The organism is Paenibacillus vulneris, assembly GCF_039543185.1.
Classification (GTDB): domain Bacteria; phylum Bacillota; class Bacilli; order Paenibacillales; family NBRC-103111; genus Paenibacillus_S; species Paenibacillus_S vulneris.
Genome location: NZ_BAABJG010000022.1, coordinates 173,015 through 288,357, shown reverse-complemented (window position 1 = coordinate 288,357; position 115,343 = coordinate 173,015). Strand labels below are relative to the sequence as shown.

At 50.2% G+C, this 115,343-nt stretch carries 103 protein-coding genes and 1 other RNA gene (2 of these 104 running past the window's edge); 93 read left to right on the top strand and 11 right to left on the bottom strand.

The window, feature by feature from the left end; translation table 11 throughout:
* The 5 genes from ABEA66_RS21135 to pelA form a co-directional block, all read left to right on the top strand.
* Positions 1–492, top strand: partial view of a ComEA family DNA-binding protein gene (locus tag ABEA66_RS21135; protein WP_345590497.1) — the 3' portion only. Its footprint begins 153 nt before the window's first position; the window shows 492 of its 645 coding nt (coding positions 154–645); its start codon lies off the left edge, out of view; its stop codon occupies positions 490–492.
* A gap of 86 nt (positions 493–578) precedes the next feature.
* Entirely contained in the window at positions 579–1,871 is a 1,293-nt protein-coding gene (locus tag ABEA66_RS21130; protein WP_345590495.1) for a homocysteine synthase, read from the top strand.
* 16 nt (positions 1,872–1,887) lie between these two features.
* Positions 1,888–2,400, top strand: a complete 513-nt coding sequence (locus ABEA66_RS21125) for a deoxycytidylate deaminase (RefSeq protein ID WP_345590493.1) — start codon at positions 1,888–1,890, stop codon at positions 2,398–2,400.
* Between the two features lie 89 nt (positions 2,401–2,489).
* A complete protein-coding gene (locus tag ABEA66_RS21120) occupies positions 2,490–5,087 on the top strand; it encodes a ComEC/Rec2 family competence protein (protein WP_345590491.1) in 2,598 nt (865 codons plus the stop codon).
* Between the two features lie 120 nt (positions 5,088–5,207).
* Positions 5,208–6,716 carry a pectate lyase gene (pelA, locus tag ABEA66_RS21115; protein WP_345590489.1) on the top strand — a complete coding sequence of 503 codons (1,509 nt, stop codon included), beginning with the start codon at positions 5,208–5,210 and terminating at the stop codon, positions 6,714–6,716.
* 105 nt (positions 6,717–6,821) lie between these two features.
* Here the strand turns inward: pelA and ABEA66_RS21110 are convergent, their stop codons facing one another.
* Positions 6,822–7,166, bottom strand: a complete 345-nt coding sequence (locus ABEA66_RS21110; protein ID WP_345590487.1) for a DUF3951 domain-containing protein — start codon at positions 7,164–7,166, stop codon at positions 6,822–6,824.
* Between the two features lie 152 nt (positions 7,167–7,318).
* Here ABEA66_RS21110 and ABEA66_RS21105 point away from each other — a divergent pair, with 152 nt between their 5' ends.
* The gene (locus ABEA66_RS21105; RefSeq protein WP_192702752.1) at positions 7,319–8,221 is read left to right on the top strand and encodes an EamA family transporter; all 903 of its coding nucleotides are present in this window, start codon (positions 7,319–7,321) and stop codon (positions 8,219–8,221) included.
* Positions 8,222–8,398: 177 nt separating this feature from the next.
* Here ABEA66_RS21105 and ABEA66_RS21100 read toward each other — a convergent pair whose 3' ends face one another.
* A complete protein-coding gene (locus tag ABEA66_RS21100) occupies positions 8,399–9,541 on the bottom strand; it encodes a DUF2264 domain-containing protein (protein WP_345590566.1) in 1,143 nt (380 codons plus the stop codon).
* A 298-nt stretch (positions 9,542–9,839) separates the two neighbouring features.
* Here ABEA66_RS21100 and ABEA66_RS21095 point away from each other — a divergent pair, with 298 nt between their 5' ends.
* From ABEA66_RS21095 to holA, 3 genes are all read left to right on the top strand, one after another.
* Positions 9,840–10,397, top strand: coding sequence for an RNA polymerase sigma factor (locus ABEA66_RS21095; RefSeq protein ID WP_079910582.1), 558 nt, complete (start codon positions 9,840–9,842; stop codon positions 10,395–10,397).
* A gap of 102 nt (positions 10,398–10,499) precedes the next feature.
* Positions 10,500–11,861, top strand: a complete 1,362-nt coding sequence (locus ABEA66_RS21090) for an anti-sigma factor family protein (protein WP_345590485.1) — start codon at positions 10,500–10,502, stop codon at positions 11,859–11,861.
* A 229-nt stretch (positions 11,862–12,090) separates the two neighbouring features.
* Positions 12,091–13,110, top strand: a complete 1,020-nt coding sequence (gene holA / locus ABEA66_RS21085; protein ID WP_345590484.1) for a DNA polymerase III subunit delta — start codon at positions 12,091–12,093, stop codon at positions 13,108–13,110.
* Between the two features lie 136 nt (positions 13,111–13,246).
* Here holA and rpsT read toward each other — a convergent pair whose 3' ends face one another.
* Positions 13,247–13,519: a 30S ribosomal protein S20 gene (rpsT, locus tag ABEA66_RS21080; protein WP_079910579.1), complete on the bottom strand. Its 273-nt coding sequence runs from the start codon at positions 13,517–13,519 to the stop codon at positions 13,247–13,249.
* Between the two features lie 190 nt (positions 13,520–13,709).
* Between rpsT and gpr the strand changes: the two genes are divergently transcribed.
* From gpr to ABEA66_RS20950, 26 genes are all read left to right on the top strand, one after another.
* The gene (gpr, locus tag ABEA66_RS21075) at positions 13,710–14,702 is read left to right on the top strand and encodes a GPR endopeptidase (protein WP_192702749.1); all 993 of its coding nucleotides are present in this window, start codon (positions 13,710–13,712) and stop codon (positions 14,700–14,702) included.
* 349 nt (positions 14,703–15,051) lie between these two features.
* The gene (locus tag ABEA66_RS21070) at positions 15,052–16,308 is read left to right on the top strand and encodes a stage II sporulation protein P (RefSeq protein ID WP_345590482.1); all 1,257 of its coding nucleotides are present in this window, start codon (positions 15,052–15,054) and stop codon (positions 16,306–16,308) included.
* Positions 16,309–16,338: 30 nt separating this feature from the next.
* Complete coding sequence (locus tag ABEA66_RS21065; RefSeq protein ID WP_345590480.1) at positions 16,339–16,716, top strand: DUF3679 domain-containing protein; 378 nt, start codon at positions 16,339–16,341, stop codon at positions 16,714–16,716.
* Positions 16,717–16,809: 93 nt separating this feature from the next.
* Positions 16,810–18,621: a translation elongation factor 4 gene (gene lepA / locus ABEA66_RS21060; RefSeq protein WP_079910575.1), complete on the top strand. Its 1,812-nt coding sequence runs from the start codon at positions 16,810–16,812 to the stop codon at positions 18,619–18,621.
* A 69-nt stretch (positions 18,622–18,690) separates the two neighbouring features.
* Positions 18,691–19,845 (top strand): radical SAM family heme chaperone HemW, encoded by a 1,155-nt coding sequence (gene hemW, locus ABEA66_RS21055; protein WP_345590564.1) that lies wholly within the window; start codon positions 18,691–18,693, stop codon positions 19,843–19,845.
* Positions 19,846–19,989: 144 nt separating this feature from the next.
* The gene (locus ABEA66_RS21050) at positions 19,990–20,451 is read left to right on the top strand and encodes an N-acetyltransferase (RefSeq protein WP_079910574.1); all 462 of its coding nucleotides are present in this window, start codon (positions 19,990–19,992) and stop codon (positions 20,449–20,451) included.
* 116 nt (positions 20,452–20,567) lie between these two features.
* On the top strand, positions 20,568–21,593 hold the full coding sequence (gene hrcA, locus ABEA66_RS21045; protein ID WP_345590476.1) for a heat-inducible transcriptional repressor HrcA: 1,026 nt from the start codon (positions 20,568–20,570) through the stop codon (positions 21,591–21,593).
* On the top strand, positions 21,590–23,131 hold the full coding sequence (locus ABEA66_RS21040; RefSeq protein WP_345590474.1) for a TCP-1/cpn60 chaperonin family protein: 1,542 nt from the start codon (positions 21,590–21,592) through the stop codon (positions 23,129–23,131). The genes hrcA and ABEA66_RS21040 overlap by 4 nt, the downstream gene beginning before the upstream one ends.
* A gap of 113 nt (positions 23,132–23,244) precedes the next feature.
* Positions 23,245–23,814: a nucleotide exchange factor GrpE gene (gene grpE / locus ABEA66_RS21035; protein ID WP_079910571.1), complete on the top strand. Its 570-nt coding sequence runs from the start codon at positions 23,245–23,247 to the stop codon at positions 23,812–23,814.
* Positions 23,815–23,969: 155 nt separating this feature from the next.
* Positions 23,970–25,811, top strand: coding sequence for a molecular chaperone DnaK (dnaK, locus tag ABEA66_RS21030; protein ID WP_345590471.1), 1,842 nt, complete (start codon positions 23,970–23,972; stop codon positions 25,809–25,811).
* A 315-nt stretch (positions 25,812–26,126) separates the two neighbouring features.
* Complete coding sequence (gene dnaJ, locus ABEA66_RS21025) at positions 26,127–27,242, top strand: molecular chaperone DnaJ (RefSeq protein ID WP_345590469.1); 1,116 nt, start codon at positions 26,127–26,129, stop codon at positions 27,240–27,242.
* A gap of 194 nt (positions 27,243–27,436) precedes the next feature.
* Positions 27,437–27,589 carry a YfhD family protein gene (locus ABEA66_RS21020; protein WP_192702743.1) on the top strand — a complete coding sequence of 51 codons (153 nt, stop codon included), beginning with the start codon at positions 27,437–27,439 and terminating at the stop codon, positions 27,587–27,589.
* Between the two features lie 26 nt (positions 27,590–27,615).
* The gene (locus ABEA66_RS21015) at positions 27,616–28,008 is read left to right on the top strand and encodes a hypothetical protein (protein ID WP_079910567.1); all 393 of its coding nucleotides are present in this window, start codon (positions 27,616–27,618) and stop codon (positions 28,006–28,008) included.
* Between the two features lie 108 nt (positions 28,009–28,116).
* Positions 28,117–29,094: a 50S ribosomal protein L11 methyltransferase gene (gene prmA / locus ABEA66_RS21010; RefSeq protein WP_192702742.1), complete on the top strand. Its 978-nt coding sequence runs from the start codon at positions 28,117–28,119 to the stop codon at positions 29,092–29,094.
* Positions 29,095–29,103: 9 nt separating this feature from the next.
* Positions 29,104–29,781: a site-2 protease family protein gene (locus ABEA66_RS21005; RefSeq protein WP_345590464.1), complete on the top strand. Its 678-nt coding sequence runs from the start codon at positions 29,104–29,106 to the stop codon at positions 29,779–29,781.
* A 127-nt stretch (positions 29,782–29,908) separates the two neighbouring features.
* Complete coding sequence (locus ABEA66_RS21000) at positions 29,909–30,712, top strand: 16S rRNA (uracil(1498)-N(3))-methyltransferase (protein ID WP_345590562.1); 804 nt, start codon at positions 29,909–29,911, stop codon at positions 30,710–30,712.
* A 5-nt stretch (positions 30,713–30,717) separates the two neighbouring features.
* The gene (mtaB, locus tag ABEA66_RS20995; protein ID WP_345590462.1) at positions 30,718–32,058 is read left to right on the top strand and encodes a tRNA (N(6)-L-threonylcarbamoyladenosine(37)-C(2))-methylthiotransferase MtaB; all 1,341 of its coding nucleotides are present in this window, start codon (positions 30,718–30,720) and stop codon (positions 32,056–32,058) included.
* 81 nt (positions 32,059–32,139) lie between these two features.
* Positions 32,140–32,568 carry an NUDIX hydrolase gene (locus ABEA66_RS20990; RefSeq protein ID WP_345590460.1) on the top strand — a complete coding sequence of 143 codons (429 nt, stop codon included), beginning with the start codon at positions 32,140–32,142 and terminating at the stop codon, positions 32,566–32,568.
* A gap of 124 nt (positions 32,569–32,692) precedes the next feature.
* Positions 32,693–34,066: a class I SAM-dependent rRNA methyltransferase gene (locus ABEA66_RS20985; protein WP_345590458.1), complete on the top strand. Its 1,374-nt coding sequence runs from the start codon at positions 32,693–32,695 to the stop codon at positions 34,064–34,066.
* Between the two features lie 224 nt (positions 34,067–34,290).
* Positions 34,291–34,887: a nitroreductase family protein gene (locus tag ABEA66_RS20980; RefSeq protein WP_345590456.1), complete on the top strand. Its 597-nt coding sequence runs from the start codon at positions 34,291–34,293 to the stop codon at positions 34,885–34,887.
* Between the two features lie 205 nt (positions 34,888–35,092).
* Positions 35,093–36,196, top strand: a complete 1,104-nt coding sequence (locus ABEA66_RS20975; protein WP_345590454.1) for a rhamnogalacturonan acetylesterase — start codon at positions 35,093–35,095, stop codon at positions 36,194–36,196.
* Positions 36,197–36,522: 326 nt separating this feature from the next.
* Positions 36,523–40,221: a helicase-exonuclease AddAB subunit AddB gene (addB, locus tag ABEA66_RS20970; RefSeq protein ID WP_345590452.1), complete on the top strand. Its 3,699-nt coding sequence runs from the start codon at positions 36,523–36,525 to the stop codon at positions 40,219–40,221.
* Positions 40,202–44,230 carry a helicase-exonuclease AddAB subunit AddA gene (addA, locus tag ABEA66_RS20965; protein ID WP_345590450.1) on the top strand — a complete coding sequence of 1,343 codons (4,029 nt, stop codon included), beginning with the start codon at positions 40,202–40,204 and terminating at the stop codon, positions 44,228–44,230. The genes addB and addA overlap by 20 nt, the downstream gene beginning before the upstream one ends.
* Before the next feature lie 68 nt (positions 44,231–44,298).
* Positions 44,299–45,462 (top strand): exonuclease SbcCD subunit D, encoded by a 1,164-nt coding sequence (locus tag ABEA66_RS20960; RefSeq protein ID WP_345590448.1) that lies wholly within the window; start codon positions 44,299–44,301, stop codon positions 45,460–45,462.
* A 21-nt stretch (positions 45,463–45,483) separates the two neighbouring features.
* Positions 45,484–48,942, top strand: coding sequence for an AAA family ATPase (locus ABEA66_RS20955; RefSeq protein WP_345590446.1), 3,459 nt, complete (start codon positions 45,484–45,486; stop codon positions 48,940–48,942).
* Positions 48,943–49,028: 86 nt separating this feature from the next.
* Complete coding sequence (locus ABEA66_RS20950) at positions 49,029–51,152, top strand: stalk domain-containing protein (protein ID WP_345590444.1); 2,124 nt, start codon at positions 49,029–49,031, stop codon at positions 51,150–51,152.
* Here ABEA66_RS20950 and ABEA66_RS20945 read toward each other — a convergent pair.
* Complete coding sequence (locus ABEA66_RS20945; protein WP_345590442.1) at positions 51,142–53,097, bottom strand: FAD-dependent oxidoreductase; 1,956 nt, start codon at positions 53,095–53,097, stop codon at positions 51,142–51,144. The genes ABEA66_RS20950 and ABEA66_RS20945 overlap by 11 nt on opposite strands.
* Before the next feature lie 236 nt (positions 53,098–53,333).
* Here ABEA66_RS20945 and efeO point away from each other — a divergent pair, with 236 nt between their 5' ends.
* The 27 genes from efeO to rnpB all read left to right on the top strand — a co-directional run bounded on the left by efeO (position 53,334) and on the right by rnpB (position 78,467).
* Positions 53,334–54,206, top strand: a complete 873-nt coding sequence (gene efeO, locus ABEA66_RS20940; protein ID WP_345590440.1) for an iron uptake system protein EfeO — start codon at positions 53,334–53,336, stop codon at positions 54,204–54,206.
* A gap of 4 nt (positions 54,207–54,210) precedes the next feature.
* A complete protein-coding gene (gene efeB / locus ABEA66_RS20935) occupies positions 54,211–55,512 on the top strand; it encodes an iron uptake transporter deferrochelatase/peroxidase subunit (RefSeq protein ID WP_345590438.1) in 1,302 nt (433 codons plus the stop codon).
* A gap of 37 nt (positions 55,513–55,549) precedes the next feature.
* Positions 55,550–57,349 (top strand): FTR1 family iron permease, encoded by a 1,800-nt coding sequence (locus ABEA66_RS20930; protein WP_345590436.1) that lies wholly within the window; start codon positions 55,550–55,552, stop codon positions 57,347–57,349.
* A gap of 158 nt (positions 57,350–57,507) precedes the next feature.
* On the top strand, positions 57,508–57,852 hold the full coding sequence (locus ABEA66_RS20925) for a histidine triad nucleotide-binding protein (RefSeq protein WP_079910550.1): 345 nt from the start codon (positions 57,508–57,510) through the stop codon (positions 57,850–57,852).
* A 106-nt stretch (positions 57,853–57,958) separates the two neighbouring features.
* The gene (gene rpsU / locus ABEA66_RS20920) at positions 57,959–58,132 is read left to right on the top strand and encodes a 30S ribosomal protein S21 (protein ID WP_010491812.1); all 174 of its coding nucleotides are present in this window, start codon (positions 57,959–57,961) and stop codon (positions 58,130–58,132) included.
* Between the two features lie 12 nt (positions 58,133–58,144).
* Entirely contained in the window at positions 58,145–58,588 is a 444-nt protein-coding gene (locus tag ABEA66_RS20915; RefSeq protein WP_079910549.1) for a GatB/YqeY domain-containing protein, read from the top strand.
* A gap of 156 nt (positions 58,589–58,744) precedes the next feature.
* The gene (locus ABEA66_RS20910) at positions 58,745–60,139 is read left to right on the top strand and encodes an NfeD family protein (RefSeq protein WP_345590433.1); all 1,395 of its coding nucleotides are present in this window, start codon (positions 58,745–58,747) and stop codon (positions 60,137–60,139) included.
* Between the two features lie 105 nt (positions 60,140–60,244).
* Positions 60,245–61,234, top strand: coding sequence for a flotillin-like protein FloA (floA, locus tag ABEA66_RS20905; protein ID WP_079910547.1), 990 nt, complete (start codon positions 60,245–60,247; stop codon positions 61,232–61,234).
* Between the two features lie 36 nt (positions 61,235–61,270).
* Positions 61,271–61,780: a hypothetical protein gene (locus ABEA66_RS20900; RefSeq protein WP_079910546.1), complete on the top strand. Its 510-nt coding sequence runs from the start codon at positions 61,271–61,273 to the stop codon at positions 61,778–61,780.
* 246 nt (positions 61,781–62,026) lie between these two features.
* A complete protein-coding gene (yqfC, locus tag ABEA66_RS20895; protein WP_192702726.1) occupies positions 62,027–62,305 on the top strand; it encodes a sporulation protein YqfC in 279 nt (92 codons plus the stop codon).
* Between the two features lie 14 nt (positions 62,306–62,319).
* Positions 62,320–63,501 carry a sporulation protein YqfD gene (gene yqfD, locus ABEA66_RS20890; RefSeq protein WP_345590428.1) on the top strand — a complete coding sequence of 394 codons (1,182 nt, stop codon included), beginning with the start codon at positions 62,320–62,322 and terminating at the stop codon, positions 63,499–63,501.
* A 31-nt stretch (positions 63,502–63,532) separates the two neighbouring features.
* A complete protein-coding gene (locus tag ABEA66_RS20885) occupies positions 63,533–64,495 on the top strand; it encodes a PhoH family protein (RefSeq protein WP_377739581.1) in 963 nt (320 codons plus the stop codon).
* Positions 64,496–64,548: 53 nt separating this feature from the next.
* Positions 64,549–66,801 carry an HD family phosphohydrolase gene (locus tag ABEA66_RS20880; protein ID WP_345590425.1) on the top strand — a complete coding sequence of 751 codons (2,253 nt, stop codon included), beginning with the start codon at positions 64,549–64,551 and terminating at the stop codon, positions 66,799–66,801.
* A gap of 4 nt (positions 66,802–66,805) precedes the next feature.
* Positions 66,806–67,360 carry an rRNA maturation RNase YbeY gene (gene ybeY, locus ABEA66_RS20875; protein ID WP_345590423.1) on the top strand — a complete coding sequence of 185 codons (555 nt, stop codon included), beginning with the start codon at positions 66,806–66,808 and terminating at the stop codon, positions 67,358–67,360.
* A complete protein-coding gene (locus ABEA66_RS20870; protein WP_079910540.1) occupies positions 67,357–68,058 on the top strand; it encodes a diacylglycerol kinase in 702 nt (233 codons plus the stop codon). Before ybeY ends, ABEA66_RS20870 begins: the two co-directional genes overlap by 4 nt.
* A gap of 30 nt (positions 68,059–68,088) precedes the next feature.
* Complete coding sequence (cdd, locus tag ABEA66_RS20865) at positions 68,089–68,499, top strand: cytidine deaminase (RefSeq protein ID WP_345590420.1); 411 nt, start codon at positions 68,089–68,091, stop codon at positions 68,497–68,499.
* A gap of 4 nt (positions 68,500–68,503) precedes the next feature.
* Positions 68,504–69,415 (top strand): GTPase Era, encoded by a 912-nt coding sequence (gene era, locus ABEA66_RS20860; RefSeq protein WP_079910538.1) that lies wholly within the window; start codon positions 68,504–68,506, stop codon positions 69,413–69,415.
* A 145-nt stretch (positions 69,416–69,560) separates the two neighbouring features.
* The gene (locus ABEA66_RS20855; protein ID WP_079910537.1) at positions 69,561–69,704 is read left to right on the top strand and encodes a YqzL family protein; all 144 of its coding nucleotides are present in this window, start codon (positions 69,561–69,563) and stop codon (positions 69,702–69,704) included.
* Between the two features lie 34 nt (positions 69,705–69,738).
* Positions 69,739–70,485: a DNA repair protein RecO gene (gene recO / locus ABEA66_RS20850; protein WP_192702719.1), complete on the top strand. Its 747-nt coding sequence runs from the start codon at positions 69,739–69,741 to the stop codon at positions 70,483–70,485.
* A 231-nt stretch (positions 70,486–70,716) separates the two neighbouring features.
* Positions 70,717–71,529 carry a pyruvate, water dikinase regulatory protein gene (locus ABEA66_RS20845; protein WP_079910535.1) on the top strand — a complete coding sequence of 271 codons (813 nt, stop codon included), beginning with the start codon at positions 70,717–70,719 and terminating at the stop codon, positions 71,527–71,529.
* A gap of 94 nt (positions 71,530–71,623) precedes the next feature.
* Complete coding sequence (locus tag ABEA66_RS20840; protein WP_079910534.1) at positions 71,624–72,085, top strand: YaiI/YqxD family protein; 462 nt, start codon at positions 71,624–71,626, stop codon at positions 72,083–72,085.
* Positions 72,086–72,125: 40 nt separating this feature from the next.
* The gene (gene dnaG / locus ABEA66_RS20835; protein WP_079910533.1) at positions 72,126–73,958 is read left to right on the top strand and encodes a DNA primase; all 1,833 of its coding nucleotides are present in this window, start codon (positions 72,126–72,128) and stop codon (positions 73,956–73,958) included.
* 45 nt (positions 73,959–74,003) lie between these two features.
* A complete protein-coding gene (gene rpoD / locus ABEA66_RS20830; protein ID WP_192702718.1) occupies positions 74,004–75,119 on the top strand; it encodes an RNA polymerase sigma factor RpoD in 1,116 nt (371 codons plus the stop codon).
* 125 nt (positions 75,120–75,244) lie between these two features.
* Positions 75,245–76,081, top strand: coding sequence for a hypothetical protein (locus ABEA66_RS20825; RefSeq protein WP_192702717.1), 837 nt, complete (start codon positions 75,245–75,247; stop codon positions 76,079–76,081).
* A gap of 1 nt (position 76,082) precedes the next feature.
* A complete protein-coding gene (locus ABEA66_RS20820) occupies positions 76,083–76,853 on the top strand; it encodes a tRNA (adenine(22)-N(1))-methyltransferase (protein ID WP_079910530.1) in 771 nt (256 codons plus the stop codon).
* Positions 76,820–77,935, top strand: coding sequence for a Nif3-like dinuclear metal center hexameric protein (locus tag ABEA66_RS20815; protein ID WP_079910529.1), 1,116 nt, complete (start codon positions 76,820–76,822; stop codon positions 77,933–77,935). The genes ABEA66_RS20820 and ABEA66_RS20815 overlap by 34 nt, the downstream gene beginning before the upstream one ends.
* A 125-nt stretch (positions 77,936–78,060) precedes the next feature.
* Positions 78,061–78,467: RNase P RNA component class A (gene rnpB, locus ABEA66_RS20810), an RNA gene on the top strand.
* Positions 78,468–78,545: 78 nt separating this feature from the next.
* Here rnpB and ABEA66_RS20805 read toward each other — a convergent pair.
* On the bottom strand, positions 78,546–80,459 hold the full coding sequence (locus tag ABEA66_RS20805) for a S8 family peptidase (RefSeq protein ID WP_345590409.1): 1,914 nt from the start codon (positions 80,457–80,459) through the stop codon (positions 78,546–78,548).
* Positions 80,460–80,656: 197 nt separating this feature from the next.
* Between ABEA66_RS20805 and ABEA66_RS20800 the strand changes: the two genes are divergently transcribed.
* The 13 genes from ABEA66_RS20800 to ABEA66_RS20740 all read left to right on the top strand — a co-directional run bounded on the left by ABEA66_RS20800 (position 80,657) and on the right by ABEA66_RS20740 (position 91,671).
* On the top strand, positions 80,657–81,157 hold the full coding sequence (locus ABEA66_RS20800) for a YpuI family protein (RefSeq protein WP_079910527.1): 501 nt from the start codon (positions 80,657–80,659) through the stop codon (positions 81,155–81,157).
* Between the two features lie 71 nt (positions 81,158–81,228).
* On the top strand, positions 81,229–82,344 hold the full coding sequence (locus tag ABEA66_RS20795; RefSeq protein ID WP_345590407.1) for a glycoside hydrolase family 15 protein: 1,116 nt from the start codon (positions 81,229–81,231) through the stop codon (positions 82,342–82,344).
* 47 nt (positions 82,345–82,391) lie between these two features.
* Positions 82,392–82,598 carry a DUF1540 domain-containing protein gene (locus tag ABEA66_RS20790; protein WP_079910525.1) on the top strand — a complete coding sequence of 69 codons (207 nt, stop codon included), beginning with the start codon at positions 82,392–82,394 and terminating at the stop codon, positions 82,596–82,598.
* Between the two features lie 36 nt (positions 82,599–82,634).
* Positions 82,635–83,057, top strand: coding sequence for a hypothetical protein (locus ABEA66_RS20785; RefSeq protein WP_079910524.1), 423 nt, complete (start codon positions 82,635–82,637; stop codon positions 83,055–83,057).
* A gap of 198 nt (positions 83,058–83,255) precedes the next feature.
* Positions 83,256–83,957, top strand: a complete 702-nt coding sequence (locus ABEA66_RS20780) for a lytic transglycosylase domain-containing protein (protein WP_345590404.1) — start codon at positions 83,256–83,258, stop codon at positions 83,955–83,957.
* Positions 83,958–84,048: 91 nt separating this feature from the next.
* Complete coding sequence (locus ABEA66_RS20775; RefSeq protein ID WP_345590402.1) at positions 84,049–85,215, top strand: cysteine desulfurase family protein; 1,167 nt, start codon at positions 84,049–84,051, stop codon at positions 85,213–85,215.
* Positions 85,216–85,217: 2 nt separating this feature from the next.
* Entirely contained in the window at positions 85,218–86,420 is a 1,203-nt protein-coding gene (gene thiI / locus ABEA66_RS20770; RefSeq protein ID WP_345590400.1) for a tRNA uracil 4-sulfurtransferase ThiI, read from the top strand.
* A gap of 81 nt (positions 86,421–86,501) precedes the next feature.
* A complete protein-coding gene (locus ABEA66_RS20765; protein ID WP_079910520.1) occupies positions 86,502–87,170 on the top strand; it encodes a TerC family protein in 669 nt (222 codons plus the stop codon).
* A gap of 196 nt (positions 87,171–87,366) precedes the next feature.
* Complete coding sequence (gene typA, locus ABEA66_RS20760; RefSeq protein ID WP_079910518.1) at positions 87,367–89,214, top strand: translational GTPase TypA; 1,848 nt, start codon at positions 87,367–87,369, stop codon at positions 89,212–89,214.
* Positions 89,215–89,588: 374 nt separating this feature from the next.
* Positions 89,589–89,873 (top strand): YlaH-like family protein, encoded by a 285-nt coding sequence (locus tag ABEA66_RS20755; RefSeq protein ID WP_079910517.1) that lies wholly within the window; start codon positions 89,589–89,591, stop codon positions 89,871–89,873.
* Between the two features lie 17 nt (positions 89,874–89,890).
* Positions 89,891–90,328, top strand: coding sequence for a hypothetical protein (locus ABEA66_RS20750; protein ID WP_345590394.1), 438 nt, complete (start codon positions 89,891–89,893; stop codon positions 90,326–90,328).
* Between the two features lie 431 nt (positions 90,329–90,759).
* Positions 90,760–91,032 carry a hypothetical protein gene (locus ABEA66_RS20745; RefSeq protein ID WP_079910515.1) on the top strand — a complete coding sequence of 91 codons (273 nt, stop codon included), beginning with the start codon at positions 90,760–90,762 and terminating at the stop codon, positions 91,030–91,032.
* 186 nt (positions 91,033–91,218) lie between these two features.
* Complete coding sequence (locus tag ABEA66_RS20740) at positions 91,219–91,671, top strand: pyridoxamine 5'-phosphate oxidase family protein (RefSeq protein WP_345590391.1); 453 nt, start codon at positions 91,219–91,221, stop codon at positions 91,669–91,671.
* A 43-nt stretch (positions 91,672–91,714) separates the two neighbouring features.
* On the opposite strand, the gene ABEA66_RS20735 is transcribed toward ABEA66_RS20740, so the two are convergent.
* On the bottom strand, positions 91,715–92,257 hold the full coding sequence (locus ABEA66_RS20735; protein WP_345590389.1) for a YhcN/YlaJ family sporulation lipoprotein: 543 nt from the start codon (positions 92,255–92,257) through the stop codon (positions 91,715–91,717).
* Positions 92,258–92,359: 102 nt separating this feature from the next.
* On the opposite strand from ABEA66_RS20735, the gene ABEA66_RS20730 reads away from it, so the two are divergent.
* On the top strand, positions 92,360–93,691 hold the full coding sequence (locus ABEA66_RS20730) for a PhoH family protein (RefSeq protein WP_079910512.1): 1,332 nt from the start codon (positions 92,360–92,362) through the stop codon (positions 93,689–93,691).
* A gap of 96 nt (positions 93,692–93,787) precedes the next feature.
* Here ABEA66_RS20730 and ABEA66_RS20725 read toward each other — a convergent pair whose 3' ends face one another.
* From ABEA66_RS20725 to ABEA66_RS20715, 3 genes are all read right to left on the bottom strand, one after another.
* Complete coding sequence (locus tag ABEA66_RS20725) at positions 93,788–94,291, bottom strand: hypothetical protein (RefSeq protein WP_345590384.1); 504 nt, start codon at positions 94,289–94,291, stop codon at positions 93,788–93,790.
* A 32-nt stretch (positions 94,292–94,323) separates the two neighbouring features.
* Entirely contained in the window at positions 94,324–95,421 is a 1,098-nt protein-coding gene (locus tag ABEA66_RS20720; RefSeq protein WP_345590382.1) for a hypothetical protein, read from the bottom strand.
* Between the two features lie 115 nt (positions 95,422–95,536).
* On the bottom strand, positions 95,537–96,502 hold the full coding sequence (locus ABEA66_RS20715) for a hypothetical protein (RefSeq protein ID WP_345590380.1): 966 nt from the start codon (positions 96,500–96,502) through the stop codon (positions 95,537–95,539).
* Positions 96,503–96,647: 145 nt separating this feature from the next.
* Between ABEA66_RS20715 and ABEA66_RS20710 the strand changes: the two genes are divergently transcribed.
* Complete coding sequence (locus ABEA66_RS20710) at positions 96,648–97,766, top strand: class I SAM-dependent methyltransferase (RefSeq protein WP_345590378.1); 1,119 nt, start codon at positions 96,648–96,650, stop codon at positions 97,764–97,766.
* A 24-nt stretch (positions 97,767–97,790) separates the two neighbouring features.
* Here the strand turns inward: ABEA66_RS20710 and ABEA66_RS20705 are convergent, their stop codons facing one another.
* Positions 97,791–98,021 (bottom strand): DUF2626 domain-containing protein, encoded by a 231-nt coding sequence (locus ABEA66_RS20705; RefSeq protein ID WP_079910507.1) that lies wholly within the window; start codon positions 98,019–98,021, stop codon positions 97,791–97,793.
* A 338-nt stretch (positions 98,022–98,359) separates the two neighbouring features.
* Here ABEA66_RS20705 and ABEA66_RS20700 point away from each other — a divergent pair, with 338 nt between their 5' ends.
* The 3 genes from ABEA66_RS20700 (at position 98,360) to ABEA66_RS20690 (ending at position 100,481) form a co-directional block, all read left to right on the top strand.
* Positions 98,360–99,013 (top strand): RsfA family transcriptional regulator, encoded by a 654-nt coding sequence (locus ABEA66_RS20700; RefSeq protein WP_079910506.1) that lies wholly within the window; start codon positions 98,360–98,362, stop codon positions 99,011–99,013.
* 83 nt (positions 99,014–99,096) lie between these two features.
* Entirely contained in the window at positions 99,097–100,089 is a 993-nt protein-coding gene (locus ABEA66_RS20695) for a ketopantoate reductase family protein (protein ID WP_345590375.1), read from the top strand.
* Positions 100,086–100,481: a DUF3397 domain-containing protein gene (locus ABEA66_RS20690; protein WP_079910504.1), complete on the top strand. Its 396-nt coding sequence runs from the start codon at positions 100,086–100,088 to the stop codon at positions 100,479–100,481. The genes ABEA66_RS20695 and ABEA66_RS20690 overlap by 4 nt, the downstream gene beginning before the upstream one ends.
* A gap of 92 nt (positions 100,482–100,573) precedes the next feature.
* On the opposite strand, the gene ABEA66_RS20685 is transcribed toward ABEA66_RS20690, so the two are convergent.
* Positions 100,574–100,936, bottom strand: coding sequence for a helix-turn-helix domain-containing protein (locus ABEA66_RS20685; protein ID WP_079910503.1), 363 nt, complete (start codon positions 100,934–100,936; stop codon positions 100,574–100,576).
* Positions 100,937–101,103: 167 nt separating this feature from the next.
* On the opposite strand from ABEA66_RS20685, the gene ABEA66_RS20680 reads away from it, so the two are divergent.
* From ABEA66_RS20680 to ABEA66_RS20620, 13 genes are all read left to right on the top strand, one after another.
* Entirely contained in the window at positions 101,104–102,093 is a 990-nt protein-coding gene (locus ABEA66_RS20680) for an asparaginase (RefSeq protein WP_079910502.1), read from the top strand.
* 368 nt (positions 102,094–102,461) lie between these two features.
* On the top strand, positions 102,462–104,117 hold the full coding sequence (locus tag ABEA66_RS20675) for a peptide ABC transporter substrate-binding protein (RefSeq protein ID WP_079910501.1): 1,656 nt from the start codon (positions 102,462–102,464) through the stop codon (positions 104,115–104,117).
* A gap of 292 nt (positions 104,118–104,409) precedes the next feature.
* Positions 104,410–105,345 carry an ABC transporter permease gene (locus ABEA66_RS20670; protein WP_079910500.1) on the top strand — a complete coding sequence of 312 codons (936 nt, stop codon included), beginning with the start codon at positions 104,410–104,412 and terminating at the stop codon, positions 105,343–105,345.
* The gene (locus ABEA66_RS20665) at positions 105,345–106,262 is read left to right on the top strand and encodes an ABC transporter permease (protein ID WP_345590560.1); all 918 of its coding nucleotides are present in this window, start codon (positions 105,345–105,347) and stop codon (positions 106,260–106,262) included. Before ABEA66_RS20670 ends, ABEA66_RS20665 begins: the two co-directional genes overlap by 1 nt.
* Before the next feature lie 74 nt (positions 106,263–106,336).
* Positions 106,337–107,362 (top strand): ABC transporter ATP-binding protein, encoded by a 1,026-nt coding sequence (locus tag ABEA66_RS20660; protein ID WP_079910499.1) that lies wholly within the window; start codon positions 106,337–106,339, stop codon positions 107,360–107,362.
* Positions 107,359–108,315 carry an ABC transporter ATP-binding protein gene (locus ABEA66_RS20655; RefSeq protein WP_192702700.1) on the top strand — a complete coding sequence of 319 codons (957 nt, stop codon included), beginning with the start codon at positions 107,359–107,361 and terminating at the stop codon, positions 108,313–108,315. The genes ABEA66_RS20660 and ABEA66_RS20655 overlap by 4 nt, the downstream gene beginning before the upstream one ends.
* Positions 108,316–108,469: 154 nt before the next feature.
* Positions 108,470–110,110, top strand: a complete 1,641-nt coding sequence (bshC, locus tag ABEA66_RS20650) for a bacillithiol biosynthesis cysteine-adding enzyme BshC (protein WP_192702699.1) — start codon at positions 108,470–108,472, stop codon at positions 110,108–110,110.
* A 111-nt stretch (positions 110,111–110,221) separates the two neighbouring features.
* Positions 110,222–111,484 (top strand): adenosylhomocysteinase, encoded by a 1,263-nt coding sequence (locus ABEA66_RS20645; RefSeq protein WP_079910496.1) that lies wholly within the window; start codon positions 110,222–110,224, stop codon positions 111,482–111,484.
* Positions 111,485–111,742: 258 nt separating this feature from the next.
* Positions 111,743–112,804, top strand: coding sequence for a DUF4349 domain-containing protein (locus ABEA66_RS20640; RefSeq protein WP_345590366.1), 1,062 nt, complete (start codon positions 111,743–111,745; stop codon positions 112,802–112,804).
* A gap of 117 nt (positions 112,805–112,921) precedes the next feature.
* A complete protein-coding gene (gene mraZ / locus ABEA66_RS20635) occupies positions 112,922–113,359 on the top strand; it encodes a division/cell wall cluster transcriptional repressor MraZ (protein ID WP_079910494.1) in 438 nt (145 codons plus the stop codon).
* Positions 113,360–113,393: 34 nt separating this feature from the next.
* On the top strand, positions 113,394–114,344 hold the full coding sequence (gene rsmH / locus ABEA66_RS20630; protein WP_192702697.1) for a 16S rRNA (cytosine(1402)-N(4))-methyltransferase RsmH: 951 nt from the start codon (positions 113,394–113,396) through the stop codon (positions 114,342–114,344).
* 48 nt (positions 114,345–114,392) lie between these two features.
* Positions 114,393–114,821, top strand: coding sequence for a cell division protein FtsL (ftsL, locus tag ABEA66_RS20625; RefSeq protein ID WP_079910493.1), 429 nt, complete (start codon positions 114,393–114,395; stop codon positions 114,819–114,821).
* Positions 114,822–114,842: 21 nt separating this feature from the next.
* Positions 114,843–115,343, top strand: the 5' portion of a protein-coding gene (locus ABEA66_RS20620) for a penicillin-binding transpeptidase domain-containing protein (RefSeq protein WP_345590361.1). 1,803 nt of this gene lie beyond the right edge of the window; the window shows 501 of its 2,304 coding nt (coding positions 1–501); its start codon is at positions 114,843–114,845; its stop codon lies beyond the right edge, outside the window.

The window sequence follows — 115,343 nt, the reverse complement described above, 5'->3', positions numbered from 1 at the left end:
CGTCTGCTAACGGAGCAATCGGAGAAGGGACAACTGCCGAACGGGGATACCGGACGCAAGGAGAACAACGCGTCGCCATCTAAGAGTAGTCCGGCAAATACCGAGAGCAAGGAGGCGGGATCGGGATCAAAGAATCCTGATTCAAACGTACAACCCGGTTCCGGAATCCCGGATCAAACGAACGGCAGTCAGGGTGGTGAGCTGTCCGGTAACGGGTCGGGCTCCGCAGCTCAGCATACTCCGGATCCTGCAGCGGCGGCCAATAGCAGCGGGTCATCGTCATCCAAAGAAAGCAAGTTGAACATAAACCATGCTACAGAGAAGGAGCTTGATGCGCTGCCAGGCATAGGAGAAAGCAAGGCGAAGGCGATCGTCGCTTACCGCGAGAAGATCGGAGGGCGCTTCAAATCGGTCGATCAGCTGAAGGAAGTCAAAGGGATAGGGGACAAGCTGCTGGCCAAAATGAAGCCTTATATTACCGTAGAGCCTTAGTCCTATGAATCCTCTTTTGTTTTCTTACAATATATGAGAAAATAGGATAGACTTCATACATTATTTGGTTAGGGAGGATTTAACGAATGTCTAATGAACGTAAGCTTGGTTTGGAAACGCTGGCAGTTCATGCCGGTCAGGAGATTGATCCGGCTACCCTGTCCCGCGCAGTGCCATTATATCAAACGACTTCCTATGGCTTTCGCGACACGGATCATGCGGCTAATTTGTTCGCTTTGAAAGAATTCGGCAATATCTACACTCGCTTAATGAATCCGACGACGGATGTTTTTGAGAAAAGGGTTGCGGCATTGGAGGGTGCTCCTGCTGCTCTGGCAACAGCTTCCGGACAAGCTGCGATCACTTATTCGATTTTGAATATCGCGGGCTCCGGCGATGAGATCGTATCTGCAGCCAGCTTGTACGGCGGTACATACAATTTGTTCTCCACCACATTGGCGAAGCTTGGCATTACCGTCAAGTTCGTGGACCCGTCCAATCCGGAAAATTTCCGCAGCGCCATCACGCCCAAAACGAAGGCATTGTTTGCGGAAACGATCGGCAATCCCAAAGGAGACGTTCTCGATATCGAAGCCGTAGCGGCAATCGCACATGAGAACGGAATACCTCTTATTGTCGATAATACGTTCCCAAGCCCGTACCTGCTTCGTCCTATTGAGCATGGAGCGGATATCGTAGTTCATTCGGCAACCAAATTTATTGGCGGCCACGGCACCTCCATCGGCGGTATTATCGTGGACGGCGGCAAATTTGACTGGAAGGCAAGCGGCAAGTTCCCGGGATTGACGGAACCGGATCCAAGCTATCACGGCGTAGTTTATACCGATGCCGTAGGACCCATCGCCTACATTATCAAAGCCCGCGTGCAGCTGCTGAGAGATATGGGAGCTGCGATCTCTCCATTCAACTCCTTCCAGCTTCTTCAAGGGCTGGAGACACTGCACCTGCGTATGGAGCGTCACAGCTCGAATGCATTGAAGGTGGCTCAATTCCTCGAGCAGCATGAAGCGGTAGAATGGGTAAGCTATGCAGGTCTGCCAAGCCACCCTTCCTATGAGCTCGCGCAAAAATATATGCCTAGAGGCCAAGGCGCCATCATGACCTTTGGCATTAAAGGCGGAGTTGAAGCGGGACGTGAGGTTATTAACAACGTCAAGCTGTTCTCGCACCTCGCCAATGTCGGCGATTCCAAATCGTTGATTATCCATCCTGCGAGCACTACGCATCAGCAGCTGTCCGAGGAGGAACAGGCGGCTGCAGGCGTAACTCCGGGAATGATCCGCTTGTCCATCGGAACCGAATCCATCGATGATATTATTTATGACTTGGATCAAGCGATTCAAGCAAGCCAGAAATAAACGGAGCTAATAAGACATGACAACTCGCAAAGATTGGGATACTTACTTCTTGGATATGGCGTATATGGCATCGACACGATCCCAATGCAGCCGCAGGCATGTTGGAGCCGTGCTCGTGCAAGGGAAGAAGCTGTTAGGTGCCGCCTATAACGGAGCGCCTATGGGAGTTCCGGATTGCTCGGAGGCCGGATGCATGCTGGTTGAAGAGTACGAAATGGTAGAACAGGGCGGTACCGAACAGGTTGTCAAAAAACAGCGCTGCATCCGCACGATTCACGCCGAGCAAAACCTGCTGTTATTCACCGACCCTAAGGACAGGGAAGGCTCCGCCGTGTACGTTACCGATCAGCCGTGCTGGACTTGCGCCAATATGCTGGCTAACAGCGGAATCAGTGAAATTGTCTACCATCGCTCCTATCCGAAGGACAGCGAAAAGGTAAAGTCACTCATGGCGCAAAAAGGAATCACACTGAGACAATTGGAAGCCTACGAGCCTCCGACGGGGACTATGACGGAAGTTCAGCCATAAGCTGAAACAAGGGGGAAGAACCTCTTTCGATGATGATCGAAGGGGTTCTTCTTTTTTTATGGCTATTTATTGGGAAAGGAGAAGAGCGTGTGAACCGTCCTGTTGTACTTTTTACACTGCTTTGGACGTTCGGCTATATTGTGGGCTATACGGCGGATATTCCATGGCTTTCATTGTATACCAGCCTTGCTGGAGCCATTGCCGCCATAATCCTATGGATGACGCGCCGTCCCTGGACTCCACTCGTATGTATGCTGCTGGTCATAGGGATCTCCGCAGGATATTACGAGGATTATGACCGACGCAATCGGAGCGCGCTGGACATAGAGCCTAACTACATTGCAAGCTCAAGCTTCGAGCTAAAGGGGGTTATCAGTAATCAAGTCGAGGTAGACGGCGATAAAGCCGCTTTTACCGTACGAATGGACGATAAGGCTGGGGAGAGGTTCGCTGTATCCGTCAAGCTTCTCTCGAAGCAGGAACAGCAGGAGGCAATGACATGGCGGCGTGGAGATCACGTCCGGCTGCAGGGAGCTCTGCAGGCTCCGAACGAAGCACGTAATTTTTGGGGATTTGATTACCGCCATTACTTGCGTTATCAGCACATTCATTGGCAGCTATCCGTCAAAGGGGCCTCCAATGTGGAGAGAACAGAACCCGAGGCCTGGACATGGACACAGGTGTTACGATGGAATGACCAGTTTCGCTCCATGCTGGGGGATGGGGTAGAACGGCTATTTCCGAAGGAGCAGGCAGGGTTTATGAAAGGCATGCTGATTGGTTTAACGGACGATATAGATCCCGAGCAGTTCCAGCAGTTCTCCCAGCTTGGACTAACTCATATCATAGCCATTTCCGGGCTGAATGTAGCTATTTTTTTGGCTTGTTTATTGTGGATTATGCGCCGATTAGGCTTCACCCGCGAAACGTATCTGATCACAGGGATGATCATGATGCCTGTTTACATTGCCGTCACCGGAGCATCTCCTTCCATCATCCGTGCAGGCCTAATGGCCATGCTGGGGTTGTACGCAGCCTACCGGCATACTTTGAAGGACGGGCTTCATACCGTGTTGATTGTCGGGTGGGTGATGCTGCTGTGGGAGCCTTATTATTTGCTGGATGTAAGCTTCCAGCTTTCTTTTCTCGTAACGATCGGTCTTATTCTTGGCGTTCCGTACGCTAACAAGCTGCTGCCCATTCGTTCACGCTCCCTGAGAGATGCATTGTCCATAACGATAGTGGCCCAGTGCATATCTTTTCCGGTTTCGATCTATTATTTCAATCAATTTTCTCTGCTTTCCCTCGTCGCTAACTTCGCCTTGGTACCCGTGTTTAGTATGTTTACGATGCCAGCGGGAACGGCAGCCTTGTTAATCAGCTTTCTGTCTTCAACAGTCGGGCAAGCACTGGCTTGGCTGGTCGCCAAAGGAAATGAATGGATTTTTATGCTTGTTGCTGCGGTGAGTCCATGGCATCTATTTCAGACGATATGGCCTACTCCGGGTATTGTATGGATTATCGCTTACTATGCGGCCTGGGCCCTTGTTATTTACGGTTGGTTCAATAGAAAGGGGAGCGGGCTTGACCAGACGGGAGAGGCGAAGGCCGGACCCATGCTTACCGGAGTGCCTGCAGGGAACAAGCCCTTCCGCTTTTCAAGGGAAAAAGCCGTGAAGTCCATCAAAGCCCTTCTGTTTCCAGCGGCTTCCGCAGGTCTCATCCTGCTGCTGCTTTATGCCTATCAGCCGGATCGATGGAGCCGGGAGGGGCAGGTCAACTTTATGGATGTGGGGCAGGGTGACAGCATCATGATCCGCTCTCCGCAGAGCGGCAGCATTATTTTAGTCGATGGAGGTGGGACGGTCACCTTCCGCAAGCCGGGCGAGGAATGGAAGCAGCGCTCGGATCCGTATGAGGTGGGACGCAAGCTGCTGGTGCCCATGCTGAAGAAAAGAGGGGTTCAGCAGATCGATTACTTGATCGTGACGCATCAGGATGCGGACCATATTGGAGGACTCCAGGCAGTATTGGAGCAAATTCCGGTCAAGCAGCTTATTTTTAACGGAACGGCTAAGCCGACAACCGGGGCCGAGACTTTATTTCAGACAGCATTGGATTACGGTGTCCAGCTGGTTAAAGCTTATGCGGGCGACGTCCTTAAGGTCGATGAGGAGACGCGTCTTCAATTTTTATTTCCCCTTCCTTCGCAGCAGGGCAATGCAGGGGTTCGGGTAGAGAAGGAGCAGAATGCGGAGTCTGTCGTTTTTTTAATGGACATGCAGGGAACGAGGTGGCTGTTTACGGGGGATATGGAGCAAGCCTCAGAAGCAGCTGTGCTTCGAATGCTGGAAGGAGCGAGTGCTTCAGGCTTGGACGTTATCCCTTCAGGGGGGCGGCAAAAGTGGGAATCTATAGGTCCGATTGATGTTCTGAAGGTCGCGCACCACGGCAGCAAAACCTCGACGACCGAAGCATGGCTGGATGCATGGCAGCCCAGGTACGCGGTTATTTCCGTCGGCCCCAATAATGTATACGGTCATCCTCATCCAACTATATTAGGCCGATTAGAAGCGAGGGACATTCGTATTCTGCGTACGGATGGCCACGGCGAGGTTCAAATGCGGATCAAGGATGGCGCTATCCGGATGCGAACGAGATTTCTTGAAGACTCAGAGCAAAAATGACAAATATTTGCTGTTAATGAGCATCGAATCGCATAGAAATTGGAAATGGCAGGGTTTACAATAAAATCTGCAACTTACGACCATGCCAGCTACAACAATTTCATAGTAAAGGGAAGAAGCATGATAAGACAATCTAGACGCAAGCCTCTTATTGCGGCGGGAGCTGCTATTTGCCTGGGAATAGCCGCTTTGCTATTCATTATGGATAAGCACCGGAATGATCAGACGGCTGCAGCACTCCCTTCCGCCGGTTCGGACAAGCCCACTCAAGAATTGCCTATCGTCAGCAGCGTATTAACTAACCTGTCAACAGTAGAGATTACATTCGGCGGGAAGCTCAGCTCTTTCAGCGCCTCCGATTTGGCCATCAAAAAAGCCCAGGGAACCTGGTACGGGCTGGAACCGCTATTAAGCTCCAGTCTCCCGGTTAACAAAGTAACGACCAAGGAGAATAAAAGCCACCAAACGGTTGCCGTCATGGAGCTGGAGCAAGCGTTGAACCCGGATGCGACGTTTAGCAAAGAGGAGGTTATCCTGCCGGGAAAAGCCCCTTATTTCACAGCAGATTATTATACGGGGAGCAGGGAGCAAAATATCGAGCAGGCGAATCACCTGATCTCCTGGCAGATGGACAACGGCGGCTGGTTTAAAAACATGTCCAAAGAATACAAAAAGCCTTGGAACGGGAAAGTGCTTCGCTCCGAATGGCGCACGAAGGACGGACAGGATATCGGGACGATCGATAACGAAGGTACGACGAACGAGCTGCTCTTCATGGCCATGGTATATAAGGATACAGGGGACTCGGAATACAAAGCATCGGCTCTCCGTGCCATCGATTTTTTATTGAAAATGCAGTATTCAAGCGGAGGGTGGCCGCAGGTATACCCGGCAAGAGGTAATTATTCCGATTATGTAACTTTCAACGACAATGCCATGATGCGAGTCATGAATGTACTTGCACTTGCGGTTAAGAAGAAATATCCTTTCGATACTGACTTGATTGACGATGACAGGCGCCAGGCCATTCAGCATTCGCTTGACCGGGGGCTGGAATATATTCTGAAGTCCCAGATCATAGTCGACGGCAAAAGAACCGCCTGGTGCGCGCAGCATGATCCGGTCACGTATGAGCCAAGGCCGGCGCGTGCCTATGAATTTCCATCCATTTCAGGGTCGGAATCGGTTGCAATCGTTCAATATTTGCTGTCGCTGCAGAAGCCTTCGGAGGAAGTGAAGGACGCGATAGAAGGTGCTCTGAACTGGTTCGAAGAGGCCCGCTTAAAAGGGATTAAATACGTTCCACGTGATCCTAACAAAGTGTACTTTGTTCCTGATGCCAAAAGCTCAACCTGGTACCGTTTTTATGAGATCGGCACGAATCTTCCGATTTTTTCCGGTCGTGACTCGGTCATCAGGCATGATTTAAATGAGATTGATGAAGAAAGACGAAATGGCTACGCATGGGCGGGAACATGGCCCGACAAGCTTCTGCAAACCGCCCGGACGACAGGTTATTTTGAAAATCATGTTTATGTGCAGGTCGTTCAGACGGATTCCAAGTCCCCGACGGGGCAAACCATACAGCAAGGTCAGCTATCGGTCGTTACGGCTCCGGATTTGAAATAATTATCACTAGTCGTAGACACCACCGAGCCGCTGGATCTAATTATGGAAAAGCTTCTATCCTTCCTAAACCGCGGCCAGTAACTCGCCGAGAGGAGGCTTCTCCTCTCAAGGTTTATCTTTTTGGCGGATTAGATGCTTATCCTTGTCATCCCCTTGATCATCCCGCTCCTCCTTCTCCTGCTTCTCTTCATGGATTTCAACGGGAGTATGCCCTGTTATGGCATCGAAGGGGGTGTAGTCACTGTTTGGAATGCCTTTTCCTGAAATTATTTTTGCTGTGATGATTCCTAATAACACAAGAATGGGCACGATAAGCGAGAGGGTGGCGTATAAGGCAAAGTCCATAGGAAAACGTCCTTTCGGCAGAAAATGGGTGAGCTCAGCTAGCACATCACTATACCAAATAAAATGCTCTATAATACGTACAGCATGCAAATTCGTTCCGGTCATTCAAAAAAAACGGGGAGGCCAATATATGGCGGTTGTTGAAAAATGAAACAATCGCTTGAATATTTTCGATAGTTCCCTTATAGTGTAAGATTGTGTGAGTCTTGCAAAAGACTTCATGGGTGGGTGAGGGAATTGAAAAAGAAGGAAAAGACATGACATCCAAGAACCGTTGGAAAGCCATTTGGTTCGTCTTGTTGGGCGCTGCCTCTTACGGCGTGTTGTCAACTTTCGTGAAGCTCGGTTACCAGAGCGGATTCTCGGCAGCGGAAATTACCGGCAGCCAGGTATCCTTTGGCTTTATCGTCCTTTGGCTCTTAAGCCTGACGAAGCTTCGGCAGATGAAGGGAATTACACCAGGGATCATCCTGAAGCTCGTGGCAGGTGGAACGTTTACAGGACTGACAGGCTATTTTTACTACCAATCGCTGCAGGTGCTTGATGCATCATTCGCCGTATTGCTCTTGTTCCAGTTTACCTGGATGGGGATGCTGCTGGATTGGCTGGTAGAGAAAAGGTTGCCGACTCTGTTTCAATGGATCGCCATGGTGCTGACCTTGGCAGGCACGGTGCTTGCCTCTGGTATTGTTTCGGGTACGGTATCGCGTCCAAGCGCCAGCGGGATCGGACTCGGATTATTGGCGGCCTGCTGCTATACGATGTTTATCTTCTTCAGCGGCAGAGTGGCGACGCATTTGCCGGCACTGTTCCGCAGTACGTGGATGATCACGGGGGCTGCATTGATTGTGCTGATCCTGATGCCGCCGCAATTTCTGTGGAACGGCTCGCTTGCCCAAGGACTTTGGAAATGGGGAATCTTACTAGCCGTGTTTGGTATGATTCTGCCTCCGTTTCTGTATGCCAAGGGCGCGCCTTTCATCGAGACCGGATTAGCGGCCGTGCTAGGTTCTGTTGAGCTGCCTGTGGTCATAATTTGTTCCGCCCTGCTGCTTCATGAGCAGACATATCTGCTGCAGTGGATCGGAATAGCGATCATTCTGCTCGGAGTATTCGTTTCAGAACGAAAGACGGCATCACCGTCCGGTGAAAAAGCTTGATTAGCCACTATTCATAGGGGCTTTGATGTAACGACTTATACAAAAAAGCAGCACCTGTACGATTAAACAGGATGCTGCTTTTTTTACATTGTTATATTTCGGGACTCCCCGCCAACTATTGGGATTCAGCTTTATAAGCCAACGCCCATTCTTCCAGGGGGTTATGTTGCAACATAATTAATAAAGTGCTTTATCAATAGGGAAGCTTTGAGAGCCCCATGCCTTCTTGTTCGTCCAATCCGCTGCTCCTTGCCAGAACGGGTCCTCCTCGGGCAAGCCCAGCGGCAGAAATACAGCAGAGCACAAGTAGAGGCTTCCGGTAGAAATGTAAGTTTCCCCGACCTCAGGTTGATGCCCGCAAAAACCGATGGTAAGCCACCCATTTTCGTCGAAAGTCCCCGGCGCTTGAATCATTCGCTTTATAACGGCTGTCAGCGCGCATCGCACCTGAGCGGGCTCCAGGCTGGGGTCCAACTGATGCTGCAGAGCCATTTGACTGAGCAACTGGAAGGCTCCGAAACGGTATGCCAACGAACGCCCGATAGCAGGGAAGGTTCCTTCCGGCGAGATTGATCTTTCCTGTTGAACGGCATAGCGCCTTGCACGACGAATAACGTTCTCTTCCATATCAGCCCAAGTCGGGTCTTCACCCTTAAGCGCGGCTATAATATCGACCAGCATAGGCTGGATAACGAAGCTGTTGTAATAATCGGCATGGAAGTCCGGTCCGTCCCCATAGACGCCGTCTCCCTTATACCACTGCTCATGCTGTTTGAGTGTATAATCGACACGCATGCGGTCCCACTCCGCCCCGGCACGATATAATGCCGTCTCAATCATGGCGGAGAACAGCAGCCAGTTATTAAAGAAAGGTTTACGTGTACGTGTGGATTGCAGCGCCCGGATAACATTCTGCTTCACATCCGGGTTCAGCTTGTTCCACAGCTCCTCCGGTGCGCGAAGCAAAGCATGCGACAGGAAAGCCGCATCAACGATCGGTTGATAGCCTTCGGAGAAATTCATGAAATCAGGCGAGGATGGATCCGTGGCAGCTTCAATCGCCCCTCGGGCCAGCTCGGCATAACGCTCACGCAATCTGCCTTCCTCTCCGGTACGAGCCCCGTGTTCCAGCCAGGGAGCCATTCCCGTTAATAGACGTCCGAGCGCCTCCAAATAAGTGAACAGGTGTCTGTCGTCCACCTTGCGCTCGATTGGCATTTTATCCTTTAACTGCCGTTGATTTAAATGATAAAGCACAGGCTGTGCAATTCTGCTCATAGTATCGAGCCAAAAAATGCGGTCTTCACTTCCAACGGACATAGCCACAATCCCCTCTCCTTATAAGACAAGCATCCATCTCATTTTCACATCATTTTACATCAATTTACGACAAGGGTCATTGGTGAACCTGACAATAATCTTTGTGGGAAAAAGCGGTTCTTGGCAGAAATAAGTTCTTCTAGAAAAATAGCCAGGATCGGACCTGTTTTTGCAGGACGTAAGGGAAGTGATCCTAGTATACCTGCAAGCCAAAATTTGATATTCTAAGTAGAGTTCATGAGGTGCAACATTTTATTCATTGCGTTCGTTTATATAGTTGCAAGAGAGGGGGATCCCAGTGGTAGCGCCAGAACTGATAAAGGCTGCCCAGTCGGGCGATCGCGACGCTCTAATTACCCTACTGCGTGAAATAGAGAATCATGTATATCGGACTGCTTATTATATTCTGGGCAATGAGCAGGACGCTATGGATGCCGCACAGGAAGCGTTAATACGGATTTATACGAAAATCAACTCATACGAAGAGAAGGCTCAGTTCAAGACATGGGTACAACGGATTGTCACTAATCTATGTATAGACAAATTCAGAAGAACCAAGCCTACAATTTCCATTGAGGAGCATGAGCTGAATTTTACTGCAAACAAGACGGTAGAAGATGAGGTAATGTCCGCATATGTTGCCCAAGATATAAAAGAGGCGATTGATAGGCTGCCGGAACATCATCGATCGGTGGTTGTACTGCGATATTTGCAGGATTTTTCCTACAACGAAATTGCCGAATCTTTAGATTTGCCCATCAACACGGTGAAGTCCTATTTATTCAGGGCAAGGCAGCAGTTACAAACGTTGTTGCAGGATTACAAAAAAACCAAAAGCGATACGGTCAGAGGGTAGATCGTTATGCGCGGCGGAACGGATAATAACAGACAATAAGGATTCTGCTTTCGTCTTTGTAAAAATATCAATTGTGAATTGTTTAGAAAGGTAGTGTGCGGGATGATGTGTCAAGAGGTGATCGAACTCATGCAGAGATACCTCGATCAGGATCTCGATGAATTGGAATATGAACAAATGCTCGGGCATTTGCAGCAGTGCTCGGAATGCACAGAGCTGTTTCAACGGTTGGTGGCATTGTCTGAGGAGCTGGAGCAACTGCCGAAGGTAACCCCAGCCTACAGCCTGGTGGATGCCATTATGCCTAAGCTTCAAAGAATTGATGAGGGCTTCCCGGCCGTAGAATATCCGGCGGCTCCTGTCATGGCACAGCCTGAAAAATATAATGAGACGAGCAGCAACGAGAAAGCTGCCGTATCTATCGACCAGGCAGCGGGCTGGCGCAAAAGAATTCGCGGGCTCGTTTCCATGCGTATTGTCGGCGGTGTGGTTGCTGCCGGACTGGTTCTCGGGTTCTTCGTGTTTGAGCAGCAGGAGAAAAACGGCAGCATGAAGGATGCGGGACCCATGCTGTTATCTTCTTCGCAAACCAAAGCGAAAAGCGCGGACTCCGCAGCTTCTTCCGGGGCCGGAAATTCGACGCAGCCGAAGGCGGCAGGGGCGGCCGAACCGTTTTTGGATAGGAATGTGGCAAAGGAAGCACCAAAGCTGGATTCCGTTCCGACAGCCCCGGCGGCTTCTCCTGCACCTAAGGATGCGGAGCCAAAGGTTTCGGCCAATGCCGGTGGCAACGAATCGGGGGCGTTGACCGATCAACTGAAGAAATCAGTAGACACAACTCCTATACAAGAGCAGCAGGTAAATCAGCAGCAGCAGCAAGCTCCCCCTGCGGGCGCAGTAGAAGAGCCTAAGCTGCCGGATGCGGGTGATCAAGCTCCGGCGTCCGAGCCCGAGGTACAGCCGTCGGAAGCCCCTGTGAATGAGGGGATGGCCCCTCCTCCTGTTAGTGCTTCACCGGAGCGCAGCGGCGGTGCCGTCAGCAAGATGGTGGCTCCTGACCACCCGGATTCCAGTGGGCAAGAGAGCGATAGCAGATCTTCTACGCCGGCTCCCGACCAAAAGGCAGGAATGATGGGGATAATGAAGCATGATTCCGAAGACAAGACGAATCAGGAGGAGCCAGGATATAATCGGCTGTATTCGGCAGCCTCTGCGGGTACTCCGACCGCATTGGCCTCTCAGGATAAGGCATATATCGCGTCTGTCAATGATAACCATCAGGTCATTATTACCGATAATCAGCAGAAGGTTCTATATACTTCGCCCAACAAATGGACGGATAAAGACAAGATCGAACTGGTGGAATGGACGGAAGGTAATCTGCTGACTTACCGTGTAAGTAACGATTCAGGAACAACGACTTATGTCATTCATTTAAAAGACAAAACGGAAATAAAAAAATAAGGATTATGCCGCGGCAGTCACCAAATTGTCGCGGCGTAATATAATATGGTGTACCGTCACTCTACGAGCGCGTCGTATGACCACCACGGGGAAGGTTTCTAGAGCTTTCCTCTAAGTGTTTATATAGATGGGGTTTCGTGCAAAGGGATTATGTCTAAAACCTGCAGGTTTTGACGTAATCCCTTTGTTGTTGCTACAATGTCAAAAGAAGAATGTAGGGGTGGCGGAGATGGATTATAAAGCGGCATTAAAACAAATTCAACAGGGGAGGTTTGCTCCTGTTTATGTGTGCTACGGTGCTGAATCTTACCTGATTCACGCCTTGATAGAAAAGCTGACGGACAAAATGATCGATCCGGAGCAAAAGCCTTTTGCCGTAACCAAATATGACCTGTCGGAGACACCGCTCGATACCGTCATTGAGGAAGCAGAGACACTCCCTTTTATGGTGCCCCGCAAGCTTGTTGTGGCCTCTAATGCCTTGTTCCTTACTGGAGCCAAGGAAAGTGCTAAGGTGGAGCATAAGCCGGAACGTCTAGCCCAATATTTGAAGACGCCGGCCGATTTCTCCGTCATTGTGCTGACGGTGGATGCGGATAAGCTCGATGAGAGAAAGAAGGTGGTCAAGAGCTTGAAGGAGGCGGATTGCCTCGTTTCCTGCGCTTCATTATCGGCGGACGACCTGTCCCATTGGGTGAAGCAGGAGGCTGAGAAGGCAGGCTTCTCGTTCGCGCCGGGTGTCATCGAGCAGTTCATTATGTATACGGGGACAAGCCTTCAGGCTTTATCGAGCGAGCTGGAAAAATGCGCGCTCTTCGTCGGGCGCGGAGGGGTTTTGACGGAGGATGCATTGGAGCAGCTGGTCACGCGTACGATAGAGCAAAATATTTTTATCCTGATAGAGCATATTGTACAACTGCAATTGGAAAAAGCATTTACGATGCTTTCCGAGCTGCTGCGCAGAAAAGAAGAGCCGATCAAGATTATGGCTTTAATTGCCCGTCAGTTCCGCATCATGTTCCAGGTAAAGGACTTGCAGCAGCAAGGCTACTCCCAGCAGCAGATGGCTTCCCAGCTGGGGCTGCATCCATATGCAGTGAAAATTGCGGCAGGCCAAAGCAGCCGTTTTGAGCTGAAGCGGCTCGCGAACATTTTGGATCAATTATCCGATTTGGATTATCAGATGAAGAGCGGCAAAATCGACAAGGTACTGGGGCTTGAAATGTTTTTATTGAAGCTGATTGCTTAAGAGAGGGACATCTGAGCTGGAGGGGGAAAGATATACTCCGATAGCTCGGATGATAATTACAACCGATGCCCTTAGAGCTTATCCATTCTACAGGAGTAAAAAAAGACCGATTCCCAATGGGAACCGGTCTTTTTAATTAAGCCTGAGCAGAAATCGCGTTCAGTTTTTTCGCTAAACGGGATTTTTTGCGGGCAGCGGCATTTTTATGGATTAAACCTTTAGTTGCTGCTTTGTCCAGTTTTTTGCTGGCAGCAATCAAGGCTGCTTTTGCAGTTTCCACATTGTTGCTGGCTGCAGCAGTTTCAAAGCTCTTAACTGCAGTGCGAAGAGCGGATTTGTGAGATGCGTTGCGAAGACGACGCTTTTCACTTACTTTTACTCTTTTAATCGCGGATTTAATGTTCGGCATTGACGTTCACCTCCTAATACGACTTGCATTCCTACATTCGATGCCTATTTGTTGACAACTCTTGATATTCTAACATGCCCCATATCAAATTGCAATAGAGTCATTTGGGCGGGTCTGACAATTTTGAATAGCGCTCATTCCTTTATCACACACTAACGATGCATGCTTATGATGAAAGGAGATATGCCCGATGGATTTAAGCGCTTATTCGGTCCGGACTGACCTGGCTCTCGAAGCGCATGATTTGGCTTCTTCAGGCGAGCAGCTCATCCCGGGAGTACATAGGTCTGTAGATAATCAGGATGGCATTCGGATCAGCACGATCGATATAACTTCGAATGAAGGTGCCCAAGCAATCGGCAAGCTTCCCGGTCATTACATCACCATCGAGGCTCCCGAGCTTCGTCAAAAAAACACCGATCTGCAGGACCGTGTTGCCATGGTGATAGCCAAGGAATTTGAGGCGTTTTTGAAAAAGCTCAACATAAGTCCGAACGCCAAGGTTCTTGTTATCGGGCTGGGCAACTGGAATGTGACGCCGGACGCGTTAGGCCCTATTGTCGTTGAAAATATAATGGTCACCCGCCATTATTTTGAGCTGATGCCTGATCAGGTAAGTCCGGGGTACCGTCCTGTCAGTGCCGTGGCACCCGGGGTGCTTGGAATTACCGGGATCGAGACAGGGGATATCGTCCAAGGGATTGTGGAGAAGTCCAAGCCGGATTTGGTCATAGCCGTCGATGCTCTTGCCTCTCTATCCCTCGAAAGAGTCAATACGACGATCCAAATAGCCGATACGGGCATCCATCCCGGGTCCGGAATCGGAAATAAACGCAAAGGATTGACGCTGCAAACCCTGGGTGTACCGGTTATTGCGATCGGGGTGCCGACGGTAGTCTTTGCCTCCACCATCGTCAATAATGCGTTCGACATGATGCACAATCATTTTCGGAGACAAACTGATAATACAGGAACCATATTGGGTCTTCTGGATAAAATGCAGGAAAATGAACGTCTGGAGCTGGTTAGAGAGGTATTAAATCCGCTCGGGCATGATCTGCTGGTAACCCCGAAAGAAATCGACCAGTTCATTGAGGACATTGCCAATATTATTGCGAGCGGCTTGAATGCAGCTCTCCATGAGGCCATCGACGCCGATAATGTAGCGGCTTATACACATTAATCCTGCTTTACCATAGGGACATTCGGTCAAGCCGTTCTACGGCTTAGGGCGGGTGTCCCTATTGCTGTTGTTTTATGCTCTCTATTTTAAAGAAAGCCTATGACTATGAAATAGCGGTTCTATCTTCTAGCAACCTCTCATAGATTTAAATTAGAAGGCAGGACGATGGATGAAGGATGGGTGCTAGTTACTAGGCAGAGGATGCTTCGATGGCTTGCAGCGAATATGATGATAGTTTTCCAGAAAGGAAAGCTTGTAACGCTTACGAAAGACAGCTTTCCTTCGTCGGAAAGCTCAGCAACGCTTACGAAGATAGCTTTCCTTCGGAAAGCTCTAAGGAGGGAACCAAATGAAATGGACTGCAGTAACGGTAAATCTGCACAAATATCGCAAAGCAGGACAAGACCTGGGAGTATACGTTCGAATCATCAGTTTTTTAGTGGCGGGCTGCCTGTTCTTTTTCATAGCGCTAGGCTTGCTTGGATACGCTCAGGCGAGATGGAGCAATACGACGCCGTCGTCTTCCATGAAAGGATTGGCTGCGGCGGTATCGAGTCAATTTTTTATGGATATGATGGGGATGGAAATGCCGCACTTGCAAAAAAATCGGCAATCGTTCACCTTTTCCCAGGCTAACGTATCCGGCTTTCTCTTTTCTTTGGTTACGGATCTCAATATGAAGGATCCCAAAACGTTTATTGCGAGAGAGATGCCGGGGTTAACAGAGGACCGGTCGGTGGTTCTGCGCAAGAGCAGCACGACTGGCAACGATGGTCCGGAGGATTACAGCCCTAAAGGAGACGCTCTTCCGAAAATCGGCGAAGGAGCCGAAGGCTCGATAACTGCCAACCCCACGGCCCCTAAAGAAGGAGATGCTGCCGTGATCGGGCCTGCCGTTCCTGCCCCTTCGGCACAGCCTCCAAAGACAGCCGGCAAAAATGTAGCCTTCATCTATCAAACTCATAATACCGAATCCTATTTACCGGAATTGCCCGGTGTAACGGACCCGGATAAAGCATACGACTCCAAAAAGAACGTCACGCTGGTCGGCTTGCGATTGGCACAGAAGCTGGAGGAGGACGGCATTGGCGCCGTTCACTCAGATATTAACTATCCGGCAGTGGAAAAGAAATTTTATTATCCCTATTCCTATAAATACTCTTTGAAAACTTTGCAGGAAGCGACGACATCTCACCCGGATTTGAAATTTTATTTTGATATTCACCGCGATTCGCAGCGCCGCGAGAAAACGACGGTAACCCTGAACGGCAAAGATTATGCACAGCTGTACTTCATCATTGGGGGGAAAAACCCGGATTGGAAGGAAAACGAGCAATTCGCTTCTCAAATTCATTCGGCTTTGGAAGCCAAATATCCGGGGATCTCGAAAGGAATGTTCGCTAAAGCGGCGGAAGGCAACGGCGTGTACAATCAAAACTTTTCTCCTAACAGCGTGCTGATCGAAGTAGGCGGTGTGGACAATACGCTGGAAGAATGCTATCGAACGGTGGACTTACTGGCCAACGCTATTACAGAGGTTGTACTGAACGTGCAGAAGGTGGACGGCGGAGTTCAGAACGATGCCAAGGAAGCCAAGAAAAATTAATGGGTGTTTGAACCAGCGGGGGCGGATTCCATGAAAAATTTTTATGTAAGATTGCTGATTATCGTTCTTGGTATCGGGTTTTGCATCTTTTTCGGCGTCGATATGGCTACGCGAGGGGTCGAGAGAATTCAGGGGCCGATCTCCTCGGACGCAGCCATTGTCAAGCCATGGCAGCCGGGTGGCAAAACGCAGGAGCAGAAGCCGAACGCTACCGGCTCCAAGTCAGCAGACACTTCCTCCCCCAAGGAAGAAAAGGCAAAGGAACAGGTGGAGCCTGCCGAGCCCAAAACGGAAATTTCCAAAGCAACCGGGATTAACCGGTTAGGCAACAAAATAGGCGAGCTGCTGCAAATCATTGCCTTCCACGGCATAAGGTGGTTTGTAGCTCTATTTGATACGATTACTTAATCAGGTTTACGGCAACGATCCATTGCTGTGCACCCTCACAACTGCTATAATTAGAGGTATTGTAAATTTGTAGGTTAGTGAGGGTCTCCGCAGATGGATATTCAAGCAAGACAGAAGAAGATTAGAAACTTTTCGATTATTGCCCATATCGACCACGGCAAGTCGACCTTGGCCGACCGGATTCTAGAGTATACCGGAGCGCTCTCCTCACGCGAGATGCAGGAGCAGGTTCTGGACCAGATGGATCTGGAGCGAGAACGGGGCATTACGATTAAGCTGCAGGCCGTACGTTTAAACTATCGTGCGGATGACGGGGAAGAATATATTTTAAATTTGATCGATACGCCGGGACACGTCGATTTCACGTATGAGGTATCGCGAAGCTTGGCCGCCTGTGAAGGCGCTTTGCTCGTAGTGGACGCAGCCCAAGGCATAGAGGCACAAACGTTGGCTAACGTGTATCTGGCTCTGGATAACAACCTGGAGATCCTGCCGGTGATTAACAAGATTGATCTGCCGAGTGCAGATCCGGAGCGGGTCAAGCAAGAAGTTGAGGATGTTATCGGGCTGGATGCAAGCGAAGCGGTTCTAGCATCGGCGAAAGCAGGAATCGGGATTAAGGAAATATTGGAGCAGGTCGTTCAGAAGGTTCCTGCCCCTTCAGGAAATCCGGACGAACCTTTGAAGGCGCTGATTTTCGACTCGCACTATGACCCGTACAAAGGGGTTATCGTTTACGTTCGTGTCATTGACGGCTCGATCCGTGCCGGCTCCAAGATCAAGTTCATGGCGACCGAGAAAGTATTCGAGGTGATCGAGGTCGGCGCATTCAAGCCGCGCATGACGATCGTCGACTCCCTGGATATCGGCGATGTAGGGTTCATTGTAGCCGGAATTAAAAACGTCGGTGACACCCGGGTCGGGGATACGGTGACGGATGCCAAGAATCCGGCTCCGGAGGCACTGCCGGGGTACCGCAAAATCAACCCGATGGTATTCTGCGGATTATATCCGATTGAAACCAGCGATTATAACGATTTGCGCGAAGCGCTGGAGAAGCTTCAGCTGAATGACGCTTCGCTAAGCTTTGAACCGGAAACGTCGACCGCTCTCGGCTTCGGCTTCCGCTGCGGCTTCCTGGGGCTTCTGCACATGGATGTTATCCAGGAGCGTATTGAGCGGGAGTTCAATATCCCGTTGATTACGACAGCGCCTAGCGTTGTGTTCAAGGTGACTTTGACCAATGGAGATGTTCTGACCATCGAGAACCCTTCCTTATTCCCGGAAGTGGGGAAGATCGATTTTGTGGAAGAGCCTTACGTCAAAGCGGCCGTCATTGTTCCTAACGATTACGTAGGAGCGATTATGGAGCTGTGCCAAAACAAGCGCGGCGAGTTTGTCAATATGGAGTATCTCGATACGACGAGGGTTACGCTGACGTACCAGATTCCGCTGGCCGAAATCGTGTACGATTTCTTCGACCAATTGAAATCGAGCACCAAAGGTTACGCCTCCTTCGATTATGAGCTATCCGGCTACAGAAGATCCAATCTGGTGAAGATGGATATTCTGTTGAACGGGGAACAGGTGGATGCCTTGTCGTTTATCGTTCACCGCGACCGCGCCTATAACCGGGGACGCATCATTTGTGAGAAGCTCAAGGAGCTGATTCCTCGCCAAATGTTCGAAGTGCCTATCCAGGCCGCAATCGGACAAAAAATTATTTCCCGGGAAACCGTCAAGGCAATGCGCAAAAACGTATTGGCCAAGTGCTACGGCGGTGATATATCGCGTAAACGGAAGCTTTTGGAAAAGCAAAAGGAAGGTAAAAAGCGGATGAAGCAGGTCGGAAGCGTTGAGGTTCCGCAGGAAGCGTTCATGGCCGTTTTGAGAATAGACGAGTAGTAGTTACAGGCAGGTGCGCCGAGCAAGCGCATCTGCTTTTCACATTAGAAGGGAGGGAGACGTGAAATGATGTACCAGCGTCAGGAAACGCCGCAGGCTGTATATATTCACATCCCGTTTTGCACGAATAAATGCCATTACTGCGATTTTAACTCATTCGTATTGAAGGGCCAGCCGGTAATGGATTATTTGGATGCGCTGGAGAGGGAGATGGAGCAGACCGTAGCTGCAGTGCCGCCCGGCGAAATTGAGACGATCTTTGTTGGGGGCGGAACTCCGACCGTATTGCTGCCTGATCAAATGGAGAGCTTTTTGCGAAGAGTCCGAACTTATTTCCCTAACCGGTCCCCGCACATTGAATTTTCAATGGAGGCGAACCCGGGAACAACGGACTTGGAGAAGCTTCAGGCCATGAAGGAAGGCGGCGTCAACCGGATCAGCTTCGGCGTGCAGTCGTTTGATAACGGGCTGCTGGAAGGGATCGGACGCATTCATAATACCGACGATGTGTACCGCAGTCTGGAAAATGCCCGCAAGGTCGGCTTCACCAACATGTCCATCGATTTGATGTTCGGACTTCCGAAGCAGACAGTTGGCATTTTGAACGATACTATAGACAAGGCTCTGGCGTTGAATTTGCCTCATTACTCCATTTACAGCCTGAAAGTGGAGGAGAATACGCTGTTCCATACGCTCTACCAGAAAAATCAGCTTCCTTTGCCGGAGGAGGATGAAGAGCTGAATATGTTCCTGCTTATTATGGATCGTTTGAAGAATGCGGGATATTCGCAGTATGAGATCAGCAATTTTGCCAAGCCCGGCTTTGAGAGCCGACACAACAGCATGTACTGGCTGAACCGCAGCTACTACGGCATCGGTGCCGGCGCTCACGGCTATACGTACGGCAACCGCCACATCAATATTAAAGGGGTACAGCCTTATATCGATGCAACGCGTGAAGGACTGCCAATCCTTGAAAGGTATGAGATCAGCGAGCAGGATGCCATGGAGGATTTCATGATGGTCGGTCTGCGTCTGCTTCGCGGCGTTAACCGGGCGGACTTTCACCACCAATTCGGGCGGGAGCTGGAATCGGTCTTCGGGACCGAGTTAAACAGGCTTATCGGGCAGAACCTGCTGGAATTGACGGAGAACGGATACCGTTTGTCGCCGCAAGGGATATTGCTCGGAAATGAAGTATTCGGGGCGTTTTTAAGCGAATAGCAGGGGGACACCCCCTCGTCATTAGGAGTATATCCCGGCGGAGGAACCGTAAAGAGGGACTGAGCATTTTTCTTATTGAATTCTTTATACGTCTTGTTGTATATTTATTCATATCTTATTTTTTCTATGAATGGTGGGTTTTCTATGGCAGTCACATGCAGAAAAGCAACAGAAGACGATATTGAAACATTATATGAAATTATACAAGGATATGCAGAGCAAGGGATTATGCTGCCAAGATCGAGAGAAACCTTAATCGAGCAGCTGGATACCTTTGTTGTGGCTGTTATAGAAGACCGTTTGGTCGGCTGCGGTTCCTTAACGCGGTTAGGGCAGGATCTGGTTGAGATTCGCTCGCTAGGTGTGACGGGAGGGTACAAGGGACAAGGAATCGGAAGCTCCCTGGTCGACACTCTGATCGAAGAAGCAAGACGCCAGGAAATCCCTAAGGTGATGGCATTGACCTACGAAGTATCCTTCTTTGAGAAAAACGGCTTTACGGTCGTACAGAAGGAGATTTTTCCCGAGAAGGTATGGCGCGACTGCATTCACTGTAAAAAGCAGCATTGCTGCGATGAAATAGCCGTTTTGAAGCGGCTGGATTGACTTGACACAGACCTTCGGGTCTGTTATTTTTGTATTATGATTTAGCACTCAACAGTTCGGAGTGCTAACGGCGAAATAATCATGTAAATCCTGGTAATCATTTGGGAGGGTTGAATATGTTGACCGAACGCCAGCGGCAAATTTTAAGTGCTATCGTAGATGATTATATTCGTTCAGCAGAGCCGGTAGGCTCCCGCAGTATTTCCAAGCGCGGAAATGTGGGATTCAGCCCTGCCACCATCCGCAATGAAATGTCCGATTTGGAGGAAATGGGCTATTTGGAGCAGCCGCACACGTCTGCAGGACGAATACCATCCCACAAAGGCTACCGTTATTACGTTGACCATCTGGTCACCTTCGGCAGCCTTGCGCAGCATGAGGTGGAGGCGCTCAAATCGTTCTTTTCAGAAAAGATGCAAGAGATGGAGCAAGTCATCCAGCATGTGGCGATGATGTTGTCCAATCTTACTAATTATACATCGATTGTTATGGGTCCGGAAATGTTCAGTACTACGCTGCGCCATCTGCAGATCGTTCCGTTGAACGACCGTACGGCTGTCGCTATTATTGTTACGAATACGGGACATGTCGAGAACAAGACGGTGACGATTCCGGAAGGAATATCGGTTTCGGAGATTGAGAAATTCGTCAATCTGCTTAATATCAGGATGCAAAACGTACCGCTGCTGCATTTTAAATCGAAGCTGTTCAGCGAGATTGGAGAAGAAATGCGCAGCTACGTGACAGGCTATGAAGAGCTGATAGCGATGCTGAACAATGTCGTCGAGCACGACGATGAAAACCGTATCGTGCTGGGCGGCACAACCAATATGCTGACTCAGCCTGAATTCCAAAATATGGAGAAGGTCAAGAGCATTCTCGATCTGCTGGCGGAGACGCCTGTACTTGCTAAGCTCATTACAGGGACGCCTGCAGGTATACAAGTCAGAATCGGCAGTGAAAACTCGTTCGAGGCTATCAACGATTGCTCCTTGATAACCGCATCCTATTCGTTTGAAGGCAAGCACCTCGGCACCGTAGGGATTCTCGGACCTACCCGGATGGATTACGGCAAAGTGATCAATTTGCTCGATCACTTGTCCAAAGATATGACCTTGATGCTGGAGCGATGGTATAAATGAGTCAAATGAAACCTGTCACGCACGAAAGCGATGATACGTATGCTACGCTGTTGAATAACGCGGGGGCTATCCGCGCAATTTGTTCGGCTGTCGAAGGTACGCTCGGGCCCAAAGGGCTTGATACGATGCTGGTCGGCGGACAGGGCGATGTCATTATTACGAATGACGGCGTGACCATACTAGAGAAGATGGACGTTACGCACCCGGCGGCGCGCCTCCTGATTCAGGTCGCACGCTCGCAGCAGCAGCAGGTCGGCGATGGAACGACGACAGCTACGGTTCTGGCCGGAGCGCTGGTAGCCGAGGGAGTCAATCAGGTGACGCGCGGGGTGCCTGTAGCCAAAGTCGTTAAAGGGATTCAGCAGGGGGTCGCTGCAGCGCTGGAATCCCTTGCCAAGCGGAGCAGGCGGATCGAGGGCTTAAAGGATCCGCTGTTGTATCGCATAGGCTATATTGCCGGCCGCGAGCATTCCGACCTGGCGGAGCTGGTCCTGGAGGGAGTCCGACGGCTCGGGGTTCATAAGCTGCAGGAGGAAAACTTCCGCTATGCGGATGTGGTGATTTCTCACAGCCGGGCGGTTAGCGAAGTGTGGCCCGGCCTCCTGATTCAGAAGAAGCCGATCAATTCCCAGCTCGAATTCCCGCCGGACGCCGCTTCGGTTCTGGTGTTTCAGGACGCATTCGAGCCGGAAACGATCGATGAGGAAGCGCTGATGACCGAAGCGGGCTTCCAGAAGCAAATGCAGCTGAAGGAGCAGTTCCGCAAATCGCTCGAGAAGCTCGTAGAGCTGCAGGTTGGACTTATTGTTGCCGATCGGGGTGTGAACGCCGAGGCGGAGCAGTTCTGTACGGACCATGGCATTATGGTCGTACAGCGCGTGCCGAGATCGGACTTGAGGCTGATCTGCGAATATACGGGGGCCCGCCCGATTCGGCGCAGCGGGCTGCGCAAGCCGTCCTCCGAGCTGGCAGGCTATCTCGGCTTCGCGGGCCGTGTCTCGTACGATGAGCGGCTTGAATGCGTCCGGATGGCCGAGGGCAAAGGCAGGACGCAGGTGACGATCGTCGTCGGCGCCAGCACAAGCGAAGTGGTAGGCGAACGCCTGCGCATCGCCAAGGACGCCGCTTCAGCGGTACAGGCCGCACTGCGCGGCGGCTGTCTGCCTGGCGGGGGCGCAGCCGAAATGGCCGCGGCCTATGAGCTGGATCGTTTGAGAGAGACGATCCAGGGCATGGAAGGCTTCGGCGTAGCCGCCGTAGCTCAAGCGCTTCGCAAGCCGCTGGCCCAGATCGTTGTCAACGCGGGATACAACCCGCTGGAGAAGGTCGAAGAGGTCAAGGCGGCGCAGATTAACGCGGGCTCCGATGCACTCGGCATCGATTGCGATACCGGATTGGTTATCGACATGCTGGAGCACGGCATCGTCGATCCCGCTCATGTGAAGCTGCATGCTCTGCAGGCAGCGGGAGAGGTGGCCGCGGCAGTGCTTCGCATTCATACGGTTATCAAGATGAAGCAGGCCCGCGCTGAAGAATAGCTTTTATCCGGTCACCCGCAGCTCCATCATCTATGATTGCTTACATCAGGGATGGCTTGGTTAAAATAAATAAATAGAACCTTATCGGATTCAGATTAAGGAGGTGACAGAGATTGAGTACTGAACACAAAAACCAATTCGAAGAACAAGCGGACAACGGGCAAGAGGTTGACGCTACATATAACGAAAATGCCGGAACTGAAGCAGAACAAGCAGAAGCAGCAAGCGAGCCATCGAACGAGCTGGAGCAGCTTCGCCAGCAGGCAGAAGAGAATTACCAGCGTCTCCTTCGTGCGCAAGCGGATTTTGATAACTTCAGAAGACGCACGCGTCAGGAGAAAGAGGAGTTCGCCAAGTATGCTTCCATGAAGCTGGTTGAGCAGCTTCTTCCGGTAGTAGATAACTTCGATAGAGCTTTGGCTGTTGGCAGAGACAGTAAAGATTACGATGCGCTGCTGAAGGGCGTCGATATGATTTTCCGCCAATTGGATCAAGTTCTAGCAAACGAAGGCTTGAAAGCTATGGATGCCGTAGGACAACCGTTTAATCCCGAGTTCCACCAAGCGATTATGCAGGTGGAATCCGATGAGCACGAGGAAGGCATCGTAGTGGAGGAAGTACAAAAAGGCTACATGCTGAAGGATAAAGTACTGCGTCCTGCCATGGTGAAAGTAAGCTCCTAGACCCAGTTTAAGTAAGAGGGCCTATGGCTTAACGCGAACCCCATTCCTTTATTGCCTAAGGAAACGCATTTTTTTTCACCGTCATCTATCATGACATCAATGCTTCATCAGCGCATCATGCGACCGTTTGTAAATTAAAGGAGGTTTAATCCAACATGAGTAAAGTTATCGGTATTGACTTAGGAACAACAAACTCTTGCGTGGCCGTAATGGAAGGCGGAGAAGCTGTTGTTATTCCCAATGCGGAAGGCAACCGTACAACTCCATCCGTAGTCGGCTTCAAAAAAGACGGAGAGCGTATCGTTGGGGAGACGGCAAAGCGTCAAGCCATCACGAATCCGGACCGTACGGTCATTTCGATTAAACGTCATATGGGTACAAACCATAAAGAAGTGATTGACGGTAAAGAATATACACCTCAAGAAATTTCCGCAATGATTTTGCAAAAGCTGAAAGCTGATGCGGAAGCATACCTTGGAACTACGGTAACCCAAGCGGTTATTACCGTTCCGGCTTATTTCAACGACAGCCAGCGTCAAGCAACGAAGGATGCCGGCAAAATTGCAGGTCTTGAAGTTCTTCGTATCGTCAACGAGCCTACTGCGGCTGCATTGGCATACGGTATGGAGAAATCCGAAGACCAAACGATCCTCGTATACGACTTGGGCGGCGGTACGTTCGACGTTTCTATTCTTGAGCTGGGCGACGGCTTCTTCGAAGTTAAAGCAACCAGCGGTGACAACCGTCTTGGCGGCGACGATTTTGACCAAGTCATCATCGATTATTTGGTAGCCGAGTTCAAAAAAGAGCAGGGCATCGACCTGAGCAAAGATAAAGCGGCTGTTCAACGTTTGAAGGACGCTGCAGAAAAAGCGAAGAAAGAGCTTTCCGGCGTGTTGACGACGACGATTTCCCTGCCGTTCATCACGGTAGTGGATGGAGTTCCTCAGCACTTGGAGATCAACCTGACTCGTGCCAAATTCGAAGAGATCTCCGCTTCCCTAGTTGAAAGAACTATGGGACCTACTCGCCAAGCGCTAAGCGATGCTGGCTTGTCTGCAAGCCAAATCGACAAAGTGGTACTTGTCGGCGGATCTACTCGTATTCCTGCCGTTCAAGAAGCTGTAAAACGTTTGATCGGCAAAGAGCCGCATAAAGGTGTTAACCCTGACGAAGTCGTTGCATTGGGCGCTGCCGTTCAAGCAGGAGTATTGACAGGCGACGTAAAAGACGTTGTTCTTCTGGACGTAACTCCATTGTCTTTGGGTATCGAAACTGCAGGCGGCGTATTTACGAAAATGATCGAGCGCAATACGACGATCCCTACAACCAAATCGCAGGTGTTCACCACATATGCTGACAATCAGCCTAGCGTTGAAATTCACGTGCTCCAAGGGGAGCGCTCCATGGCTAGCGACAACAAGACATTGGGCCGCTTCATTCTGGGCGATATTCCTCCGGCTCCGCGCGGAATCCCGCAAATCGAAGTTACCTTCGATATCGACGCCAACGGTATCGTTAACGTAAACGCTACGGATAAAGGAACAGGCAAGAGCCAAAAAATTACCATCACCTCCTCCAGCGGCTTGTCAGATGATGAAATCGACCGCATGATGAAGGACGCGGAAGCTCATGCTGATGAGGACCGTAAACGGAAAGAGTTGGTAGAGGCTCGCAACAATGCCGATCAGCTGGTATACTCTGTAGATAAAACGATTAAAGATCTTGGCGACAAAGTAGACCAAGGTGAAATCGATAAAGCGAATGCCGCAAAAGAAAAAGTGAAAAAAGCTCTGGAAGGCGACAACCTGGACGAAATCAAAGCGGCAACGGATGAGCTGACTGAAGTTGTTCAACAGCTTTCCGTCAAGCTGTATGAGCAAGCTCAGCAAGCGCAAGCAGGCTCTGCGGGTGAAGCCGGAGCAGAAGGCGCGCCTAAAAAAGAGAACGTCGTAGACGCGGATTTTGAAGTCGTAGACGACAAAAAGCAAGGCTAATTCACGGTAGTTCAACCCTATAGCGTATGGAAAGGTCAAAGCTGCCTGTCGGCTTTGACTTTCCGTATGTTGATTAGGAATTTCGGCTATCTGCGATAACGTCATGCTTGGATATAGGCTGCAGCACACACGTTCAGGTCGTTCATCCTGCCTGGTTAGCAATTATCACCATATAGGAAATGTTGTTTCACTACGATGATTTCCCAGGTGAAAGGATTTCCTATTGGCGATAAAAACCGCGATGAACGAGTCGCGCATCTATGAAAGAACGTCGTTAGACGTTTTTCTCATGGCTTTAAGAATGGGAGTGGAACAATGAGCAAACGCGATTATTACGAGGTACTTGGGGTAAGCAAGGATGCTTCGCAAGATGATATCAAGAAGGCTTATCGCCAAATGGCCCGAAAATTCCATCCGGACGTTAATAAAGCTTCAGACGCCGAACAAAAGTTCAAAGAAGCGAAGGAAGCCTATGACGTTCTGAGCGATGATCAAAAGAAAGCGCAGTACGACCGTTTCGGCCATGTTGACCCGAACCAGGGCATGGGCGGCGGCGCAGGCGCGGATTTTGGCGGCTTTGGGGATCTGTTCGATATGTTCTTTGGCGGAGGCGGACAGCGTCGTAACCCGAACGCTCCTCAGCGGGGGAACGACTTGCAGTACACGCTGACCATCGAATTTAAAGAGGCCGTATTCGGTAAAGAAACCGATATTCATATTCCTCGCACGGAAACCTGCGATACTTGCCACGGCAACGGTGCGAAGCCTGGAACCAAGCCGGAGACATGTACGGTTTGTAAAGGTACAGGTCAACAGGAAGTGGTTCAGAACACGGCTTTTGGCCGGATCGTCAACCGCCGTGTATGTTCGGCCTGCGGCGGTCAAGGCGTAACGATCAAGGAAAAATGCGGTACCTGCCACGGCTCCGGAAAGGTGAAGAAGCAGCGCACGATTCACCTGAATATTCCTGCGGGTGTGGACGATGGAGCACAGCTTCGTGTTTCCGGCGAAGGGGAAGCAGGGACTCGCGGAGGTCCTCCGGGAGACTTGTATGTGGTTATTCGCGTAAAGCCGCATGATTTCTTCGAACGCGAGGGTGACGATATTTATTGCGAAATTCCGCTGACGTTCGCACAAGCGGCATTGGGTGATGAGATTGAAATCCCTACGCTGACGGAAAAGGTGAAGCTGAAAATCCCGGCCGGAACGCAGACCGATACGTATTTTCGTCTGAAGGGGAAAGGCGTGCCCCGCTTAAGAGGCTACGGGCAAGGGGACCAGCATGTGAAGGTCGTCGTCGTAACGCCTACCCATCTGAACGACGAACAAAAAGAGCTGCTTCGCGAGTTTTCGCGGCTCAACGGAGAAAATACTCACGAGCAGCAGCAGTCCATTTTTGAACGTATGAAAAAAGCATTTTTAGGCGAATAAGCTGAACACACTGACAGGGGCTCCTGTCAGTGTGTTTTTTATTTATTTTCAGATCCTCCGTAAAATACCTGAATCGGCTCCGCAGCCATAGCCCAGCTTAATAGGGACTTCTTATGCATAGAAACCATGTTTTTGCGGACAATAGAAGGAGTCTTAATCCACATTCGCATTCACTTACTCGGAAGGAGAGATGCATGATGCCTGGAAAGAAGCAGCCGCTTCAATCTAACAAGAAGCTTCCCGTTGCCAAAAACGAAGATGTTGAATATAATGCCGAATTTGCTGACGAAGAGGATCTGGAGGCTCGTGAACGCGCAGAGCAGGCGGATGCACGTCAGCAGTCCTAGGCAAGCCGACAGGAGGCAAGCTGATTATGGCTGAGAAGAGTATTATGGCTTTCTTTCAATCCCCCGATCAAGCGGAACGTATCGTTCCGAAGCTAAAGGCTCTTAGGGTCGTCGACGTTTCCGTGGATGCAATTCATCATAACGCTGCCGCAGGTGTCAGCGAATCGATGAATCCGGCGACAGGAACGTTTCCCGGACTTTCCTTTTTAACCTATGGAAACGAAGGTCAAGGGATAGACGAACGCATTCTTACTGCGGCTAGCGTCGATGCCAGCGGAATGAGCGCGCCTATGGAAGAAGTGTTCGGCGGGGGCTTTAACGGAACTGACAGAATGGATGCCGTACTAACGGTTGTTGTGAACGAACCTTATTATGAGCAAGCCCTTCGCGTCATTACCGAGGCCGGGGGGAAATTATAAGACCAATCAAAGCTTCCTTAATGGGGAAGCTTTTTTGTTTGCCGGAATTATTGTATACTGGGAATCATGTGCATTGCCATAGTTGAACGTTTAGGGAGGATTTTAGACATGCGTTGGCATGAAGTTACCGTACATACGACAGAAGAAGCAATTGAGATGATTACGAATTTTATCCATGAGCTCGGAGCGGGCGGAGTATCGATAGAGGAATCGGGGACCTTGAACAAACAAAGAGATACTTCCCTTGGGCAATGGTATGAGCTTCCTCTTAACGATATCCCGGAAGGACGTGCCGTTATCAAGGGCTATTTTTCCGACACGACAGAGATGGATTCCATTATGGAATCACTGAAGCGGTCGGTAGAGCAGCTGGCTGATTATGATATCGATACGGGAAGCCCGACTTATGAGCTGAAAGAAGTGGACGACGAGGATTGGGCTAACGCGTGGAAGCAGTATTTCAAGCCTTTGCGCATTTCCGAACGATTGACGATCAAGCCGACCTGGGAGGACTATCAGCCAACCCCTGAGGAGCTGATTATCGAGCTTGATCCTGGCATGGCATTTGGTACGGGGACTCACGCTACTACCTCCCTCTGCCTGAGAACGCTGGAGAAGGTTATTCAAGGCGGGGAGGACGTTATCGACGTGGGAACAGGCTCCGGCGTCCTTGCTATTGCAGCATCCAAGCTGGGGGCCAAGCATGTATTGGCCGTGGACCTGGACCCGGTAGCCGTATCAAGTGCTACGGAGAACGCAAGGTTGAATGGATTGGAGTCAAACATAACCGTCAAATTGTCCGACTTGCTCGGGGTTTTGAGAGAAAGCGAAGCGGAAGGCTCGGAGGCATCTCTGGGCGTGAAAATCCCGGTTCAGGTGGTTGTCGCTAATATTTTGGCGGAGATCATCCTCCTGTTTGTGAAGGATGTCTACGATGTATTGGCCCCTGGAGGCACCTATGTGGTTTCCGGGATTATCAAGAGCAAGCAGGATGACGTAGAAAAAGGGCTGGCGGAGGCCGGATTCACGGTAACCGAATGCCATGAAGACCAAGATTGGGTCGTTATCATCGCCCGAAAGCTGTAGGTGGAGTCTATGGATTGGAACTCGTTCTTGCCGTTTCCGGTTGAGCAGCTTCCGTTTGTATTTGTTGTGCTGCTGATCGGCTTTACGGTGCATGAATTTGCACACGCATTTTTCGCTGACCGGTTCGGGGACCCGACTCCCCGTTCCATGGGTCGGCTTACGTTAAACCCGAGGGTCCATCTGGATTGGCTCGGGATGATCTTTTTTCTGATCATTGGAATCGGGTGGGCGAAGCCGGTGCTGGTGAACCGTTCCCGCTTCAAAAATCCGCGTCTCATGGGGATTATCGTATCGGCCGCCGGTCCGGTCAGCAATCTTGTTCTTGCCTTTATCAGTCTTATTATTTTTTATTTGCTGATGAAATACCAAGCGCTGGACCATGCATCGAACGGCGTTGGTATGGCGGTGAAATTGTTTTTCAATCTGATGATATTGCAAAATATTTTTCTGTTTATCCTGAATTTGCTGCCGCTGCCTCCGTTGGACGGCTACCGGATTGTCGAGGATCTGCTCCCGACCTCTATCATGATGAAGATAAAGGCCTATGAGCAATGGCTGTTTTACGCTATATTGCTGATGTTCTTCATTCCGCCGATTCGCCGCGTAACGATAGGACCGGTTTTTGCTCTGCAGTGGGACATATTGGACGAGCTGAACCGCGTTGTTTTGTTCATATTCGGGAAATAGCAACGTACAGGAAACAGCTGCCGTCATTCGGGTATTGCTGTAAACGGTGGCTTTTTCATAAAAAAAGTTGTATGATGAAATTTGATGCTCAAGCAGTTGATATGTGAAAGAGAAAGTAGAGAAGACCATGCAGCGTTACTTTATTGCACCCGAGCTTTTCCTGGAATCGTCCGTAGCCATAGTCGGAGATGATGCCCACCATTTGAGCCGCGTCATGCGTGCCAAGGCAGGCGATCAAGTCATTGTCAGCGACGGCATGAGCCGCGAGGCGCTGGTCCGCCTTAGAGAGCCGGCAAAGGACAGAGTGGAAGCAGACATTATCGAATGGCTGCCTATGACCCATGAGCCTGCGGTAGAGGTTTGGATAGCGCAAAGCTTGCCCAAGGGCGACAAGATGGAGCTCGTTATTCAAAAAGGGACCGAAATCGGCGCAGACCGGTTTGTTCCCTTCGTATCGGAGAGAACGGTCGTTCAGTTAGATGCGAAAAAAGAAGGAAAACGGATCGAACGCTGGCAAAAAATTGCCAAGGAGGCCGCCGAGCAGGCTCACCGCAACCGGGTGCCCGCTGTAGAGGCGCCTCATTCATGGAAGCAGCTGCTGCAGCTGATCCCGCAAATGGATGCGGCCTGGATCTGCTATGAGAAGGAATCGGGAATTGCATTCAAAGAACAAATCCAAGAAGCTTTGTCCAAGAGCAAAGCGTTTCGTATAGATTCAGCCGATGGTGAAGGAACAGGCAATTTGGGCCAGCGATTGAAGCTGATGCTTGTCATTGGCCCTGAAGGCGGCTTTACCGAGCAGGAAGTGCAAGCGGCGGAAGCGGCGGGATGCCGTTCCGTCAGCTTGGGAAGACGTATATTGCGGACGGAAACGGCAGCAATGGTTGGTCTTACGTGTATTTTGTACGAAACCGGAGAGATGGGAGGATAACGAAGATGCCTACAGTTGCGTTTCATACGTTAGGCTGTAAAGTTAATTTTTACGATACGGAAGCGATTTGGCAGCTGTTCAAGCATGAAGGCTATGAGCAGGTCGATTTCGAGTCAACCGCGGATGTATATGTTATCAACACTTGTACCGTAACGAATACGGGCGATAAGAAGAGCAGGCAGATGATTCGTCGCGCGGTTCGCCGCAACCCGGAAGCGATCATAGCGGTTACAGGCTGCTATGCGCAGACGTCCCCGGCGGAAATTATGGCTATTCCGGGTGTCGATCTTGTTATCGGTACTCAGGATCGTGATAAAATCATTCCTTACGTGCAGCAGCTCGAGAATGAGCGCAAGCCGATTAATGCGGTTCGCAACATCATGAAAACCCGTCAGTTCGAAGAGCTGGACGTTCCCGACTTTGCAGACCGGACAAGAGCGTTTTTGAAAATCCAGGAGGGCTGCAATAACTTCTGTACGTTCTGTATCATTCCTTGGTCCCGCGGCTTGATGAGAAGCCGGGAACCGGAGAGTGTTCTGAAGCAGGCCCGGATGCTTGTGGATGCCGGTTATCAGGAAATTGTTCTGACAGGTATTCATACCGGCGGGTATGGGGAAGATATGGAGAACTACAGCTTGGCGAAGCTTCTCTGGGATCTGGATAAAGTGGACGGGCTGAAGCGTATTCGGATCAGCTCGATCGAGGCAAGCCAGATTACGGACGAGGTGCTGGAGGCTCTGCAGGGCTCGGATAAAATGTGCCGTCATCTGCATATTCCGCTCCAGGCGGGACATGACGCCGTGCTGGCCAGAATGCGCCGTAAATATACGACGGCCGAGTTCGGTAGCAAAATTGAGAAAATCCATAAGATTATGCCCGGCGTGGCTATTACGACGGATGTTATCGTCGGCTTCCCAGGGGAAACGGACGAAATGTTCCGTGAAGGATATCGTTTCATGGAGCAAATGCAGTTCTCTGAAATGCATGTGTTCCCTTACTCCAAACGCACAGGAACTCCTGCGGCGCGGATGGAGGATCAGATTGACGAGGAAATCAAAAATGCACGTGTTCACGAGCTGATCGATTTGTCCGAACGGATGCAGCTGGCCTATGCCAAGCAATTTGTCGGCCAAGTCCTTGAGGTGATTCCGGAGCGCGCTCATAAAGGGGAGGCTAACAGCGGCCTCATTATGGGATATTCCGATAACTACATTCAGCTTGTGTTTGAAGGCAGCGAAGATTGGATCGGCAGCGTATGTAAGGTGAAGGTAACGGAAGCGGGCGTGAATGAGTCCCGCGGACAGCTGCTGCGTCTTCCTGAAATGTCTCGCGCTTTGATCGTGTAGGGCAGCAATAAGCAAGGATTTCATTCCGGTTCCAGGGTGAAATCCTTGTTCTTTCTCAACTAAACGGAAAGGGTGGGCCGCATGAAAGAAATATCTGCTGGAGGGGTTGTATTCCGGAAAAACGGAAATGAAATGTATGTACAAATGATTCAGGATCGCTATGGCAAGATTACGCTTCCCAAAGGGAAAATGGAGCCTGGAGAAACCGTCGAACAAACGGCACTTAGGGAAATTTTGGAAGAAACGGGTATTGTCGGAGCGATTGTGGAGCCCATAGAGACGATCAAATATCAGTTTACGATGTCGGGTGTAGGTCTGGTCGATAAAGAGGTTCATTACTTTCTGGTCGAGGCGACCGGCGGTACGCTGCAAGCCCAGGTTGAAGAGATTCGGGGCGTCGAATGGCTGCATCCCTTGGAGGCATGGCATCAGCAGACGCATTCCGGGTACGGCAATAACGATAGCGTTTTGAAAAAGGCTTTGCATACTCTCGGGTACGAAGTGAACTAAACCGTTAAGAGGAGCCCATGGTTTTGTATGGTGCTCCATTTCTATTAGATCCTTCGCCCGCTTTAAATACATAACAATACACAGGCAAGTAAGTATAGAAGTTTCATTAGGAGGAACGGCTACATTGGCATCTATTTTTTTAAACAAAAAAAGAAAAAAACGGCTTGAAGCGGGGCATCCCTGGATTTTTAAAACGGAAGTCGAGCGGTTCGAGGGCGAAGCGGAGCCAGGGCAGCTGGTCGATGTATACACTCATGCGGGACAATATGGAGCCACCGGCTATTGGAACCCCGCCTCGCAAATTGTGGTCCGAGTCGTTTCTTATGAGCCGATAGCGGAGATGACGCATGAATTTTTCGCCGAACGGTTTCGCCGCTGTCTGGAGCACCGAGACCGCTTCCTGCAGGGGGCTCGTTCCTACAGGCTCGTTTACGGAGAAGCGGACTTTTTGCCGGGACTCATCGTCGACCGTTTCGAGGATGTGCTGGTCGTTCAAATATTGACCCTTGGCATGGATCGGGTTCGCGATGCTATTGTATCTGCGCTGGTAGAGGTTGTTCGTCCTACCGGCATCTATGAACGAAGCGATGTGTCGGTACGAGGGCTGGAAGGACTGGAAGAGCGGACGGGACTGCTGTACGGAGAATGTCCGCAGCATGTTCGCATTACAGAAAATGGGCTGCTGATGGATATTGATATCATGCAGGGACAGAAAACCGGCTATTTCTTCGACCAAAGGGAAAACCGCGCCGCTATAGCACCGCTGATGCTTGGATGGGGCAAACGGAGCGGGATTGCGCTCCAAGAGGTTGTCGGGGAAGACGGAGCCGGACAAGGAGTTATGGCTCCGTTCAATGCCAACGGTAAGCAGGTGTCCTTCCCTTACTGGGATGGCGCGACAGTGCTGGAATGCTTCTCCCATACGGGAAGCTTTACTTTGAATGCGTGCAAATATGGGGCCAAGAAGGTTACCTGCCTCGATATTTCCGAGCATGCAATTGAGAGTGCTAGAACGAATGTCAAGCTGAACGGCTTTGAGGACCGTGTTGAATTTGTCGTTGCAGATGCTTTCGAATATTTGCGTGAGCAGGTTAGAGGGCTGGATCAGCGTACAGAGCGCAGCCAGGCCGACAAGAAGAAGGTAGATACCTCACAGCCTATCCAGGCGAAGGGCAGGACATGGGATGTCGTCATTCTTGATCCTCCGGCATTTGCCAAAACGAGAAGCGCTGTGGAAGGCGCATGCAGAGGATATAAGGACATCAACCTTCATGGAATGAAGCTGGTCAATGAAGGAGGCTATCTCGTTACTGCGAGCTGCTCCTATCATATGAAGCCGGAATTGTTCCTGGAAACGATTCATGCAGCAGCCGTCGACGCTAAAAAAATATTGCGTTTAATCGAGTTCCGCGGCGCCGGTAAGGATCATCCGCGTATCCTGGGTGTCGATGAAGGGCATTACCTCAAATTCGCGATATTTGAAGTACGCAGCAAGTAAGAAAATAAGTAGTCGAATCCTTTAATGAAGCAGCGGTGAACAGGAGCTCTACCTTCCTGGATATCCGCTGTTTTTTGTTTAACCTTAGAGGATGCAGCCGAATCAGGCTGTTAGTTGAAGCAAATGGGCTTGAAATTGAAGCTTGCCGAACTTATAATGGTAATGATAATTATTCTCAAATTAAGACTTGCTTTGGACCGGCACAGAAAAGGTGGGACTCGATAATGAATCAATTAATCGATATAAAGATGCCCTTATGGGAAGCTATTAAAGACCGTCGCAGCGTAGGTAAAGTGAAGCAGGACCCAGTAGATAAGCAGCTGATAGAGACTTTGCTGGAAGCTGCGAACTGGGCCCCTAGCCACCATGCTACGGAACCATGGCGTTTCTTCGTCATGACGGGCGGAGGGAGACAGGCTCTGGCCGATGCGTATGCCGATATTGCGGCTGAAGCGGCTCCGCATGCTTCCGATGAGGAACTGCAAGCATTGAGACGCAAAGCGGGAGATAAAGCCTTCCGGGCTCCCGTGGTGATTGCGATTGCCGTATCGCCTTCAACAGCACCGAAGGTCAATCGAATGGAGGAATTTGCCGCAGCGCATTCCGCGGTTCAGAACATGCTTTTGACTGCACATGCCCTTGGTCTCGGAGCTATATGGCGTTCAGGTGAGCCTGCTTACCATCCGAGAATGAAGCAGGTGTTCGGCTTGAACGAATCGGAAGCGGTCGTCGGATTGATCTATATCGGGTATCCCGATATGCAGCAGCTGCCGGGCAAACGAAAGCCCGCGGCTGATAAAACCGTGTGGATGACAGAGTAAATAAGTTCTCATTCACAAGACAAAGCTCCCTTTGGCTGGAAGCGGAAAAAACTTTCTGCCGAAAGGGGCTTTTTTTGACATTCCTGCAGCTGTCTTATCTGCCAAACTGAGGTTTCAGATATTCATATGAGACTCAATAATTCACATTGATCTGCCCTCTGTCAGAGCTTACTATTATGGTAATAGCTGCAGGAGGGATGAAGAATTGAAGGTTCATTATCGATTTGCGCTTCATGAGGAAGAGACAAGCTCCGATTCGATTCCGCTTCAGGAATCGGCGGCTTACGATGCGGTTAAAGGCTACGGGTATGCAAAAGCGGTCAAGCCGTCTAAAAACGAGGATCTGAGGGATTCCTGGGCAGGGGACTACTTTGCCAAGCCTGTACCGACGCTGCTTGTGGATGTTCCCTATGGAGCCTACAGGGTATCCGTAACCCTGGGGAGCTGGGAGGCACCTTCGTCGACGACCGTCAAGGCGGGATTAGGGAGACTCATGCTTGATAACGTTAGAACGGAATCCGGTCAAATCGAGCGGTCGACATTTGCAGTGCTAGTAGAGGATGGTCAGCTGAAGCTTGCGGTTTCGGGAGAGGCGCCAAGCGTAAGAGCGATCGAAATCGAAAGCGCGCCTCGACTGCCTACCTTATTTCTGGCGGGAGATTCTACAGTCACGGATCAGCCGTCCGGACAATATCCGTACGCCGGCTGGGGGCAAATGCTGGGCAAGTTTCTGGGCCCGGAAATCGCCATATCCAATCACGCGCGGTCCGGAAGAAGCTCCAAGAGCTTTATTACGGAAAACCGGCTGAATAATATTTGGAATAAAATAAAGCCCTCCGATTATTTGCTGATCCAGTTCGCGCACAATGACGAGAAGGACAATGAGGGCGGGACGAAGCCCTTTACCACATACCAGCAATATTTAAAGGAATATATAGATGGAGCCCGCGAGCGGGGAGCCTTCCCCGTACTGGTAGCGCCGATGCACAGACGTTTCTTTGAGGAAAATCACTGTATCCGCAACACCCATGGCGAGTACATTGAGGCGATGCGTCAGCTTGCCGTACGTGAGGGAGTTCCCTTTTTGGATTTAGCGGCCAAGAGCAAGCAATTATTCGAGCGGCTGGGTGAGGAAGCGACCAAGGAAATTTTTATGTGGGCCGACCCCGGAACATGGGCTAATCTGCCTGAGGGAGCTCAAGACAATACCCATTTTTGCGAATACGGCGGAATTGAAATAGCCCGGCTCGTTGTGGAGTGTATCCGGGAAGCCGGTGTATCCCCGCTGATGACGTATTTACGAACCTGATTCTCCGAATCATAGAAATGTTTAAACTCTGGAACCGGAACGCGTTTGCGCCCGGTTTTTTTGTATTATAGGCGATGAAGCGCCGTCTATCGCAAGGAGGGTCCGGTTACGACCAAAAGGCTTAAGCGAATGGGGTGTACTCCCGGGCGCATCTTTTTCAGTCACCATGGATAAGAACGAATGTTCTAAGTTCCCATGGTATGATATACTAATCCAAAACATCCCTTTCCCACGATTCTTTATTTTTTGGTAGAATAGTAGAGTTAGGGAGTTATTTACAGAGGTTGGATAAGCACAGGTTTTACCATCGTTGAGGGGGAAGCGATATGGCGATCCGTTTTGTTCTCGGGAGATCCGGAAGCGGAAAAAGCGACTATTGTTTGCGAAATATAAAAGAAAAGCTGATCGAAGCGCCGAGCGGGAGGCCGATCATTCTGCTGGTTCCGGAGCAGGCAACGTTTCAGGCGGAATATGCGCTGGTCTCTGCACCCGAGCTTGGAGGCACGCTTCGCGCCCAGGTGCTCAGCTTTAGAAGGCTGGCATGGCGCGTCATGCAGGAAGCGGGAGGGACGGCAAGGCTGCCGATAGACGAAACAGGCAAAAAGCTGCTTCTTCATAAAATTATACATAGGCAAAAAGACCGTTTGAAGCTGTTCTCCACTACAGCGGATCAAATGGGTTTCATAGAAAAAATAAACGACTTGTTCAAGGAATTCAAAAGGTACTGTGTGACGTCGGAAGGCTTGTCGCAATTCCTGGAGAGCCCTTCGATGCAAAATCAGACACTGTCAATGAAGGAAAAGCTGCACGATCTTCAGCTTCTATTCGGAGAGTTCGAGCAGGAGCTGTCACGAACCTACCTGGATGGCGAAGATTATTTGACGCTGCTCGCATCACAGCTGTCGCAATCCGAGTACGTGCGCGATGCCGAATGCTGGATCGACGGCTTCCACGGCTTCACTCCCCAGGAATTTGCAGTCATTGAAAGCTTGGCTTCCGTATGCAGTGAAGTGACAATGACACTTTGTCTTAATAGGGAGTACCGCCTTGGCGAGAAGCCTCATGATCTGGATTTGTTTCATCCGACGGCGAGAACCATGCTCCAGCTGCTGGAGAGGATGGATAGGCTGCAGATTCCCGTTCGGGAAAGCATCCTGCTGAATGCGAGTCCGCCGGTTCGTTTTATGGAAAATCCTATGCTGGCTTACATGGAGCAAGCTTTTGAGCATCGGGTGAAGAAGCCCTACAACAGTCCCTTTAAGTCTGCTGCGGAAGGCATTCGTCTGACCGCTGCCGTAAACCGCAGAGCGGAGGTTGAGGGGGCGGCGCGCGATATTCTTAAGCTGGTCCGGGAGGAAGGGGCTCGTTTCCGAGATATTACCGTAACCGTAAGGAACGCGGAAGTCTACGGAGACCTGTTCTCCTCTACATTCGCCGACTTCGGCATTCCTTATTTTTTCGATCAGAAGAGAACGGTGATGCACCATCCGCTGGTGGAGCTGATTCGTTCGTCGCTGGAGGTTATTCTCCATTATTGGAAGTATGATGCCGTATTCCGCTGCGTCAAAACGGATTTCTTTTTGCCGCTCGGCAATGACGATACGGGGATCCAGTTGGATCGCCATGCGATGGACCAGCTCGAGAATTATGTGCTGGCCTTCGGGATTCAAGGAGCGCGGTGGTTCGACGGCAAGCCGTGGACTTATTCGCTGCGCGCCAGTCTTGAGCAGCCGGAGGCAACTGCAAGTGAAGCCGAAGCGGCCTTTTTACATAAAATGAATGTTTGCCGCAGCAGGGTCGCCGAACCGCTGTATGCGTTTCAGGAACAAATGAAGCGCAGCCGGACGGTTCAGGAGAAGGTAAAAGCGCTCTATGAGCTGCTGGTTCAGCTTCAGGTGCCGCAAAGGCTCGAGAGCTGGAGCCAGAGAGCCATTCGCGACGGAAAGCCGGAAAAAGCCCGTGAGCACTCCCAAGTATGGGACCGGATCATCGACATGTTCGATCAACTGGTAGAGCTTCTTGGGGAGGAAGAGGCGTCAACCGAGACGTTTGCAGCTCTTCTCGAAACGGGAATGGAAAGCATTAAGCTAGGGCTGGTGCCGCCGTCGCTCGATCAGGTTTTGATCGGAAGCATGGACCGGACGCGGACCGGTAACGTGAAGCATGTCTTTGTGCTTGGCGTCAATGAGGGCGTCATCCCGTCCAAAATGAAAGAAGACAGCGTGCTGAGCGAGCCCGAGAGGGAGAAGCTGACCGATCTCGGCTTACCGATGGCGGAGGGCAGCCGCAGAAAGCTGCTGGACGAGCAATTCCTTATTTATTGCTCCTTCTGTACGCCTTCCCAGTGCTTATGGCTCAGTTATCCGCTGGCCGATGAAGAAGGCAAGATGCTGCTTCCTTCCGAAATCATCCGGCATATGAAACGTATGTTCCCAGGGGTGAAGGAGCGATTGCTTATGAGCGAGCCTACGGCCGGCATGGGCTTAAATGAGCAGCTCGATTATATAGCGAGTCCCGGCAACGCCTTGTCCTATCTTATCGTCCAGCTGAAGCAGTGGATGAAAGGAGAGCCGATGCCGGAGCTTTGGTGGTCCGTATATAATTGGTTCGTCCGTCAGCCAGGCTGGGGAGCCCGTCTGGGCTTGACCCTGAAGTCGCTCCAGTACACGAATGAAGCGCTGCCTCTCAGTCCTGCAACGAGCCGTTTATTGTACGGCGAGCATGTGCTGACCAGCGTATCCAGAATGGAACGGTTCGTCGCCTGCCCCTTCTCCCAGTTCGCCTCACACGGTCTGCGTCTGCAGGAGAGGCGGATCTATCGCCTTCAAGCCCCGGATATCGGTCAGCTGTTCCATGCGGCGCTCAGCTTGTTTGCGGAGCAGGTGGCTCAGGATGGCGGGGACTGGGGAAGTCTGACAGCCGAGGAATGCATGGTCAAAGCCGGCAGCGTGGTCGATTTGCTGGCTCCAAGACTGCAAAGCGAGATCCTGTTCAGCTCCAAGCGCAATCATTATATTGCACGCAAGCTGAAGCAAATTATCGGGCGTTCGGCCTGGATGCTCGGCGAGCATGCGAAATACGGACAATTCCAGCCTATTGGACTCGAAATCGGTTTTGGCTCGGACCAGGCCATTCCACCGCTTACATATCAACTCGATAACGGGATCCGAATGGATGTGAGAGGACGTATTGACCGTGTGGATCGGGCGGATACGGAACAGGGTACGCTGCTGCGTGTAATTGATTATAAATCGAGTGCAACGGCGCTCCATCTGGCAGAGGTTTATTACGGCTTGTCGCTGCAGATGCTTACTTACCTGGATGTCATTATGACTCATGCCAAAGAATGGCTCGGAACGGAGGCCAAGCCTGCCGGAGTGCTGTATTTCCATGTACATAACCCGCTTCTCCAGACACAGAACCGGATTTCAGCGGAGAGAGCGGAGGAAGAGATCCGCAAAAAGTTCAAGATGAGAGGGCTCATACGCGCAGATGCCGAAACGGCACGGCTGATGGATGCTGCGCTGGCGGATTCCAGCGGCCATTCCCAGCTGATCCCCGTCGCACTCAAAAATGACGGCAGCTTCTACAAATCATCCTCGGTAGCGGACGACACTCAATGGACTCTGATGCGCAATTATGTCCGTAAAACGATCAAGGACATAGGCTCTTCCATGACAGGCGGGATCGTAGGGATTCAGCCGTACCGTATGGGGACGGAGGTCGCCTGCACGTTCTGCTCGTTTAGACCCGTATGCCAGTTCGATCCGCAGTTTGAGGCCAATGAGCACAGGGTGCTGCCGCCGATGGGCAAAGACCGTGCACTGGATATGATGAAGGAGCGGATGGAAGCCGCGGAAGCTTCACCGCAGGTCATTCCGTTCCGGCCGGCAAGGGCTCTGAAGAAGCAGAGCTCTTCACTCTTAGCGATCACCGATGAGAATGCGTCCAAGCCGGATTTGCCGCAGACGGATGATATGATTGACCTGACGGGAGGAATAACGAATGATCAACAAGATACCTAAGCCGGAAGGAGCTTCATGGACGGACGACCAATGGGATGCGATTTCGATCCACGGCCATGACATGCTGGTGGCTGCCGCAGCCGGATCCGGTAAAACGGCTGTTCTGGTTGAACGCATTATTCGACGGATTTCCAACGAGCATGATCCGGTAGATGTGGACAGGCTGCTCGTTGCGACCTTTACGAATGCAGCGGCCGCCGAAATGAGGCATAGAATCAGTGAGGCTCTGGAAAAAACGTTGGAACGTCATCCCGAATCGGATCATGTCCGCAAACAGCTGGCTCTGATCGGAAGAGCCTCCATCACTACGCTTCATTCCTTTTGTTTGGAGGTCATTCAGACTCATTACCAAAAGATTGCGCTCGATCCCGGATTCCGAATCGCCAACGAGACGGAGAGCGAATTGATGAGGCAGGATCTGATCGAGGAGCTGTTTGAGGAACGATACGAGGAGGCTTCCGAGGACAGTAACTTTTGGAGGCTTGCCGAATGGTTCAGCGGAGACAAGAGTGATGATGCCCTCTACAGATTGGTTCAGCGTCTATATGATGAATCGCGAAGCCATCCCAAGCCGTCGCAATGGCTTCAAGAGATGGCCTCGATGTTCGAAAGAACCGAAGGAACACCGAACCCATGGCTGCCAAGCTTGCTTGCTTCCGTCCGATTGGAGCTTGAAGGAATCGCATCTGTATTGAAGGAAGCAGTGCGCATTGCCGAACAGCCCGGGGGGCCCGCTCCTTATTTGCTTAATTTGAAGGAGGATCTGGAGGCTGTTGCTTATTTGCAGCAGGTGGCGGCCTATTCTTGGGAGCATTTGTATGATTCCTTCCAGGGAACCTCATTCGGCAAGCTGAAGCCTTGCAAGGGGGACCAGTACGATAAAGAGCTTCAAGAGCAGGTCAAGGAGCTCAGAAACAAAGCGAAGGACCAATTGTCGGGCATCGGGGCCGAGCTGTTCGGGCGGACTCCGGAGCAGTATGACGAGGAGCTCAGGATTATGGCTCCATTGATGCAAACACTCATAGAGCTGGTCATGGAGTTCGGGCGCAGGTACCAGCAGGCCAAAAAAGCCAAAGGGCTTGTCGATTTCGGTGATTTGGAGCATTACTGCCTGCAAATCTTATCGGAGGATGATGGGGAGTCCGAAGAGCTGAAGCCTTCACAGGTCGCACTCAGCTATCAGGAGCACTTCGTTGAAGTGCTGCTGGATGAATATCAGGATACGAACCGGGTACAGGAATCGATTGTAGCCTTGATATCGAGAACAGCCCCCGGGAATCGCTTTATGGTAGGCGATGTGAAGCAGAGCATTTACCGCTTTCGCCTGGCGGAGCCCGGATTGTTTCTCGAGAAATACAAGAGCTACCGGAACGATGGCACGGAGCCGGGGCAGCGCATCGATCTGGCGCAAAATTTCCGGAGCCGGCTGTCTGTCGTTCACGGAGTCAATTACATCTTCAAGCAGCTGATGGGCGAAACCGTCGGAGAAATTGCTTATGATGATAAAGCTGAGCTGAAGTACGGGGCTGCTTATTATCCGGAATGGGATACGGCCAGCAATGGACCGGAAGCCGCCGAATTGATTCTGATCGACCGTTCGGAGACGGAAGACAATAATACAGCAGCAGATGCTCCTTCCCAGGAAGGGAACGAGGCTGACGAGAGCACAGGAAGCGGGGAAGCCGCCGATCCGGCTCTGGAGGGTAAGGAGCTTGAAAACGTCCAGCTGGAGGCGCGTGCTATTGCCGCACAAATTCATAAGCTGCTCGGTACGAACGGAGAACAAGCCTTTCAGGTGTATGACAAAGCCACCGGCGGCAAACGAGACATTACCTATAGGGATATGGTGATTTTGCTCAGGGCGACCCAACAGTGGTCTCCGGTTCTCATTGAGGAGCTTCGGCAGCAGGGAATCCCGGCATATGCCGAATTAAATTCGGGATATTTCTCGGCAACGGAGGTAGAGGTGCTGCTGTCGCTGCTTAAGCTGATTGATAATCCTTATCAGGACATCCCGCTGGCTGCAGTGCTTCGCTCTCCGATCGTCCAGCTCTCCACGGAGCAGCTGGCCCAGATAAGGATAGCCGGCAAATACTCGGCGTTTTACGATGCAGTCAGAGCCTATGGCAAAGCTCCCTCGGAGCTTATGGAGTCCGGTGAAGACGCAGTCTGCCAGGAGAATGAATCGGAGAATGAGGACAATACGATCGATGATGCAGCGTGGAAGGAAGTTGCAGCCGGCCGTTCTGATGGTTGGGAACCGTTCGAAGTCTTGCCTGCCGGGGCAGATGCCGAATCGGATGCCAGGGACAAGGTGCAGCGGTTTTTAAAGCGGCTTCGCTCCTGGAGGGAAGAGGCAAAGGAAGGCTCACTTTCTGATTTGATCTGGAATATCTACAGGGAAACCGGGTTTTATGATTTTGTCGGGGGCTTGCCGGGAGGGCAGCAGCGCCAGGCGAATTTGCGCGCGTTATATGACAGGGCCAGGCAGTATGAAGCCACTTCGTTCAGAGGCTTATTTCGTTTCTTGCGCTTTATCGAACGGATGAGGGACGGAGGCGGTGATCTGGGTACAGCCCGCGCTCTGGGTGAGCAGGAAGATGTAGTCCGGATCATGTCCATACATAAAAGTAAAGGCTTGGAGTTCCCCGTCGTATTTGTAGCCGGTATGGCCAAGCGGTTTAACCAAAGGGATCTGACGGATACGTTTATGGTGCATAAGGACCTGGGCTTCGGACCGAAATGGATGGACCTGGAAGCAAGAATCAGCTACCCAACCCTGCCATGGCTGGCGATTCGCAGAAAAATGCGGATGGAAATGCTTGCAGAGGAAATGCGAGTCTTGTATGTAGCGTTGACAAGAGCCCGTGAGAAGCTTTATCTGCTGGCAACCGTAAAAGGGACGGATAAGCTTCTTCAGAGCTGGGCTAATGTATTGGAGCATGACGAGCCATTATTGCCAGACGATATGGTAGCGCGGGCGAAATGCTATTTGGATTGGATCGGCCCCGCTTTAATGCGTCATCCTGACGGCAGACAGCTCAGGGATCAGGCGGGAGCCGGATACCGCCTACCCGCTTTCATGGCGGAGGAGCTGTCCAAATGGCTGGTCCATTGGGTAAGACCCGATATGTTCACGGCTTTGGAGGAGGCGGCTGTAAGCTTTGAGCTGTCGGAGGAACGGAAGCAGGCTGTTTTCCGGCTGGAGCCTGTAACCGGGGAGGACGGGACCGAGTGCCTGTTTGAATCCCATATCGAAGAACGGCTGTCCTGGTCATATGAATTTGCCAAGTCCTCCTCGCTGCTGTCGAAAACATCCGTAACGGAATTAAAACGGCTTTCCGAGCATCACAAGCTGCTGGAGCTCGTATCTGAGGAAGCGCCTGCCGGAGTATCCGAAGTTCTGGGTCAGCAGGAGCCAAAAAGTGTGTATCAGCCTGCGATCGTGCGTCGGCCCCGTTTCATGGAGCAGTCGAAGTTGAATGCGGCCGAGAGAGGAACGGTATTCCATTCGGTTATGCAGCATATGCCGATCCATTTCACACCGTCGGTAGAGGTGGTCAAGGAAACTTTGGCGATGATGGTGCACAAGGAGCTGCTTACGGAGACTCAAAAAGAGGTCGTTGACGCTGAAGTTATCGTCTCGTTCTTCCGTAGCGACCTTGGACAGCGTCTTTTGCAATCGAAGGCTGTGCACAGGGAGGTGCCGTTCAGCTACGGGCTGCCTGCAAGGGAAGTCTATAGCGGAACGGATGCGGCTTCCTCCGAAGAAACGATTCTGCTGCAAGGGGTTATTGATTGCGTGTTCGAGGAAGCGGACGGGCTCGTGCTTCTTGATTATAAAACAGACCGGTTAAAGGGCCAGGGAGAAAAATCGCTGCAGGCGGTTCGTGACCGCTATCAGCTTCAATTGGACTTGTACGCCCAGGCGATCTCCAGGATATGGAGAAGGCCGGTAACCGGGAAATATATCTTTTTGTTTGACGGGGCTCACATTTTGGAGTTGTAAAACCTTATGCGAGTTTGGACTTTGTTTAGGATACAGTCAGGCATACATGCCGGAAGGGAGGGGCTTCGATGCGGATATTGCATACGGCTGATTGGCATTTTGGACGGCAGCTGGAAGGAAGGAGCCGGTTGGAGGAGCAGGAAGCCTTCGTAGAGGAGCTGTCACAGCTGGTGAAGGATCAATCGATTGACCTGGTGCTGATCGCAGGCGACGTATATGATTCCGTCAATCCGCCGGCTGCGGCGGAGCAGTTGTTTTACGACGCGTTGGCCCGGCTGGCAGACAACGGCAATAGGCCAGTTGCCGTTATTGCAGGCAACCACGATCATCCGGACCGTTTGGCTGCGGCGGCCCCTTTGGCGCAAAAGCTGGGAGTTCGGCTCGCAGGGTTGCCTGAGGACCGGATCGAGCGTATTGATATTGCAAGAACAGGGGAGCAGGCTTGCTTATTTTCATTGCCTTATCCTTCGGAATCGCGTCTTAAGGAGCTGCTATCCGAGCAGGTGGAGGAAGAGCTGCTGAGGGCAGCATACTCGGACCGGGTCAAATATATTGCGGCACAGCAGGCGAAGCATTACAGGAACGATACGGTCAATCTGCTGATGAGCCATATTTATGTCCTTGGCGGTGCGGAGAGCGAATCGGAACGGCCCATCCAGGTAGGAGGCGCCTATACGGTAGATACGGCGGCGCTGGCTGTCGGTGCGCAGTATGTCGCACTCGGTCATCTGCATAGACCGCAGACGATTAAAGCTCCATCGCTAATGCGGTACAGCGGATCGCCTTTGGCGTATAGCTTCTCGGAAGCGGGACAGGCCAAATCGGTCACGGTGCTGGACGTGAAGCCGGGTGAAGCGCCAAAGCTGGAGGAGCTGTTCTTGACCAGCGGCCGACCGCTAACGCGTTGGAGAGCGGAAGACGGCTTGGCTCAGGTGCATGCGTGGCTGGAGGAAGGAAAGGACGCGAGGGCCTGGATTGATCTGGAAATCCATATGTCCGAGGCGATGTCGATGGAGCAAATCCATTTGCTGCGCAAGGCTCACGAAGGGATTGTCAATATACGCCCGATCTATCCGGAGATGGAAGCGGCAGCGGCATCTTCTGTTTCAATGCGCAGTATGCCGATGGATGAGCTGTTCCGCCGTTACTATGCGAGACAAACAGGCGGAGCCGAGCCGGAGGCTGAGCTGGTGAAGCTGTTTATGGAGCTGTTGGAGGCTCCGCAGGGATAAGACGAAAGGAGGTTAACATTTTTGAGGCCGATATACCTTCAAATGGCAGGCTTACAGAGCTACCGCGAGGTACAGGAGATTGATTTTACGGCGCTATGCGATGCGGGCGTGTTCGGGATTTTCGGACCGACGGGTAGCGGCAAATCGACCATTCTCGATGCCATGACCTTGGCGTTGTTCGGCAAGGTGGAGAGGGCGGCGAACGGGACGCAGGGCATTATGAACCATGCGGAGCAGGCTCTCAGCGTCTCGTTTACGTTCGAACTGGGGCATGCTTCCGGGGCGCAGCGCTACAGAGTAGACCGCCAATTCAAGAGAGGCGGGGAGGTTTCCGTTAACAATACCGTAAGCCGGCTTATCCGCTATCAGGATGGGGAGACGGTCGTCCTGGCGGATAAAGCGGGAGAAGTCAATCAGCAGGTCCAGGATATTTTGGGCTTGTCGATGCAGGACTTCACGAGAGCGGTTGTGCTTCCGCAAGGCAAATTTGCGGAGTTTCTCGCATTAAAGGGCAGCGAACGGAGACAAATGCTGCAGCGGTTGTTTCATCTGGAGCCGTATGGCGACCAGCTGAGCGCCAAGACAGCCGCCCGCTATAAGGAAACGGATATAGCGATCAAGGAGATCACCGCCGAGCAGCAGGGGCTCGGCGATGCGTCGCAGCCGGCGCTGGATGCCGCGGCGGCCGCGCTTGAAGCGGCAGCGCAGGCTGCACAGCGGCTGCGCGAGCAGCTTGCCGCCTGCGAGGCGCGCGCAGCCGAGCAGCGCCGCGTGCGCGAGCTGCAGCAGGAGCTCGCGGCCGTGCGCGTGCAGCGCGAGCAGCACGCCGCCCGCGCGCCGCACGTGCTCGCGCTGCAGGCGCAGCTCGCCCGCGCCGCGCAAGCGGAGCTCGCGCAGCCGTACGCGCGGCAGCGCGAGCAGGCGCTGGCGCGGCTGGCCCGCGAGCGCGACGCGGCTGCGGCAGCCGAAGCGGCGCTGCAGAGCGCGCAGGCCGCGCTGGAGCAAGCGCAGGCCGCGCATGCCGCCGCGCGAGAGGCGCTCGCCGCGCAGGAGGCGCCGCTGCTGCTGCGGCTCGACAAGCTGCAGCAGGCGCAGGCGCTCGCGGCAGAGCTGGAGCAGCAGCGCGAAGCGCTCGCCAGGCTCGCTGCGCAGGACGCGCAGACGGAGGCTGCTCTTGCCGAAGCGCGCGAGCAGCTTCTGCGGGAGCAGGAGCTTCGCGACAAGGCCGTCAAGCGCCAAGCTGACCTGAAGGCGGAGCTTGCGCTGGTGGAGGTGCCGAGCGGGATCCGGGAGCGCCTGCAGGAGGCGCTGCAGGAGAAGCGGACGATCGAGCAATGGCGTCAGCAGCTTGAAGAGCAGCGTGCGGAGCGCGAGCGCCACGAGGCCGGGCTGCAAGCTATCGCGCAGGAGCAAGCTGAGTTACAAAGCAAAGAGAGCCAATGGGGACAAGACTTGTCTGCCTGGCTTCAGGATATGTCCGAGATCTACTCGGCAGTAAGCGGTCATGAGGATAGCCTGACCGGGATTGCGGAGGCTATCCCGGGATTAATCGGCGATTTCAAGGCTGCGGGACGCGAAGCCGAGCTGAAAGCCATGGCGGCTGCATTAGCCGCCAAGCTGGAGAGCGGAGATCCATGCCCGGTATGCGGTTCGACGCATCATCCGGCTCCCAATTCGCTTCACGAGCATGAGGCGGAGACAGGCTCTGATACCGAGGCCGCGATTGCCCGGCTTGAGCACTTGCTGCTTCAAGCGAGGCAGCAGCAGCTGGCGGCAAGCCAGCTGAGTTTGAGCTTGAACCATGTCGTTCAGCAGTGGAGGTCCATGCTTCCGCAGCTGCAGGTGAATGAAACGTTGGCCGAAGCGGCTGCAGCCATCGAGGCATGGGAACTGCGATCCGAACGGGAACGGTCCTACACGGTGGTCGATCGATCTGCGGCTGAGCAGCAGCTGAAGGAGGATTTTCAGCAGGCCGAGAACGGTCTGACGGAGGCTAACAAGCAATATCAGCTGCTGCAGAAGAGGCTTCAGGAGCTGCTGCAGCTCAGGGGAAGCCTGGATCGGATGAGCGGAGAGCTGCGTTCCAAGCAGCAGACCTTACATACACTGGCGGCTGGGGTCCGGCAAAAAACGGAGAAGCTCCAGCAAACCGTCAGCGAATTGACGGATTCATGGAAACGCAAGTTTTCCGATATCGATTATGAGCAAGTCGAAGCAGCTGCAGAGCGCCAACGCAAGAGCCTGCAGCAGGCGGAGGACATCCGCCAGCGGCTGGACAAGAGCGTAGGCTTTATAGACGAAAAGCTGCTTGCGATCAGCGGGATTCAGCAGCGAATGAACGAGCTGGACCGCCAGAGCGTTCAATGGAAGACGGAATGGAAAAGCGTCCATCAGCAGGTGGAGGAGAAAGCCGCTAAGCTGACGGAATGGGCAGGCAGCGGGGACATTCAATCCCAAATGGAGGCTGCTTCCAAGCAACTGGATGGACTAAGGCTTGCCAATGATCGGACGAAGCTGGAACATGAGTCGTCCCAGTTGGCCGGACAGCAAGCCGCACAAGCCTATGCAGCGGCCTGCAAGGCGGTCCAGAACGCGGCGGAGCAGGCGGAGCAAGCGGAGGAGGAGTGGAAGCGTCAAGGCGCTCTGCATAGCTTTGCTTCACCGGAGGAAGTCATCTCCGCATTAATTTCCGACGATAACAAGCAAGCCTGGAGCGCGGAGGTAGAAGCCTACAGCAAGCTGGAGCATCAGCTCAGGACTCAGGAAGCCCAATTGGCCGGGCTGCTGGCCGGACGCAGCATTACAGAGGAGCAGTGGGCAGCGATGGAGTCCGAGCTTGCCGAATGCAAGCGGCTCGATGAAGCAGCGCTTCAGGCTAAGGCAAAGGCAGAACGGGACTGGGAATCGATCCAAGCCAAGCACGCAAGGTGGAGCGAGCTGGAATCCAGGCGGTTGGTCAAGCAGAGCGAGCTGACGCTGCTCAGCAAGCTGCAGTCGGTGCTGCGGGGCAATGCCTTCGTCGAATTTTTGGCTGAAGAGCAGCTGATGCAGGTAAGCCGTGCGGCATCCGAGCGTCTGGGACAGCTCACACGGCAAAAGTATGCCATTGAAGTCGATTCCTCCGGCGGCTTTATCATTCGGGACGACTCTAATGGAGGCGTGAAGAGACCGGTTTCCACGTTATCTGGCGGAGAAACCTTCCTCACATCGTTATCGTTAGCCCTGGCCTTATCTGCACAAATCCAGCTGAAGGGGCAATATCCTCTGGAATTTTTCTTCCTCGACGAAGGATTCGGCACGTTGGATCAGGATTTGCTGGAGACGGTCATTGTTGCGCTGGAGAAGCTGCATTACGATAAGCTGACGGTAGGGGTCATCAGCCACGTTCCCGAGCTTCGTGCCCGTCTACCGCGCCGGCTGGTCGTACAGCCTGCTGAGCCCGGAGGCAAAGGAAGCAGCGTCTATTTAGAAACCTTATAGGCATTTATACGTAAATAGATTCATTATGGATAAAATCGACGGTCCACTCGCAGCCGGTTACAGGCAGCGAGAGAGGGGAGAAGAACATGGCTGCTGCTACACCTAAAGTAATAACCCGTTGGATCAAAGGCTTGCTTGCGTTAACGATGGCTTGCGGCTTGTGGCTGGGAGCATCCCCGGCGCATGCCGACCCGATATGGGATCGCTGGAAGGCTGCTGAAGCCGCCGTGAACGCCGGCCGCCCGGAAGAAGCGGTGCCCCATTGGGAGTTTTTGGTTGATCACTATGCATCCATCGAGGATTGGCAGAGTGCCGCGCTGTTCAGCGGCAAGCTGGACGAATATTTTGACAGCATCCGCGATTATGACAATGCCATTCGCTATTATGAGCTGGAAAATCAATATTGGCTCTTATACGGCAAGGATTGGGGAGCCGTCGACCTTCAACGCGCCGAGCAGATAAGGACGATTCTGGACGTTTACATGTCCACGGACGATACGGAGCTTTTGCGGCAGCAGGGGGCTCCGAAGAACGGCAAGCTGGCCAAATTCGAGCCGGAGTACGGTATGTATATCGGCATGTACTCCGAGCAGGACCCTGCGATGCAAAATCAGTTCACCAAATCGAAATCCCTGTACGGGAAAAATCATGCCCTGTACTTGGCATACGCACAGGTAGGGAATCCTTTTCCCCAGCAGTATGCCGTAAGAGCCAAGGAAGCGGGAGCGGCCTTGCAGATCGCATGGGAGCCATCCAAGGGGCTCGATTCGGTCCAGGATGACGCCTACCTGCGTCAATGGGCGCGCGCAGCCAAAGCGTCCGGCATCCCTATTTTCCTTCGCTATGCCAGCGAGATGAACGGAGATTGGGTCGTGTGGCATGGCGATCCGGCGAAGTATATAGAAAAGTTCCGTCTTGTCCATGATGTGATGGCCGAAGAAGCCCCTAATGTGGCCATGGTTTGGAGTCCCGGTGATGTTCCGGCCTACTCGATGGATGTCTATTATCCAGGGGATGATTATGTGGATTGGGTCGGTGTCAGTATGTATACGGAGCCGTATGAGAACGGCGACCCCAAGCAGGCGAATATGCAAGCAACGAGTCCGATCGAGAGGCTGGATTACCTGTATAAGACTTATTCGGACCGGAAGCCTCTCATGATCAGTGAAACGGCTGTTTCCCACTATGCCCACATTCCGCAAGAATCGTTTACGGATTACGGTCTGCTGAATTTGCAACGGTTATATGAGATCATGCCGCTTAAGTACCCGCGATTGAAGTCCATCACCTATTTTAATGTGGATCTGAAAAACCGCGAATCGCAGAATAACTATTTGCTCGGAGCCAACGAGCAGATGAAAAGCTTGTACAGCCGGATGATCGCCTCCCCGTTTTATTTATCCAAGGTGGAGCAGGGAGCCAAGCCATCGGACGGCATCGGCCATGTGAAGCTGGGAGGTTCTGACAACACCTTCGCGGTCAAAACGAAAATCACGCCTTGGGTCAAAATTCCCGATATTTATATCGGAAAAATCGAATATTCGATCAACGGGGAGATCATTGAATCCCAGACGAACCCTCCTTTCGGGATCGAACTGAGTGCCGGGCAAGTCGCTGAAGGATCGAATCTTCAGCTCACGGTATACAATCGAAGCGGAACGAAGGTCGCATCCAAATCGTTTGCCTTATCCTCCCAGGTTACCGTTGAATTGAACGGGCAGCGGCAGCAGTACGAGCAGCCGCCTGTAATCCGGGACGGTAATACATTGGTGCCGCTAAGGGCTATCTTCGAAGCGATGGGTGCTGACGTGACTTGGGATGAGAAGACGCAGACGGCGGCAGGACGCAAAGGGGATATAACAATCTCTCTGAAAATTGGGGATCGGCAAGCCTGGAAAAACGGGCAGGCCGTTCAGCTGGAAGCAGCAGCACAGCTGGTTAACGGCTACACGATGGCGCCTGCCCGATTTATCGGTGAGGCGTTCGGAGGACAGCTTAGCTGGGATGGGGCAACTCGAACCGTAACAATTAAATCCTCAGGGGCTAAGACCGCCTTTCATAATCCTTCCATAGAGCAAAAGCCTAAGGAAACACAACAACCCGATTCTGTTCAAGAATCGGGTTGGTTTTCCAAGCTGCTATGGACTGCGGGGCTCATTGTCCAAGCCGCGCTTTCTTTTATCGGTCAAATGATAGCCTCTATATTTTAGCCGGCACTTTTAAATCCTCAATAATCGATTTCGCAACCAGCCGCGCACTTGAAAATGCTCTCTCCGCCAGCTCGCCTTTTCCGACACAACCATCTCCGCAGAAATAAAACGGTACATGATCCAAACGAGTAGGCAGCAGCTCGTTCGTTACGATGTTTTTCACGCTGGCTACCATCGCTTTTTTGGAAACACGCTTCACTGCGGTTTCATCCCGCCAGCCTGGGTAGTAATGATCGAACAGGTCTTCCATTTGCTTCGTTTTCTTTTCCAAATAATCTTTACGCTCCTGTTCGTCCGCGAAGCTGTCGCTTAAGTAGGCAATCCCTTGCAGCAGCTGACCGCCTTCAGGAACCAACGTATGGTCCGTTGCCGATACGTCGCTGATGAACAGCTTATTGTCCATATCGCTAATGTAGGAGAATGGACTGGCTACGACGCGTTTCAGGCCGATATCGTACACCATAACCTCGGTTGCGGTATTGTTTTCGTAAGGAGCCAGGAACGGTTCCCAAGGTGTGCCTTTGAGAAGCTTGCATGTTTGCTGAACAGGCATCGCGAAGATGACGCGATCGAAGCTCTCTTCACGGTTTTTCGTTTTCAACTGGTATTTACGATCCGCATATTGAATGGACTCAACGCCTTCCTGGAGCGCCAATTCCCAGCGGCCGGAAATTTCGATTTTTTGCCGCAGCTGATTTGTAATAACGGCCCAGCTTCCCAATATATAGTTTACCGGACGGCTGGACAGGAACAGGTTATGGTAATATTCGCTGATGACCGCACCTGGAACCTTGCGGGCTTCCTCCGGAGTAATAAAGAAGTTGGAGCACACTAGATGTTCCCACAGCTCCTTGACATCCTCGTCGGCATCGGAATGAGCCAGATAGTCGCCTAGCGTTTCATAATTTTTAACATTGTGGATATGGGCAATAATCGCGGTGATTTCCCCAACGAAGCGCACCTTTTGCATCGTGTTTAATAGTTCGGTCCGCATCAGGTTGACGAAATCGAGTGGAGCAGGCGTTAATTGATCGTGCTTCGCATACATAACTCTGCGTTTGTCCACCTGCTTGGAGCTGAAGGAAAGACCAAGCTCACGCTCCATCGTTGAAATTTCATGACGATCGATACCATAGATGGCATGGGCTCCATAATTTAAGGTGAAGCCTGCTTTCTCGTACGTGAACGCGCGGCCGCCCAGCTGCGGACTTCTCTCGAATAAGACGCCTTCGACTCCAGGCTGCTCCGACAAATAAGCGGCTGCCGTCAAGCCGGCCAATCCGCCTCCAATAATTGCGATTCTCATCTTCTTTTCCTCCTTAGCGCTATGCGCAAGCCATGCCGCTTCCGGCCCTGCTTGCCTCGTTTCTACCGAGATGGATGATTCTTGTTGTTCCAAACGTAGACCTGACCAAACCCACGCCAGGTTGCTGCGCATTAAATCAGGTAAGTCCATTTCCTCTTGAGAGCACCACATCCACAACGTTCCTCTGTATGCGGTAATGAGCAGCCTAACTTTATTCGCCTCTGGAAGCCAATAAAGCAGCCGATCGTACAGCAGCTGAAATTGTTCGTCTTCAATGTTTTTGACCGACTCATTTTGCAGTGACAAGGCGATTAAACTGCGTACCAGCCTGGGATAAGCCTGAATATTCGACGCCAAGTCTAAAAAGAGTCTGTTTATATGTCCTTCCAAGGATTGGACTTGGGACGGTTTCTTTACGGCCCATTCGCTGATTGTATGGATTTGCTTGCGGTAAATTTCCCGCAAAATCTCATCCTTCCCTTTAAAATAATGATAAAAGGTTCCTTTTGACGTGTTCGTAGCCGCGATGATGTCATCTACGGAAACTTGCTCATAGCCATGCTCTATGAACAATCGAAGGGCAACCTCAATCATGTATTCCCGCTTCTTTCTCGTTGCCGATCGCATCAACCGGTTCATTCCGACCCACCTCACAAGTCTTTTCGGCTTCATTATACCTAAAATTAGACTGTGAGTCTATAAGTGAAAAAGCCTATGAAATGAATGGTTTGAACTTTTAGTTTGCGCTGTGGAAGGGAGACTTTATGTACATCAAAAAACAATTGAAAAACAGGATGAACTGTGATAATTTATTTGAGAATGATTATCAATATCTATTGTTTTTCATAAACGATATAAGGAGATGTCCTATTATAATGATGACCCGTAATGTTGTTTCAGCAATTCTCCTCTCCTCTACCTTAGTATTTACCGGATGCGGAGCTAATAAAGCGAGCGTGCAGCCTTCCCCGGCGCCAGCAGCTAACAATACGTCTTACCAAGCAGCTCCTGCTTCAGACAGTGCAGCCTTGAAGTCTGAAGTGGAACAGTACCGCAAATTTGTGATCGAGCAGTGCGATTTATTCGTCAAGCAAACCGGCGATTTTGTCGCTGCGGTGAAAGCCGGAGATTTGGCGAAAAGCCAGGCGCTGTATGCACCTGCACGGATGTACTATGAGAGAATCGAGCCGATTGCCGAGGCGTTAGGTGATCTTGACCCGGATATTGATGCCCGCGAGGATGACGTAGACCCGAAGGAATGGAAAGGATTCCACAAGCTTGAAAAAGCACTGTGGCAGGACAAGACGACCAAAGGTCAAGAGGAAGCCGCCGACGAGCTGCTCAAAAACAGCAAGCTGTTAAGAGCAAAGGTAGAAACGGTGGAAATCGACGCCAATATGCTGGTTACCGGGGCAGTAGAGCTGCTTAATGAGGTATCGGCAACCAAAGTAACCGGAGAGGAAGAACGTTATTCCCATACGGACTTGTATGACTTTGCAGCGAATGTGGAAAGCGCTAGTAAAATATTTGAAATCTTGAAGCCGGAGCTTCAGAAAAAAGATGCGGCCTTAGCTAAAACCATCGATGACCGGTTTAAAGAGCTAACATCTCTGCTTGTCCCGTACAAAAAGGATAACGGTTATATATTGTATACCGAGCTTAAGCCCGACGAAGTGAAGAAGCTGAGCCAATCTATTGATGCCTTGGCTGAGCCGCTTTCCAATATGGGCAAATTGTTGGGAGCGTAGCCCGATGGAAGACATGACGAAGCAGGATCAGGAACATTTACCCGACAGTAAGTCAACGGTAAGCCGGAGGGATATTCTTAAAATGGCGGGAGCGGGAGGAATCGGACTGCTGCTCGGTTCCGTCGGCGTTGGTGTCGGAGGCTTGCTAACCGGAACCGGGAAGGCTTCCAAATCAGCTTCCGCAGCTACGGACAGAAGTCAGTCCACCATCCCTTTTTATGATCAATACCAAGCGGGGATCTTAACTCCTGCACAAAATTTCCTTTGCTTTGCCGCCTTCGATTTAACAACCAAACAGGCCTCCGAAGTAACGAAGCTGTTTCGGGCTTGGACCGAGGCTTCGGCAAATATGGCAGAGGGACGAATGGTCGGCTCTCATAATGACCAGCCGAGTCTTCCTCCCGAAGATACGGGGGAAGCGGTTGGGCTGAATGCCAATCAGCTGACGATTACTTTTGGCGTGGGGCCTTCGATGTTCGACGAAAGATTCGGATTGGCATCAAAACGTCCGGAAGCGTTCGTGGATTTCCCGAAATTTGCGGGCGAACGATTACGCGAAGAGTGGTGCGGCGGTGACATTGGCGTTCAAGTCTGTGCGGATGACATGCAGGTGGCATTTCACGCTATTCGCAATTTAGCCCGTATAGCTCGCGGGACGGCTGTGCTGAGATGGACGCAGGAAGGGTTTCAGCGGTCGGCGACGGCGACCAACATCCAAGAAACCCCAAGAAATCTCCTAGGCTTTAAAGACGGGACGGGAAATCCGGACGTACGGGATAGCAAGCTGATGAATGATCTGGTCTGGGTGCAACCGTCCGATGGACCATCTTGGATGCAAAATGGCACTTATATGGCGGTGCGGCGTATTCGTATGCGTATCGAGGTTTGGGATCGTTCTACCCTTAGCGATCAAGAAGCTACGTTCGGACGTTATCGGAGCAGCGGGGCTCCTCTGGGCCAGAGCAACGAATTTGATCCCCTGCGGCTGGATGCTAAAAACGCGGACGGAAAGCCCGTAATTCCCGCAAATGCTCACGTACGGCTAGCTCATGGCGAAAATAAAGAAAAAATATTACGGCGTTCCTATTCTTACTCCAGCGGCATCGACAAACAGACAGGTCAATTGGACGCAGGGCTCTTTTTTATTTGCTTCAATCGTGATCCGCGGAAACAATTTATTCCGATTCAGCAGCGTTTGGCCAAGAATGATGCACTCAATGAGTATATTTTTCATATGGGAAGCGCTTCGTTCGCCTGTTTTCCGGGCGTCCGTCAAGGAGGGTATATTGGAGAAGGTTTATTATGAACAGTAATGGAATACCGCTTGAGAGGACGGAGAACTAATGAGGCAAAGACAAGTCAATAGGAAGAAATGGGTCGGTTGGTTAATGATCGCCGTCCTTCTTCTCATTCCGTTTGCCGGGAAAGGATGGGCAGCTGAGTCGGACGCGGCTCTTGAGAAGCTGATGCCTCTTGTAGGCGGAGCGCTGGTGGAATCCGGAGATCGGCAATGGGGGGAAGCAGCCAAGGAATTGGACCTTTTTGAAGAACAGTGGAAGCAGCTTCAGGCTCCCAAGTCAGCTCTATACGATAATGTAGCTTCTGCACTGACAGAAGCGAAGCAAGCTCTAAAGGATGCGGCGAACAAGCCGGATGCTGTATACCCTGCAGTATCCAAGCTGGCTAAAGCGACGGGGGGCTATGTAGCCGATCTGGAAAAGACGGCGGATAAAGGCGATGGCAAGAAAGCGGCGAAGACCTTACTGCCCATCCTTCAGCAATGCTTGACTGAAATCGGCCATAATGACTGGGCTAAAGCGCAAAGCAGCTTCAAGCAATTCACCAGCCTATGGGCCAAAGCGGAAAATGCGATCCGTGCGGACAATGACCAAATATACGGTCAGATCGAAACAAAAACAACGATGGCCAGAGTTGCCGTGCAAGCAGATCCTCCAAGATCTGATGCTGCAGCGGCAGGCATTCAAGATTTAATTCAAACTGTCAACGACTACGTCAACGGTTCCTTATCCGTATCTTCGCCGGCATCGGGCAAACAGAGCGTCGCGGACGGATTGGTGATCCTGAATAAGGCTGCAGCTGGCATCAGCTCGGGTAATGCGACGGAAGCGGCCGCACAAATGCAGAGCTTCATTACTTTATGGCCGTCTGTTGAAGGCGCCGTTCGAACCAAAGCACCTGAACTGTATACTAAGGTAGAGAATGAAATGACGGAGGCTTTGAGCAGGCTGCTGTCCAATCCGCCGCAGATAGCAGAAGCCGGCTCCATCATTCAAACGATGCAGCAGGAGCTTTCGCCATTTGCCGGGCAAACCAGTTATTCAGCCTGGGATGCCGGACTCGTTTTGCTTCGTGAAGGCGTCGAAGCTTTATTAGTGCTTGCGGCCCTGGCAGCTTTTCTTCATAAAACGGGCAATGCCGCCAAGCAAAAATGGATTTGGTGCGGAGCGGCGGCAGGGTTACTGCTAAGCGGCGGCTTGGCAATTCTGCTAAACTACATGATCGCTAATGTCGCTGCCGGCAGCACACGCGAAATGCTGGAGGGCATTACCGGACTCGTTTCTGTCCTGTTAATGCTGACGGTCGGCGTCTGGCTGCATAAAAAGTCGCAGGTCCATGCGTGGAACCGTTACATTGAGAAGCAAGTCGGTGTTGCGCTGGCGACCGGCAATCTGTGGTCTTTATTCGTTGTATCCTGCCTATCGATACTTCGCGAGGGTGCCGAAACGACCATCTTTTACATCGGCATGGCTCCGGCCATCCAACCTGGACAGCTGCTTGCGGGCATTGCAGGGGCCATTCTGCTGTTAGCTATTCTTGGCTATATCATAGTAAAGGGCAGCATAAAGCTTCCGGTCCGTGCATTCTTCCTCGCAGCTACCGTTTTGATTTATTATCTAGTTATCAAATTTCTCGGGGAAAGCATTCACTCTCTTCAAGTGGCGGGGAAACTCTCCTCGCATGTGCCAGGTTTTATTCCATCCTGGGGCTGGCTTGGGGTATATCCGACATGGGAGACAGCAGCACCGCAGTTATTGGTTCTTGCCTTTATCCTGTATCAGGCCGTCCGTCTCGGCCGCAAGAGGGGAGAGGACCCCAATCCGCTGGGTTCGAATCCGGCATAACGAGTCTTACAGCCGCTTTAAAGAGCTGCTGTCCAAAATCTTCAAGAAACTTTGCAAATTCTTTGTATGCAGAGTTTCTTTTTTGCTGAAAATTAGGTATAGTATTATAGGTAAAAATGAAACGGTCATAGTTTAAGTAGCTGGGAGGACAACCCGTCATGGAATGTATTTTTTGTAAAATTGTAGAGGGAACGATTCCTTCCAAAAAGGTGTATGAAAACGAGCATGTCGTGGCATTTCACGATATTCAGCCTGCTGCTCCGGTACATATCTTGATTATACCCAAGAAACACATCGCAACCATGAACGATGTTGAACCCGGCGACTGGGGTTTGATCGGAGAAATTCATCGTGCCGCCCAAGAAATTGCCAAGCAGGAAGGTGTGGCGGATAGCGGTTATCGTCTCATTAATAACTGCGGCAAGGACGGAGGACAAGTTGTTTTTCATATTCATTATCACCTGCTTGCAGGTGAAAAATTAGGCCCGCTCAACGCTAAGTAAAGAATCTTATTCCTTAGGTTGACACCTAGTTTATGTATACCATATAATGAAATTTGATGAACGCTTTTTTCGTCTTGGACGGTCTGTTCGGAGGGAGGGAAAACTGGTGTCAGAAACTCGAGTTCGCAAAAATGAAACTATAGATGCTGCACTTCGCCGCTTTAAGCGCTCCATCGCAAAAGATGGCGTACTAGCGGAGGTTAAAAAACGCAAGCATTATGAGAAGCCAAGTGTGAAACGCAAGAAGAAATCAGAGGCTGCTCGTAAGAGAAAGTTCTAGGAGGCTTAATCGATGAGCTTAAGCGATAGATTAAACGAAGATATGAAGCTTGCGATGAAGAGCCAGGACAAGTTCAAACTAACCGTAATCCGTATGGTTCGTGCAGCTATCAAGAATATTGAGATAGATCAGCGTAAAACCTTAGATGACCAGGAAGTACTTGATGTTCTGAGTCGCGAGATCAAACAGCGCAAAGATTCCCTCCAAGAATTTGAAAAGGCCGGTCGTGATGATTTGGCCGAAACCGTTAAGGCAGAGATAGAAATTCTGATGGAGTACTTACCGCAACAGTTATCTGAGGAAGAAGTAAAAGCCATTGTACAGCAGACCATCCAAGAAGTGGGTGCTTCTTCTAAAGCGGATATGGGAAAAGTCATGGGTGCTTTAATGCCTAAGGTGAAAGGACGGGCTGATGGCAAGATTGTCAATCAAGCCGTTCAACAACTATTATCATAGTATGACGAGAGACACTCCTGTTACAGGGGTGTCTTTTTCTTTTTGGGAATTGCAGCTGGAAAAAGTGAGGAAAATTTTGCAAGTTTGAATCGAATCGGCTATGCTTTACGTAAGGAATGTATGTGATTTGGAAAATGGTTGAAGGAGGTCATTCAGATGTTGAACGCTAAGCCTGGATCATGGCTGGCAAGATCCTGTTTGCTGCTGCTCTTGGCGTTTCTCTTGCTGCTGCCATTGGGAACTGCATTCGCCGTTGACAGCAATCCGGCTTCTGGTTCGTCATCGGTTGCAAAGTCTGCCCCGGTCGCAGTCATTCCGGTACATCAGACGATTGAGACCGGTCTGCAAAAGTTTCTTGAGCGGGCTATGAAAGAAGCTGAAGACTCGCGGGCCATGTTCATTATTCTCGATATTGATACGCTGGGAGGCAGGGTAGATTCCGCTGAGGATATTGGGGAGATGATTCGCAACAGCAAGGTGCCGACAATAGCCTATGTTCATGGAAGGGCTGTATCTGCTGGCAGCTACATTGCCTTAAATGCAAGCAAAATCGTCATGGAGCCAGGCAGCACGATGGGTGCGGCGGCTGTTGTGGATGCTTCCGGAGCGGAGGTCGGCAATGTAAAAGTGATCGCCCATTGGGCAAGCCAGATGCGTTCCGCAGCGGAACTAAGAGGGCGTGATCCGCAGATTGCCGAAGCGATGGTGGATAAAAATGCCGGAGTTGAAATGAAAGCGATCAACCGGACGGTACCCAAGGGGCAGCTCGTTTCGTTGACCGCTGACGAAGCGCTGAAGGTAGGGTATGCGGAAAGCATAGGCAATAATTTGGATGAGGTTATCCGGTTTATCGGAGCTGCCGACCATCCGGTTCTGCATTTGGAGCCTACTGCAGCGGAATCGTTCTCGCGCTTTTTAACGCAGCCTAGCATATCCATTTTGCTGCTGTTTATCGGAATTGCAGGCGTAGCCATCGAGCTGTTCGTTCCCGGGTTTGGATTGCCAGGAATTATAGGGCTTCTTGGATTTGGTCTTTATTTCTTCGGACATTATATTGTCGGATTTGCGGGGGTGGAGGATATCGCTCTCTTCATCATCGGGGTGGTGCTCCTGATCATTGAGATCTTCGTATCCAGCTTCGGGATTTTGGGGATACTCGGCATCGCCTGTCTATTCAGCGGCGTCGTCATGGCTGCCTACAATACCAAGCAGGCTGCGCTTCATTTATCCGTAGCCTTTGTTCTTGCCGTTATTGTCGTAGCGATTGTCGTCCGAATCTTTAAGCATAGGGGAGTATGGAATCGTTTTATCCTGCGGGAGGAACTGACCAAGGAGAAAGGCTATACACCGACGGTAGAACGTACGGATCTGCTGGGCAAAACCGGCACTTCTATCACGCCCCTTCGTCCGTCGGGTACGATTTATGTCGGAGATGAACGCGTCGATGTCGTGACTTCCGGGGAGTTCATCCCGCTGAATAAGCAGGTCGTCATCGTTCAAGTAGAAGGATCCCGGGTAGTGGTTCGGGAGGTTAATGAAGTCCTGCACTAACGAAGTGCCCTGTGTCAAAGCCAGTTGCTGGCGCAAAAAAACTCTAAGCAACTGCTTACGAAGCCAGTTTTTTGCTGGCGCAAAAAACTCTGAGGAGGTTCAAACATGAACTCTATCGTTTTCGTATTGTTAATAGCAGCGATAATTATTATAGCGCTGTCCGTGTTTTTAAGCTTTTTTCCGATCATGCTATGGATTTCCGCGTTAGCATCCGGCGTGCGCATCGGGATTATTACCCTTGTGGCTATGCGCCTTCGCCGCGTAATACCAAGCCGTATCGTAAATCCAATGATCAAGGCGACCAAGGCGGGAATTGACGTCACGATCAATCAGCTGGAAAGCCACTTCCTTGCTGGAGGTAACGTAGACCGGGTTGTCAATGCATTAATTGCGGCCCATCGTGCCAATATTCACCTCGAGTTCGAACGCGCGGCAGCTATCGATTTGGCCGGCCGTGACGTGCTTCAAGCGGTTCAAATGAGCGTTAACCCTCGAGTCATCGAAACGCCTACGGTGTCTGCCGTAGCCAAGGACGGGATTGAAGTCAAAGTTATTGCAAGAGTTACCGTGCGCGCGAACATCGATCGCCTGGTCGGGGGCGCCGGGGAGGAAACGATCATCGCCCGTGTCGGCGAAGGAATTGTAACGACCGTAGGTTCGTCGAATTCCCATAAAGACGTGCTTGAGAATCCGGATCTGATTTCGAGAACGGTACTGGGCAAGGGACTTGATGCCGGTACGGCTTTTGAAATATTGTCCATTGATATTGCCGATGTGGACGTCGGTAAAAATATCGGTGCCCATCTGCAAACCGAACAGGCGGAGGCAGACAAGCGAATCGCCCAGGCGAAAGCGGAGGAGCGCCGTGCAATGGCTGTTGCTCACGAGCAGGAGATGAAGGCTAAGGTCGTTGAAATGAAAGCCAAGGTGGTTGAATCCGAATCGCAAGTGCCGCTGGCGATGGCGGAGGCGCTTCGCAGCGGACAGATGGGCGTAATGGATTATATGAATTTGAAGAATATCGACGCCGATACGCAAATGCGCTCCTCCTTGGGAAAAATGAATGACGGCGGCAAGCAAGATGACCGGGAATAACGCCTCCGGTATGAACCGCCAAAGGAGCGTGCTTACATGAAGCTCATCCAGCTCATTCTCAACAACTGGTTTTTAGTGGTCATTGCTTTTATTGTTTTGAGCAATATCGGCAAGATGTTCAAGTCCAAAACGCAGAATGATCCCGACAAACCGGCCGCTCCGAAGCAAGGAATGCCTCCGTTTGCCGGAGGAGGGGCCGCTGGCACCGGATGGGGGAGAACGAGAAAGCAAACGGTCACACAAAATAAAGACGTTAAACCGCGTTCTGAACCATCTGGGAGACCTGTGAATCCACAGCTCCAGGAACAGCCGAAACCGGCTCCTGCGGCCTCTGAAGGCCCGGAAACGACGGATTACTGGAATAACTCTCCTCTGGAACATAGCAGGAAGACAGCGTCCGGATCCGCCAACCGGTCCTCCCGGCAGCCTTTTACATCCGAAAAGCCTATAACACCGGGCCAGCCGTCAGCAGAACAGTTGGCTCAAGGGATCATCTGGGCTGAAATTCTTGGCCCTCCCAGAGCCAAGAAGCCGTTCCGTAAGTAATAAAATAAGCTCCGAAGCACCGTTTTCCAACCCGAAGTTGGAGCGGTGCTTTTTTTGTATGGGAGCTACTATGCTCCGAAAGGATATGCCGCCGATCCTAGGAAAGCGAAAGGATATCTCCTTAAAAGTTCCGCCTCTCTTCATAATCTGCTGATTTCCAGCATATGGTGTAAATAGCCTGTGCTTATATAAGGGCGGTAAATAGAGCCGCAATGCAAAAGGATCACAACTCTGAGGGGGAATCGTATGCGCAGTCTGACTCGTAAATTCAACCAAATCACCGCCAAGCTGCTGGACCTTCCCCAGGACGTTGTTCTGGATCTTCCCCGAATGACTCTTATTGGCAACATGCAGCTCTATATAGAAAATCACCGGGGCGTCTTGCATTTTTCCAACGAGCTGATGCGATTGGCGCTGAACAAAGGAAGCCTGGAGGTTCGCGGTAAGCAGCTGGTGATCCGGGCTATTTTAACCGAGGAAGTCTTTATTGAAGGGGTTATAGAAGACGTCAAATTTATCCCGTAAAGAGGTGTCTGACAGTGAAATCATCTTTTCTCTTATCGCTGCGCGGTTATGTGCTGATTGAAATCAGGGGCGGACAGCTTGAAAGGCTGATCAATGCTTTGTCTGAAAAGAAGATGTCGGTTTGGGACATCCGGATAGTGGACGAGACACATGCCGAAATGTTTATCGTTGTGAAGGATTATTTCCGACTTCGTCCGCTCTTGAAGGAGACAGGCTGCCGGGTGCATGTCCGCACGAGGCATGGCCTTCCTTTTTTGTTGGACAAACTAGAGAAAAGAAAAATATTTGCTATTGGCATCATCGGTTTCGTCATCGGGTTGTACATGCTGTCCTCTGTCATCTGGCAGGTCCGGGTGGAAGGCAATGAGCTGATCAGTACGCAGCAGGTGCTTGAAGCAGCCAAGGAGCAAGGCATTTACAAGCTGCAATGGAAATACAGACTGAAAAACCCCGATGTCATGTCAAGAGCGATGCAAAGCAAGCTGCCAGGAACCGCATGGGTCGGAGTGGAGGTCCATGGCACCCATATTATTATCAAAGTGGTCGAGGCCACGGTGCCCGATAAGCAGCCGCTGCTTAATCCTAGACATTTGGTCGCATCCAAAAGCGGGATGGTGACTTACATATTGGCGGAAAAAGGAAGGCCGCTTGTCAAGGCGAATACGTATGTGAAAAAAGGGGACATCCTCATATCCGGTATTCTGGGGGACGAGGTCAACCGCCAGACTGTGGTGGCATCCGGAGAGGTCAGGGGATTGGTATGGTATTCGCCCAAGGTGGAGGTTCCTTTGGTTCAGCAGTATAAAGTATATACCGGAGAGGTGAAGGAGCGTTCCTATCTGGTCTTCGGCAATCGCGCGCTGCAGCTGACGGGATACGGAAAGACGGGGTTCGAGCAATTTGAAACGATTCCGGAGAGAAAAACGCTGCAAATCGGAACGTACAATTTGCCGATCGGCTGGCTGAATGAGAAGGTCATGCAGGTCCATGTGATGGAGAAATCATTGGATCCGCAGGTTGCCAGGGCACTGGGGATTGAAGAGGCAAAGAAGGAAATTTTGGCGTCGGCTGGACCAGATGCCAAGGTCGTCAATGAAAAAATTTTGCATGAAAAGACGGAGAATGGTAAAGTTTATATGGAAGTACATTTGGAAGTAGAAGAATCTATCACTCAAGAGCAACCTATTATTCCATAACGTGTTCGCTTGAAGGAGAAGAGGCCTGTTGATCGACAATGCACGTATTGTGAAAGTATCACTGAAAAACACGGCGGAGGGATTGGCTTTGTTTGGTCCGCAGGACAAGTTTCTGCATCTGATCGAGCAGCAAACCGATGCCAGAATTCAATCGCGCGAGGAAGAAATCGTTATCCAGGGGCCGGCAGCCGAAACGGAATCGCTGCAGCAGCTGTTTGAAGTGCTGCTTGAGCTAGTTCGCAATAATTACATCTTAAGCGAACGGGATATTCATTATGCGCTGGAGCTGTCCAAGCAGATGAAAGCGGACCAGCTGCTGGATCTGTTCAAGGGAGAAATAGCTACAACGCACAAAGGAAAGCCGATCCGTGTCAAAACGATTGGGCAGAAGCAGTATGTATCGACCATTAAGCAAAAGGATATTGTCTTCGGAATCGGACCTGCGGGTACAGGAAAAACCTATATTGCCGTCGTGCTGGCCGTTTCGGCGTTGAAGGAAGGCAAGGTCAAACGAATCGTTCTAACGCGTCCTGCGGTAGAAGCCGGCGAAAGCCTTGGTTTTTTGCCGGGGGATCTGCAAGAAAAGGTTGACCCTTACTTACGTCCATTGTATGATGCTCTTAATGACGTGCTGGGCCCTGAGCAGGTGATTAAGTCGCTCGAAAGAGGGCTTATTGAAATCGCTCCGCTCGCCTATATGCGCGGCAGAACGCTGGATGATTCCTTTATTATTTTGGACGAAGCGCAGAATACGACTCCCGAGCAGATGAAGATGTTTTTGACCCGTCTCGGGTTTGGCTCGAAGATGGTCATTACAGGGGATGTAACCCAGATCGACCTGCCAAGAGGGAAGTCGTCCGGTTTGGTGGAAGCGCACCGCATTTTAAGACAGATCGAGGAAATCGGATTTATCGAGTTTGCCGAAGCGGATGTCGTCAGACACTCATTGGTTCAGAGGATTATTGTTGCTTACCAAGAGGATAAAGAAAAATAGCTCGTTTCATGAAAACTATAGTGGGAGAGCTGTGAAAGGGATGACCTTTCGAGATGAAGAACCAGGTTTCAATCCAGGGCAAGTTCCATTACAAGCTTGCCGGCTGGAAATACAGCGCCCTTGTGCGCTTTCTTCTGTTTTTAGTGCTAACGGTCATGTTTTATATGGCTTTAATGGGGAAATTGATCCCGCAAACGTACGACATTCAAGTAGGATCTACGGCGGAAAAGGATATTCTGGCCCCCCGGGCCATTGAGAATGCTATTGCAACCGAGCAGGCTAAGGAGGATGCGGCGCAAAAGGTACAGCCCGTGTACCGCATCGTCGGACTGAAGAACGAAATTCTGATGGAAGCGATATTCGAGAAGCTGCAGCAGATTAATGCCGATACCGAAGTTACGCTCGGAGATAAAGTCAATATTTTCAAAACGGTGATCCCGAATCTTATCGACGATCACGTGGAAAAACAGATCAAGACCTATACGGACAGCGGCCAGTATAACGAGATGCTGCTTCAGGAAATGCGCAAAATAATACGCGAGCAGCAGTATCGCATTCCCGAAGAGACGTATTACAAGATGCCTCGCGTGTCCAAGGAAGATCTTACGGCCATGGAGCCGGTGGCCAAAGATATTGCAACCAGGCTGATGAACGATCAGATTATGGACGCGCAGACCGCAAGAGCGAAAGTCGCCGAGCTGGTGAACACGTCAACCCTGACCAAAAGCACATCGAGGGAGATGGTGCTGGAGCTCGTCCGGGCTTCCATTACCCCTAACAAGTTTTTTGATCAAAAGGGAACCGATGAAGCTAAAGGCCATGCGCGTGATAATGTGAAACCGGTGTTCATTAATAAAAACGAGGTCCTTGTCAAAAAGGGCGCCGTGATTACCGAGGAAATCTATCAGCGGCTGAGCAGCCTGGAAATGCTGAAGGACGAGTCCAGCTACTGGCCCAAAATAGGACTGCTGCTGCTGGTCGTGCTGTTCGGTCTCGTAATCTTTATGTTCGTCAAACAGAGTACGTTGGCCGTGAGTCATAATAATGTCCAGCTGCTGATGCTTGTTCTTATTTTTCTTATTAATATTTTGGGAATGAAGCTGTTTTCCCTTGTTCAAAATTTGGATTATCCGTACATCGGGTTTCTTGCTCCTACGGCTATGGGAGCTATGCTGATAACGATTTTGCTGGATGTGAACCTGGCATTTGTTGCAACCGTTGTATTCAGCGTTATGGCGAGTGTGATCTTTAACACGGACCATCTCCAGCCGTTTGATTTCCGGTACGGGCTGCTGACACTCGCTACCTCGTTCGCGGCGATCTTCTCGATCCAGCGGGCAAGCCAAAGGGCATCCGTCCTGAAAGCGGGCATGATCGTCTCGCTGCTCGGAATAGCACTTATTGGCTCCCTTCTGTTGATCGACGATCATGAGACAAAGAAGGGCATGCTGTTCGCCCTTTCGTTCGTCGTAGGCGGCGGCTTGCTCACAGCCGTTTTCGTCATCGGGCTGCTGCCGTTCTTCGAGGCTGCATTCGGCATCTTGTCACCACTTAAGCTGGTGGAGCTGTCGAACCCGAATCATCCGCTGCTGCGCAAGCTGCTGACGGAGACGCCGGGGACCTACCATCACAGCATTATGGTCGGCAATCTGGCCGAAGCGGCTGCCGTATCCATCGGAGCGGACGGACTCTTGTGCAGAGTCGGCGCTTACTATCATGATATCGGCAAGACCAAGCGCCCGAATTACTTTATCGAGAACCAGAACCATATGGAAAATCCGCATGACAAGATGGACCCCGCATTAAGTAAATCCATCATCGTCGCCCACGCCAGGGACGGGGTGGAGATGTTGAAGGAGTACAACATTCCCAAGCCGATTCGGGACGTTGCCGAACAGCATCATGGAACAACGCTGCTGCAATATTTCTATCACAAGGCCAAGAAGCTCGCAGAGGCGAGTAACGATCCGAAGCCGGTGGAAGAAGAGGATTTCCGGTATCCCGGACCGAAAGCTCAATCCAAGGAAGCCGCTATCGTAGGGATTGCGGATTCACTGGAGGCGGCGGTGCGGTCGCTCCGCAACCCGACCCTGGAGCAAATTGACAGCATGGTCCGCAAAATCATTAAAAACCGTCTCGACGACGGTCAATTTAACGAATGCGACTTGACGATAAAAGAGCTGGATCAAGTAGCCAAAACTTTGAACGAAACGCTGCTTGGCATCTTTCATTCGAGAATTGAATACCCGAGCGATCTTCCGGGGACGAATCAGAATGAAGAGGCTAAGCAGGTGAAAAGGAGCTAGACGTATGAGTCTGCGATTGGAATGGAACAACGAGCAAGAGGAATTCGCTATCTCGGATGAGCTGATTGCGAAGCTTCGCGAGCTATTGGTGCTTGCAGGCCAATCCGAGAATGTGACGGACGGAGAGGTAGCTTTAACCTTCGTCGATGATGCAGAAATTCAGCGTTTGAATAAAGAGTACCGCAATCTTGACAAGCCGACGGATGTGCTTTCCTTCGCCATGCAGGAAATGGGCGACGATGAGATCGAGATCATATTCGATGAAGAGGATTTCTCGGAGAGCGATCTGGAGGACGTCAAACGGCTCGATGAAGAGACCGATTCGGCAGAAGCCGAAGAAGAGGAATTCGAGGAACCGCTTGGCGACATCATCATTTCCGTGCCCAGAGCCATCGCACAAAGCGAGGAATATGGTCATTCCGTAGAACGGGAGCTTGGATTTTTATTCGTCCATGGCTTCCTTCATCTCATCGGTTATGACCATCAAAGCGAGGAAGAAGAGAAAGTGATGTTTGGAAAGCAGGAGCACATTTTGCAGCAGGCGGGTCTTGTCCGGTGAGACCGAAGGTGAAGTGGCATAGAAGCTTTCGGTTCGCGTATGAAGGAGTGAAATATGCCTTATCTACGCAGCGCAATATGAAGTTTCACTTTTTTGCCGCTTTCGTCGTGCTGCTGATGGCCTTGTTCTTCCATCTGCATAAGCTGGAAATTTTGTTTCTGCTGTTGGCCGTGACGCTGATGATCGTTACGGAGCTTATTAATACGGCAATAGAAAAAACGGTCGATCTTGCCATGCCGGACCGTCATCCGCTGGCCAAAATAGCCAAGGATGTGGCCGCAGCCTCCGTACTGGTGTCTGCGGCTTTTGCCGCTATTGTAGGCATGGTCGTTTTTTACGAGCCGATCGACCGGTTGTTCCGCGAAGCCAAGAACGTAGAGGGGCATGCATTATCGGCTGGCTCCATATGGATCCTGTTATGTCTGGTTATGCTGACGGTTATTGTTGTGGAAACAAGATTTTCACGCAGAGGGAGCTGGGTCCAGCCTAGTCTGTTGTCGGCGGTTGCTTTCGCCATTGCCACCTTTATTACCTGTTATACCAACGTTACTTTTATAGCGCTTCTGGCGTATTTACTGGCTATTGTGGTTATGATGGTATTATACGATAAGCGCGGCAGAGGCTTTGCTTCGCTGCTGCTGGGAGCTGTTATCGGAGGGTTTGTGTCTGCTCTTGCTTACTATTTGATGAATATATAACATTCCATTTCTCGGACGGGGATGATACCTATGGATCGACAAGCTTTGGTAGCCTTGGCGAAGCAGGCCATGGAGAAAGCCTATGTGCCCTATTCGCATTTCAAAGTCGGCAGCGCACTGCTGGATCAGCAGGGACGGGTGCATCTTGGCTGCAATGTGGAGAATGCGGCCTACGGCCCGACGAACTGTGCGGAAAGAACTGCATTGTTCCGCGCCATAGCCGATGGAGAGGCGCCGCGTTCCTTCCAGGCCATAGCGGTTATAGGAGATACGCCTGGACCTATTACTCCTTGCGGCGTATGCCGTCAAGTTCTAATCGAGCTTTGCCCTCCCGATATGCCAGTCTATATGGCTAACCTGCGTGGAGAGATTCAAGAAACGACCGTTGCCCAGCTGCTGCCCGGGGCATTTACAATGAATGATCTTAATGGAGGAACTTAATCGAATGACATCAGCATCCAGCAAAAAAGCGTTTAAATCCGGCTTTGTAGCCATTATCGGCCGCCCTAACGTAGGAAAATCGACCTTGATGAACCAGGTTATAGGGCAGAAGATCGCCATCATGTCTGACAAGCCGCAAACAACCAGAAATAAAATTCATGGTGTGTACACGACCAATGATTCGCAAATTGTATTCCTGGATACTCCCGGCATTCACAAGCCGCAATCCAAGCTGGGCGATTATATGATGAAAATAGCGGAGAGCTCGCTTAGCGAAGTCGACGCCGTTCTTTTCCTTATCGATGTAGTGGAAGGAATCGGCGGAGGAGACCGCTTTATTATCGAAAACCTGAAAAGAATCAAAACGCCTGTCATTCTAGTTATGAATAAAATCGATCAGGTGCAGCCGGAGGAGCTTCTGCCGGTCATTACGGAATACAAGGACCTGTATCCTTTCGCCGAGATCGTGCCGATATCGGCCAAGCAGGGCAATAACGTTAATACACTGCTGGAGCAGATAGTCAAATATTTGCCGGAAGGCCCTCAATATTATCCGGCCGATCAAGTGACGGACCATCCGGAGCAGTTTGTCTGCGCGGAGCTGATCCGGGAGAAAATATTGCATTTGACCCGGGAGGAAGTGCCGCACTCCATTGCCGTGGCCATCGAGGACATGAAGGTGGAGGAGAACGGCGTCGTACATATCTCGGCGGTCATTTATGTGGAGAGAGATTCGCAAAAGGGGATCATTATCGGGAAAAAGGGTGCTTTGTTGAAGGAAGTCGGTCAAAAGGCGCGGCAGGACATTGAAGCGCTGCTCGGCTCCAAAACCTTTCTGGAGCTGTGGGTGAAGGTCAAGAAGGACTGGCGCAATCAAGAGCGCGTTCTGCGCGATCTTGGCTTCCGCAACGAATAAGCTCTTCATGCCAGTTATTACTTGGGATACTTCCGGCCATTTCGTATCATCCTAATCTTGTAGGCAAGAACAGTCCATCTAATGTCTTTGATTACAACGTCAAGCGTTCCTTGGAAAGCTCTTAGGAGAGGGGATTGATACGCACATGAGAGATTTTTCGTGGAAGTATTTTTCAATGACCGGTGATGTGGATGCTTATCTGCTTTACAAAGAGATGGACAGTGAGAGGCGCGCTTCTGAAGAAAATCCGGAGGAAGATGTTACAGAATTAACGGACGAGATTCAGTAGCTGTCTACATGGTGCTTTGGGGGAAGGACGGACGATGCAATACAGAGTGCAAGGGATTGTCATTCGAAGCATGGATTATGGGGAAGGCAACAAAATCATTACTTTGTTTTCACGCGAAATGGGTAAAGTGGCTGTCATTGTTAGAGGAGCTAAAAAGGTAAAAAGCCGCTATGCCTCCGTCGCCCAGCTTTTTACGAGCGGAGATTATTTATTCTTCAGGTCCGGCCAGCTAGGAACCTTGAATCATGCAGAAATCCTGGATTCCCATCATCGAATCCGGGAGGACTTACATAAAGCGGCTTATGCGTCCTACATGGCGGAGCTGACCGATCGGATGATGGCCGATCAGGAAGCTAACGCTTTTTTGTTTGAACAGCTGAAAGCTGCGTTGGCGGGTCTGGAAGCGGATAAAGATATGCAGATCATCGGCTTTATGTATGAAATGAAAATTTGGATGCAGGCCGGTTATATGCCCGAGCTGGACGCCTGTGTTTCCTGCAGATCGACGGAGGGAGAAATGCGGTTCAGCGCAGGCTTAGGGGGGATCTTATGCGGGCGATGCAGAAGCAAGGACCCGCAAGCCGTGCTGATGACTTCCGGCACGTGGAGACTGATGCGGCTGTTTGCCCAGATGGATATTCGGCGCTTGGGAGAAATCGACGTAAAGCCCCAAACCAAAGAAGCGCTGAAGCAGCTGATGAGGACCTATTATGATACTCATATCGGCCTCAATCTGAAATCCCGAAATTTTCTTGAACAGATGGAGAAATACGGTGTTTAAGCTTTGACATTTTTATTTGCGTTTGATAATATAATATATTAACATTAAAGGCGACTTCTCGTCCTGCCAAGTCTTTCCTAGACTTTGCGGCGGGAATTTTTTGTTAGAAGGGAGAAATAGCTGGAATTTCCTTCGCAGCCGAATGCAGCAAGCTGATGCTGCAGCAACGTGAAACATTTATACCTTACATACGTATTATTAGTAGCTTGTCTTAAGAAAGCAGGTGCAGTAGTGGCGGAACAAACGAATCCTATTATCTATGTAGCTTCAGACTCAGCAGGAGAAACGGGTGAAGCGGTAGTCCGGGCGGCGACGGTTCAGTTTTATCCCCAGCAGGTGGATATGCGCATCGTACCGTTTTTGGAGAACAGGGCAGGAATCGATAAGCTGGTGCAGACCGCGAAGCAAAGAGACGGCATTATTGTGTTTACTCTGGTTATACCTGAATTACGCGATTATTTGGTGGAGCAGGCGATCCGCTATCAGCTTCCTTACATCGATTTGCTGGGGCCGATTATTGGTTCTTTGGAAAAAAAGCTTCAGCAGGAATCGCGGCACCAGCCCGGCATGATTCATCCGTTGGATGAGGATTATTTCAAGAAGGTAGAGGCCGTCGAATTCGCCGTAAAATATGACGATGGCCGGGATTTCAATGGGGTTCTGCAGGCGGATATCGTACTGGTCGGGGTATCCCGAACCTCGAAGACGCCTTTGTCCATGTATCTTGCGCACAAAAAGTTCAAGGTGGCCAACGTTCCGCTTGTGCCGGAAATTCAACCTCCCGAGCAGCTGTTTACCATTTCCAAGAAAAAAATCGTCGGCCTCCGCATCGATCCTGTGAAGCTCAATATGATTCGCACGGAGCGGTTGAAGATGCTGGGACTTCCGCAGAACGCGACCTACGCCAATGTGGAACGAATCCATAAGGAGCTCGAATATGCGAACCAAATTATGAAGAAGCTCGATTGTACCGTAATCGATGTCTCCAATAAAGCGGTGGAAGAAACAGCGAGCCTGATCATCGATATGTTTCAAGGACGGTAAGTCATTTTTTCGCGAAATCGTGCAGGATTTTTTATTTATTCATCGTATATAATATTACGGTGGTACTTCAGTAGGAATTCGGTGGGACTTGACTATGCCGTTTAAAATTATTGTGGATGCCGATGCATGTCCGGTTAAGTCGGAAATCGTCAAAGCCGCCTCGCAGTTTAATGTCGAAGTTATGATGGTCGCCTCATTCGATCATCGCCTGGCTCCCATGGAGGGAGTGCAGATCGTTCAAGTCGATCGTTCCGATCAATCCGTTGATTTGTATATAGCGAACCGAATTTCGCCTGGTGACATTCTGATTACTCAGGATTTTGGTTTGGCTGCTTTAGCTTTGGGTAAAAAAGCTCTAGCGTTATCGAATCGCGGGCAGCAGTACAATGACCGGACGATTGATTTTTTATTGGATCGCAGGCATGAGCAGGCGAAGCAGCGCCGGGGAGGCAAGCACTCCAAAGGGCCGAAACCGTTTACCGACGAGGATCGACATTTTTTTCTACATTCTTTGACAAAAGTTTTGCAGGACTTGCAGGAGATTCGCAACCTGTAGCGAATAGTATTACGTGTTAATTTGATTGAAGGTGGATAGGATGAGTAACGGACGCATTCCGGAAGAAATCATCGAAACAGTCCTCAAGCATCATGATGTTGTGGATGTCGTTGGCCGTTATGTGCATTTAAGCAAGCAAGGGCACTATATGAAAGGACTTTGTCCCTTTCATTCGGAAAAGACGCCGTCGTTTACCGTTACACCTGAAAAGCAAATTTATCATTGCTTCGGCTGTGGGGCCGGAGGCGGTGTCATTCAGTTTTTGATGGCGATGGAGGGGTATTCCTTTGCGGAGGCAGTCAGCCAATTGGCCAAAGAAGCCAATCTGGATATCGGCCTCGATGCTATAGCGGACCAGCGTCGCGAGCAAAATCCTGAGAAAACCAAGCTGCTTGAAGCCTATGAGCTTGCCGGTAAGCTGTATCAGTATATTTTGAAAAATACTGAGCAAGGCAAACAGGCGATGCAATATCTACGATCGCGGGGTCTGAACGACAAACAGATAGAAACGTTCGGAATCGGCTACGCTCCCACTCCATGGGATACGCTGACACAGCTCTTGGAGCGGAGGCAGTTCTCTCTGCCCTTAATGGAAAAAGGGGGACTGATTTCAGCCAGGCAGGAAAATCAGGGATATTTCGATAAATTCCGCGACCGAATTATATTTCCGATTCATGACTGGAAGGGAAACATCATTGCGTTTGCGGGAAGAGCGATGGGTGACGCACAGCCCAAATATTTGAACAGTCCCGAATCCATGCTGTTTCACAAGAGCCGAAGCCTCTATAATATGCATCTGGCAAGGCCTAATATTCGAAAGCATCAGCAATTGGTGTTGTTCGAGGGCTATATGGATGTCATTAAGGCTTGGGAGGCCGGGGTCGTCAACGGTGTCGCCACGATGGGAACCGCGTTGACCAGCGAGCACGCGGATATCATCCGCAAGCAGGCGGATCAGGTCATTGTTGCATATGACGGAGATTCCGCAGGTCAAGCAGCAGCCTATAAGAGCATTCCGATTCTGGAGAAGGCGGGTCTGCTCGTCAAGGTCGCCATCATTCCAAACGGTCAAGATCCAGACGAATACATTGCCAGCAACGGTTCTGAACGATTTGTACGGGAAGTGATTGAAGCTGCCGTACCGTCGATCAAATATAAACTTCTTTATTTTCGCAAAAATTTCAAACTGCAGGAGGATGGAGAAAAGCTGCGTTATGTTCAGCAAGCTTTGAAAATTATTGCTGAAATTCCTTCGCCAATCGAACGAGAGCATTATGTAAGGGAGCTGTCAACCGAATTCCATTATTCCTACGAATTTACATTACAAACCTTGAATGAAATTCGACTCCAAGCGGAAAAAAACAACAAGTTCGGGGATAATAAAGATAAACCGTGGAATAATGTTATGAATGACGGAGCACCGCGTCAGCCAAATCCCTCATTATATCTTGCTTATCATAATGCGGAGCGTCAGCTCTTGGCTATCATGATGTACGATCGGGAAGTGACGCACTACGTGGAACGGGAGCTAGGTGACCAATTTAACGTAGATGCGCACGCGGCGCTGGCTGCTTATTTGTACGCCTATTATGCACAAGGGTATGAGCCTAATGCGAGCAGCTTCATTGCCATGCTTCAAGAAGCGGAGCTGGAGAGCTTGGCCAGTTCCATAGCAATGATGGGCAATTCTCACGGGGTCAACAATCAAGTCATTGATGATTACATCCGAGAAATAAAAAAATATCCGCAGCAGCAATTAATTAAGCGAAAAAGAGAAGAAATGATTCGCGCAGAACGTTCAGGGGACATAACACGGGCTGCACAAATAGGTATTGAGATTATATCCCTAGAAAAGCAATTGAAATCATCTTAAGCGTGAGAAGCGACAAGATGTCTCTAGGGAGGAGGGAGTTGGATTATGGCGAACGATCAACATACGGAGATAGAGACTGAGTTGACGTTAGAGCAAGTTAAGGAACAGCTGATTGAGCAGGGCAAGAAGCGTTCCTCTTTAACCTACAAAGATATTATGGAGAAGCTGGCTCCCTTTGACCAGGATCCGGAGCAAATCGACGAGTTTTTTGAACATCTGTCGGAGTTGGGGATCGATGTAGGCAACGAATCGGATGAGGATCATGAGCATGGACAGGATCAGGAGCATGACGATTTCCACTTTGACGATGACTTGTCGCTACCGCCAGGTATCAAAATTAACGATCCGGTACGTATGTACTTGAAGGAGATCGGCAGAGTTCCATTGCTGTCGGCAGAGGATGAGATTGATCTTGCCAAGCGTATCGAATTGGGAGACGAGGAAGCCAAGCGCCGTCTGGCCGAAGCCAACCTGCGTCTCGTTGTCAGCATTGCCAAAAGATACGTGGGAAGAGGGATGCTGTTCCTCGACCTTATCCAGGAAGGTAACATGGGATTGATCAAAGCGGTTGAGAAATTCGACCACGACAAAGGCTTCAAGTTCAGTACGTATGCGACCTGGTGGATTCGTCAAGCGATTACCCGCGCGATTGCGGACCAGGCAAGAACGATCCGTATTCCGGTGCATATGGTTGAGACGATTAACAAGCTGATTCGTGTATCGCGGCAGCTTCTTCAAGAGCTTGGACGTGAGCCTATGCCTGAGGAAATCGCTAAGGAAATGGATCTCAGCACCGATAAGGTCCGTGAAATTATGAAGATTGCTCAGGAGCCGGTATCGCTGGAAACGCCAATCGGAGAGGAAGACGATTCTCACCTGGGTGATTTTATCGAGGATCAGGAAGCGTTGGCTCCTGCAGATGCGGCTGCTTATGAATTATTGAAGGAACAGCTCGAGGATGTGCTTGATACGTTAACTGAACGTGAAGAAAACGTACTCCGGCTTCGTTTCGGCTTGGATGACGGGCGTACACGCACACTGGAGGAAGTCGGCAAGGTGTTCGGAGTTACCCGTGAGCGGATTCGCCAAATCGAAGCGAAAGCGCTGCGTAAGCTGAGACATCCTAGCCGCAGCAAACGATTGAAAGATTTTCTTGAATAAACAGCTTGAACCCTACGACCTTTCTGCACTTGCTGCAGTTAGGTCTAATTTTTTGTTTCACCTCAACCGATAAATGAACAAGTAGCAATTAGCAAATAGGTCGTTAAAGAGGTGAAAGCATTAGTATGGATGATAAAAGAAAAATAATTATTCGTGAAATCGAACAATGGCGCAAAAGCAAGCTGCTGCCTGAACATTATTGTGATTTTTTATTAAACCTCTATTTGGAGGAAGGAACAAATCAAGCTTCTGGCAAAACATCGTTCCTGGGGATTACGCCTAACGCGATAAAAAACAGTAATTGGAAAATATGGGTTCTTCTCTTCGGCTTCATCGCCGTTATTTCTTTAACTGCTCTTAATTTTACCGCTTTTAATTTACCAATGCAAATTGGGGTTTCCTTAACCTTCCTTTTTCTATGCTACGCGACAGGAAGCCTGCAGAAAGACAAAGAGCCGCTTAGAGCGCAAATCTTGTTCGGGATGGCCTCGCTCTTCCTGCTCTTTATTGGCGTGTATTTGTTCCGATTGTATCATATTTATGAATCGGTGCTTGTCGTAGGCTACGTTGTTCTGTGCAGTCTCATATGGCTGCTTACGGGTCTATTGTCCCGTTTCCTGCTTTTTCAACTAAGCGGCTGGGTCGCACTTGTTTTCTGCTATGGCTGGCTGCTGCATTATCAGCTGGATTCCATCAATTGGGTAACTCTGGAGCTAAGCTGGGTGCCTCTCAGTCTGCTGTTTGGCTGGCTCGGATGGCTCCTGCATCAGAAAACGAAGCAAACAAGCACAGTCTTCCTTATGCTGAGCTGTATCGTTTGGTTTATGCCTGAATTATATGGTATGCTGTATGCCGAACAGTATGGGCCTCAAGCGGTACAATTGGCCCTGGTAGGCAAAATATTTCTAGAAGCAAGCGTATTGTTTACATTTAGAAAAAAATGGACTGAGTGGGTTGCATAATATGTTAAAATTATCAAAACGACTGGAATGGATAGCGAAGCAGGTACCTGCCGGGAGCAGTCTGGCCGATATTGGCTCCGACCACGCTCTGCTTCCCAGCTTTTTGGCGCTTCAAGGGCGCATTGTGAAAGGGATTGCGGGAGAAGTAAATCCGGGTCCTTTCCAGGCAGCTTCCAAGCAAATTCGTGAATCCCGACTGGAAGAAATAGTAGACGTACGTCTCGGGGATGGATTGGCGGTCATTTCAGCAGGCGAAGTCGAGGTAATAACTATAGCCGGCATGGGAGGCGCCTTGATTGCGAGTATTCTGGAGGCGGGTAAAGAGAAACTGGCCGGTGTAAAGCGTCTCGTTCTTCAGCCGAATGTCGGGGAAGCCAACGTTCGCAGCTGGCTGCTGGAGCATCACTGGGTTCTAACGGATGAGCTTATTTTGGAGGAGGATGGCAAAATATACGAAATTCTCGTAGCCGAGCCGTCCGGGCAAGCTGAGGTTAGCAATGAGGAGCTGTATCAGACTCGCACCCTCCATGGAGGCGTTACTATGGACCGCGAGCAGCTAATAAAAATGGGTCCTTATTTGATACGGCAGCCTTCTGTGGTATGGTTCCAGAAATGGGAGCAGGAATTAGGCAAGCTGGAGATGATACGACGTCAGCTGGCTTTGTCTGAAGCAGCGGAGTCGCGGTCCAAAGAAAAGGACCTGGAGCTGGAAATGAAACGAATCAAGGAGGTTATGGCATGCTTGCAAAAGGACAAAACGTCATCCAATTGATGGAGGAGCTTGCACCCAAACATTATGCCGTACCCGATGATAAGATAGGCTTGCAATTGGGTACTCTGAACAAAGAGATCACCAATGTTCTGGTGGCTTTGGACGTGATCGACGAGGTAGTCGATGAGGCCATTCGTCTGCAGGCCAATTTGATTATTGCTCATCATGCGATTATTTTCAGACCTTTGGCCCATCTCCAGACGGATTCTCCTGCAGGAAAGCTGTATGAGAAGCTGATCAAAAACGATATTGCCGTATATATCGCCCATACGAATTTGGATGTAGCGGAGGGCGGGGTCAACGATTTGATGGCAGAGGCGTTAGGGTTACAGGGTTTGTCTCCGCTTGAGGATATCCATACGGACAAGCTGAAGAAGCTCGTCGTGTTCATCCCGGAGGATCACGTGGACAAAGTGCGGCAGGCCCTGTTCCAAGCCGGTGCAGGCTGGATCGGACAATACAGCCACTGCAGCTTCAATATCGAGGGGACCGGTACCTTCGTTCCGGAAGAGGGGAGCGACCCCTTTATAGGCAAGCAAGGGAAGCTGGAAGAAGTGCGGGAGGTCCGACTTGAAACCATTATTCCGCAAAGCATCGAGCGCAAAGCGATCCAAGCTATGCTGAAATCACATCCTTACGAAGAAGTGGCGTATGACTTGTATCAATTGGATTTAAAAGGCCGGACCTTCGGTTTAGGCCGTGTCGGCAAGCTGGACGATGCCGTAACGCTGCAGGAGCTGTGTGAGAAGGTGAAGCAGGCCTATGATGTTCCTGCGGTACGTGTTGTAGGTGATCCTGCCCGTTCCGTACGTAAAATCGCGGTACTGGGCGGCTCAGGCAGCCGCTATGTGCGCCATGCTCTGTTTGCGGGAGCCGACGTATTGATTACCGGCGATATCGACTACCATACGGCGCATGATGCCTTGGCCGCGGGGCTTGCTATTATAGACCCGGGTCATAATGTAGAGAAGATAATGAAGCAGGGGGTTGCCGATTACCTGCGTAAAAAGCTGCAGGATAAAAAATCGGAAACCGGTGTCTTCGCATCGGAAATTCATACGGAGCCGTTCCGTTTTGTCTAAATAACCATTAACGGGCTTCAAATATGCAGCTTTTTGCATGTGATAACGTCATTTGGCTCAAATGGAAACAACACGACAGTTGTTTTTTATTCGAAATCGCAGTATACTAGCAAATGCACATCAGGAAAGCTTGACAGACAATCGCTGGTGAGAAATCACGAGAGGAAAGTCCGGGCTCCGCAGGGCAGAATGCTGGATAACGTCCAGTCAGCGCGAGCTGAAGGCTAGTGCCACAGAAATGGACCGCCGATGGCGGAGGGCTTGCCCTTCGCACAGGCAAGGGTGGAACCGTGGTGTAAGAGACCACGAGGAGATATGGTGACATATGTCCTGGTAAACCCCATTTGGAGCAAGACCTAATGGAACGCACATCTTTTCGAAGATAGTCCTTGCCCGGGACGCGTTCGGGTTGGTCGCTTGAGCCAAGCAGCAATGTTTGGCCTAGATAGATGATTGTCGCTTCAACGGTGGGAGGGTGGTACCCGTTACGACCACTGGAAGTACAGAACCCGGCTTACGGCAAGCTTTCCTGGAACCGACAAAAACCGCCCTTGCAGGCGGTTTTTGTGCGTTGGTACTTATTTATTGGTAATAATCGATTAGCGAAGGATTATCTCCATCCGAGGCGCTCCAGAAGTCTCTGTGCCCAATCGGACCGGGCGGGAGCCGCTTCGGGTGGTTTGGTTTCTGTGTGATTTTGCGGTTTTTGCATGGTTTGCGGATTTTTATTGCCTTGAGCTTTGTTCAAAGCGGCAACGACATCAATCAATCCGTATCCGTAGTAAGGGTCCTTTCCTTTAGGTCCGATATCTTGCGCGGTATCCCGCATAATCTGCATAACCTCTGTGTTTTTCAATTGCGGATTTACAGATCGGATCAAGGCAGCCAGTGCAGTGACATGCGGACTTGCCATGGAGGTGCCGGATAAAGCAGCATATTGATTATGCGGATAGGTGCTCGCGATGCTGACGCCAGGCGCGGCAACGTCAATATAATCCCCGTAGTTAGAGAAGGATGCTTTATTTTTATTGGCATCTGTAGCGGCTACGGCAAATACCTCTGGGTATGCCGCCGGGAAGCCGGGAGTCGCTGTGTTATCATTGCCGCTCGCGGCAATCAGGACAACATCATGATCGTAAGCATACTTGATGGCGTCATGCAGGAAATTGGCTTGAGCGTAATTGCCAAGGCTCATATTGATGACTTTGGCTCCGTGATCGGTAGCCCAGATGATTCCTTGCGCGACGGAGTACGTGCTGCCCGCACCGCTTTGGTCCAATACTTTGACCGGCATAATGCGGTTATACCAGCTCATTCCGGCTACTCCCAGATGGTTGTTGACGATAGCGCCGACGACTCCGGCAACATGGGTTCCGTGGCCTACGTCGTCTGCTGGGGGAGCATCGCTATTGACTACGTTATATCCGGAGATCAACTGGTCTTTCAAATCCGGGTGATTCAAATCCACTCCGGTATCCACGATAGCCACTTTGACGTCCTGAGATCCTTTGGATATAGCCCAGCCGGATTCCGTATCGATAAGAGGCAGGTTCCATTGATATCGCTGATATAAGGAGTCGTTAGGCTTGAAATTGGTATTGTCAGAAGCATGGGAGCCGTTCTCTTTAACCGCGTCAACAGCTTCACTATTGGTTAAATATAAAAAATGCGGCTCTGCATATGCGACATTCCACTTTTGAAAGTAGTCCATCAATTGCTTGGCTTCCAACTTACGGGATTCGAAGACATATGTGTAACCAACCTTACGGTAATGGGTCGTGCCTATATCCGCTTCGATCTTGGCTAAATCTGCGCTGGAGGGCTCCTGCTTGAATCGGACGACGACCTGATTCACATGATAATGGCTTGTCCCTTCGTTTTCTTCCGGATGGTTCACTTTAACATCCTGCAATGTCCTGGAATCCACCGATTCAATCTTATAGTGATTGTCAGCCGGATAGGTCACAATTCGCAGGTTTTTGAGCTGATGGTCCTCCACCTGCTTTAATATGGTTTGCTTGACGACTCCAATCATGGCCGAATCGGAGCTTTTGGAAGGTACGCCAAGAACAAAATAAGGTTCGCCCTGATGCTGAAAAGGCGAGGATTGGTAGCTTTCTCCCCGATCCGTATGCTCCTTCGCTTTCTTCAATTCCGGCTCGGCGAGTGAACGAAGAGCATCATCCATTTGGCCTGCCTGCAAGCTGCGGTCGAGAGGCTCGTTCTTGGTTGCCCAATACAGCTTAAGCATATGAGGATGTTCCTGCTGCAGGGTTGTAAGACCGGTTTGCTTCTTATCCGCGGATTGATGCTCGGCTTGGCTAAGGATACGCCCAAGCTCCAGGCTGCATTGCGAACGGCATAAATCGTCCGTCAGCTTCATATCCTGCGACAGGGTAGCTTGTTTCACTTTGATCTCCTCAGCGGGAGACAAATTTGCAATACGGGGTGCACCTTCGTTACGGGGAAACAGGAGCGCACCAAAGGCAAGCAATAATGCAAAAGACAAGGCGTATTTCCACATCGGACTGACTCCTTTTCCTTGATGATACCGTTAGAGTCTCCGTATGAAGAATAGATTACAACCGGAAATCATCTCCTCGTTTTTTGCCAATAGTTATTTTTCGTATTACTTTTAGCTACATTTTGTGGTAGGATGAAGAGAAGATATTATGATTATTTATCAGCATGTTTTGTTTCAAATACAGGAGGTCTTGACTTATGGCGATGTTTAATGTGAAAAATTTATGTGAAACGACTAAATCCAAGCTAAGCGATGCCATCACGAAAATGGAAACTTTCTTGAACGATCATTCCTTGCAAAAGCTGAATTCTGAAATGGATCCAACAATGGAGGAATTTTATAAGGGGTACTTATCCGACACTCGCCATCTACTTGTTTTCTGCGAAGTGGCTTATGAGAAGCTTGGCGTAAGCTTGAGACGTCCTACGTTTAATGTGGAGTATGCTGAGAAAGTATTGTATGAGGTGTACCACAGCTGCGTCAATAATTTCTTCTATCCTAAAAATGAATGCTATTCTGAGGATGGACGATACGCTTACACGGGACAAGATGCGATCCGCTTCCGCAAAAAGCCGGTTCGGGCCGTTCGTGACCTGACTATCGAGCTGTCCAAAATTTTTGAGACGCTTCGTGAAGACTTGGCTTATTATGAAACGGATTATATTACGCAAAAGCGCATGCAGGGCGAACGCGTATAAATAGACCAACTTGGAAATACTTACTAGAGATGCTTAATGCATCTCTTTTTGTTTAGAGAGGGGGTACGCTTGTGGCCGTTACTATGCATGAATTGGCTGCAATCAGCAAACAGATCATCCGGTTTAACCAACATCCTAGCGGGAGTTACGTAGCATGTCCTTTATTTTCCCATTATACGTTCAGCTGGCTAAGGGACGGCAGTTTTATTGCTTATTCGATGGATATAGCCGGGGACAGGGAAGGCTCTGCGAAGTTTCATGATTGGGTGAATCAAGTGCTGACGCGGCTTAAGGATCGTGTGGAAGCCTTGCTGCAAAAGCATCAAAGGGGCGAGCCTATTGCTCAGCACGAATTTTTACATACAAGATACCACCTCGATGGCCGTGACGATGAACACTCGGAGTGGGGGCATTTTCAATTGGACGGTTACGGAGCCTGGTTATGGGGGCTTGCGTGGCATTGGAACCAATCGGGACTGACCTCGGTACCGGAATCGTTCCGGACCAGCGTAGAACTAACTATACGGTATTTGAGCGCATTCTGGATGCAGCCGAATTTTGATTGCTGGGAGGAACGCAACGATCAAATTCATGCCTCTACGCTTGCCTGCATATATGGCGGTTTAACCTCGATGAGACCCTATATCAATGACCCTTCCATCGATGAGGTTACCGGGTCCATCCGCAAGTTTTTGTTAGAGCATTGTGTTGACCGGCAAACGGGCAGCTTTGTAAAAAGCATTCGTCCGGCAGACAACGGTCAATATGAGGTCAGTTATGCCGGTGTGGATGCGAGTCTGATGTGGCTTTGTGAGCCATTTCAAGTATTTTCGGTAGATCATCCGATAATGTCTGCTACCCTGGATAAACTTAGGACGGATTTAAAAAGCGATCAAAGCGGAGTCCGAAGATATGCAGGGGATGAATATTATGGCGGCGGCGAGTGGATTCTGCTCACAGCCTGGTATGGCTGGATCGAATATAAGGCTGGCAGACGTGAGCAGGCGGAGGCTGCACTCGAATGGATTGTGCGGCAAGCTGATGCATTGGGACGCTTGCCGGAGCAGGTTCCACATGCTCCGACAGATATTTACAAGCAATGGGTGGAACGTTGGGGGACCCCGGCTACTCCATTGTTATGGTCCCATGCGATGTATCTTGTGCTATATTCCCAGCTATACGGATAGTATAGCGCCCCCCCTTCTTCGGGCACATTGAGGAGGGGGTGATATGGATGCCAGACGTAAGATGCAGTGTTTCCAACTGTAATTTCTGGGCAGAAGGGAATCAGTGCGCAGCCAAATCCATCATGATTGAGATCGACAAACACGCCAACGACCAGTATGACTCCGAATTCGCTCAAGACTTCGACGATCATCAAGACCGTGCGGGAAGTGTCCGCAGCACCTGCTGCCACACGTTTCAGCCGAAGAAGAAGTAGTCTTAGCTACGATCAGGCAGATCGGAGGGATAACCTATGACTGACCATAGGAAGCGGGGGCGAGCAAGGGCACAGGCCAAGTCCAGGCATGATTCCATGAAGCGGATGCCGAAGCCTTACACGTTTAAAGATTCGGATGAGTATGCTGCCGAAATTTCGTCTACTTTCGGTCCTCCCGTTCAGGCTCCTGTTCATACAAGGGAGTCATCCAAACGGAAAATGGAGTCGGCAACGGATGTGGGGGCCGAAGCCCGCGGCCAAAGCCGCTGGTTAGGGTATACGGCGCTAGCTGCGGCTATCTTGTCAATGTTTATGTTTCCGGTAACGCTCGGCACAGCCGCCATTGTTATAGGGGGCCTGTCGTACATGCGGGGGATTCGGGCATTAGGGGTTTGGTCCGTCATCCTTGGGCTTATTTCATTGGCCGGTTATTTTTTGCTGCTGCCTCTTTATTCTTAACGGGTATTTTATCATTTCATCATGGCAGGTTTATTACCAAGCACGGGGTATGGATATCCTGTGCTTTTTTATGTTTACCTAAGCTTTGAAACAACGTAACCATAGGTTTCTGACAATTAGTGCAAAAAGAACTGGATGGCAAGTCCAAAACAGTGTACAATAGGGGGTGAAACTGGGAATAGGGAGCATATAACAGAAATGAACATTGACCCTAGAACGATTAAGGAATTGCTTCAGCTTCAGATCTTAAGCAAATCAAGCTTGTTATCTTCGAGTGCGCAGACTGCGACGGAAGACGATACCAATTTCTCGGAAATCCTGAACAGTCTGTTATCCTCATCGGCATCGAGCTCCGATAGACCGTTGGCGGCAGCTGGGACGATCGCTTCTTCCGGTTCGTTGCAGCCTTTTCGGAACAGTTATGTTCCTGTTATGCCTTATGGGGCATATGCTTCCGTACAGAAGCCGGGCAGCATGAAATCAGCCGGAGATCTTGAAGCTTTAATAGAAAGTGCAAGCCGTAAGCACAGCGTTCAATCCAGCTTGGTCAAAGCGGTCATTGATACGGAATCCTCTTTTAATCCGCGGGCGGTTTCCGGAGCTGGAGCCAAAGGCTTAATGCAGCTTATGGATGGCACCAGCAGGGGATTAGGGGTAACGAACCCGTTTGATCCAGCCCAAAATATTAATGGCGGAACCCAGTATCTGGCCGGTTTGCTCCAGAAGTACAATGGGAACCGCGGTGTTGCACTAGCTGCTTATAATGCGGGTCCGGGACGAATAGACCGTTTAGGAATTACGAACGATCAAGAGCTGAAGTCCAAGATGCATTTATTGCCGAGCGAAACCCAAGCTTATGTAGGCAAGGTGCTGCGACTGCAGCGTGATTATGAAGCTTAACTGCGGCAATATACCAAGACCTACTGCAAGCGCCCTGTTCTTGGAAGGGGCTTAAGCTGGGTCTTATTTTTATGATAAGGAGGGATATGGCATGCTGTATTTGGATTATGCGGCGACGACGCCTCCTTATGACGAAGTCGTCGATACGATGGCTGAGATCATGAAGAAGTATTTCGGCAACCCTTCTTCCCTGCATCGCATCGGTATGGAGGCGGAGCAGCTGATCCGGCAATCCAGGGCCGTAATAGCCAAGTGCTTGAATGTGCTTCCTGACGAAATCCGCTTTACTTCCGGAGGAACGGAAAGCAACAATTTGGCTATTCAAGGGACTGTAAGCAAGTTCAGGCACCGCGGCAACCATATAATAACCAGCGTCATCGAGCATGCATCCGTCTACGAGACATTTCAGCAGCTAGAGCATCAAGGCTTCCGGGTTACCTATTTGCCCGTTGATGAGACCGGATGTGTCCGTATGGATCATTTGGAGCAGGCTTTGACGGACGATACGATTCTAGTCAGCATTATGGCCGTCAATAACGAGATGGGACGAATACAGCCGATTTCGGAAATAGGGGAGCTCTTAAGAAGCTATCCTAAAGCGGTCTTTCACGTTGACGCCGTTCAAGCGGTCGGCAAGCTGCCGATAGACCCGGTCAAACAGCGAATCGATCTGTTTTCTTGTTCTGCACATAAGCTTCGCGGCCCCAAGGGTATAGGGTTCCTCTATTGCCGGCAAGGACTGGAGCTTACACCTTTGCTTTGGGGAGGCGGACAGGAAGCGGGGATCCGGTCGGGAACGGAGAATGTTCCTGCCGTGGTCGGAATGGCTAAAGCCGTGCGGATCGCTTATGATCACCGCGAAACGTTTTTCGAGCATACCTCCAAACTGCGTGAAAGGTTTGTTTCGGCGATTCAAGCCATTCCGGAGCTTAAGCTGAGCGGATCCGAGCGCGCAGAGGATATGGCGCCCCATATCGTTCATTTTTCTTTTCCGGGTATGAAGTCGGAGGTTCTAGTTCATGCTTTAGAACAGCATCAGATCTATGTTTCGACCCGATCTGCATGCTCGTCGGGAGCTGAGCTGCCCAGCCGGGTGCTTCATGCTATGGGATATGACGATGCAAGAGCGGCGCATGGAATCCGGCTTAGCTACTCGCTGGACCAGAGGATGGAGGATGCGGAATTTTTTGGCCGGGCATTGCGTGAGGTTGTAGAAAAATTAAAGCCGACAATGACAACTCAGAGCAGACGGAGGTAGCTATGGCACCGGATTTGATAGTTCTCCGCCTCGGGGAACTTGTGTTAAAAGGAAAAAACAGGCACCGTTTTGAAAAAACGGTCTACGAGCAAATTAGAAAAAAGCTGCAGCCCTATGATCGCTTAACGTTTCAGCGCGATTTTGGAAGAGTATACATTACGCTAAATGGCGAGCCGTATGAGGAGATAGCTCTTCGCTTGAAAACAATACTGGGGCTGACTTCGTTCAGTCCAGTCTTTACGGCTCCTCTGGAGCTTGAAGCCGTTCAATCCGTCGCGTTAGAAGCTATGCTCAAGATCGGACGGGTGCCGGACAGCTTTAAAGTATCGGTAAGACGTGTGAATAAAAGCTTTCCGTATGATTCTCAAGAAATGAATCAACGGGTTAGCGCTGCTGTGCTGCGCGCTATACCTGGTCTCAAGGTCGATGTCCATCGTCCTGAAGTGGAGCTGAAGGTGGAGCTCCGAGAAGAGCGGGCGCTTATTTATTCCCAGGTAGAAGCTGGGGCAGGAGGGTTCCCGGTCGGTACGAACGGGAAGGCGATGCTCATGCTTTCGGGAGGCATAGACAGCCCGGTGGCCGGGTTCCTCGCGATGCGACAGGGCTTGAGGATCGAAGCGGTTCATTTTCACAGCTACCCTTATACCTCCGAGCGATCCCAGCAAAAAGTAAAGGATCTGGTCGGCAAGCTATCGGAATATGGAGGCGATATCAAGCTTCATCTCGTTCCCTTCACCGATCTGCAAACCCGGGTTCATCAGTCATATAACCAAAACCTTCTGATTACTATATTAAGACGGGCTATGTTTCGTATTACGGAGAAGCTTGCCGAAGCTAATGAGGCCATGGCTATCGTTACGGGAGAAAGCCTCGGGCAAGTGGCGAGCCAAACACTCGCCAGCATGAACGTAATCGGCAGAGCAGTGGACCTGCCAGTTATTCAGCCTTTGATTTGTATGGAGAAGCAGCAAATCATTGACATTGCGGAGACGATCGATACGTTTGCTATTTCGATCCAGCCTCATGAAGATTGCTGTACGCTCTTTCTTCCGCCGTCGCCGAGCACCAATCCGAATTTGCGGGTAGTTATGAGCATCGAGAAGCAAATGGCATGGCTGGAGGAGGAAATGGACCGCGCGGCGCAAATGACGGAAACCGTCTGGATTCATGCAGGGCAGGAGTCCAAATTCTCAAGCTTTTTCTAAATGATTGCGAAACGGGATGCCGAATGCAGCGTATGAAGTGGAATGGACTATATGGATAGCGAATTTGGAGGTTAGAAGCGCATGTTAGAATGGTTCCTGCTTTTCTTGCAGATTATGTTAATCAATATCGTATTAAGCGGCGATAACGCGGTTGTTATTGCTTTGGCCAGTAAAAATCTGCCGTTAAGTCAACGAAAAAAAGCGATCTGGTGGGGGGCTTTCGGGGCAATAGGCTTACGCCTTATTCTTACCGTTATAGCCGTTTACATATTGCAGGTGCCTTATCTGCAGGCGGCTGGCTCGCTCCTGCTGATCTGGATTGCCATCAAGCTGCTCATAGATGATGACGGTCATGCAAATGTGAAGGAAGCTTCCACACTTGGCAAAGCGGTTTGGACTATTATTGTTGCCGATTTCGTCATGAGTCTGGATAATGTGCTTGCTATTGCGGCAAAAGCCAATAACGACATCGCCGTTATTATTTTGGGTATCGGGTTGAGCGTTCCCATTATTATTTGGGGCAGCACATTGGTTATGAACCTGCTGACGAAGTTTCCTATTCTTGTCTTCCTTGGGGCTGGTATTCTCGGCTATACGGCCGGAGAGATGTTTGTGAAAGACAAATCGGTTTCCGACTTGCTGCTTTCAAACATTCCGCACTGGATTATCCCGGTTGCGGGCGTAATTATCGTTATCGGTGCCGGCGTCCTGAAAAAACTGTCGGGAAGACCGAAGCCGCACCATTCCTAACATGAATGTAAAAAGGATGTAAATGGCATGTTAATCTTGTCGTTTTGCCTTGCCTTTTTTACTATTTGCACGTATAATAAACGTAAATGTCAAGCGTCGGCGCTTATGTCCGACGCTTGTTTTGTGGAACGGGCCCCGGCTGCTCTAAACATAGAGCAAGGTAACAGGGTCAAATTTAGGAGAGGTAAGGGAAAACATGCATTCAAGAGATAAAATACGCAACATTGCGATTATTGCTCACGTCGATCATGGTAAAACGACTTTGGTAGACAAATTGCTTCAACAATCAGGTACATTCCGCGAACACGAGACGGTTCAAGAACGTGCGATGGACTCCAATGATTTGGAGAGAGAACGCGGTATTACGATTTTGGCGAAGAATACAGCGATCAATTATAAAGACTACCTTATTAACATCGTAGATACTCCAGGGCATGCCGACTTCGGCGGTGAAGTGGAACGTATTATGAAGATGGTTGACGGAGTTTTGCTGGTAGTCGATGCATTTGAAGGCACCATGCCGCAAACGAAATTCGTACTGCGCAAAGCTTTGGAACAAAACCTCACACCTATTGTTATCGTGAATAAAATTGACCGTCCTAACGCACGTCCGGCTGAAGTAGTCGATGAAGTGCTGGATCTGTTCATCGAGCTAGGAGCTAACGACGATCAATTGGATTTCCCGGTTGTTTATGCATCGGCTTTGATGGGGACCTCCAGTCTGGATTCCGATCCATCCAAGCAAGACGACAATATGCAGGCTATTTATGAGACTGTCGTCAGCCATATTCCGGCCCCTACAGAGAACGTGGAAGAACCGCTGCAATTTTTGGTGACCTTGATGGACTACAACGAGTACTTGGGACGTATTGCAATCGGACGTGTCAACCGTGGTGTTGTAAAGCAAGGACAACCGGTAGCGGTTATTAATCGTGACGGCGTTACGAAGCAGTCGCGGATCGAGAAGCTCTTCGGTTTCCAAGGTCTTAAGCGGATCGAGATTGAAGAAGCGGGAGCGGGGGATATTGTCGCTATCTCGGGGATTAAGGACATCAACATCGGAGAGACCATTGCAGATCCCGCTCATCCTGAGGCGCTGCCTGTATTGAAGATTGATGAGCCAACCCTGCAAATGACATTCCTTGTAAACAACAGTCCATTCGCAGGACGCGAAGGAAAATGGGTTACCTCCAGAAAGCTGCGCGAGCGTCTGTTCAAAGAGCTTGAGACCGATGTCAGCTTGCGCGTTGAGGAAACGGATAGCCCGGATGCTTTTATCGTATCGGGCCGCGGTGAGCTGCATCTTGGCATCTTGATCGAGAATATGCGCCGTGAAGGCTTCGAGCTTCAGGTATCCAAGCCGGAAGTTATTATCAAGGTCATTGACGGGCAAAAAATGGAGCCGTTGGAGCGTCTGATTATTGACGTGCCTGAAGAAAGCATGGGTGCGGTAATGGAAAGCCTCGGGACCCGCAAAGCCGAGATGGTTAACATGATCAATAACGGTAACGGCAATGTGCGTCTGGAATTCCTGATTCCTGCCCGCGGCTTGATCGGATACCGTACGTACTTCCTGACCTTGACTCGCGGTTACGGCATTATGAACCATGCGTTTGACAGCTACGGACCTTATTACGGTTCCGGAGTAGGCGGACGCCATGAAGGCGTGCTGGTATCCAGCGAGACAGGAACTTCGACCTTATATGGTATGCTGTCGGTTGAAGACCGCGGTATCCTGTTCTTAGAACCAGGCACTGAGGTGTACGAAGGCATGATCGTCGGCGAACATAATCGTGATACCGACATTATTGTTAACATCTGTAAAGAAAAGCAATTGACAAATATCCGCTCTGCCGGTAAGGACGATACGGTGAAAATGAAAACTCCTCGTATCTACTCGCTGGAACAAGCGCTGGAATATTTGAACGACGACGAGTATTGTGAAATTACTCCAAAGTCGATCCGTCTGCGCAAAAAAATATTGAACAAGAGCGAACGCGAGCGTGCTGAGAAGCACCGCAAGATGGCTGAAGCTAACGCTTAAATTTATGGGAGAAAGCTCTGATGATTCAGAGCTGAGTCTGTCGAGAAACCTAGTTTTGCGCGAACTTTGCTAAATATGGAGGTGGGGTATTCCTCGGAAGAGTTTACGTCCGCCTTTGAAACCCGTGAAAATACCACTAAATCTGATCCCTTTCACGGGTTTCAACAGCGGCTGGAGGGGCATACCCCACCGTAGTATATTAGCAATAGTTCAAGCCTTATAGGTTTCTCGACAATCTGAGCTCTGATGATTCAGAGCTTTCTTTTTACCAAATAAAGATCTTTTCAAAAGTGTTTATGCTTGCTTGCTGTCGTTTTTGGTCTTACCATTGTCCTAGATAGGGCGTATCTCACCTGAAGGAGGTTATATCATCAATGACCGAATGGTTTCGTGAGCATCCCGTTATTACATACTTGATTATCCTGGTATTAATCAGCTACGTGTACAACAAAGTATTCAAGGTACGCAGACTTCCCATTCTCAAAGAAGCGATCGTCTACCTGATGCTCGCTATCGGCGCCGGTATGCTGCTATTGTTCCAGCTTGGAGCACTTCCAATCGTGCTGTGCCTAGCCGTTGCTGTAGGCTTGATGTTTCTTGTCAGAATTCGTTATTTCATTGAAGGACGCACTAAAAAACAGCAGCCGGAAGAGCAGTAACGAAAGCGGGTGAACATGTGAAAAGCTATTGGCTGGCACCGTTGATGATGGATGGAGCTTCCTGCTTACTGTTACCCGAACGCTTTGAACTGGCTCCTGTAGAAAACAGAGAGCGTTTTCTTCAGCTGATGAAGTCTGTTCATCCGCGGCTGCTCGTGCCTTTTAAGTCCAACCTGCTGCTTAGTGAAGAAGCGGAGATCCGATGCGGAGTAGACGAGCTGCCGTTCCGGCTGGATTCAGGAGATCCTGTCTTGTTTACCCCCGACCGTCTGGAGCTTTCTCACTGTGCACATGCCTATATCGATAAGCGCCCTGCAGGAGCTGAGTTGGATGTCATGCTATCCCAGGCCGAGGAGCTGCTTGACCACGTGGGTGTGGACGAACCGATTCTGGAGTGGCTGCATAGAATGAAGAAATGGAATGCGCAGGGTTACACCATCCTGCTGCTTGTCTAGCTCAGGGCATACCTGCGGAAAGCCACTAGATTATGCTTACGAAGCCGGCTTTCCTGCGGAAAGCCCTAGGTAACGCTTACGAAGCAGGCTTTCCTGCGGAAAGCCCTAGGTAACGCTTACGAAGCAGGCTTTCCTGCGGAAAGCCCTTAGGTCACCGAGAAACCCGTCATATACAAAATGTGGAGGTGGCAGGTGAGGTATTCCCCGGAGGAGCAATAGCGTCCGCCTTTGTTCTCGGAAAATACCCGCTGACAACATATACAATCCATATTTTCCGAGAACAACAGCGGCCGGAGGGGAATATTTCACCGAGATACCATAGCATTTTGCAAATGGATAGGTTTCTCAACAGACTCAGGTTTGCAATGCAAAGCCCTCAGGATACGCTTACGAAGTAGGCTTTCCTGCGGAAAGCCCTTAGGAGGATGCCCATGAAACTAGAGGACGCGTTATTTAACTGGCTGCAAATGAAGATTGTATCCGAAGCTAGGCCCGACGACAAGGCAGCGGAGGAGACGAGGCTTTTTTTTGAAGAAATATTGCGGGAGGATCACGCCGTTTCGGAGCTTGAAACTCAAGATGACGAGGAACGGATTCACATCGTTTGCAAAGTTAACGGAGCTCCCAATAAGCTCTTCTTCGATAAGGATTATGCCGAACAGCTGCTCCATGACATTAATTCCAATCCTAAGTACAATCAATGACATATAAAAGGGACACACTCGATAAAATAAATTAATACCGTTTGAAAGGAGTGTCCCCCTATCATAGAGCTACATAACCGGTTCATCCTTGCAGCAGCTACGCCAGTCTGTGGTTGCCAAGCAGTACCTGTGTTATAATAAAGCCAGATATAGATCATTTTAACAATGGACACAGGAGGGGAAATCATGGCGGAAACGATCACTGTTCTCCCGCAGCAGCTAATTGATGCTATGCAGAAAGATACGTTCGCCCTGCTAAGTACCATTGATTTCGAATCGGGATCTCCCAGCATGAATGCCGTTTCCTGGCTTTATGCCAAAGATTCGGAAACGATTCGCTTTGCTATCGATCAGCGTTCGAGAATTGTAACGAACCTGCGGCAAAATGAATTGGTCAATGTAACCTACATTGGCGAAGGGTCCGTTCATGCCATTTACGGCAAAGCGCGTCAAGTAACCGAGACACTGGAGGGTGTGCCTTTCAAGCTGGCATGCTACGATATCGACATTACCGCGGTACGTGACGCGATGTTCTATGGCTCGCGGATTTCCGTCGCGCCCGAATTTGAAAAAACCTATGATAAGCGCGCAGCCGAGAAGCTGGATGCGCAAGTTTTTGATGCTATGAAAAAAGCCTAGAATGGTTATTCTAGGCTTTTTCCCCATATGATTTTTCTTCATCCTACATCTGTTTATTCGGCATTTGAGGCTCTGTACTCTGAGGAGGTGAAATCGGCTCTACTTCTCGGGGAACTTGCGGCATAATACGTCCGATAATCTCCGCCATTTCTTGTGCAAAACCACTTATCGGTTTGCCGTTAACAACGCTATCTCTGATTTTCCCGATTCTTGCGGCCAGATCCATATCGGCTGTTACAATGGCATCTACACCGTAAGGATCTTTCTTTAAAGCTTCCGCAACCGATAGCTTGATGGTTCCCACTTTGGAACGGTCCATTTCCGGAGGCAAATTGATCCCAACGACCGCCGTGTTTCCAAAAACGACGCATTTGGCGCCTTCGACCAGCGGCACGCTGGTGGCGATTTGCTCCAAACGTTCGGAGACGGCCCGGGAATCGACGATTTCTTTTTTCTGAGGTGCTGTTTGCTTCACTTGTACATGTCGATTCACATCATTAGTCGGGGAAGCTCCATTCTTAGGTGATTGGTTACAACCTACCAATACTGACAACAACACAACACAGTAGACAAACACTCTCATCATCGATCGTTCCTTTCTATCCCTTAATTGCTTTGGTTAGTTTGTCCTTACTAGTCGATTCCTATGTATAACGGCAACCAAACACCAGCCTGGGAGGGGACTCAAATGAGTAAAATTTTTGTATTGGATACCAATGTGCTTTTACAGGATCCTAACGCAATCTTTGCTTTTGAGGATAACGAGGTGGTCATTCCCGCCATTGTCTTGGAGGAGATCGATTCTAAGAAACGCAATGCGGATGAGCTGGGGCGCAATGCAAGACAAATCTCCCGGATGATGGACAGCTTGCGGTCCCAAGGCAGGTTATATGAGGGGATTGAGCTCCCCAATGGCGGTCAGCTGAAGGTAGAATTAAATCATCGCAGCTTTGCCAAGCTGCAGGAAGTATTCGCCGAAGGAACCAATGACAACCGGATTTTGGCAGTCGCTCTGAACTATCATCTGGAAGAGCAGGAGAAGGAGGACCCCAAGCCGGTTATAATGGTCAGCAAGGATACGCTGGTCCGGATCAAAGCGGATGTCCTCGGTTTAACCGCGCAGGATTATTTGTCGGACCGGATTGTGAATATGCCGGATATGTACATGGGGTATTTAACTATTCATGCCCATCCGTCGGTCATCGACGAGTTTTACACCTACCGGTATTTAAGCGTAAACTCTTTAAATCTGGCGTATCCGCTTCATCCGCATGAGTTTGTTATTTTGAGAGACGAGATGGGGACCTCCAAGTCGGCGCTTCTTAAGGTCAATTCGGATGGGAAGAAGCTGGAGCCGCTGTTTCTGAGCAACGATCCGATCTGGGGGATTGCCGCGCGCAATGCGCAGCAAAGAATGGCATTGGAGCTTCTGCTGAATGACGAAATCCCGATCGTCACGTTGACAGGCAAAGCGGGTACGGGGAAAACGCTGCTGACGCTGGCGGCCGGCTTGTTGAAAGTGGAGGACGAGAGGAAATACAAGAAATTGCTGATTGCCAGACCTGTAGTCCCTATGGGCAAGGATATCGGGTACCTCCCCGGGGAGAAGGAGGAGAAGCTGCGGCCCTGGATGCAGCCGATCTATGACAATCTGGAATTTTTATTCGATACGAAAAAACCGGGCGATATCGACAAAGTATTGGCCGGACTAGGCAGTATTCAAGTGGAAGCCTTGACCTATATTCGCGGGCGCTCCATACCGGGGCAATTTATCATCATAGATGAAGCGCAAAATTTATCCAAGCATGAGATCAAGACCATCGTGTCGAGGGTGGGAGAGGGCAGTAAAATCGTTCTCCTGGGCGATCCCGAGCAAATAGACCATCCGTACCTGGATGCCTCAAGCAACGGGCTTACGTACGTCGTAGAGCGGTTTAAAGGCCAACAGATCAGCGGACATATCACTCTGGAGCGCGGTGAGCGCTCACACCTGGCTCAGCTTGCGGCAGATTTGCTTTAACCTGTAACCCAATAAAGCGCAGTGTAAGGCTTCTTATGACAAGCCGTACTCTGCGCTTTTTTCATTGATAATGAAGATGTTGTGGGGCCCGTTTGCTTACGGATCCAGCTGAATGAAATTGACAGTGCAGCGGTACGCACGCGCGATCCCGCTCATCAGCTCGTCCGATTGGCAATCCGTTATGAAGAGGGTGTTCTTGCCATCTTCGCATACGGCTAACAAGTGCTCCTCCATCTGCTGCCGGGCAGGAGCAGGCTCCGCCAAAGGGTCCTCTGCTTCAAGGGTGAAGAGGCAGACGTTATCCTGATAGACATAGGCATGTCCCGAACGGCTGACAAAGCCGTAGTCGGTAAATGCAGGCTCAGGGGAGGCAGGCTCGGGGAGAAGCAGCAGATCCAGCTCATCAAAGGGGATTTTGTACTGCTTCATAATGCCGTAAGCATGCTCCCTGTCCCCGGGTGTGGAGAAGATAAGCAGCTCCTTGTCACGGTCAAACGGAGGCGACTTTTCAGCCAATGCTTTAATGATTTGTGCGTAAAAGCCCGGGAGCTTCCCTTCCGGCAGCTCCATGCTTAATCCATATTTCCGTATCGGTTTCATTCGAAGCTCCTTTCGGTTAGACAGACCTGTCCTTACAGCGCAAGCTTCAGCATAATGCTAAGCTTTCCTTCCTCCAGCCGAACATCGGTCACTTGCAGGAAAGAAGCGATGGCTTGCGGATAAATGCCAAAATCAAAGTCCTGAACCATAGATTCGATGGTCGACTGGGGCAGGTCGAAGCCGTTGAATTGCAGCTGCTCTAGATGAAATCGGATATATTTGCCCTTCAGCGTTTCTTTGGCCGCCAGCTCATATGATCCCTTGATCATAACCTCCATATCCTCTTGTTTCCCCTTGGCTATTACTTTTGAATCGGCAAACAGGAAATGTAAATTTTGAAATAAAGGATTTTTGGAGCGGAGGAAGGCATTAAGCTCTTCATCTGTAATTTGAAACGTATATTGAAAGCCGTTCATGATAAGATGATTGCTTTTGCCGCCATTCGTATCATTGATGATTTCGGGAAGCTGATTCATCGCTTGCGCCAGCGCACGGAAATAGGTTTTGAACAAAGGAACGCCCTTGTCCTGCCATTGTACGGTGAGCTTGGTAATTTCCTGTATGACCGCGGTAGAGGAAGCCTGCTTGGCCAATCCTTCGTCAAGCTGCTTTTGCAGCTGAACCTGCTGCTCTCTTTGGGCGATATAACGAGCCTTGGATTGCTCCAGGGCTGTCTGGGATTCAAGCAGCGAGGCGGTAAGCCTCTGCAGCTCCTTCTGGCTGTTCAAATACCGATGAAGCGTTTCGTGATCACTCATGATAATCATTTGCAAATATTCAAAGGTCGACAGGGCATCCTTGAAGGATTGGACGGAAAACAGCAGCATCCATAAGGAGTCGCGGTCCCCCATATAATAAGCACGGAGCACTTTGCCGGCATGCTGTCGGGTCTCTTGGGAACGGGCTTGCTGTTGGATGAGCTGCTGCCCCGTGCTGTCAATTTGCTGCTGAAGCTTTTTTTGCTGCTCCTCGATTCGGGCCAATTCCTGATCGATTTCATAGACGGTCAGCCCTTTTTGCAAAAGCTGTTTGGTTTCCTCATTGGGCGCCGCCAGAGCCGCCGAGGAATAAAAGGACAGGCAAAGACAAAGGGACAGCAGGATGCAGGCTGCTTGCGAAAAGTGCCTCATCGGCATAGGCTTCCTTTCTGGATCTAATCCATACTAGATTATCACAACTTTATGAGAAAAAGGATAAAAAAATACTTCTTCCCGAAAGAAGAAGTAGAATAATGCATCGCAAAATTTAAGGTTTAGCGGTATTCGCGGGCTTCACCAAGCGGAGCAGGTCCTCCAATGATTTGACCTTAGCCGGTGTTTCCATAGTAAACGCAGGATTGGTATTGATATCAGATATCGAATAAGTCCATAATACATGGTTTTCATTAGTGCTGTTCCCCGCGGTAAAGGTCAAATTCCACTGCTGCTCCCGGATAAATCCGTTTTGGTCCATAGACAGGGTAATCGTGCCGGGGGCTTTGATTTTCAGCTGGCCAAGGCTTGCAGACCAGGCCTTCATGGAAGCTTCGGATGCCAAACCGTTGGTTTTAACAATTTCGAGCAGGCCGGGAATGACCGATTTGCTCATGTATTCTGTGACAGCCTGCTCATTCTTCTTGTTAATATCCAGCGTAATGCGTTTGGCAGGTGTTCCGTCCGGCAAAGTGCCAGAGTCTTTGGGAGCCTGCAGCCATTCGGGATCTACGTCCTTAAACAGCTGCTGGGTGAGGCTCGCCGTCAATTGCCCGGTGTTTTTCAAAGGATCCTTACCAGCGTCAGAAGCTTGCTTGTTCTGAACAGGAAGCATCATATATTCGTCGGGCTTATTTAATGGTGGCATCTGGAAAAACAATTTGCTATCTTTAATGAGAACAGGAACGCTGATCGGTGAGCCTCCGGCGGGCGTTACCGTAAGATTCGTTTCCATACGGGCCGGCTCAAGCGCAGTAACCCCTTTGTAATCAATCTTGCTCTCCTTCATTAAGGAGAATAAAGATACGGTCAGCGGGTTGGCTTGTCCTAGCAGCGAAGAATCGGCATGCAGCTCGATAGCCCCTTCGAACTGATAGCTGGCAATGTCTTGCTGCTTGGTAACAGCTTGCAATAAATCCTGCTTCAGCTGCTTATGATCCGTACAGCCTGCGAGGATGATCATTGTGGACAACAGTAACAGTAAAGTAACAGAGATGAAATGCTTGCGGTAGGCTTGCAAAAGGGTGGCTCCTTCCAACTTGAATTCAAGAAACAGAAACAACCTTCATTATATCGACTATGGTTCATTTTGTCTTTAGTGATTAAGATGTATGTTTTTACTATGCTGTGAACATGGCACATGGCGACATGACAGGGGGATCAAAATGGCAGGGAATCAGGCGCTTATCGAAGTAATTAAACAACGGATCGGACAAAGTCCGGCAGGGGCTATCCGCTTTTACGACTATATGGAGCTGTGCTTATATCATCCGGAATACGGTTACTATATGAATGGGAAAAGCAAAATTGGACGTGACGGAGACTTTTATACCAGCTCTTCCATTGGTGGTTTGATGGGAGAGATACTGGCGCGCTATATTGCCTCTCAAACGAAAGAATTAGGCCCTGAGAGGCCCTTGAATATAGTGGAATGGGGCGGAGGTACCGGAAGACTTGCAAGGCTGTTATTGGACGAGCTGGAGCGTACAGCGCCGGACCTTTACCGCCGAGTCCGATATATTTGCGTAGAAAGAAGCCTGCACCACCGTATGCTTCAAGCGGAGGAATGTAAGGACCATATACGGCAGATCAGCTGGTTAAGCGAAGCGGAATGGATCGAAGGTGGCCCATGGACAGATACTATCGTCTTGTCTAATGAGCTTCCGGATGCGTTTGCCGTTCACCGCATGGAGTTCAGGAATGGAGAGCCGCACGAAATTTATGTGGAATGGGATGAACCATCCAGTGCTTTCCGTGAGAGATTAATGAGACTCGAGGACCCGGTGTTACTGCGTGTAATTGAACGCCAGCAGATCAGCTTTCTGGAAGGCCAGCGATGGGAAATCAATAGCGGCGCGGCCGCGTGGATGCGGAGCATCGGCAGTTCGCTAGGGAGCGGACAAGTGATTACGGTGGATTATGGAGATGAGACAAGGGAGCTGATTGCCCCTCATAGAATGAATGGCACCTTCATCTGCTACAGAAGTCATAGTGCCTCCGACGATCCCTATACGTATCCCGGCGAGCAGGATATGACGTCACACGTGGATTTTACGGCTTTGGCGGAGGCGGGAGAGACCGTCGGGCTCCGGGTACAAAGCTACATGACGCAGAAGCAATTTCTGGTGGAGAACGGAATTCTTGATTTGCTGCAGGATCATGCCTCAACAGATCCGTTCAGTCCTGTGGCTCGAAGGAACCGGGCGATCCGGCAGCTGCTGCTAAGCGATCAGATGAGCGAGCTGTTCAAGGTGCTGATTCAAAAAAAAGGTGAGCTGCCATAAGGCAGCTCACCTTTTTTTCCCTGACTAGATGGACATTTTGAAAAATGACCAATACGTAAAGCCGGTAAATGAAAGAATCATGTACCCCCAAAAAAGCAATATGTAGGTACGTTCGGATAGTTTCAAATACCCTAGCAGTACGAAGATTGCCGTTTGAGCAAAAAAGAGCAACGCCATCGGAATCATATCACCGGCTAACGCCATCAAACCAATGACCAGCGTCCAGAATCCAAGAACGCGAAACATGCGATCCATTCTGCTTCCCCCTTAGAGTTATGTAGAAAGTTCTGCCATTTTAGCATATTTTCTCACTTCGGCACTTTACTATTAGACATTATAACTGCTGCGTCAATGCCTGTAAACGTCCAATCGGTGACGAAATTAAAAACAATTTTATCGCTTGCATGCCTAGGTTACCCTAATCCGCACAAAAACATGTATGAGTCCATTAAAAAATGGCAATACAAAATAGTAGAAAAAGATTCTATGAACTCTACTATGGGCATAGAGATGAAGTAACGCAACATTCCACGTCTTACTTTCGATAGATGCATGGATGATTGATACCCAGGGGTTAGGAGGACTGCTTTTGTATGACAGCTATAAGACAAGATGCTTGGAGCGATGAAGATGATTTGATATTGGCGGAGGTGACACTGCGTCATATCCGCGAAGGAAGTACACAGCTAACCGCTTTTGAGGAAGTCGGCGAAAAAATAGGAAGAACGGCAGCGGCCTGCGGCTTTCGTTGGAATAGTTTCGTAAGGAAAAAATACGAGGCTGCTATTCAGATAGCTAAGTCGCAGCGGCAAAAGCGCAATCAGCAGAAAAAACATTCGGCTTACGCGGCTGTATCCAACAACACCGCTGTATTGGACCATGCTCATTCGGAGCAAGTGAAGCCCAGCGATGCGTTTGTGGAAGAGTCTATCTCTATCGATGCCGTCATACGTTTTTTGCGTCAATGGAAAGGCACTTATCAAGAAATGTCGCGGCATATTCGTCATCTCGAGAAAGAATTAAGCGAGAAACAGGATGAGCTGGACCGCCTGCGGAGCGAGAATGATATTTTGAATAAGCAGGTTAACGAAGTCGAGACCGATTATCGGGTCGTTAATGACGACTACAAAGCGCTCATACAAATTATGGATCGTGCCCGTAAGCTGGCATTTCTCGTAGAGGAGGAAGACGAGAACAAGCCGCGGTTCAAAATGGATGCTAACGGTAATCTGGAAAGAATAGAATAAGCATAGCCCTGCAGGCATTTGGCTTGCAGGGCTTTTGTTTGCTAATATGGAAGGAAAAGGTTTACCTGGGGGAGAGAAGCGAAATGAAAGTCAGAATCATAGGAGCGGGAGCGCTTGGAATGCTGTTTGCTGCCTCTCTCGCTCGATCGGGCGCCGTACATATCGAATTGGTTACGCATAGCCGTGAGCAAAGTGAGAGAGTTTCCGCAGAAGGGCTTCGCCTGCTAACCAAGAGCTCAGAATCAGGACAGCAAGACATTAGAGTCCGTCCTTTTGTGATCGCTGAGGAAGAGTTGATTAGCAGTCCAGACAGCCTTCCAGCTCCTGACTGGATCTTCTTGATGGTGAAGCAAACGGCGGTGACGGAACGGCTTGCCCGTACAATCGCAGATCAGATGAAGCCGGAGACCCGGCTGTTATGTTTTCAAAACGGGATCGGGCATACGGATATTTTAGCTCAATGCATACCTGAGAATCGGTTATGGCTGGCTGTAACAACAGAAGGGGCGCTCCGGCATCATTCCGTATGCGTAGAGCATACGGGGAGCGGGGAAACCTGGATCGGGCCGCTCATTAATGACGCAAGCCAGGACAGGCATTTGGAAAAAAATCTGCAAAAGATGTTCCAGGATGCAGGATTCAGTGTATCTTTGTCGAACAAAATCACTAGTAAAGTTTGGAATAAACTGTTGATGAATTCCGTTATTAACCCGTTGACGGCTATTCTGCAGGTACCCAATGGGATGCTGTTACAGTTGCCTGCCGCCCAAGGACTGATGCGCGCTTTATATGAAGAGGGCCTTGAGCTGGCGGCCCGGCTCGAGATTGAGCTGGCGGAAGATTTGTGGGAGCAGCTGTTGAAGGTGTGTGAGCGAACGGCAGCCAATCAATCCTCGATGCTTCAGGATATTCGGGCCCGCAGGCTCACGGAGCTGGACTCCATTACAGGAGGCCTGCTTGCCCAAGCGAAGCAAGCAGGTCTCACGCTGCCAACCCATCATACGGTATACCAATTGGTGAGGTCGATAGAACAGCAATGGGGAAAAAATATAGGCAAAGCAGGTGATCCGCTATGAACGGATTCTTGGATTGGTTGCAGACTGTGTATACTTTTTTGGCATTGGTTCCGTTTGTTTCCTTTATAGCTTCATGGGGGATTGTGTATGCAATATCCCGCGATAAGAAGAAAGCGACCTATGCAGCTATCGATGTTACGACCTTATTTTTGATTGGTTCCGTGTCGGTAATGACGCGGAGCTTATTCCAGTCTGGGCTCGGCCTCTGGCTGGTTGTTCTGTTGTTCTTAATTGCCGGGGGTCTGCTTGGCAATATGCAAAATCGGCTGAAAGGCAAAATCAATCCTGTCAAAATTGCGCGTACCTTGTTAAGGCTTGGATTTGTTGTATTGTCGGCATGCTACGTACTGCTTTTATTTATTGGCATAGGCAAGTATATAGCGGCAAGCTAAGGCCTTGCGAGACTACGGGGTTTTGGCTGTCAGCAAACGCGATGGAAGCTTATAACCTGATAATGAAGGGGGTGTCCTGGGTAACTTTATATTTATTTTTTCGCAGTTTCGTCCATTTCCCGCAAAACCCTGATAAAAGCAATGACATGCTTAATTTCCACAGAAGAAAGCGATTTCCCGTCAACGGTTAAAGTGACCTGATTCAGCTCCATCAACTCGATTGGTTCCTTCCTCTGCTTCTCCGGCTTGTCATTAGGGTCATCAACCCTGCCTAATAAATAATCCACTGAAGTTCCATAAAGATCTGCCAGCATCTTTGTAGCCTCGAGGGACGGTTCGCGATAACCTGACTCATAGCCTGCGTAGGTGCTCTTTGCAATTCCAAGCCGATCTGCAATATATTGCAACGACCACCGTTTACTTTTTCTCAGTTCGGTTAATCTATCTAAGAACATTGCCTTTATCCCCCTTATTCCAAATCCCATTATAACATCAGAAACTGGATACTCAAGACATAAGTTCGCGAATCGCGTAAATATCGCTTGATTTATCGTTTTTTGACGAATATAATAAGCAAGGAAAGTCGCAAAAAGCGTACGATTTGACTATCTGAGGTGCAACGATGAAAAAATTGCTTTTATTGGCAACCGGGGGAACTATTACCGCCGTCCAAGGCGAGGAAGGTTTGGCCCCTGGGATGGATGCTGAAGAGCTGGTCAGCTTTTTACAGGCGAAAGACCAGAGTGTTCAGTTGGAAAGCAAGCTGTTAATGAATATTGACAGTACGAATATGCAGCCTGAATCTTGGGTGGAAATTGCCAAGGCTGTGTATGAAAACTATCCGCACTACGACGGTTTTGTAATCACGCATGGGACCGACACGATGGCATATACTTCTGCGGCTCTGTCTTATATGCTGCAAAATCTTAGCAAACCGGTAGTTATTACAGGCTCTCAGATCCCTATCAATTACAAGAAAACGGATGCGAAAAAAAATGTAATGGACGCTATTCGATTCGCTTGTGAGGACACGGGCGGAGTGTTTCTTGTATTTGACGGCCGGGTAATCCGGGGAACACGGGCTGTGAAGATCAGAACGAAAAGTTACGATGCCTTTGAGAGCATCAACCATCCGTACGTGGCATACATTAACGAGTCCGAAATCAAGTACGTCAACGCCAAGCCGGCAAAGAGCAGCAGGAAGCTGAAGCTTGACGCATCGTTATGCCCGGACGTGTTTTTGTTAAAGCTTCTGCCGGGTACTAAGCCGGAATTGTTCAGTCAGTTGAAACCCCTTTATAAAGGCGTCATTATTGAGAGTTTTGGCAATGGGGGGATTCCTTTCCAAGGCAGGGACTTGCTGCCCAAGGTAAGAGAGTTAATCTCTTCGGGGATTGCCGTGGTTATATCCACTCAATGCTTGGAAGAGGGAGAAGATCTGAACTTGTATGAGGTCGGCCGTAAGGTCGCTCAAGATAAAATCATTTTATCCGGCGATATGAACACGGAAGCTATCGTTCCAAAATTGATGTGGGCATTAGGGAAAACGGACGATCTGGATGAGGTAAAGAACATTATGGAGAAGCCCATCAATCACGATACCTCGCTGTAGTGTTCGCGGATTGCGAATCCAATGGAGGATACCTATGGTATAAACGCAGCATTGGAGGAAATAATAATCGCGATGTTAACCCGATAGTAGACCCATCTATCAGGAACCTAGTACAAGGCTCCTGATCCGCGTATTTAACAAATAATACCAATATTGGACATTACCAGTATATTCTGCTAGAGAAAATTGACCTTTGGTCGTATAATTTTATATTGGTAACGGTTTCACGAAGAGATTATTTTACTATTTAAACTATTTACTTTTCTCAATAATTCATTTATCATTCTTGTGTGTAAACTTAAGGTTAGGTTATCTGACATAACTTTGAGTTACCATATAATTACATATTAAACAAGGGAGGAACGATTATGAAGTTGAACAAACTTCTCGTGTTGGCGACGGTTACTGCCATGCTGGGTACAGCAGTAGGATGCTCGACGGACAATACGAAAAACCAAGCTGGGGGAACAGATACAAAAGCTCCGGCGCAAGAATTCAGAATTAACTTGTCTGCGGAACCGCCAGCATTGGATAGCTCTATTGCTACAACGAATCCGACATTTACGATTTTGAATGCCATTAACGAGGGATTGTATCGTCTGGACAAGGATGGAAAGCCTCAACCGGCTCTAGCTAAAGACATGCCGAACATTTCTCCTGACGGCTTGGTATACACAATTACTTTGCGTGATGGTTTGACTTGGGCGGATGGAACGCCTTTGAAAGCAAGCGACTTTGAGTATGCTTACAAACGTACGCTGGACCCTACAACTAAAGCGAAATATGCTTCTATGCTTTCATGGATCAAAGGCGGAGCGGCCTTGACAAAAGCTAAGCCTGAAGAGATTGAAGCGAAAAAGGCGGAAGTAGGCGTTCAAGCTAAGGATGATAAGACGCTGGTCATTACTTTGGAAAAACCGGTCGCTTTCTTTACAGACCAACTCTCGATGCCGTTATTCTTCCCTCAAAAGCCTGATTTTGTTAAAGCGCAAGGAGATAAGTACGGTGCTGATGCAGATAAAGTTATCGGTGCCGGACCGTTCAAGCTGGAAAAATGGGATCATGAACAGCAATTGACGCTGGTTAAGAACGACAAATATTGGGATGCAGCGAACGTGAAATTGAACAAGGTCACGGTTAACGTTGTAAAAGACGCCAATACGTCCCTGAACATGTTTGAAACAAACCAAGTTGACTTGACTGAATTAAAAGGCGATCAATTCAAAATGTACGAAGGTAAGCCGGAATTGACGCTCAAAAAAGAATTCGTTTCGTCCTATGTGATGTTCCAGGTGAAAAAAGTACCGGCATTTGCTAACGCAAAGGTGCGTCAAGCGCTTGGTATGGCTATTGACCGTAAAGCGTTGAACGAAACCGTTCTGGGCGGAGCATCCATTCCTTCCACTGGCCTGGTACCAGGAACTGTTAGTGACGGTAACAAGCAAGAGTTCCGTAAAGTAGCGGGCGATACGCAGCCGGCCTTTGATCCTGCAAAAGCTAAAGCCTTGCTGGCTGAAGGCTTGAAAGAACTGAATATGACCTCGCTGCCTCCATTCAAGCTGACATCTGACGATACAGATAGCTCCAAGAAAACCATCGAGTTCATTCAAGCTCAATGGAAGCAAAATCTGGGAGTAGATGTTACTGGTGAGCCGTTGCCGTTCGCGCTTCGCGTGAAAAATATGCAGGAAGGCAACTTTGATACTTTGATCGGTCTGTGGGGCGCGGATTATAACGATCCAATGACGTTCCTCGACATGTGGGTATCAGATAACAAATCTTTCAACTATATGGGATATAGCAATCCGGTGTATGATGAATTAGTAAAAGGTGCAGATAAAGAAGTTGATTTGGCTAAACGTTCCAAAATGCTTATTGATGCAGAGAAAACATTGATGAACGACATGCCGTTGAGCCCTCTTTATTTCCGTACAAGACCTTATGCTAAAAAGGTGAATGTCGACGGACTGATCCTTCCGGCTATGTCGAAAGAATGGGAATTGAAATGGGTATCCATTAAGTAAGAACGCGAGCAACCAAGTTATACGTTCGTCATAGGGCCGTTCTGCAGCCGTTTGGAACGGCCCTTTCTTATTGGCGAGCTGCCCGATTGAGCTGTCTAAAGTGGAAAGATGCGGAACTGTTTCGCAAACATAGTCTTGGCTTTACTACGTCTATGCTTGCGAAGCAGTTCGGCTCCATAGAAATACGGCCCAACTGTTTGGTGGACTACCATTAACCGCAATCCTGCGGTTGCAAGTCTTTTATGGGGTGCGTGACCAGCGCATTTCTTTAACAAAGTACAGGAGGTGTAATATGCTTCGCTACACGTTACGTCGTTTAGTCTATATGGTGGTTACCCTGTGGCTGATCATTACGTTCACCTTTGTGCTGATGAAAAATTTGCCGGGTGATCCGTTCGGTGAAGACTCATTAAAACTTACTGCTGAGCAGAAGCAACTTTTATATGCACAATATGGGTTGGACAAACCGTTGTGGGAGCAGTATTTGAAGTATCTTAATAATGTTATTCATGGAGATTTGGGGGTTTCTTACGCCTTTCCAACCCGTAAAGTAACAGAAATCATCGCACAAGGCTTTCCTGCATCCCTCGAATTGGGTCTGTGGGCGTTATGTATCGCTATCGTAGTTGGACTTATCCTGGGTATTATTGCTTCCCTTAATCACAATAAAGGCTGGGACATCGGCGCGATGTTTACAGCTGTCGTAGGGATTTCGATTCCGTCCTTTGTTCTTGCACCGTTGCTTTCTTATTTTATCGGGGTTAAGCTGGGCTGGCTTCCTGCAGGGATGTGGACCGGAGCTTCCAGTCGTATACTGCCCGCCATCTCCTTGTCGTTCGGGACCATCGCCATTCTGGCTCGTTTGATGCGGACGTCCATGCTGGACGTATTAAGTCTCGATTATGTGAAAACGGCGAAGGCGAAAGGCTTGTCCCAAAGAGCCATTGTGGTTCGCCATACACTTCGAAACGCAATTTTGCCGGTTGTCACCGTACTGGGTCCGGTGTTCGTTAACTTGATCACAGGTACGCTGGTTGTCGAGCAAATCTTCGTTGTACCTGGACTTGGTAAGCACTTTGTTCAGTCGATTTATTCTAATGACTATACGATGATTACCGGATTGACGATTTTTTATTCATTCCTCTTAGTGGTTGTTTTATTCCTGACCGATATTTTGTACGGTTTGGTTGACCCGCGTATTCGTCTGACCAAGGGAGGTTCCAAATGATGCAGCAAATTTCGAAAGACATGTTTGAGCCGGCACCTACAGGAACAGCCCATGGCGATGTAATCGTACGGCCGTCCATGACGTACTGGCAGGATGCCTGGAGAAGACTGAAGAAGAACAAGCTGGCCATGTTCGGCCTTATTACCCTTATAGTATTAGCCATTTTATCGATTTTTGGTCCTATTTTTTCGCACCACGATTATGCAACGCAAAACTATGATATCAAGAACCTGAAGCCATCCGCCGAGCACTGGTTCGGCACCGACGATTTCGGACGGGATCTATGGGTCCGCGTATGGTGGGGCACTAGAATTTCCTTGGCTATCGGACTTTGTGCCGCTTTGCTGGATTTGGTGTTCGGGGTGCTGTACGGCGGGATTTCCGCTTATTACGGCGGACGCGTCGATGATATTATGCAGCGTATCATTGAAATTGTATACTCCATTCCGTTTCTGTTGATCTCGATCCTGCTGATCGTTGTCATTGGTCCGGGATTTAAAACGATTATTATTGCTTACGCGATTACAGGCTGGGTTCCTATGGCCCGTCTGGTACGCGGACAGATCCTTACGCTTAAGGAGCAGGAATACGTTCTTGCGGCAAGAACATTGGGCGCGGGCGGCGCACGGATTATTTTGAAGCACTTGGTGCCTAACGCATTAGGCTTGATTATCGTACAAATTACGTTTATCGTTCCGTCGGCTATTTTTACCGAGGCATTCTTGAGCTTCATCGGTTTGGGTATCCGAGTTCCACTGGCGTCGTTAGGAGCATTGCTGTCTGACGGTGCAGGCGCGATTCGTTTGTACCCGCATCGTATTGTTTTCCCGACTATCGTTTTTAGCTTGATCTTGATGAGCTTTAACCTGCTCGGCGACGGCTTGCGTGATGCGCTTGATCCGAAGATGAGAAAATAACGCCGATAAATGGGGAACAGGCTGTTCCCCAAAAAGCTTTATGCTTATATTAACGCAAGCAGGAGGTGCCAATAATGAGTCAAAATATATTAGAGGTCAAGGATCTCAAGGTATCCTTTCGCACTTATGCCGGGGAAGTTCAGGCGGTACGCGGTGTTTCATTCGAATTGAAAAAGGGCGAGGTGCTGGCGATCGTCGGAGAGTCCGGATGCGGAAAATCCGTTACGGCGCAAACGATCATGAGACTGATTCCGTCGCCTCCAAGCGTCATTAAGGGCGGATCGATTTTGTTTGACGGCAAAACGGAAGTTACCCTATGTACAGATAAAGAAATGGAAAAAATTCGCGGTTCGGAGATGGGTATGATTTTCCAGGACCCGATGACTTCCTTGAACCCTACCATGACCATAGGCAAGCAGATTACGGAAGGCTTGATTAAGCATCATAATATATCGAAAGACGAAGCTAACAAAAAAGCGGTTGAAATATTAAAAATGGTAGGAATTTCCAACCCGGAAGGCCGCATTTATCAGTACCCGCATGAATTTTCCGGCGGTATGCGTCAGCGGGTTATGATTGCCATCGCTCTGGCATGCAGTCCGAAGCTGCTGATTGCGGATGAACCGACAACTGCCTTGGACGTAACCATTCAAGCGCAAATCATCGATTTGATGAAAACCTTGTCTGAAAAGACAGAAGCTTCTATTATAGTAATAACACATGACTTGGGTGTTGTTGCGGAAATGGCTCAGCGCGTTATCGTAATGTACGCCGGCAAGGTCGTCGAGCAGGGAACGGTAGACGAGTTGTTCTACAATCCTCAGCATCCGTATACGTGGGGACTTCTGCGTTCGGTGCCTCGTCTGGATCAGGATGCCGACAGCGAGCTTATTCCTATTCCGGGAACGCCTCCCGATTTGTTCGCTCCACCCAAAGGATGTGCCTTTGCAGCTCGTTGTCCTTATGCTATGAAAGCTTGTCTGGAAATCGATCCGGAGCATACAAAGCTAACTGACACCCATTCGGCTGCCTGTTGGCTGCTTCACCCCGATGCTCCGAAGGTAGAGCGTCCTGTAGAAGTGGGAGGTGGAATGCGATGAGCAAGGATACTATATTGGAAGTGCGCAATCTGCAGAAGCATTTTCAAGTCGGCGGCGGAAAAATATTGAAGGCAGTCGACAATCTTAACTTTTCTGTGAAGCGCGGGGAAACGTTCGGTCTGGTAGGGGAGTCCGGCTGCGGTAAATCGACCGCGGGCCGCACGATCATTAATTTGTATGATGCTACCGGAGGAGAAGTTATTTTTAACGGCGAGAACGTTCATAAAATGCGCGGACGCAAGCTGAATGAATTTCGCCGCCAGATGCAAATGGTGTTCCAGGATCCTTATGCTTCCCTGAATCCGCGTATGACGGTCGGAAACATCATTGCTGAGGGCGTAGATATTCATGGGTTGTATTCCGGCGCCAAACGGAAAGAACGGGTGTTCGAGCTGCTTGACGCCGTAGGTTTGAACTCGGAGCATGCCAGCCGGTTCCCTCACGAATTTTCCGGCGGACAGCGCCAGCGTATCGGTATCGCGAGAGCCTTGGCGATCGAGCCTCAATTTATTATTGCGGACGAGCCGATCTCCGCATTGGACGTTTCTGTGCAGGCGCAGGTGGTCAACCTGTTCAAGAAGCTGCAAAAGGAGCACGGCCTTACCTATTTATTCATTGCCCACGATCTGGCGATGGTAAAGCATATATCCGACCGAATCGGCGTGATGTATTTGGGTAAGCTGGTCGAGGTCACTACCTCCGATGAGCTGTACGCCAAGCCGCTGCACCCTTATACGGAATCACTGCTTTCCGCCATCCCGATTCCGGATCCGGAAGTAGAGCGCACTCGGGAACGCATTATTCTCGAGGGAGAGATTCCAAGCCCATTGAACCCGCCGAGCGGCTGCCCGTTCCGGACCCGCTGTCCGAAGGCGATGCCGGAATGCGCGGCTTCGATGCCGGAATTCAAGCAAGTAGAGCCTAATCATTATGTAGCTTGCCATTTGTATTAATGGAATATCATGAGAGCCGGGTTGTTCGGGACGTCGTCCTTGAACTGCCTGGCTTTCTGTTTGGCTGCTGTTTTTCTCTTTTGACGATTGTGCCAATCATGTGTACAATCAAAGAGGTACATATAAATCATTGTAAAGTGAGGCGGCTGCCTTGTTGAAAGTAGAATCAATTCATTGGAAATCCAGCCAGCCTATCACGGAGGATTATGTTCACCAATTTGACAAGGTAAGCACCTTGTTCGATTATAATCCATGGGATGGCTCATCATGGGCTGCAAGAGCGGAGTGGCTGGATCACGGACGTCAATCCGCAGCTGATCGCGGACAAATCGCCGATGTGCTATCCGCCTTCAATGCCCGGCTGCATAACGCTCCTGAGGCGATGCATGCCATAGAGCAGCTTCGCGATGAACGAACGCTTTGCATCGCAGGTGGCCAACAGGCCGGCTTATTCACTGGCCCGGCGCTGGTGATCTACAAGGCAGTAACCTTGATCCGCTCCGCGCGGCTTGCTTCCGAACGGCTGGGACGCCCTGTAGTGCCCGTCTTCTGGATCGCAGGGGAAGATCACGATTTCGACGAGGTCAATCATATCTATGCTTTGTCGCAAGATCTGCAATTGAACAAAATCAAGGTTAGTTCTGCGAGCGAGAAGCGCAGCTCGGTCAGCCGGCTGGATATTTCCGCCGGGCAATGGGAGGAGGCGCTGCAGCAGCTCGATGCGTCCTTGATCCCTACCGAATTTAAGGCTTCCTGGATGGACGCTCTTCAGACCATAGCGGCCAGTTCATCGACGCTGGTTGATTTCTTCGGTCAGCTGATGGCTAAGCTGTTCGGTTCCTACGGTCTTGTGCTGCTGGATTCAGACGATCCTGCGCTGCGCCGGGTCGAAGCGCCTATGTTCCGCCGGCTGCTGGAGCAGCAGGCGCCTTTGCATGCGGCGTACCTTCAAGGAAAGCAGCGTGTGAATGAGCTTGGCTACGCCTCTCAGGTGGAGATGCATGAGCGGGGGGCGAATTTGTTCATTTTCGATGAAGATGAACGCATTCTGCTGTATGCTTCGGAGGAAGATCCGCAGCTGTTTACAGACCGTAAACAGGAAAGACGGTATTCTCTGAGTCAGCTGCTGGACTGGACAGAGACGGCGCCGGAGCGGTTCAGCAACAATGTCCTGACCAGGCCTCTGATGCAGGACTATGTCCTGCCGGTGCTGGGGACGGTGCTCGGGCCGGGCGAAATTGCTTATTGGGGATTGACGCGCGATGCATTCCATTACGCGGGGATGAAGATGCCGATTGTCATTCCACGCGTGGAAGTGACATTAATGGAAGGAATTGTCCAGAAAAACATGACGAAATACGGCTTGTCCTTGGATGATGTGCTGTACCGGCTTGAGGAGAAGCAGCAGCAATGGCTGAAGGAGCAGGACAGCCTGAAGCTCGAGGAGCGATTCGAACAAGTGAGGGTTCAGTTCAAAGAAAGCTATCAGCCGTTAGTTGAGCTCATTTCCGGAGTGAATCCGGGCCTTGGGAAGCTGGGGGAGACGAATATGGCCAAGATTTTGGAGCAAATCGGATTTCTGGAGCATAAGGCTGCCGATGCGGTTCGTTCCCAATTCGACGCTTCGCTCCGTCAGTTCCAGCGGATCGGGCTATCCGTGCTTCCTCTGGGGAAACCGCAGGAGAGGGTCTATAATATAATGTCTTATCTCAATAAATACGGAACCGAGTGGTTATATGAGCTTGTAGACGGCGAGCTGGAGCTCGACGGACTGCATAAGGTATGCTATCTATAAAGCGAAGCGGGTCTGCACTGGCCTTAGCTTTGATTTATATAAAGACATCATGAGTGGCAACCGATCTATACCAATGGCTGAAGCCTATAAACAAGATTTGGAGGATGATATATGAATACGAAAGAGCGCAGCATTATTAAGGACATTGCATTGGCCCCGGAAGGCCACTTGAAAATCGACTGGGTGAATGCCCACATGCCGGTATTGAACCGGATCCGCGAGCAATTTGAGAAAGAGCAGCCTTTTAAAGGCTTGAAGGTTGCGATCTCTTTGCACCTTGAAGCCAAAACCGCTTATCTGGCTAAAGTGGTTCAAGCCGGAGGCGCTGACGTTACCATTTGCGGAAGCAACCCGCTCTCGACACAGGATGACGTATGTGCGGCTCTTGTGGAAGACGGCATCACTGTATTCGCCAAGTACAATCCTGAGCCTCAGGAGTACAAGGAATTGTTGATCAAAACCCTGGAAACCGAACCGGACCTGATCATTGACGACGGCGGCGACCTTGTATCCATTCTGCACTCCGAGCGTAAGGATCTGCTCAAGAACGTTCGCGGCGGCGCCGAAGAAACGACGACGGGCATTCTGCGTTTGAAAGCTATGGAAAAAGACGGCCAATTGCAGTTCCCGATGGTTGCAGTTAATGATGCCTATTGCAAATATTTGTTCGACAACCGCTACGGAACCGGTCAATCCGTCTGGGATGGCATTAACCGTACAACTAACCTGGTTGTTGCAGGCAAGACGGTCGTCGTTGTAGGCTACGGCTGGTGCGGTAAAGGGGTGGCTATGCGGGCTAAAGGTCTTGGCGCCAATGTAGTCGTAACCGAAATCGATGCCATTAAAGCGGTTGAAGCCTATATGGACGGATTTGCTGTTATGTCCATGAAGGAAGCGGCCAAGATTGGGGATTTCTTCGTTACGGTTACGGGTAACCGCGATGTCATCCGCGGAGAGCACTACGAAGTGATGAAGGATGGAGCGATTCTATCGAACGCCGGCCACTTTGATGTAGAAGTGAACAAACCTGAGCTGGATGCGCTGTCTGTATCCAAGCGTACGGTTCGCCGCAACATTGAAGAGTATACGTTGAAGGATGGACGCAAGTTCTACCTGATCGCCGAAGGCCGTCTGGTGAACCTGGCTGCAGGAGACGGTCATCCGGCGGAAATTATGGATATGACCTTCGCGCTGCAAGCCATGTCTCTGAAATATGTGAATGACAATTACAAGCAAATCGGTCAAAAGGTCGTTAACGTGCCTTACGAGCTTGATGAGCAAGTAGCCCGTTTCAAACTGGAATCCATGGGCGTTTCCATCGATACGTTGTCTGAAGAGCAAAAATCTTATTTGGACAGCTGGACCGAGCATTAATGAAAGGTGAAGCCTTCCCTTATGGGAAGGCTTTTTAACTATATGAATATCGGCCCCCACAAAGTGAAAACATGGCCTCACTTCGCGGGAAATTAGCAGACTAGGAGACAACACACCCGCAAAGGCGGTTGGTTTTCACATACGAATACTAAAAAATGCATCACTCCCAAATTTATGCAACAAACTCACGATTCTCCTCGTTTATAAAGTATCGCCGGTTGCGGCGTATATAGGAAGATTCCATAGGGGGGATCGTGTATGAGGGTTAAGGGGGATAGAGTACCGGCAATATCGAAGCACGGTTGGAAAAAATGGGCAATAGCCGCTTTGCTGGCTGTCGTCCTAACAGGCTGCGGAGCCGCAGATCAGAGCAAAAGCTCGGAATATTCTGCGGGGGCAAGTGATAGTGCCAAATCCATCAAAACGGATTCGAATCAAAGCTCAGCTTTAGCTGTGTCGGGCGCCGAGGGTAACAGGGCGGAACCACAGGCTGCCTCCGTGCCTGCCCAGGCACCTGACAGCTACAACGGAACCAGCCTCACGTCGGTTGATGCGCCGGACCGCAAAATCATTTACAGAGCCAGCATGACCATGCAGGTAGACAAGTACGAGGAGTTCCAGCAGTTAATCGAAGATGCCGTGAGGCAATCGGGTGGCTACGTGCTCCAGTTCAACCAGAGCGAGACGGCTTATGAGAAAAGCGGGAATTTCGTCATCAAGGTCCCGGCGAATGGCTTCAGCTCCTTGCTGAATCAATTGGAGAAGATTCACCCCACATCCCAAAAAAGCGTGCAGGGACAGGACGTGTCGGAGGAATATGTGGATTTGACAGCCCGGTTAAATGCGAAGCAGGTTGTGGAGAAGCGTTTGGTCGCCTTTATGGAGAAAGCTTCGAAAACCGACGAGCTGCTTGCTTTCTCCAATGAGCTTGGTAAGGTGCAGGAGGAGATTGAGCGCATCAAAGGGAGAATGAGATATTTGGAGCAAAATGTTTCTTATTCCACTATTGAGCTTCGATTGGTTCAAAAGATGGGCTCTGCGGCTGTCATCAAAGGCCAGGAAGGCGGGCCGCTGGTTCAAAGGGCTGCCTCGGCATGGAGCGGCAGCACCGCCGTACTGTCCGTCATTCTTCAGTGGATCGTCATTGTGGCCGCGGCCGTATTGCCTGTAGCCATCGTGCTGGCTGTCATCCTGATCCCCACCCTGCTCGTTCGTAGGTCGAGAAAGAAGAAACAGCTCGAATTAAGAAAAAAACTGACGGAAGAAAACCGAGAATCCATTCAAATTTCGTCGAACGATGAAGAAGGGCCGGAAGCCTAAGATGAAAATATTTTGTGAAATCCTGCTCTGTAGCAGGATTTTTTGTTTTTGTGGAGAAAACTAACTATACAAGTGGTGGAAAGTGGGGTAAAGTGGTGGAAAGGGGTGAGGGTTGACATGTTCATGGGCGAATACCAGCACAGCATCGATGATAAAGGACGCATGATCGTGCCGGCTAAATTTCGCGAAGCCCTTGGACCCTCATTCATCGTAACCCGCGGCTTGGACCAATGCTTGTTCGTTTACCCCAGGGAAGAGTGGAGTGTACTGGAGCAGAAGTTGAAGGCTCTGCCCTTAATGAAATCGGACGCGCGCGCATTTACGCGGTTTTTCTTTTCCGGAGCTACGGAATGTGAGCTCGATAAGCAGGGAAGGATGAATTTGCCTAACAATCTTATTGAGCACGCCAAATTGGAAAAGGACTGCGTCGTCATCGGTGTTTCTAATCGGGTCGAGATTTGGAGCAAGCAAATGTGGGAATCCTATGCCCAACAATCGGAAGAATCGTTCAACGAAATTGCCGAGAAGCTTGTGGATTTTAACTTTGATTTATAAATACCGAATGACCTATACAGGAGGATTATGCATCATGTTTCATCACATCACCGTTTTGAAGGAAGAAGCCGTTGAAGGTTTGGAAATAAGGCCGGACGGCGTATATGTTGACTGTACTTTGGGAGGAGCAGGGCACAGCTCAGCAATCGCTTCTCAATTGAATGATCAGGGCCTGCTCATTGCATTTGACCAGGACGATGCGGCGCTGGAGAATGCGAAGACCAAGCTGGCTCCCTATATGGATAAAGTAAAGCTGGTTAGAAGCAATTTTCGCGAGATCGAGAATCAGCTTCGTCATATTCCAAGGGCTGTGAAAGACGGGATTCCACAAGTGGACGGAATCTTGTTCGATCTGGGAGTGTCATCGCCGCAGCTGGACGAAGCCGATAGAGGCTTCAGCTATAACCATGATGCGGAGCTTGATATGAGAATGGACCGGACGACGGACCTTACGGCCAAGGAAATCGTCAATGAATGGCCGGAGCAGGAAATTGCCCGTATTTTATTCGAATATGGGGAAGAGAAGTTTGCACGGCGCATAGCCGCTGTGATTGCAGCAGCAAGAAGCAAGGGTGTTATCGAAACGACGGGACAGCTGGTGGAGCTGATCAAGGAAGGCATTCCCGCCGCAGCCCGCCGCAGCGGACCGCATCCGGCCAAACGAAGCTTCCAGGCATTGCGCATTGCCGTTAATGATGAGCTGGGGGCATTCGAGGAGGCGCTGGAGCAATCCATTCGCTGTCTGGCACCGGGTGGACGCGTAGCGGTTATTACGTTCCACTCGCTGGAGGATCGGATTTGTAAGCAAACCTTTGCCAAGTATGTTGAACGCTGCACATGCCCGCCGGATTTTCCGCTATGTGTTTGCGGCAGCAAAGGAATCGTCAAGCTGGTTAACCGTAAGCCTATTGAAGCCGGCAAGGTAGAGCTGGAAGCCAATCCAAGAGCCCGTTCGGCTAAGCTGCGGATCGCTGAGAAACTATAAATTAGTTCAAGTCTATTATTTTGCAAGCGGCGAAGGAGGAGAACCTATATGCCTGCATACATTCATGGGAATTTGGCTGTCGAGCAGAAGTCGGGTCAAAAGGTGAATGTCAAGGAAACGAAAAAAATCGTTTACCGGAGTAAATCGCTTCCAGTCCAAGAGAAGCTGTTGTATCTTTTTACCGTTCTTGTATGCGTAGCCGTCGCCAGCCTGATTATTTGGCGTTATGCGCAAATTTATGAGATGAACACAAGAATCATGAAGCTCGAGAGTGATATTCAAATGCTGCAGGCGGAAAATAACGTGCTCAAGCGTACGATAGACAAGCTTTCCAGTCCGGACCGTTTAAGAGAAGAAGCGAAAAAATGGGGGATGGTGCCGACGGATGAAAAGCAAATCAGCAAGGTAGCTCGGCAAAACACCGAAAGCACCTCTGGCGCAACGGCTGCCAACCAGAAAAAAACGGAAACCCCGTAATCATCTGACTGGGAGAGATGAATGATGAACAAAAAAACGAAGCTGAGATCATTGTTAATCGGGGGGGGATTTACCCTCCTTTTTGTTGCTATTGTAGGCCGATTATATTGGGTCCAAATCGTTGACGGCAAGGTGCTGCTTGCTGAAGCGCAGAAAAAGTGGGCGGCGGAGGAAGACATCCGTCCGGTTCGCGGCATGATCTTTGACCGCAACGGCAATGTACTGGCGGAGGATGCCCCTGCCTATACCGTTGCCTTGAATCCGAAGATCATACAAACCAAAGGCATTCAAACGGCAGTAACCAAAGGGCTGGCAGCCATATTGAAAACATCGGATGATCCCGCGGCTGTGGCTGAATTAGAAGACAAGATAAGGAAGATCGTGACCAAAGAATATCCGACTGCACAATATCCCCAAGTGGAGCTTCGCAATGAAGGCTGGAAGATAGACGCAGAGGTCGCTGAACAAATCAAACAATTGTCGGAGGAGCTGAAGAAGCAGGGGGGAAAGCCTTACTCAAGC

Bases quoted from the DNA above. Each gene is read 5' to 3' on its own strand.
- ABEA66_RS21130 (WP_345590495.1), top strand. From the start codon at position 579: ATGTCTAATGAACGTAAGCTTGGTTTGGAAACGCTGGCAGTTCATGCC.
- ABEA66_RS21125 (WP_345590493.1), top strand. From the start codon at position 1,888: ATGACAACTCGCAAAGATTGGGATACTTACTTCTTGGATATGGCGTAT.
- pelA (WP_345590489.1), top strand. From the start codon at position 5,208: ATGATAAGACAATCTAGACGCAAGCCTCTTATTGCGGCGGGAGCTGCT.
- ABEA66_RS21110 (WP_345590487.1), bottom strand. From the start codon at position 7,166: ATGACCGGAACGAATTTGCATGCTGTACGTATTATAGAGCATTTTATT.
- ABEA66_RS21105 (WP_192702752.1), top strand. From the start codon at position 7,319: ATGACATCCAAGAACCGTTGGAAAGCCATTTGGTTCGTCTTGTTGGGC.
- ABEA66_RS21100 (WP_345590566.1), bottom strand. From the start codon at position 9,541: ATGTCCGTTGGAAGTGAAGACCGCATTTTTTGGCTCGATACTATGAGC.
- ABEA66_RS21090 (WP_345590485.1), top strand. From the start codon at position 10,500: ATGATGTGTCAAGAGGTGATCGAACTCATGCAGAGATACCTCGATCAG.
- holA (WP_345590484.1), top strand. From the start codon at position 12,091: ATGGATTATAAAGCGGCATTAAAACAAATTCAACAGGGGAGGTTTGCT.
- rpsT (WP_079910579.1), bottom strand. From the start codon at position 13,519: ATGCCGAACATTAAATCCGCGATTAAAAGAGTAAAAGTAAGTGAAAAG.
- gpr (WP_192702749.1), top strand. From the start codon at position 13,710: ATGGATTTAAGCGCTTATTCGGTCCGGACTGACCTGGCTCTCGAAGCG.
- ABEA66_RS21070 (WP_345590482.1), top strand. From the start codon at position 15,052: ATGAAATGGACTGCAGTAACGGTAAATCTGCACAAATATCGCAAAGCA.
- ABEA66_RS21065 (WP_345590480.1), top strand. From the start codon at position 16,339: ATGAAAAATTTTTATGTAAGATTGCTGATTATCGTTCTTGGTATCGGG.
- lepA (WP_079910575.1), top strand. From the start codon at position 16,810: ATGGATATTCAAGCAAGACAGAAGAAGATTAGAAACTTTTCGATTATT.
- hemW (WP_345590564.1), top strand. From the start codon at position 18,691: ATGTACCAGCGTCAGGAAACGCCGCAGGCTGTATATATTCACATCCCG.
- ABEA66_RS21050 (WP_079910574.1), top strand. From the start codon at position 19,990: ATGGCAGTCACATGCAGAAAAGCAACAGAAGACGATATTGAAACATTA.
- hrcA (WP_345590476.1), top strand. From the start codon at position 20,568: ATGTTGACCGAACGCCAGCGGCAAATTTTAAGTGCTATCGTAGATGAT.
- ABEA66_RS21040 (WP_345590474.1), top strand. From the start codon at position 21,590: ATGAGTCAAATGAAACCTGTCACGCACGAAAGCGATGATACGTATGCT.
- dnaK (WP_345590471.1), top strand. From the start codon at position 23,970: ATGAGTAAAGTTATCGGTATTGACTTAGGAACAACAAACTCTTGCGTG.
- dnaJ (WP_345590469.1), top strand. From the start codon at position 26,127: ATGAGCAAACGCGATTATTACGAGGTACTTGGGGTAAGCAAGGATGCT.
- ABEA66_RS21020 (WP_192702743.1), top strand. From the start codon at position 27,437: ATGATGCCTGGAAAGAAGCAGCCGCTTCAATCTAACAAGAAGCTTCCC.
- ABEA66_RS21015 (WP_079910567.1), top strand. From the start codon at position 27,616: ATGGCTGAGAAGAGTATTATGGCTTTCTTTCAATCCCCCGATCAAGCG.
- prmA (WP_192702742.1), top strand. From the start codon at position 28,117: ATGCGTTGGCATGAAGTTACCGTACATACGACAGAAGAAGCAATTGAG.
- ABEA66_RS21005 (WP_345590464.1), top strand. From the start codon at position 29,104: ATGGATTGGAACTCGTTCTTGCCGTTTCCGGTTGAGCAGCTTCCGTTT.
- ABEA66_RS21000 (WP_345590562.1), top strand. From the start codon at position 29,909: ATGCAGCGTTACTTTATTGCACCCGAGCTTTTCCTGGAATCGTCCGTA.
- mtaB (WP_345590462.1), top strand. From the start codon at position 30,718: ATGCCTACAGTTGCGTTTCATACGTTAGGCTGTAAAGTTAATTTTTAC.
- ABEA66_RS20990 (WP_345590460.1), top strand. From the start codon at position 32,140: ATGAAAGAAATATCTGCTGGAGGGGTTGTATTCCGGAAAAACGGAAAT.
- ABEA66_RS20980 (WP_345590456.1), top strand. From the start codon at position 34,291: ATGAATCAATTAATCGATATAAAGATGCCCTTATGGGAAGCTATTAAA.
- addB (WP_345590452.1), top strand. From the start codon at position 36,523: ATGGCGATCCGTTTTGTTCTCGGGAGATCCGGAAGCGGAAAAAGCGAC.
- addA (WP_345590450.1), top strand. From the start codon at position 40,202: ATGATCAACAAGATACCTAAGCCGGAAGGAGCTTCATGGACGGACGAC.
- ABEA66_RS20960 (WP_345590448.1), top strand. From the start codon at position 44,299: ATGCGGATATTGCATACGGCTGATTGGCATTTTGGACGGCAGCTGGAA.
- ABEA66_RS20950 (WP_345590444.1), top strand. From the start codon at position 49,029: ATGGCTGCTGCTACACCTAAAGTAATAACCCGTTGGATCAAAGGCTTG.
- ABEA66_RS20945 (WP_345590442.1), bottom strand. From the start codon at position 53,097: ATGAACCGGTTGATGCGATCGGCAACGAGAAAGAAGCGGGAATACATG.
- efeO (WP_345590440.1), top strand. From the start codon at position 53,334: ATGATGACCCGTAATGTTGTTTCAGCAATTCTCCTCTCCTCTACCTTA.
- efeB (WP_345590438.1), top strand. From the start codon at position 54,211: ATGGAAGACATGACGAAGCAGGATCAGGAACATTTACCCGACAGTAAG.
- ABEA66_RS20930 (WP_345590436.1), top strand. From the start codon at position 55,550: ATGAGGCAAAGACAAGTCAATAGGAAGAAATGGGTCGGTTGGTTAATG.
- ABEA66_RS20925 (WP_079910550.1), top strand. From the start codon at position 57,508: ATGGAATGTATTTTTTGTAAAATTGTAGAGGGAACGATTCCTTCCAAA.
- ABEA66_RS20915 (WP_079910549.1), top strand. From the start codon at position 58,145: ATGAGCTTAAGCGATAGATTAAACGAAGATATGAAGCTTGCGATGAAG.
- ABEA66_RS20910 (WP_345590433.1), top strand. From the start codon at position 58,745: ATGTTGAACGCTAAGCCTGGATCATGGCTGGCAAGATCCTGTTTGCTG.
- floA (WP_079910547.1), top strand. From the start codon at position 60,245: ATGAACTCTATCGTTTTCGTATTGTTAATAGCAGCGATAATTATTATA.
- ABEA66_RS20900 (WP_079910546.1), top strand. From the start codon at position 61,271: ATGAAGCTCATCCAGCTCATTCTCAACAACTGGTTTTTAGTGGTCATT.
- yqfC (WP_192702726.1), top strand. From the start codon at position 62,027: ATGCGCAGTCTGACTCGTAAATTCAACCAAATCACCGCCAAGCTGCTG.
- ABEA66_RS20880 (WP_345590425.1), top strand. From the start codon at position 64,549: ATGAAGAACCAGGTTTCAATCCAGGGCAAGTTCCATTACAAGCTTGCC.
- ybeY (WP_345590423.1), top strand. From the start codon at position 66,806: ATGAGTCTGCGATTGGAATGGAACAACGAGCAAGAGGAATTCGCTATC.
- cdd (WP_345590420.1), top strand. From the start codon at position 68,089: ATGGATCGACAAGCTTTGGTAGCCTTGGCGAAGCAGGCCATGGAGAAA.
- era (WP_079910538.1), top strand. From the start codon at position 68,504: ATGACATCAGCATCCAGCAAAAAAGCGTTTAAATCCGGCTTTGTAGCC.
- ABEA66_RS20855 (WP_079910537.1), top strand. From the start codon at position 69,561: ATGAGAGATTTTTCGTGGAAGTATTTTTCAATGACCGGTGATGTGGAT.
- recO (WP_192702719.1), top strand. From the start codon at position 69,739: ATGCAATACAGAGTGCAAGGGATTGTCATTCGAAGCATGGATTATGGG.
- ABEA66_RS20840 (WP_079910534.1), top strand. From the start codon at position 71,624: ATGCCGTTTAAAATTATTGTGGATGCCGATGCATGTCCGGTTAAGTCG.
- dnaG (WP_079910533.1), top strand. From the start codon at position 72,126: ATGAGTAACGGACGCATTCCGGAAGAAATCATCGAAACAGTCCTCAAG.
- rpoD (WP_192702718.1), top strand. From the start codon at position 74,004: ATGGCGAACGATCAACATACGGAGATAGAGACTGAGTTGACGTTAGAG.
- ABEA66_RS20825 (WP_192702717.1), top strand. From the start codon at position 75,245: ATGGATGATAAAAGAAAAATAATTATTCGTGAAATCGAACAATGGCGC.
- ABEA66_RS20820 (WP_079910530.1), top strand. From the start codon at position 76,083: ATGTTAAAATTATCAAAACGACTGGAATGGATAGCGAAGCAGGTACCT.
- ABEA66_RS20815 (WP_079910529.1), top strand. From the start codon at position 76,820: ATGCTTGCAAAAGGACAAAACGTCATCCAATTGATGGAGGAGCTTGCA.
- ABEA66_RS20805 (WP_345590409.1), bottom strand. From the start codon at position 80,459: ATGTGGAAATACGCCTTGTCTTTTGCATTATTGCTTGCCTTTGGTGCG.
- ABEA66_RS20800 (WP_079910527.1), top strand. From the start codon at position 80,657: ATGGCGATGTTTAATGTGAAAAATTTATGTGAAACGACTAAATCCAAG.
- ABEA66_RS20790 (WP_079910525.1), top strand. From the start codon at position 82,392: ATGCCAGACGTAAGATGCAGTGTTTCCAACTGTAATTTCTGGGCAGAA.
- ABEA66_RS20785 (WP_079910524.1), top strand. From the start codon at position 82,635: ATGACTGACCATAGGAAGCGGGGGCGAGCAAGGGCACAGGCCAAGTCC.
- ABEA66_RS20780 (WP_345590404.1), top strand. From the start codon at position 83,256: ATGAACATTGACCCTAGAACGATTAAGGAATTGCTTCAGCTTCAGATC.
- ABEA66_RS20775 (WP_345590402.1), top strand. From the start codon at position 84,049: ATGCTGTATTTGGATTATGCGGCGACGACGCCTCCTTATGACGAAGTC.
- thiI (WP_345590400.1), top strand. From the start codon at position 85,218: ATGGCACCGGATTTGATAGTTCTCCGCCTCGGGGAACTTGTGTTAAAA.
- ABEA66_RS20765 (WP_079910520.1), top strand. From the start codon at position 86,502: ATGTTAGAATGGTTCCTGCTTTTCTTGCAGATTATGTTAATCAATATC.
- typA (WP_079910518.1), top strand. From the start codon at position 87,367: ATGCATTCAAGAGATAAAATACGCAACATTGCGATTATTGCTCACGTC.
- ABEA66_RS20755 (WP_079910517.1), top strand. From the start codon at position 89,589: ATGACCGAATGGTTTCGTGAGCATCCCGTTATTACATACTTGATTATC.
- ABEA66_RS20745 (WP_079910515.1), top strand. From the start codon at position 90,760: ATGAAACTAGAGGACGCGTTATTTAACTGGCTGCAAATGAAGATTGTA.
- ABEA66_RS20740 (WP_345590391.1), top strand. From the start codon at position 91,219: ATGGCGGAAACGATCACTGTTCTCCCGCAGCAGCTAATTGATGCTATG.
- ABEA66_RS20735 (WP_345590389.1), bottom strand. From the start codon at position 92,257: ATGATGAGAGTGTTTGTCTACTGTGTTGTGTTGTTGTCAGTATTGGTA.
- ABEA66_RS20730 (WP_079910512.1), top strand. From the start codon at position 92,360: ATGAGTAAAATTTTTGTATTGGATACCAATGTGCTTTTACAGGATCCT.
- ABEA66_RS20725 (WP_345590384.1), bottom strand. From the start codon at position 94,291: ATGAAACCGATACGGAAATATGGATTAAGCATGGAGCTGCCGGAAGGG.
- ABEA66_RS20720 (WP_345590382.1), bottom strand. From the start codon at position 95,421: ATGAGGCACTTTTCGCAAGCAGCCTGCATCCTGCTGTCCCTTTGTCTT.
- ABEA66_RS20710 (WP_345590378.1), top strand. From the start codon at position 96,648: ATGGCAGGGAATCAGGCGCTTATCGAAGTAATTAAACAACGGATCGGA.
- ABEA66_RS20705 (WP_079910507.1), bottom strand. From the start codon at position 98,021: ATGGATCGCATGTTTCGCGTTCTTGGATTCTGGACGCTGGTCATTGGT.
- ABEA66_RS20700 (WP_079910506.1), top strand. From the start codon at position 98,360: ATGACAGCTATAAGACAAGATGCTTGGAGCGATGAAGATGATTTGATA.
- ABEA66_RS20695 (WP_345590375.1), top strand. From the start codon at position 99,097: ATGAAAGTCAGAATCATAGGAGCGGGAGCGCTTGGAATGCTGTTTGCT.
- ABEA66_RS20690 (WP_079910504.1), top strand. From the start codon at position 100,086: ATGAACGGATTCTTGGATTGGTTGCAGACTGTGTATACTTTTTTGGCA.
- ABEA66_RS20685 (WP_079910503.1), bottom strand. From the start codon at position 100,936: ATGTTCTTAGATAGATTAACCGAACTGAGAAAAAGTAAACGGTGGTCG.
- ABEA66_RS20680 (WP_079910502.1), top strand. From the start codon at position 101,104: ATGAAAAAATTGCTTTTATTGGCAACCGGGGGAACTATTACCGCCGTC.
- ABEA66_RS20675 (WP_079910501.1), top strand. From the start codon at position 102,462: ATGAAGTTGAACAAACTTCTCGTGTTGGCGACGGTTACTGCCATGCTG.
- ABEA66_RS20670 (WP_079910500.1), top strand. From the start codon at position 104,410: ATGCTTCGCTACACGTTACGTCGTTTAGTCTATATGGTGGTTACCCTG.
- ABEA66_RS20665 (WP_345590560.1), top strand. From the start codon at position 105,345: ATGCAGCAAATTTCGAAAGACATGTTTGAGCCGGCACCTACAGGAACA.
- ABEA66_RS20660 (WP_079910499.1), top strand. From the start codon at position 106,337: ATGAGTCAAAATATATTAGAGGTCAAGGATCTCAAGGTATCCTTTCGC.
- ABEA66_RS20655 (WP_192702700.1), top strand. From the start codon at position 107,359: ATGAGCAAGGATACTATATTGGAAGTGCGCAATCTGCAGAAGCATTTT.
- ABEA66_RS20645 (WP_079910496.1), top strand. From the start codon at position 110,222: ATGAATACGAAAGAGCGCAGCATTATTAAGGACATTGCATTGGCCCCG.
- ABEA66_RS20640 (WP_345590366.1), top strand. From the start codon at position 111,743: ATGAGGGTTAAGGGGGATAGAGTACCGGCAATATCGAAGCACGGTTGG.
- mraZ (WP_079910494.1), top strand. From the start codon at position 112,922: ATGTTCATGGGCGAATACCAGCACAGCATCGATGATAAAGGACGCATG.
- rsmH (WP_192702697.1), top strand. From the start codon at position 113,394: ATGTTTCATCACATCACCGTTTTGAAGGAAGAAGCCGTTGAAGGTTTG.
- ftsL (WP_079910493.1), top strand. From the start codon at position 114,393: ATGCCTGCATACATTCATGGGAATTTGGCTGTCGAGCAGAAGTCGGGT.